This window comes from Intestinimonas butyriciproducens (genome assembly GCF_016901775.1).
Taxonomy (GTDB): Bacteria; Bacillota; Clostridia; order Oscillospirales; family Butyricicoccaceae; genus Pseudobutyricicoccus.
On record NZ_JACJKW010000004.1, the window covers coordinates 1 to 115,343 of the forward strand.

The following is a 115,343-nucleotide window of genomic DNA, read 5'->3' on the forward strand; positions in this document are numbered from 1 at the left end:
CATGTTTTCGCTTGTCCCCTTTGCGGGACGAGAAAACGGCCATGAAATCGGTATCATAACCGCTCTGTGGTTATGATACCACAAAGCGAAGCGAAGTGGTATATTGGCCGTGTTTTCGGTTGTCCCCTTTGTGGGACGAGAAAACGGCCATGAAATCAAGTACCACACAATTCCCCGACGGCACCCCTCTTTTCTTGTGTTTTTCCCTGGAAGAAGCTATACTGGTATTATCATCTTGAGAAAGGAAGATGCCTTTATGATCCGCCGGAAAGAACAGATGCGCACATCGGAAAAGCCCAACCTGCGGGGTGGGGAGGGCGTGATCCACGCCTACGACCTGCTGGAAAATCCGGAGATGCGGGAAAAGCTGAAGCTGTGCTCCATTCTGACCATTGAGCCGGGCTGCTCCATCGGCGAACATCCTCACGGCCCTGACGCCGAGTTCTATTACCTGCTGGAAGGGGAGCTGGAGATCACAGACAACGGGGAAAAGACCACCTTCCATCCCGGCGATGCCATGTTCACCGCCTGCGGCGAGACCCACAGCGCCAGAAACAACACCCAGAAGGACGCAAAGCTGCTGGCCATCGTCATCGCCTAGGTCCAGTGCCTGGACGGCCATAGTCCGGTGTCCGGACAGCCATAGTCCGTTGTCCGGACGGCCATACTACGGGGCTGGGTGCAGGAAAGGACTTGGGTGATTGTCCCGGGCCTGCCACAATTTAATAGAAAAAGCGGCCAAAAGGCCGCTTTTTCTATTATTTCTATTTCAGAGGAATATCCAGGATCTTCAAAAAGGCTTCCGCCATTTCCTGTGAGCCGACTCCCGCCTCCAGCTGGGCCAGGCGAACACATTCTTCCAGCGTGCGCTCCCCGTCCATGGCAAAGAGCAGCAGGGTCTCAAAGAGCATGGCATCGGGGCAGCCTTTCCGGTACTGCTCCTCATAGGCTTTGTAGGCCTTTTTCTTTTCTTCATCTTCCCGGGGCATATCCTCCAGATGGATAATGGGGCCTTTCAAGGTGCGATGGGGCACTTTCCCCGCCTTTTTCTCCGGCGCCGGGGGATTGCCCAGTGCTTCCAGAGTTTCTTCCATGGCCCGGCGCAGGCTTCCCTCTGCGTGCAGGCCTATTTCTTTGGCCGCCGGGCACAGCCGGATGGCGTCTTTGCAGCCCCGCACATAGAACTGGGTGATGGCTCTGGCCTTTTCGCCCAGAGTGGTTTTGTCCTCCCCCATCAGACAGGCATCGCCCAGCCGCTCCATTTCTTCCCCATGGCGTCCTTTCAGCCGCCACAAAGTGCGCCCCGCCTCTTCTTCCCCGAAATTGGCCAGGCAGTAGGCAAAGCCTGCGGCAATGCACAAGGAGTTGTGGAGCATCTGGGGGTCCACCTGCTCCGGTGTATCCCCGCTGGTGTGATAATAGAGATCCGGCCACTGACCCAGCATGGGACAGGGAATGCCCACCAAAGGATCGGAAAGGATCATGTGGTCGCTTCCCGGAACAAAGGGGCCGATAAAGCTGTTGAACAGCGGAGCCATGTTCCCCTCCTTCAGCACTTCGCACTGGCTCTTCACCTGGCGCAGCACCACATCGCTGAGGGCGGTGACCAGAGGGGAGGAACTCCAGGGCTGATCCGACAGGGTGAGGGGGCCATAGCCCCGGCTCTGCCGTCCGCCCACCATGTCCAGATTGATGGCTCCCACAATGCGGCAAAGCTCCCCTTCCCGCTGGCAGAGATAGGGATAGGTGCCGCTGAACTCGGGCAGAAGGCACACCCGGATCCCCCGCTGAAGAGGTGGCAGTTCCCCCCGCTCTATCAGCTCATGGAGGGTGCGCAGCAGCTCCATGGCCACGGCGCAGCCGCTGGCGTTGTCATTGGCCGAAGGCCGGGGATGGCACAGGTGGGCCAGCACCAGCACCTCTTCCCCGGTCTCGCCGGGGAGGAAAGCTTCCACCACTTCCAGCTCACCAGGATACAATCTGGTGTCCATTTTGCACAGGGCCTGGGGATATTTCTCCTCTTCTCTCATTTCCCGGCAAAGCTCCGCCAGGGCGTCTCCCTGGCGAGGCGTGAGGACGAAGCCGAAGATGTGCGGCTCTTTTTCCCAGTCCTTCCACCAGAAGGAGGTATAATTGCGGATGTCGTACAGATCCTCCCGGCTGCGCACTCCCGGCACTTCCCGCAGGTAATCGGTGACAAAGCCCACCGCCCCTTTTTCGGTGAAGGCCCAGTCCATATAGGCTGCAAAAGGCTCCCGGAGGAAAAGCAGCTTGCCCTCAAGGTCCACGCCCTCATAATCCTCTTTCCGGCTGCCCTTGTCCATAAGGACGATGTCCAGGGGCTGGCTGGAATAATCACAGGGGCCGCTCTTCTGCATCACCGAGGTGGCGCAGGTGTCAAAGTCCGCCAGCCGCTGCCGTCCCTTTTCCGTCAGCAGATCCAGCCAGCCTCCCTTGCAGTCCCACTCCAGGAAGGAACGCTGCCCCCAATACCATTGCTTTTCGTCAAAGGGATAGGAAATCACCCGGGCGCAGATCCCCTGGCTCTCCAGCACCTGCTGGCAATGGTGGGCCGCCTGACGCAGACCGGTGGAGCACTGGATGCGGTGGAAGGATGCGATCTCCCTCACCCGCTGATGGGCCCGCTCTCCACTGCCGAAGGAGCTGATCTTTTCCAGATATTCTTTCACTGTGGTCCCCTCCTTGCTCTTGATGAAAAAGGCCCGGTTTGCTCCGGGCCTTTCCCGTGTGGAAAAAGGGACAAAAGCCACTTTTTCGAGTTTTTGCAAGGGTCTGGCGGCGAGCCGCCGCTCCCATTTTTTCTTTGCTCCGGTAGGTTGTGTACGCCCGGGCAAAAAATGTTTGCCTGCGGGGTCACCCCGCCCTTGAGAAGTGTAAAAACCGCCGCACGGGTCACCGGTTTTTACAAATTGATGAAAGACCGGACAAATAACCCCTCTAACCAGATCAGTTTTGGGGTAATCAGGCTTTTTTGATTATTTCTGATAATATTTGATCAGGGCCTGGGTGCCGTCATTGTCCAGCCCCATCCGGCTCATTTCCTCATACATTTTCAAAACAGAATCCAGCATGGAAAGCTCCACGCCCCACTTACCCGCTTCTTCCTCGATGATCTTCATATCCTTGATGAAGTGCTTGACGAAAAAGCCGGGGGCCAGATCCCCCTTCAGCACCCGGGGAGCCATGTTGCTCAGCTGCCAGCTGCCTGCCGCACCGGCGCCGATGGCGGTCAGCATCTTTTCCGGCTCCAGACCGGCCTTCTGGGCATAGACCAGAGCTTCGGTATAAGCGGCGGTGGCGCCGGCCACGGCAATCTGATTGGCCGCCTTGGTGTGCTGGCCAAAACCGGCCGGGCCCATGTGGACGATATTCTTGCCCATGCATTCAAACAGGGGCAGGGCTTCCTCAAAGTCCTTCTCGTCGCCGCCCACCATAATGGACAGCGTGCCGTTGCGGGCGCCGGAATCGCCGCCGGACACCGGAGCATCCATCACCCGCAGGCCCTTTTTCTTCCCTTCCTCATAAAGGCGCTGGGCCAGAGAGGGAGAGGATGTGGTCATATCGATGAGCAACGCCCCTTCCTTGGCGTTTTCAAAGATGCCCCCTTCTCCCAGGAACACTTCTTCCACATCCTTGGGATAACCCACCATGACAAAGACCACATCGGCCCCTTCTACCGCCTGGGCGATGGTCTCACAGGGCACCAGGCCAAACTCTTCTTTCAGAGCCTCCAGCTTGTCCGCAGAGCGGTTGTAAGCCTTCACCGGATAGCCCTTTTTGGCCAGGTGGCCCGCCTGCTGGCCCCCCATGACGCCAGTGCCGATCCATGCGATCTGTTTCATTTTGTTTCCTCCTTTTAGGGTGTTTCGGTTTGTTTCAGTATAGCATAAACCTGCCCTCCTATGCCACAAAGAACCAAAGGTTTTTTCGTCTTTTCCCATTTCCACCATCCCCCTCTTGCCAAAACAGGAGGAAATGAATTACACTGTACTTGGCCCCTTTTCCCTAAAAAAAAGGGATAGAAACAGAGAGAGGAAGGATTTTATGAAACGACAACTGGCATCCCTGCTGGTTCTGGCCTTGTGCGCCGCTTCCCCCATCAAGGCGGCCTCCCCCACATTTTACGATGTGCCCTCCAGCCACTGGGCCTATAAGGACATCCAGCAGGCCGCCCAGAAGGGCATTCTGCAAGGCACCGGCACAGACCAAAACGGCAACCGGCTCTTTGAGCCCCAGTCCTCCCTGACCACCGCCCAGTTCATCACCATTGTGGTGCGGGGTTACTACGCCGGGCAGGCGGGAAGCGCCGGGGATGGCCCCTGGTATGCGCCCTATGATCAGGTGGCCCAAAGCCACGGTTTGTACCAAGGCATTCAGAAGGTGGATCTCACCGCCACCATTCCCCGCTATCACATGGCGGTGATCCTGCAGAACATCCTGGAAGATCTGGGAATCGCCCTGCCCCCGGAGGAAGAGCTGGAAAGCGCCGCAGCCAAAATCGGCGACTGGAAAAGCATTCCCGTGGAATACCAGAAGGCCGTGTCGGTGGTTTATGCCTCCGGGATCATCGGCGGCATGGATGAAACCGGCACCTTTGCCGGAGAAAGCTCCGTCAGCCGTGCCCAGGCCGCAGCCATCTACACCCGGCTGGAAACCTATGCAGAGCCCTACATCCAGGCCGCAGCCCTGGACTACAAGCGCCAGGAAATGCTGGACGAAATCAATCTGCTGCGAAAAAATGTCGGTCTCGCCCCCCTGAGCCTGGACGAAAGAGTGTGTGATTATGCCCAGATCCGTGCTCAGGAGATCACCGAAAGCTTTTCCCACACCCGCCTCAATGGAGAAAACTACTGGGACGAGCTGGGACGGATGGGCATCGATTACTATCCCGGCGGCGAGAACATCGCAGCAGGCAACAGCACGGTACAGGCTACCATGAACCAATGGATGAACTCCCCAGGCCACAAGGCCAATATCCTGAAAGAGGGCATTGGAAAGGTGGGCATCGGTTATGTGCAGGTGGAAGGCGGCTATCACCACTACTGGGTGCAGATCTTCGTGCCATAAATGCAGACATAGCAAAAAATCCCCCATTCTGGGGGATTTTTTTATTTTTTGTCTCTGTCCGAGATAAGTATTGGTGAATGAAAATATACACATACATAGGATAATTATCCCCTTTGACCTGAAAGGTATTTTAGACTAACAAATGTCGTAAATTTTCGTTCATGGAGTGAGACAAGTAGGGGCAAATATGCTATAATGCAGGTGTAATTGGAATATTTTGCTGTTTTTCCGTCTATATACAAAGACAAACTTGAATTTGGCGAGGTGAGTATACAACATGAAGATTCATAATGCACAGTATAAAATTGATGATAGCAGTATTTTGAACTACTATGAGGTTGGAACCGAAAAAAACAAACTATTACTGCTTCATGCCCAGGGAACAAACTCTTGTAGCTTCTATAGTGTTGTTACAAAACTCGCAAAGCACTATCATGTGTACCTGGTAGATTATTACGGACACGGAAAGAGTTCCCACAATCCAGAAAAATACAATCTGGTCAGTATCGGCAACGACATTATGGACTTTATTGAAAATGTGATTTTTGATTCTGTTGCCGTGTTGGGTCATTCATCGGGTGGGCTGATTGCAGCATACATTGCAGCACACTCTCCCAGATGCTCCAAACTAATATTGGAAGACCCTCCGTTCTTCTCAAGCTGGGGCGAAAGAAGATATCATACATACAATTACAAAGATTTATCCTCTGTCTGCCATAATTTCCTTTTACAGGATGTGGAAAAGGATTTCGTCTATTACTATTTCAAGAATCAGTATTGCTGGAATTTCTTTCCCGATAAATCCAGAGAAACTGTCAGAGAAAAACTGAGTGGTTTTGCATTGAAATACCGAACCAAACATCCCGACAAAAATCTGAAAGTTCTGTTTTGGCCTAAAAAGTTTTTAGAAGGCTTTAATGGCCTGCAATATTATGACCCTCATTTTGGAGAAGCCTTTTATAACGATTCGTTCAATGACACTGTTGATTACAATGACCTTCTTTCTAAAATCAAATGCAAAACTCTGTTTATGAAAGCAAAGACAACGATTGGTGAAAATGGTTTGTTGCAAGGCGCATTGTCTGATGAAGATTTGCAGAGAGTCAATGCCTTGATTGAAAATATGAAAATCCAGCAATTTGATTGTGGGCACGGTATTCATACAGAAAAGGCAAACCAGTTTGTGGAAGCAATAATTTCAATTTGACCAATTGGGATTTGTTGAACTGAATAGCATATATCCCATAGGAGCAAGGTTGAAATATACCTTGCTCCTTTTCGTTGGGCATTCATAAAAAATGAATAAAAAGGTCAGTTATACACACCAATACTTATCTAATACAGAGATTATTTTTTAAAACATATGCTCGATGAAGATCTTCAGACCGATGCCCACCAGGATGCAGCCGCCGAAGATCTCGGCAAAGCGGCCCAGGAGACTGCCGAACTTTTTCCCCAGCCAGGTACCGGCCAGGCTGCAGAAAAAGGTGATGAAGCCGATGGACAAGGCGGCGATGGCGATATCCACCTTCATAACGGCAAAGCTGATGCCCACGGCCAGAGCATCGATGCTGGTGGCCACTGCCTGCATCACCATGGTGCGCCTATCCAGGGTGCGGTGCACATCGCACTGCTCCTTTTCCCCCATCTCCCGAATGGATTCGATGACCATTTTGCCCCCGATGAACCCCAGCAGGATCAAAGCGATCCAGTGATCCAGGGAGGAGATGAAATCGCTGAAGCTGCGCCCGGCCACAAATCCGATCACAGGCATGCCCGCCTGGAACAGGCCGAACAGCCCGGCATAGGCGGCAGCCGCCTTTCCTTTGGCATTTTTGTAGCAGATGCCGTTGGAGACCGACACGGCTGTGGCGTCCATGGCCAGCCCCAGGGCCAGCAGAACGAGGGTAAGTGTTCCCATGTTTTTCCTCTCTTTCTTTGGCGGGGCAGTAAAAAAGACCCACGCCCGGCAAAGCCCCCCAAAAAGGGGGCGCCGGGCATGAGTCTTGTTCTTTAAGGCAAGCCAGGCCCTATGGGGCCATTGTGTTGACTTGACACGCGGAAACCGCGCAAACTACTCCCTCACGCCGAACTTGATTTTCTCGACGAGTTTCATTATGCCAAATTTCCGAAAAAGTGTCAAGAGGGAAACTTTTTATTCGTTGCCCACATACCGATAGAGCCAGCTCTTGATCTCCTTCAGGCGGCGCAGGCGGTGACGGGGCTTGCCCGAACGGGACAGCTCGTGGTTCTCCCCTTTGAAAATGCACATCCGGGAGGGAACGCCGTTGAGCTGCAAAGCGGTATACATGGAAATGCCTTCGGGCATCCAGCACCGGTAGTCCTCTGTGCTGTTGATGAAGAGGGTGGGGGTGCGGGCCTTGTCGGCAAATTTCATGGGGGACTGATCCCACATCTTGTACATATCGGTGAAGGGCGTGGCCTGGACTTCCCGCAGGTCAAAGCTGAGGCCGATGTCGCAGGTGCCGAACAGGGTGATCCAGCTGGCGATGGACCGCTGGGAAGCTGCTGCCTTGAACCGGTGGGTGTGGCCGATGATCCAGTTGCACATAAAGCCGCCGTAGGAGCCGCCCAGCACGCCCAGACGCTCCTTGTCGATGGCCGGGTACTTTTCCAGCACCACATCCACAAACTGCATCAGATCCTCATAATCGATGGTGCCATAGCGGCCGGCGATGTTGGCAAACTTGTCCCCCCTTCCACCGGAACCGGTGGGATTGCAGAACATGACAAAGCAGCCGTCAGAAGCCATGGTCTGCATCTGGTGGAAGAAGCAGGTGCCGAAGGTGGCCCGGGGGCCGCCGTGGATGTCCAGCATGGCGGGATAGGTCTTGCTTTCATCGTAGTCCTTGGGCAGAAGCACCCAGCCTTCGATGGTATTCCCCTCTTTGTTCACAAAGGTCAGGGGCTGGGGTGTGGCCACATATTTGCCCTTGAGAGCGTTTTTATTGAAGCCGGTGACTTTTTTCTGGCTTCCGTCCTTTTCCAGGCGGTAAACTTCCTGCAGATCGTTTCCGGCAAAGCCCACAGTGAAGATTTTGCCATCCCGGATGTCGAAAAAGTCCACCGAACAGTCTTCCCCGGTGAGCACCTCCGGCTCTTTCCCGGGCTGCCAACGGTAGAGCACGCTGTAATGGGCCCGGGCCGAGACATAATAGAGGGCATCCTCACAGGCTTTCATGTGGATACCGCTGCCATAGCGGCAGTCGCTGCCGGGATTTCCGCCGAAGTCCTCGGTTTCGGCCACCGGCACGGCCATAACAGGCTCTCCTCCTGCAAGGGGGATGGAATAGAGGTTTGTGCCCCCGAAGCGCATCCAATCCTCCCCGTGTTCCTCGGCGGAGAAGATCAGCTGATCGCCCACAAAGGCCAGCGAACCCAAACCGCTGAATCGGTCGGGCCCGAACAGCTCTTTTCTTTCCCCGGTTTCCAGATCGTAGAGGTACAGGCCGGAGTGCATATTCAGCTTTTTGTCGGTAAGGGCCCCGGCATAGGCCAGAGTCTTTCCGTCGGGGGACAGGGTGAAACCCCGGGTTTCAAACATGGGCTCGGTCACAGGCCGGAGTTTCTTCCGCTTCACATCATACAGCCACAGCCGGTTGCGCTTTTTGTTCACAAAGCCCCGGCCGTTGAACCAGAAGGGAGCCTCGTCACATACCTGGTAGTCCTTTTCCTCCTGGTAGTCCAGAAGGGCACAGCGGCGTTTTTCCCCCTTGAGGGATTCAAAATCCGGCCTGGCGTTGTCGTGGACAGCGGTGATGAGATAGAGCCCTTCCCGCACCAGATGGGCGCTGGCTCCCTGCAAAGGCAGGCGGAAGCACTCCCGGCTTTCGCCTCCGTCCAGGGGCAGCTGGTAAAAGACGGTGAGCAGTTCTCCATTTTCCACCCGCTTTTTGTCCTTCTTTTCCCGGATGGCAGGGAAAATGACGCTTTTGTCCCCAAAGAGGGCAAAGCTGCGCACATCCCCATGGGAGGTCAGGGGCCGGGCCGCGCCGGTTTTGCAATCCACCAGATACAGGTCGGAGCGGTAGCAGTTGTCCTCCAGATCGGCCTTGGCGGCGATCACCAGGGCCCGGTCATCGGGAAGCAGCTTGAGTCCGGACAAAAATTTATAATCCTGCAAGTCTGTGTCCAGTATTCGTTCCAAGAAAATCCCTCCTATCGCAGGGCAGCTTGCCCTCGAAAGGGGCAAGCTGCTGCGCTTTCTTTTGTTTTTAAAAATCCCCTTCCATCACCACATCGTCGGAAGGATCCTGCACAAAGCCCTGGGAAAGATAGAACTCCTCCATGGCCTTGTCCTCCCGGGGGAAATGGACGGTGATACGGGGCACGCCCCGGCTTCTGGCCTGGCCGACGGCATAGGAAAGACCCTTTTCCAGATCTCCATGAAGCCCTGCGATATACAGAGCACGCTTCGGCTGGAACCGGGCGCCCAGGGCCAGAACACAGCCTTCTCCTTCGTAGAGCCAGCCCTGGGAGACAAAGCCCCCATAGGTGCCCTCATTCATCTGGTAGAAGGTGTGATTACAGCACATGGTATCCCCGAACGCCTGTCGACAAGGCTCCAGCAGAAAAGCGGCCCGGTCTTTGTCCGCCACCAGAGCCAGGCCATCGGCCTTATTCCGGGGCGCTTTTTCCACTTCCAGGGTCATGCCTTTGAATTCTCTTCCCCGGTGCAGGCCGTTTTTTTCTGCCAAGGCGGCGCTGGCCACATTTTTGACCCCGGTATACATGGCCGCCCGGGGGCAGCCCATATCCTTTATCTGCTCCAGGTACCGGCGGTAGATGGCCATGCCCATGCCCCGGCGCTGGAACTGGGGATCCACCCGCAAAAGCTCCAGCCAGGCCGAACCGTCAAAGAGCACCGTCAGTTTGCCGAACCCGGCGGGCTCACCGTCGGCCAGGGCCACGGTGAGCTCCCCACGGGTGGTGGTGAAATAATCGGCCACATCGGCAAAATACCGGTTTTTCGGGGCGGTATGTTCTTCGATGAGAAGGCAGCGGGACAGATCGTCCTTTCGGAAAGGTCTGGTGGAAATTTCCACAATCTCCCCTCCTTCTTACTTCATGTAATGGTCAAACCAGTTTGTGATCTCCCGCAGACGGCGCACCCGGTGCTTGGGTTTGCCGGAACGGGACAGCTCATGGTTCTCCCCGTGGAACAGGCACAGACGGGTGTCCACACCGTGCATCCGCAGGGCGGTCATCATCTGAATGGCATCGGCCATCCAGCAGCGATAGTCCTCATCGGACTGGATGAACAAAGTGGGGGTCTTGGCCTTGTCGGCATACTTCAGGGGAGAGTTGTTCCACATCCGGTCCATGTTGGTCCAGGGATCGGCCATCATGGCGGACAGGTTGTGGTAGTAGCCGATGTCGGTGGTCAGGCACTTGCTCAGGTAGTTGGAGATGGAACGCTGGGAAGCCACCGCCGCAAACCGGTGGGTGTGGCCCACGATCCAGTTGGCCATAAAGCCGCCATAGGAGCCGCCGGCCATGCCCACACGCTTCTCATCGATCTGGGGATATTTTTCCAGCACCTTGTCGGTGAACTCCATCAGGTCGTTATAATCCCAGACGCCGTAGTGCTCGCCGCGGATATTGGCAAAGTCGTTGCCCTTGCCGTCGCCGCCACGGGGGTTGCAATAAAAGACGAAATAGCCCTCGTTGGCCCAGAACTGCATCTCATGGAAGAAGGTCTCGCCGTAAACCGCCTTGGGGCCGCCGTGGACATTGAGGATCGCAGGATACTTCTTGGAAGGATCGTAGTCCACCGGCTCCAGGATCCAGCCGTCGATGTCCACGCCGTCTTTATCGGTAAAGTGCATATATTTGGGCTCTACCACGCTGTGGGTCTGGAGGTATTCCTGGTTGAAGCTGGTCAGGCAGGTTTCCTCGCCGCCTTCCTTGCAGCAATAGATCTCCTGCAGGCCATTACAGCGCATACCCACATAATAGAAGGTATCGCCCACCTTCTGGAAGCAGTCCACGCTGCCGTGGACATCGGGGGAAATGGTCTTGACCTGGCCCTTTTCATCCAGCTTGCGGATGAAAGAATTGAAGCCCATGGTCTCCAGGAAGTAGAAACCGTCCTTTTCGCCCTTGTTGGAAACGCCTCCGCCATAGCGGCAGTCGCTGCCCACACTGGAGCCCAGGCTGGTGTCCAGATCGGCAAGCTCCTGCATCTTGCCGGTATTCACATCCACATTGAAGAAGATGGGATTTTCGCTGGAGCCATAGCGCTGGCCGGTGGTGGCGGCCATGAGGATGTGATCGCCTACGAAATCGGCGGCCTGGACCCGGTATTTGCCGCCCAGATCCATTTCACGGCTCTCGCCGCTCTTCAGATCATACACAAACAACCGGCTGACCTGCTCGTCCATCCACTGATAGTCGCTGCCATAGTACAGAGCCAGACCCAGCTCCTTGCTGTATTTCAGGCCGGTGACCTGCATATAGGGGCCGGTGATGGCCTTCTGCTCATCCTTGCAGATGTCGCAGAGATAGACACGGCCGCGCTTTTTGTTGACGATGCCCTTGCCGTTGAACCAGAAGGGAAGCTCATCGAAGATCTCGTAGTCCTTTTCTTCCCGGATCTTCTCCATCATCTCTTCCTTCTCGGCCCCATCCAGACCTTCGGTGGTCATGGCATAGTTGTCATACTGGCCGATGCACAGGAATTTGCCGTCGCCCAGCACGATCAGGTTACTGGCGGGGAAAGGCAGGGCAAAATATTCCTCGGCTTCGCCGCCCTGGGTGGAGATCTTGTTGAACACGGTGTAATGGAAGCCTTCGTCGGCCATGGCCTTATATTTTCCGGTGCGGTCGCCGGGGAAGAGGATATGCTCTTCATCCAGCCAGTACAGGCTCTTTTCTGCGCCGCCGCTTGTCAGCTTGCGCACTTTTCCATTTTCCAGCAGGTGGATATGGGACACATATTTGTTGGCCTTCACCTGGGCCTGTGTGACCACAAAGGCCAGCTTCTCGCCGCTGGGGGAAGCCTGCAGCTGGGACAGCATTTTCACCTGACTGAAATCGTCGATCTGAATCCGTTCCATGGATCATCGTCCTCCTTCACAAAAATCGGTGTGATTTTACCGCTGTTGTCTGTACACTATTATACCTTTCTCTTTCCCCAAAGACAAGGCGGGATTTTACTGCCTTGTCACAAACTGCCCGAAACCTATCCTGCAACAAGAGATGGTTTACTCTATTCTTCATCCATCCGCAAAAAGCCGCGACCTGTGCGTGGCTTTTTGCACCTATCAAGGGCGGGGTGACCCCGCAGGCAAACATTCTTTGCCCGGGCGTACACAACCTACCGGAGCAAAGAAAAAATGGGAGCGGCGGCTCGCCGCCAGACCCTTGCAAAGACTCGAAAAAGTGGCTTCCGCCACTTTTTCGAAACGCTGAGACAAGGCGGGATTTTACTGCCTTGTCAGGATGCGTCCGCCGGTGCGCACGCCCCAGACCCCTCGTCCTTCTTCCCGGAGAAGCAGGATATCGCTCTGGGAAAATTCCCCGGGCAGGATGATCAGATCGTGCCCGGCCATGATGAACTGCCGTTCCTTGCCGCCCATGGTCAGGTGGAGATCCCCGTTTTCCCAGGTGAAGGTGACCTCGTTGCCTTCGGCACTCGCAAACTTGCCCAGGCAGCTCTTCTTTTCCTCTTCGCTCCAGCCGGCGTCCTGCCAGGTTTTCATGGGCGCGGGCACAGCGGCTCCGGTGACCCAGCGAAGGGCTTCCTCGGCCACCCGGCTGACCGGCACGCCGCTGGTGTTGCACAGCACCACAACGCCGGCTTCCAGCTCAGGAGAGAAGGCAAAATGGCTGGAGATGCCGGTCATGCTGCCACCGTGGCCCACCATGCGCACCCCTTCCAGGTCACTCATGGCCATGCCGTAGCCATACCACTGGCCGTAGCGGTAATGCTGCCGGGGCTTCATCATCTCCCGGATGCCATAGGGGCTGAGCAGGCGGCCATGCTCCCCTTTGCCCTCGTTGAGATACATCTGCACATATTTCTTCATGCTGCCCAGGCTGGCCTTGACGGCGCCGCCGCCCATGAGCACAAAAGCGTTGTCATAGTAATCCCGGCACCAGTGACGCTTGCCGTCTTTGTGGAAATAGAGCTTTGTGCTGTTAGGGTCCTGGGCCGGGGCGATAAACAGGCCGGTGGCCCGGTCCATCCCCAGGGGGGCGAACACATTCTTTTCCAGATAGTCCTGGAAGGAATTTTCCCCGCCATAGCGGCGGATGATCTCAGACAGCAGGCCGTAGCTGTCGTTGCTGTAACTCATGTACTCCCCGGGCAGACCGGTGCGGGCTTCTTCTTCGTCCAAACCCTTGCACACCCGGCGGCAGCCCTCCATGGCCAGACCCGGATGGGGGCCGATCTCGGCTTTGCCCTCCTGCCAGATGCCCATTGACCGGGCCACCTCTTCCACCAGCATCCGCCGCTTGGGAAGAAATCCCCCGGCGTGGCTGAGCAGATGGGCCACCGTCACCGGCTGGGCGGCGTGGGCGTTGTGGAACTCCGGCAGATACCGGCTCACCGGCCCCCATAGGTCGATCACTCCCTTCTCCGCCAGCTGCATGATGCTCAGGGCCGTAAAGGACTTGGACACCGACGCCAGACCAAAAATGGTGTTTTCGTCAATGACCGTCTGATTTTCCCCATCCCGGAAGCCAAAAAATTTCTGATACAGGGTCACATTCTTGTCGACCACCGCCATTGCCAGACCGGCAGCCTCATAATGGGCCATCATCTTTTCGATCCACTGTTCCAGAGGGCGGATGCCCTCCATAGTGCCTTTGTTCACCTGAAAAACTCCTTTCCCAAGGCCGGGGCCTTTTCTGTCCACATTGTATCACGAAAGAGGCCCTCTGTGGGATTTTTTCTTCAAAACTTCTTGGACGCAAAGAAAAAGCAAATGCCCCCATTTGGTAGCAAATGCCCCCGTTTGGTAGCAAATGCCTCCATTTGGGGGCCAAAGAAAAGGAAAAGACAAAGGCAAAAACAAAAACGAAGACGAAGAAAAAAGAGAGGGGGAGGGTGAAGAAAAAGAAAAAAGGTCTCCCTTCCCTATCCCTAATCAATCTGCAAAAAGCCGGGACCTGTGCGTGGCTTTTTGCACCTCTCAAGGGGCAAGTGTGCGCCAAAGGCGTGCATGCAGGCCCTTGCAAAAACTCGAAAAAGTGGCTTTTGCCACTTTTTCGACACCCCTCCCAGGACGAAAACCACGCCTGGGAGGGAGTACACTGATGGCATAGGCCGGAGCCTTCCCAGCGGGAGCCATGGGAAAAGGCCCGGGAAAACTCAGAACAGCCGGCCTTTTTTCCCCAGATGCCGGTAATAGAGCAGGCACAGGGCGATCTGCACCAGGGAAGAGGCGGGAGTACCCAGCCCCACATGGAACAAAGTGGCGCCGGGGAGGGCGCTCATGAGATAAACCACCGGGATACGGACACAGAATGCGCCGATGACCCCCTGGAGCATGACAAACACCGTTTTGCCGCAGCCGTTGAAAAAGCCCACAAAGCAGAAGAGGATGGCGGTGAGCAGGCAGTCGATGGCGTAGGCTTTCAGGTAGGAATGGGCGGCCGATATGACCCCTGTCTCCCGGGAAAACAGGTTGGCCAGCCCGTCGCCGAAAAACAGGGCCAGGGCCCCCATCACAGCCCCGGAGAAAAGGGCCATGCGGATGCCGTAAGAAAGGGCCTTGCGGCTGCGGTCCTGCAATCCTGCCCCGTTGTTCTGGGCCACAAAGGCAGAAATGGACTGCATAAAGGCCGAGGCGGTGAGCATGAGAAAGACGCAGACCTTTTCGGCCACGCCCACTGCCGCCGATTCCACCACACCCATACCGTTGACCACGATCTGGATGAAGAGGAAGGAAAAGTGCACCAGCACATCCTGCAAAGCAATGGGAATTCCCACCTTCAGAATGGGAAGAAGGCAGTTTTTGAAAAAACGCACATGGGAAAGGGAGAATGCAAAGGGCAGACCCCGCTTCCAGATGACCACAAGGGAAATGAGCACGCTGAGGGCCTGGGCAGCCACCGTGGCAATGGCGGCGCCCTTGGCTCCCATTCCCAGTCCGGCCACCAGAAACAGGTCCCCCACAATGTTGAACAGGCAGGCCACCGCCACGGTGAACAAAGGCGTTCTGGAATCTCCCAATCCCCGGAAAATGGCCCCCAATACATTATAGAAAACGATGAACACCATGCCTGCGCCGCACACCTGGATATAATCCTGGGTAGGACCGAAAGCCTCCTGGGGTGCATGAACCAGGCGGGTGAGCACCTCACTGCCAGGCACCATGATCGCCGTTCCCACAACGGCCACCAGGGCAAAGAGCACAATGCTGGTGCCCACACCCCGGGCGGCATTTTCCTTTTCCCCGGCCCCCATGCACCGGGCCACAAACACCGTCACGCCCATGGTCAGCCCCGCCACCAGCATGGTGGCCGTGTTGAACAGCTGGCTCCCCGAAGCCACGCCGGACTGATCCCCGGTACCGGCAAACTGGCCCACGATGATCAGATCGGCGGCTCCATACATGGCCTGGAGAAACAGGGCCAGAAAAACCGGCACGGCAAAGGTGAGCAGGGAGCGGAAAATGCTCCCTTTTGTCAGGCTGTGTTCTTTCATTTTTTCCTCTCCTTTTCTGCAAGGGCTCCCGATATCAAAAAAGGCCGGATAAGAAAACGGGAAATCTCCCGCCATCTTATCCGGCCGTCCCTTTGCTTCAGGGCTTGCCCTCCGATGTATGGAATATGTTAGCATGCCCTTTTTCCTTTGTCCACCGCCCCTTTCCCCTGCTCCATGGAAGATTTCTCCCGGACTTGCAACAGACAAGACCCAAAGGAATATCCTGCTACTACGGAACTTGTTGGGAGGAATGTTTGCTATGCTCAGTGAAGCCGCCGCCTTTTTGTTTGTCAATTCCCTTTATCTGATGCTGCGGGTCTCTCCCGCCGCCGGCTCCTTCCCCCGTCCCCTCACTGCCGCCGAAGAGCGGGAAGCTCTGGAAAAATGGGCCCAGGGGGATCTGGGCGCCCGGAACACCCTGATCGAGCACAATCTGCGTCTTGTGGCTCATGTGATCAAAAAATACTACGCTGCCCGGGAAGAGCAGGATGATCTGATCTCCATCGGCACCTTTGGGCTCATCAAGGCCATTTCTTCCTTTGATCCCAGCAAAGGAGCCCGCCTGGCCACCTATGCTTCCCGCTGCATCGAAAACGAGATCCTGATGCATTTCCGCTCCCGGAAAAAGCAAAGCTGCGAGGTGTCCCTTTCCGAGCCCATCGACAGCGACAAGGACGGCAATGTGCTTTCTTTGGTGGATGTGATCCGCTGCGACGAGGATATGATGGAAAAACTGGAGCAGGACGAAAGGCAGCAGCTGCTGCTGGAAAAAGTAGAGACGGTGCTGGAAAGCCGGGAAAAGCAGATCATCGTCATGCGCTATGGCCTGTATGACACCCAGCCCCTGCCCCAACGGGAAGTGGCAGAAAAATGCGGCATTTCCCGCTCCTATGTGTCCCGGCTGGAAAAAAAGGCCCTTCTCAAGCTGCGCCAGGCACTGGAAGACTGATCCCATTGCCTTTGCGCCCTATTTCAGGTATGATAAGAAAAACGCCGGACAGGAAAGGAGAAAGGGCCATGGAAATACAGCAGATGTGGGCCAGCCCCCATTTGGGGAAAAAAGGCCACTATGCCCGCTTCCTTCTGGGAAGCATGGGCGGTATCCTGCTTGTGGGGCTGTTTCTGTCCGTAGGGGGCGCCATTTTGCTGATGCCTCTGGGAACAAAAAAAGCCCTTCCCTCCCTGTTTCTCTGCCTGGGCACCGCCCTTCTCATGGGTGTGCTGGCCCTGGCCGCAGGACGGAAAAGCGCCATGGAATGCACTTTCTTTTTTCAAACCACCCAGGGGGAGCTGTACGCTTTCGATGCCCGGTCCTTTCCCTCGGGCAAGGTGCTCCTCTTTTTTCAGGGCATCTGGGAGACCCAGCGCACCCTCTCTTCCCTGGCCATCAGCCCCCGCATCCCCCCAGGGGCCCGGAAGATCGTCCGGGTGGCAGCCATTGTACCCCATCGCACCTATTTTCTGCTGCGCTTGCAGGATCAGGGGCCCATCTATCTGATCTCCCGCCGTTTGGAAGGAGTGGACAGCCTTGTGTCCCTGCTCCGGCAGAAAACCGGCCCTTCCTGGGGAAAAAACACCCGGGAGAAAAAAGGACTTTGGGGCATTTTGGGCTGCGGCACGGCTCTGCTGCTTTTTTCCCTTCTTGCCTGTCTGTGCCATCCCAGCCTGGGAGCGTTTCCCTTTTTCCTCTACGCTCCCTGCGTGCTTCTGGCTTTCGGAAGTTTTTCTCTTTTGGTCTATTTCTTTGTGCTCCGCCACCGGGGGCTGTGACCGGCCCATTTTCTGAAAGAAAGGAGGGGGCCAGATGGCAAAGGTCCTCATTGTGGGCGGCGGCATTTCCGGCCTATGTGCCGGCGTGCTGGCTGCAAAAAACGGCTTTACCGTAGAAGTCTATGAAAAAAACGCTCAGCCCGGCGGGCTGTGTGCCGGGTGGACCCGGCGGGGTTTTCGCCTGGATACCGGCCCCCGCTGGCTTTCCGGCGCCGCTCCCGGGGGCGAAATGCGCCCCCTTTGGCAGGCCGTAGGCGCTTTGGGGGAGGAAATGGGTCCAGGAGAAGCCCGGCCTGCTTTGGCCTTTTCCCTGGGCCAGGGGCAGACCATGCTGCCTTTGCTTCGCTGTCCGGAGGACCTGGAAGAGGCCATGCTCCACCTTTCGCCCCGGGACGGCCCGGAAATCGGCGAGCTTTGCCGCCTGCTGCGCCGCACCAGTCAGCTGTCCTTTCCCAGAGAAAAACCTCTGGACATGATGATGGCCTGGGAAAAGGTGCGCCTGGGGGCCCATCTCACGGCCCGGGGCCGGCTTTTGCCCTATGCCCGGCAAAGCGCCGGGGAATATGCCCGCTCTTTCCACCATCCCCTGCTTCAGGCTCTTCTGGAAAAGGTGCCCCCGCCGGGCGCCTCTGCCTCCTTTGCCCTTTTGTGGCTGGGGCAGGCCCTGCATCCCCACGGGCTGTACCTGCCTCAGGGAGCCATACTGGCCCAGCGGATGGCCGCCGCCCTGGAGGCCCTGGGTGGCCGGCTCTTTACCGGCCAGGGCGTGGAGCGCATTTTGCTTTCCGGAAGCCGTGCCCGGGGGCTGCTGCTCCGCAGCGGGCGTACTGCTCTGGGAGATTATGTGATCTGCGCCTGTGATCCCTGGCTGGTGCGCAGCCGTTTGCTGGGGCCTTCCTATCTGGACCCCCTGCTGGGACAGTGGTACAGTGCGCCGGAAAAATACCCGGTCTCCAGCTTTCTCACCGTCTATCTGGCCATCCCCGGCCAAAGCCCCCTGCCCCTGGAGGCCCCGGCTTTGCTGCCCTGTCCTCCCTTTTCCCTGGCTGGGGAAACATACGATGCCCTGTGGCTGCGGCGTCACCCCGGCGGCGCGCCCAATGGCTTCACCCTGCTCTCCTGCCAGATCAGCCAAAGCGAGCACCAGTGCGATGCCTGGCTCCGTCTGGCCCAGAACAAGGAGGCCTATGGCGTGGAAAAACACCGGGTGGCTGTGATGATCAAGGAAAGACTGGAACAGGCCCTGCCCTCTTGGGGCCAGAGCCGCTTGCTCAGCGCCACCACCCCTGCCAGTTTTCATCGGGTCACCGGGGCCTACAAAGGCTCCCCCATGGGCTTTTATCTGGCCCCCGGCGGCAAACTGCAAAACAGCCCGGGCCTGGTGCCCGGGGCGGACAACTGCCTGCTCACCGGCCAATGGCTCCAGCCCCCCGGCGGCCTGTCCGCCGCTCTCACCATGGCCAAATTCACCCTCCAGCGCCTGTGCGCTTTGGAAGGTCAGGAGTTTCATTTATAATACAAAAAGTTATTTTTTAATAATATTCTCCAAAAGAGAGAAAAAAGCCGCCCTTTGCAGGCGGCTTTTTTGTTTGCTTATTTTGTTTTTTCGGCACGGCTTTGGGCCCAGCCCTGATGCCAGGCGGGCGTTCCCGCCCTCTCCACCCGATCGCAGCCGGGAACATAGGGCTTGATATCCAGTACCGGTGTGCCATCCCAGGCATCGCTTTGATCGATGCGCAAAAGGCCCTTGCCGTGGTTCACCCAATAGACCTTCACCACATCCAGGGCGATGGGATTGGGCCGGTGGGGGGTGCGGGTGGCAAAAACCCCCAGCCGCTGGGGCGCATGGGCATGGGGCGTTTTCACCAGCAGCCTTTCTCTGCTGTGAGGGTCCTGGCTCTGATCGAACCACCACAAAAGATAAAGGTACTCATACTCTTCAATGCCCTTGAGGGCCGGGCGGTAGGAAGGCAGAATCTCCACAAAGACCCGCTTCCCTTCCCGGCGGATATGTCCCACTGGATACAGACGCAGCTCTTCCATCCCATCCCCTCCTTTTTTCTTCCAGTATACCCCATTTCCCTTTTTCCTGCAAGGGGGCCTACTGCCCCTGGCAGTACAGCCGGCGCAATACGCCCAGCAGCTGAGGGAGCCTTTCATCCGACAGGGAATAGACCACATACTGGCCCTGCTTTTCCCCCTGCACCAGTCCCCCTTCCCGCAGGAGATGCAGATGCTGGGACAGAGCGGGCCGGGTCAAGGAGGGCACCTTTTCCCCGATCTGCCCCACAGTCTTGGGACCGTCCTCCAAGGCGCACAGAATGAGAAGCCGGTTGTGGTTTGAAAGCCGCCCCAGAAGCTCCGCCACCTGGCGGGCCTGTTCCTCCAGCCCCCGGCTCATGGCTGAGCCTTTCCGGCCTTCGCCCGGCAGATCAGCTGGGTCATGGTGCCCATGGGGCAAAAGACACACCAGGAGCGGGGCATCCACAGCACCATGGCAATAAAGCCGATGAGGGTGGAAGTGAGCATCAAAGAATAAAACCCAAAGGCAAACTGAGCCACCCAAGGGGCGAACAGGGTGCCATGGTAGGCCCAGTGCCAGGGCAGGCGGAAAGTCCAGAAGAGCTTCACCGTCTGCCCCAGTTCCTGCTGCCCTGCCCCTACCAGATAGGTGGTGAAGAGCATCTGGAAGAACATGGCGAAAAAGAAGATCAGAAATCCATAGCGGAACCAGCGGCTTCCCAACCACCGTGGGGTGGGACGGCGGCGGGACAGGCCCAGCTTGCCTCCCAGCAGGGCAAAGAACCGGCCCCGGTCACAGTAGCGGTTGCAATAGAGTTTTCCCCCGCCAGCCAATGCGATGATCAGGGGCAGACAAAAGAAAATCATCCCCAGCCAGGCAAAGAGGATGTTGAAAAATCCCAGTCCCAGATAAATGGGGGTCACGATCCACAGGTATTCATACCAGGGCCGCTTCCTGCCGGTTTTCTTCATTGCTGCACCTCCCGTTCGATCACATGAATGGCCGAGGCCGGGCACTCCTTAGCGCATTTTCCGCAGCCCACGCACTTTTCTCCCCTTACCTGGGCGATGACGCCCTTCCAGATGGAAATGGCCCCCAAAGGGCACACCTCCAGACAGCTGCCGCAGGCCACACAGTTTTTGCCCACCTGGGCCAGTCTTTTTGCAGCCATGTCTTCCCTCCTGGGTATAATTAAGTAATTAAGCAATTACTAATATATCATCTTTTCTATTCCGGTGCAAGGGCATATTTTTTCTTCTCTCCCCATAGAGTGGAGATGTAGGACTGGCCCTCCCAAAAGAAAGGTGTGAAAAAAACATGGAACGGACAACATCCCCCTCCCTGGCCGCCCGGGGGCTTTCTCCCCAGGCTGTGGAGCGATCCCGGCAAAAGCACGGCTCCAACGCTCTGACCAAACAGGGGCGGTCGGGTTTCGGAAAGCAGCTGCTGAGCAATTTTGGCGATCCCATCATCAAAATCTTGCTGGCCGCCCTTTTGCTCAATCTTCTTTTTGTATTCAAAGAACAAAACTGGTTTGAATCGGTGGGCATTGCCATCGCCATTTTCCTGGCCACCTTCGTGTCCACCCTGTCGGAATACGGCAGCGAATCGGCCTTCCTCCGTTTGCAGCAGGAAGCCCAGGCCTTGCGGTGCCGGGTGATGCGGGAGGGAAAGATCGCCCTCATCCCCCTGGAAGAAGTGGTGGTGGGGGACCTGGTGCTGCTGGAAAGCGGCGAGCGGGTTCCGGCCGACGGCCTTCTGGTGGAAGGCAAGCTGGCGGTGGACCAATCCTCCCTCAACGGAGAAAGCCGGGAAGCCCAGAAAACCCCGGGAGGCGCCCGGGAGGGCTGGAATCTTTCCCGGGAAAACCAGCTGTTCCGGGGCACGGTGGTGTGCGCCGGAAATGGGCTCATGCAGGTGCAGCGGGTGGGCGACAGCACCTTTTACGGCGGCATGGCCCGGCAGATGCAGCAGGACACCCGGCAAAGCCCCCTGAAGCTGCGTCTGGAAGGGCTGGCCGACACTCTCAGCCGCCTGGGCTTTGCCGCCGCCATCCTGGTGGCTCTGGCCGACCTGCTGGGGGAGGTATGGCAGCTCACCGGCTTTCAGACCCCGGCCCTTCTGTCCCTTTTTTCCCAGCCGCCCCAGTTTCTGGGGCTTTTGCTGGAAAGCCTGACTTTGGCCGTCACCGTTTTGGTGGTGGCCGTGCCCGAGGGTCTGCCCATGATGATCACCGTGGTGCTCTCTTCCAATATGCGCCGGATGCTCCGGGACCATGTGCTGGTGCGCAAGCTGGTGGGCATCGAAACCTCCGGCAGCCTGAACATCCTGTTTACCGACAAAACCGGCACCCTCACCCGGGGCAAACTGCAAGTGCGGGAGCTGGTCACCGGAGAGGGCGGGCACTTTGCCAGCCCCCAATCCCTGCGGGAGCACTCCCTTCCCCTCTACCGGCTGTGCTTCCTCTGCGGGGCCTACAACAACGAAAGCAGCCTGTCCGGCCAGGGCCAGCCGGTGGGAGGCAACGCCACCGACCGGGCCTTGCTTCAGTTTTTCCTCACCCAGGCCCGGCAGTATACCGCCCCGGCTCCCTCCTGGCGCTCCCCCTTTGACAGCCGCCGGAAGTTTTCGGCGGTGACCCTGCGGGACAGCGGCCAGACCCTCACTTTGGTGAAAGGGGCGCCGGAGCAGATCCTCCCGGGCTGCACCCAGTATCTCTCTTCCGACGGCTCTGCCCTGCCCTTTTCCCAGGAAAAAATCCGCCGCACATGGCAGGAACTGACAAAGAAAGCCTACCGGGTGCTGGCCCTGGCCTATGCCCCCGGAGAAACAGGGGGCAACACTCTGTCCGGGCTCACCTTCCTGGGGTTCATCGCCATCGGCGACACCCTGCGGCCCCAGGTGAAAAAGGCGGTGGAACAGGTGAAAAGGGCCGGAGTGCAGGTGGTGATGATCACCGGGGACAACAAGGATACCGCCCTGGCCATGGGAGAAAAGGCCGGGCTGTGCCGGGAAAATGACCGCTTGGCCCTGACCCATGACGAACTGGCCGCCCTGTCCGATGAAGAGGTCAAGGCCCTTCTGCCCCGGCTGCGGGTGGTGGCCCGGGCCATGCCCCAGGACAAAAGCCGGCTGGTCACCCTGGCCCAGGAGATGGGGCTGGTGGCCGGCATGACCGGCGACGGCATCAACGACGCTCCCGCCCTCAAGCTGTCCGATGTGGGCTTTGCCATGGGCAGCGGCACCGAGGTGGCCAAGGAGGCGGGGGACATCGTCATTCTGGACGACAACTTCCAGAGCATCGGCAAGGCCATCCTCTATGGCCGCACCATTTTCAAAAGCATCCGGAAGTTCATCGTCTTTCAGCTGACCATGAACCTGTGCGCCGTGGGTGTTTCGGTGCTGGGGCCCTTCCTGGGGGTGGAAAACCCCATCACGGTGGTGCAGATGCTGTGGGTGAACATCATCATGGACACCCTGGCCGCCCTGGCCTACGCCGGGGAAGCCCCCCTGGAAGAATACATGGAAGAGCCGCCCAAAAAGCGGGATGAGCCCATCTTTACCTCCGCCATGCTCCATCAGGTGCTGTGCATGGGCCTTTACACCATCCTGCTCTGCCTGGCCTTCCTGAAACTGCCCCTGCTTACCCAGGTCCTTTCGCCCCGGCAGGCCTCCTTCCATTTGCTCACCGGATTTTTTGCCCTGTTCATCTTCTGCGGAGTGTTCAACAGCTTCAATGCCCGCACCGAACGGCTGAATCTGCTGGCCCATCTGGGAAAAAACCCCCGCTTCCTCTTGATTATGATCATGGTGGGACTGGTTCAGTGCCTGCTGATCTACCGGGGCGGTTCCTTGTTCCGCACCTCCCCGCTGCCCCTTCCCGCTTTCCAACTGGTGCTGCTTCTGGCCTTCTCGGTGATCCCGGTGGACTTTGTCCGCAAGCTCATCCTGCGCCGGGGCCCCGGCAGCCGTCTCCGCCGCAGCCCCAGTCCTTTTTAACTCATTCCGCCCGGCTCAGTGCCTGGGCTCCCAACCTTTTCTTTGCCTGAATCGCTCACAATCGCCTGTTCAAAAATATTTTTCTTACGGCAGCTTTTCAACAAAGTCCGGTTCTCCTTGGGGCCGGGCTTTGTTTTGTCCCGTTGAAAATCTTCTGACCCCTCTTGACAGTCACATGACCATGTAGTATAATCAAATCAACCCGATAGCACAGACCCCTGACCCTTTCTTTTGGCGGGGGAGAAAGGAGAATCGCCATGCTGAAAACCTTGCCCGGCGCCACAGTGGAAGTGGACATCTCAAACCCCCAGGCCGCCGATGACATTCTCAGTTCCCTGTTTCTCACCGGGGGGCTGATGCTCTCTCAGGTGTCCCAATTCACCGGGCTGGAGCCCCACACCATCCAGAATTGGGTCAAGCGGGGCTTTTTGCCTCCGCCCCAGAACAAGCGCTACGATCGCAGCCAATTATGCCGCATTCTCATCATCCATATGCTAAAAGACACGCTGGCCCTGCCCACCATCTGCCGTTTGCTTTCCTATATCAACGGCCAGCTGGACAAAAACTCCGATGACAGCATTGACGACAGCCAGCTCTATCTCTATATCATCCAGGTGGTCTTTTCTCTGGAAAATGACAAGCTGGAAGGATTATCCCATCTGGAAGAGCGGTGCCGCCAGGCGCTGGAGGGGTACCGGGAGCCTTTTGCCGGGGCAAAAGACCGGGTGCTGCTGGTGCTGCGCATCATCGTCACCGCCCACCTGGCCTCCCATCTGACCCAGCAGGCCAACCTGCTGGTGGGGCGTATGGAAGACTGAGAGGCTTTTGATAGAAAAAAACACCACCGCCTTTGAAATGGAGGAAAAGGGATATGCTCAACTGGTGGAACTCACTGGACGCTTTGCAGCACTTTTTTGCCTATGTGGCCATTCCTGCCACCCTGATCCTGTGCATCCAGACCATCCTGCTGCTCTTCGGCCTGGGCGCCGGAGGGGACGGGGAGCTGGACAGCGACACATCCGGGCTGGACACCGGAGACGGCACCGCACCCGATCTGGATGCCCCGGACACCGATGTCCCGGACAGCTGGGATGGGGAAAGCGGTCATGATCTGGCCCACGACCCAGGGCTGCGCATTTTTACCATCCGAGGTCTTGTGGCCTTCTTCTCGGTGTTCGGCTGGGCCGGTCTGGCCCTCAGCCGCAGCGGCGTGCCGGGAGGGGTATCCACCCTCATCGCCTTTTTGCTGGGCCTTGGGGCCATGGTAGTGCTGGCCCTGATGCTCCGGGGGGCCCTGGGTCTGCAATCCGACGGCACCATGAACCTGAAAAATGCCCTGGGCCTTTGCGGTACCGTTTATCTCACCGTACCCCCCCGCCGCCAGGGCACAGGAAAAATCACATTGGTTCTGCAAGGGCAGCTGGGGGAATTTGAAGCCCTCACCGATGAGCCGGAACCGCTCAAAACCGGCCAGTCCGTCCAGGTCATCGGCCTGTCCGGCCCCATTATGGTAGTCTGCCGCAAATAAAGCGGCTTTTCACAAAAAGAAAAAGAAAAGAGGTATGAAGAATGGAAACTTTGATTCTGGTCTGCGTCATTGCACTGCTGCTTTTCTCCATGATCCTGCTGATTTTGTCCCGGTACAAAAAATGTCCCTCCGACAAGGTGATGGTCATTTATGGTAAAGTGGGCAACAACAAGGACGGCAGCGCCCGCAGCGCCAAGTGTATCCACGGCGGCGCCGCCTTTGTCTGGCCGGTGATCCAGGCCCGGGAATTTCTGGACCTGACCCCCCTGTCCATTTCGGTGGATCTGGAAAATGCCCTGTCCCGGCAGAACATCCGCATCAATGTGCCCTCCCGGTTCACCGTGGGCATCTCCACCGAGCCCGCCGTCATGCAGAACGCCGCCGAGCGGCTGCTGGGGCTCAAGCTGGAGGAAGTCCAGGAACTGGCCAAGGACATCATCTTCGGCCAGCTGCGTCTGGTCATTGCCACCATGGACATCGAGGAGATCAACACCGACCGGGATAAATTCCTGGAAGCGGTCTCCCGGAATGTGGAAGGCGAACTGAAGAAGATCGGCCTGCGGCTGATCAATGTGAATGTCACCGACATCAGCGACGAAAGCGGTTACATCGCCGCCCTGGGCAAGGAAGCCGCGGCCAAGGCCATCAACGATGCCAAAAAGAGCGTGGCTGAAAAAGACCGTGACGGCTCCATCGGCGAAGCCAATGCCCACCGTGACCAGCGTGTCCAGGTGGCCCAGGCCGATTCCGAGGCCATCAAGGGCGAAAACGCCGCCAAGATGGAAGTGGCCATGTCCAACGCCGCCCGGCGTGAAAAGGAAGCGGAAGCTTTGAAGATCGCCACCTCCGCCGAAAAAATCCAGGCCGCCCGTGCTCTGGAAGAGGCTTACGCCGCCGAGCAGCAGGCTGAAGTGGCCCGTGCCGCCCGGGAAAAAGCCACCCAGGAAGCCGATATCATCGTCAAGACCGAGATCGAAAAGCGGAAGCTGGAGCTGGAAGCCGAGGCCCAGGCCGAGCAGATCCGCCGGAAGGCCAAAGGTGAAGCCGATGCCATCCTGGCCAAGATGCAGGCCGAAGCCACCGGTATGCAGGCCATGCTCACCAAGCAGGCCGATGGTCTGCGAGAGATCGTGCTGGCTGCCGGCGGCGATCCCGATGCCGCTCTGCGTCTGCTGCTGGCCGACAAGATGGAAGATCTGCTGCGTGTCCAGGTGGAAGCGGTGAAGAACATCAAGATCGACAAGGTCACCGTTTGGGACAGCGGCGAAAATGGCCAGGGCAAAACGGCCACCGCCGGATTTGTCTCCGGGCTGATGAAATCTCTCCCCCCCATGAACGAACTGTTCGACATGGCCGGAATGAATCTGCCCTCTTTCCTGGGCAGCGACAAAAAGGAGGAAACCGAAAAACCAGCCCCCGCCCTGTCCCCCAAGGAAACACAGCCTGAAACGGCCGAAACAAAATAAGAATCCCCTATCCGTGCGCCCCGGAAAACCCGGGGCGCAATTTTTTCGAAAAAACAAAAATTTCTCTTGCTTTTTTCAAAGGAGCGTGGTATTATAATTAAGCGTTCCAAATGCGGAACATGCGCCCATAGCTCAGCTGGATAGAGTGTCTGACTACGAATCAGAAGGTCACAGGTTCGAATCCTGTTGGGCGTGCCAAAAAACAGCCTGCTCAATAGAGCGGGCTGTTTTTTTATCCTTTTGCAAATCAATGGCTGCCGAAACGGTACTCTTCCTGACCAGATCCCTTGTTTCGCTGCAGTAAAAAACCGGGAGCCCAAGGCTCCCGGTTTTTTACTGCTTTGATTTTGTTATGCCAGCTGCACCCGAGCCAGTGCCAGAATGCTGTCTGTCTGTGCTTTTACATTGAGCTCTCCCGGGCCTTGGCAAAGTAAGCCGTCCCATTCACTGAGAGACAGCTCATTTCCCTCTGCGCTGCCCTGGTACAAAAACAGCACGCCTTTTTCCCCGGGGAAAAAGGAAAAGGAATGACTTTCCCCAGCCTTCAGCCCGAGGCCCTGGATGCAGCCTTTTGCCCCCTCACGGAGCATCAGGTTGAAATCCTGGGCCCTCCCCAGGCTGACGGTGTGCCAGTCACCGGAAAAGGTATCCTGCTCCAGCACCGCCAGATCTTTTTCTCCATGGCCCTCATAGAGAAGGCGCAAAGAGCCCTGGAGCACCATGATGTGCCGCTCCACCCCGGGAAGGGGCGTAAAATCCGAACGGTCGCAATCCACTCCTGCACTGCTCACCCGAAAGAGGAAATCCCCTTTGCCATAGTCGGCGTCTTCCGGGAAAATATACACCTGGGTGGTGGAGCCGCCTGACCAATTGGAGACCTTGTAGCCCTCACGGGGCAATTTTCTCATTTCCATAGCTTCTAGCGGATGTAGTCCACAGCGCCTTCTACCCGCTCTTTGCCCTGGGGTGCTTCTCCCTTGGGATAGCCCAGGATCACGCCGGCCACGCCGATATAGCCCTCCGGAATGCCGGCATCTTTGGCAAATGCCTGGCCCTGGGGTGTGGTGAGGTAGCGGCCGATGCAGTTGATCCAGCAGGAACCAATGCCCAGAGAAGCCGCCGAAAGGAACATATTCTGGATGGCCAGAGAACAATCGGCCACAGGGGCGATGTTGTCCTGTTTCCCGGTGACGATCACCAGGGTGGGAGCGCCGTAGAACATATCCCGATCGGTCTCCATCATCTCCTGGCACCCCTTGCGGATGCGCTGGATGGTCTCCTTGTCCTGGACCACGGTAAAGTGCCAGGACTGCTGGTTCATGGCGCTGGGAGCCCACAGGCCGCAGCGGATGATCTGCTCCAGCTCTTCTTCCTTGATCTGCTTATCCTCATAGCTGCGCCAGCTGCGCCGGTTCAGGATATTCTGAATCACTTCGTTCATATGCAAAACCATCCTTTCATCTCTGCCCGCACACAGGGCATTTTCTATATTTTAGTGTAGCACACCCTTCCCTGCCCATGCAAGAGGGATATTGCCCCCGGAAGGTGCAGGTGGTAAAATAAAACGGCATGTGATTTTTTGAAAAAGCAGGTGACCAAGCAATGTCCAAAGTACTGGGATTTTTCCGGCGGGAGCCGGTGCTGTCCATTGCGGCCCTGGCCGCGGTGATCACGGCCTTTTTTGCCCCATTTTCCCTGAAGGCCATAGGGGAAGCCATCGACTGGCGGGTGCTGGCCCTTCTCTTCTGCCTGATGGCGGTGGTGCAGGGCCTGGAAGGGGCCGGGCTGTTTGAAAAATTGGCCCAGAATGCCATCCGGCGGGCCGGGAGCCTACGGGGACTATGCGCCGTTTTGGTGCTTTTGTGCTTCTTTTCCTCCATGCTGGTGACAAACGATGTAGCCCTTCTGACCTTTGTTCCTTTCGCCGTGCTGGTCCTCAAGGGAGCGGGCTTTGAAAAGCACCTTTTGTATGTGGTGGTGCTCCAGACGGCGGCAGCCAACCTGGGAAGTATGGCCACTCCGGTGGGCAATCCCCAGAACCTTTTCCTTTTCTCCCGCTACCAGATGAGCGCCCCCATGTTTTTTTCCCGTGTTCTGCCGGTGGCCGGGCTTTCCCTTCTTTTGCTGCTTCTTCTGCTGCTGCCCATTCCCCGGGGCCGCCTTTCGGTGCAGAGCGGCCAGAGTCCCCGGCCTCTTTCCTTCAAAAGCATCCTGCCCTATGGCATCCTCTTTGCCCTGTGCCTGTGCACCGTTTTGCATCTGGTGCCCTATCCCATCACCTTTTTGCTGGTGCTTTTCTATCTTGCCGCCAAAGACCGTCCCATCCTGCGCCGTGTGGACTACGGCCTGCTTCTGACCTTTGTGTTCTTTTTCCTCTTTGTGGGCAATCTGGGGGCCATTCCCCCGGTGAAGCAGGCGCTGTATCAGGCCATTCAGGGCCGGGAGATGATCGCCTGCACCCTGATGAGCCAGGTGATCAGCAATGTGCCCGCCGCTGTGCTGCTTTCCGGCTTCACCGAAAAGGGCGGCGCGCTGCTGCTGGGCTCCAACCTGGGAGGGCTGGGCACGCTGGTGGCCTCCCTGGCCAGCCTGATCTCCTTCCGCATTTACGGCAAAGCCCAGCCGGAGCAAAAGGGCCGGTATCTTCTGCTTTTCACCCTGGTGAATGTGCTGCTGCTCCTGTTGCTGCTTCCTCTGTGCCTGCTGCTGGACCGGTAAACACAAAAAGCGCCCTTTGGGCGCTTTTTGTTATTGCTCCACTGTAAAAATTTCTTCAATGGACACCCCAAACACCTTGGCAATGTTCCAGGCCAGCACCAAAGAAGGGTTATATCGTCCCTTCTCCAGATTTCCTATGGTCTCCCGCCGGACTCCCACCAGTTTTGCCAGTTCTTCCTGCTTCATGTTGTGACGGGCCCGATATTCTTTGATCCTATTTCTGATCACATTCCAGCCCCCATCTCTCTTTGAATCCATAATAGGCAGCAGACAAGGCGTACACCACCACAGACACGATCCATCCCCAAGCCAGGCCGGTGATCAGCGCCTTGTTCTCTTTCTGGGAAGCCAGGAAGAAGGCGCCCAACGAAACCAGAGCCATCGCAATCATACCGCAATAAAAGGCTCGGGAAGCCGACCGGTCCATATATTCTTCCAACATCTCATCTGACTGAACAAAGAAATATTCAAAATTCACCGCAAAGGCAAAAAAAGATAAAAAAGCTTTTGACTCGGTAAACAAACCAATCAATCCCAGAAGAGAAAGCAACCCCATCATGCCATACAGTATGCGTCTTGATTTCATAGAAATGCCTCCTTTGATATGTGGTATATTTCTATCTTTATGATATAAATATACCACATTTATTTCTTATGATCAAGACTATATTGGTCCTTATGAAAAAAAGCGCCCTTTGGGCGCTTTTTTATATTTCCTTTTTCAGACTGCCCCAGATGGCGCAGGCAAAGACCAGGCTGCCCCCCAGCACTTCCCGGAGAGATGGGATCTCTCTCAAAAACAAAGCCGCCAGCAAAATGCCGTATACCGGCTCCAGGCAGGAAACCACGCTGGCCGTCTGGGCCCGGATGGTGCGCAGGCTGCCGATAAAGAGGGTATGGGACAGAGCGGTGAACACCACTCCCAGCAGCAAAAGTCCGCCCCAATCGGAAAGAGAGAGGGCAGGACGCAGCCACAAAAAGCAAGGAGTTAAAATCACCGCTGCCCACATCTGTTCCCAGAAGGAGACCATGGCCGCGGGAAAGTTTCCCACCCATTTCTGATTGAACAGCCCCAGCAGAGCATAGCTGAAACCGGACAAAAGCCCCCACAAGGCCCCCAGCCACAGCGTTCCCTCCCCTTCCAGAGGCGTGGCCAGCAAAATGCCGCCGAAGGCCACAAAAGCCAGCACCACATCCCCTCCCCGGGGCTTTTTCCCGGTAAAGAGGGGCTCCAGAAAGGTGACGAATAGGGGGAAGGCCGAAAAAGAGATCAGACCCATGGCCACAGTGGACACCTGAATGGCCTGATAAAAAGTGCTCCAGTGAAAGGCCAGCAATGCGCCCAAGGCAGCCAGGGCCGCCTTGGTGCGCCCCGGCACAGCCCAGGGGTTTTCTCCCCGGATCTTCAGCCAAAGAAGGAGAGACAGGGCGGAAAAAACCACCCTGCCCCAGGTGATGATCAGGGAATGCTGGCGTATCACCTTGCCGAACAGCCCTGAAAGGCCAAAGAGCAGCACCGCCATATGGAGCTGCCAGAGCCCCGGCCGTTTTTTCATGGTTTAGCCCTTCTTCTTTTCCAAAAATGCATAGACCGGCAGACCGATCACCGTCAGACCAATGCCCACCAGCGACTGGATGGGATCGGAGATCACCGTGCTGACGAGGATATAGATGGCTCCCAGCGCACCCACAATGGGCACCACCGGATAGAGGGGCACCTGATAGGGGCCTTTTTTGTCCGGGTGTTTTTTCCGCAGGATAAAGACGCCCAGAACACCCATGGTAAAGAAGATCCACAGCACAAAGACCAGCAGGTCAGTGAGGGTGTTGAAGGAGCCGGACAGGATATAGATGGCCGCCAGAGCGCACTGGAAGATCAGAGCGCTGGCCGGTGTACCGTATTTGGGATGCAGAGCGCCCAGGACCCGGCTGAACGGCAGCTGGCCCCGCTGGCCCATGGCCAGAGGCACCCGGGCCGCCGTCATGGTATAGCCATTCATGGCGCCGAACACCGACACCATAATGCCGGCGGTGATAAATGCGGCGCCTTTTTCGCCGAACAGCACCACTGCTGCCGCAGCGCCGGGCGTTGCCGCACCGGCCACCTGGTCATAAGGCAGCACCATAAAGACCGCCAGATTGAAGACCACATACACCGCCACCACAAACAAAACGCCGAAAGAAATGACCCGAGGCAGATCCTTGCCCGGATTTTTCAGTTCTCCCGCCATATTGGTCACGCCGATCCAGCCGTCATAGGCCCACAAAGTACCCAGAATAGCAGCCCCCAGTCCGGCTGCACCGGCAGAGGTTCCCGCGGCCCAATTCAGCTCGCCGCCGGAAAGAAGGCCGAAGGCAATAATGGCCGCCACCGGGATCAGCTTGCCGAAGGTGGCCACCGTCTGGATGATGCCGCCATATTTTGTGGACAGAATATTCATCCACAGCACAAAAGCCATCACACAAATGGCCAGAGCCTTCTGCTGCCAGGGGCCCATGGGAAAAAATACCGCCGCATAGGTGGCAAAGGCAATGGCCTGGGCGGCAATGGAAGCCGGATAGGAAATCACCGACTGAACCCATCCCAGGAGGAATCCCCATTTTTTGCCATACAGTTCCTCCAGATATACATACAATCCTCCGGTCTTGGGGATGGCCGAAGCGATCTCCGCCACCGACAAAGCCGCAGCCAGCGTGATAATGCCGCCAGCCGCCCAGGCGATCAAAGCCATCGGCAGACTCCCGGCGCTTTCCAGCACCACGCCGGGCTTGAGGAAGATGCCGCTGCCGATGATCATGCCCACCACAATGGCCAGGGCTTCCAAAAAGGTTACTGATTTTTTCAGCTGTCCCTCCGAAGAGTGTCCATTTTCTTTTTTTCTCATATCCCTCTCCTCTTTACTTGCTTTTTTCATTTTTCTCTTTATCAGATCAAATAATTCATATTATTATATCAAATAATGCATATGTTTTCCAATCGTTTTTTCAATAAAATGAATAAAAGACAAAAATTCCCCCTTTTCCCTAAAAAATGCAAGGAAAAGGGGGGGCTATTATTTGTGATATTTGCTTCCTGCGGCGATGGAAAAAGCCCGGTAGATCTGTTCCAGCACCATCACCCGGGCCAGGTGGTGGGGAAAGGTCATGGGGGACATGGACAGACGCAGCCCGGCTCTTTTTTTCACCTTGTCCGAAAGGCCCTCGGAAGAGCCGATGACAAAGCACAGGCGGGAAATGCCGCTGTTTTGCCATTTTTCCATTTTCCGGCTCAGCTCCTGGCTGCTCATCTCTTCCCCTTCGATGCACATGGCCACCACATAGCTCTGGGGAGGAATGGCGGCCAGAATCTTTTCCCCCTCCCGCTCCAAACCGCCGGGTCGGGTATCCTCGGGAATCTCCAGCACCTCCAGACGGCAAAAAGAGCTCAGCCGCTTCTGGTATTCCTGGCAGGCTTTCAGGTAAAAATCTTCCTTCAGCTTGCCGGCACAAATCAGTTTGACCCCTGTCATCCGGCCGCCCTCCCTTTTCCGGAAAGGGACAGAAGGGCCTTGTGGGGCGCCACCTGCACCTGCACCTGCTCCCAAAGCCCTGCCTGCCGCAGCGCCCGCTCTGTCTCTTCCAGCGCCCATTCCGGCCGGTTGTTGTGCTCGCTCAGATGGGCCAGGATCACCTTTTGCAGCCCGTATTTTCCCCATTCTGCCACCGCCTGGGCCGCATCGTCATTGGACAAATGCCCCTGGGCAGACAGGATCCGCCGCTTGAGATAATAAGGGTATTCCCCGTTTTTCAGCTGATATACATCGTGGTTGGATTCCAGAAACACCGTCTCGGCTCCCCGCAGGGTTTCAAACACCCCGGCAGGCAAATGCCCCAGGTCGGTGCAATAGCCCAGTTTTCCCTCCTGGGTCTCCAGCAGAAAGCCGCAGCTGCCCGGGCAGTCATGGGGGGTGAGGAAGGGAGTGATGCGCACCTCCCCAAGCCAGAAGGGGGCGTCGGGCTCCACGATCTCCAGCCGGTCATGGGCGCACTTTTCTTTCAGCCCCTCCACGGTGGGGGCCGTGGCATGGATGGGCGCCCGGCAGTGCTTGGTCAGCACCGGCAGAGCGCTGATATGGTCGGAATGGGTGTGGGTGATGAGCACATCGGTAATATCACCCAAAGCGATGCCCAGCTGGGACAGGGCATTGCGGATGTACTTGGTGTTGGTGCCCCCATCGATGAGCAGGGTGCGCCCTCCCCCCCGGAACACCGAACAGTTCCCCGAAGAGGAACTGGCCAGGCTGTAAAACTGGGTCATACTGTCCTTCCTTGTCTTTCAAAAACAGCGGCGGCACGGAAAACCCGCGCCGCCGGAACCAATCATTTCTGCTTGTCCTTTGCCTTTCACCGGGCCATGGGCACCGCATCCTCCTCGGACACCGTTACCCGGCGGATGTCGGCTCCCAGCCCCTGGAGTTTTTCCACAATGTTGTCATAGCCCCGCTCGATATAAGCGATCTCTTCCACCTCGGTGACGCCCTTGGCGGCCAGACCGGCGATGACCATGGCGGCCCCGGCCCGCAGATCGCAGGAGCGCACCTTGGCACCGGTGAGCTCGCTCACCCCTTCGATGATGGCCACTTTGCCGTCCACCTGGATTTTGGCTCCCATCCGCCGCAGCTCTTCCACATAGCGGTAGCGGTTGTCCCACACCCCTTCGGTGATGACGCTGGTGCCTTCGGCCAGACACAAAGCGGCGGCCAGCTGGGGCTGCATATCGGTGGGGAAGCCCGGATAGGGCAGGGTTTTGATGTTGATGCGCCGCAGGGGCTCTGTACGGCTGACCCGCACGGCGTCGTCCATCTCTTCCACCTGGGCGCCCATCTCAATGAGTTTTGCGGTGATGCATTCCAGGTGCTTGGGGATCACATTGCGCACCAGCACGCTGCCGCCGGTGGCCATGACAGCGGCCATATAGGTGCCCGCTTCGATCTGATCGGGGATCACCGAATAGGTTCCGCCATGGAGCTCTTTCACCCCCCGGATCTTGATCACATCGGTACCGGCGCCCATGATCTCAGCGCCCATGGCGTTGAGGAAATTGGCCAGGTCCACGATATGGGGTTCTTTGGCGGCGTTTTCGATCACCGTCTGGCCTTCGGCCAAAGTGGCGGCCAGCATGATGTTCATGGTGGCACCCACCGATACCACATCCAGATAGATGCTGGTGCCCCGCAGGCCCTGGGGGGCCTGGGCATAGACAAAACCGTTTTTCACGCTGACCTGGGCGCCCAGGGCTTCAAAGCCCTTCACATGCTGATCGATGGGGCGCACCCCGCCGAAATTACAGCCGCCGGGCATGGCCACTTCGGCCTTGTGATAGCGGCCCAGCAGGGTGCCGATCAGATAATAGGAAGCCCGCATTTTCCGCATCAGGTCCTCCGGCGTGCGGATGTTGCGCATATGGCGGCAGTCGATCTCCACCGTGGTGGGATTCATGCTGCGCACCTGGGCCCCCATCTGCTGAAGGATCTCCAGCTGGATGATCACATCGCTGACCTGAGGTACATTTTCGATGCGGCAGACGCCGTTGACCAAAATGGTGGCCGGTATAATGGCCACAACGGCATTCTTGGCGCCGCTGACGGTCACTTCGCCCCGCAGCGGCTTATTCCCATTGATGACAAATTTATCCAAAATCCTCATTCTCCCGGCAGTGTATTCCAGTTGCTCCCTTGCAAGATGCCGCCTGGGGCGGCAAGAAGAACGACAGAGCTGCGTTCATCAAAAATTTACTGTTGTTTTATATATTTTACCACAGTCCGCTCAGAATGAAAAACAAAATCCCGCAGATTTTCACCTAAGTTTTCACCAATCCCCAGGGCCGATCCTTGTGCACAATGATCAAAGGCTCATTCCACTGGGTTTTCCCCCGTGTCCACCGTGAAACTTTTTCCTCCCGCTTCCACCTGCCAGACGGGAAAAAGCAGATAGTTGCCGTTGCCCTGATCCCGCAGGCGATAGCTTTCCCGGGCGCTTTCCGGGGGCTGGGAAAAGCCTTCCTCCCGCCACAGACGGCGCAGGTTCACCACCATCTGATAGCTTTTGGCCCCTTCGCCCACCTGGCGGAGCTGAGGATCCATCAGCCACCGGCCCTCGGCCACAAGGCTATTTCCCTTCTTCCGGCAGGTGAGGGTGCATTCCATCAGCTCTTCCCCCGAGGGCATTCCCTGGAAAAAGGTCACCCGATCCCCTTCTTCCTCCCGGCGGCAGTTGCCCATGGGAAAACCGGCTTTTTCCAAAAGCTCTTCCCATTCTTCCCCTGTGAGGGAGGACTCCGTAAACAGTTCCAGCCGCACTTCTCCCCCGGTGTAAAAAGCCAGGGTGCCCTCTTCCGAAGAAAACCGGGAGACGCCGCCGTCGGTATCGCTTTTTTCGGTGCCCAGAAGGGCCTGGGCCGCTTTCTTTTCCAAGGCGGTATCCCGGCTTGCGGCATACACCGGCCGCTGGGTGCCCAGGCTTCGGAAAATGTCTTCGTCAAACTCTCCCACATCCTCCTGCAGCAGGGAAAGGGCCTGATCCATGGCCTGACGCTGCTGGGCCCAGCCGTGGCTCACCTGCCACAGAAGATTCCCCGCCAAAAACAGATTGGTGCAGATGAGCACAATGAGCAAAATGGTTTTGGCCCGGCTCCATTCCATGGCTTATCCCTCCTTCACCGGCGCGTAGCTGAGATAGGGAGTGAGCTTGCCCTCCTGCAAAGCGTAGCGGCACTGAAGCCGCACCGGCCCGTTTCCCTCCATGGCCGCGGCCGCCAGAGAATAGGGCAAAATCCTCCGCTCTCCCGTCTGGGTCAGGGACAAAAGGCTCATCTCCATGGAGACGATGACCCCTTCCTGCACATGGATGGTCACCTGCTGGGAGGAAAGGGGCACCCCCGCGGCCCGGCAGGAAAACAGAATGGTATATTCTTCCTCTCCCGCTCCCTTCTCCACCCTTTTGAGGGACAGATCCAAAGGCGAGCCCGCGCTGTCCAGAGCGTCCTGGGCCACCTGCCAGCCCCGGCCGATCAGCCCCACCAGGGTGTTTTCTGCATTTTCTCCTTCCAGGCCCTCGCCGCCGTCCACGGTAAACTGCACCGTTCCGTCTCCGCTGAGGCGCAGGGAATAGTTGCCCTGGACAAACACCGCCATCTCTTCTCCGGCGGCATAGCGCTTGGCCAGATAGGGGTTCATGGAAAAGCACTCCAACAGCGCCCGGGGCATTTCTCCCCCGCTGACGGCGCCGGTGACCACCTCGGCCACTTTGCATTCATACACCGGCAGCTTGACGGCGCTGCCGGATACCGGCTGATCGGGGGCCAGCACCGACAGATTGGGATCTTCCATGGCAAAATAGGAACCGTCCGGACTGCATTCTTCCAAAGCTGTCCGGAGTTTTTCGCTGGCCGCGGCGGTGGCAAACCGGAACCATGCACCCTCCTCGGTCTCCAGAAGCAAGTCCACTCTGTCCTCTTCCGCCAAAAGCACCAGGCGGGAAAAGGCCAGCGCATCCTCCCCCGGGGAGGCTCCGCTCCAGGAGCGCATGGCTGTCAGGGGCACCAGGCCGTCATATTCCAGCAAAAACCCCTGTTCTTCCCAAAGGACACGGTGATAGTCTTGCCGATCCATGGCCTTTTTTTCACTCATGGAGCCCAAAGCTTCCTCCAGCGTGGGCCGCAGCAGAGTGTAGATGGCCGACACCGGCTGCTGGGTGTAGGCGTAGTACAGATCCCCTTTCTGAAAGGCCGACACCGCCAGAGGATAGGCGGCAGGATCGCTTTGTTCCTCCTGCACCTGGCTGACGGTATTTTCTCCCCGCAGCCACCGGGACAGGGTGTAAAGAGGGCCCAGAGAAGGGTCCATGCTCACCCCCAGGGACACCGAAAGGGTGAACAGCACCCCCATCAGAAGGCCATTTGCAATCAGTGCCGCCGTTTTGATCTTTTCTTTCATTGCTGTCCCTCACGCTCCGGCGGACACACCGGCAAAGTGATGGTGACGGTGCTGCCGGCATCCAGCTGACTCTCCACTCCAATGGTTCCCTGATGCTGCTCCACGATCTCCTTGGCGATGGCCAGCCCCAGGCCGGTGCCGCCTCTTTCCCGGGAACGGGCCTTGTCCACCCGGTAAAACCGCTCAAAGAGCCGGGGGATGTCCTCCTGGGGAATGCCGATGCCGGTATCCTGCACCTTTATGACCACCTTGTCCTCCCGGGAGAAGGCACAGAGGGTGACAGAACCGCCGGGGCGGTTATATTTGATGGCATTGGAAACAATGTTGGCAATGACCTGCTCCATCCGGTTCCGGTCAGCCAGGATCAGGGGCAGGGGTTCTTCCAGCCTGGTCTCCAGGGTCAGGCCCTGGCCCCGGGCCTCGATGAGCATGGCGCTGGCAATATTCTGCACGATCAGTTTCACCGGAACCGGGCTCATCTCCATATCCATCTTCCCATAGTCCAGCTGGGACAGCGTGAGCAGGTCCTTGACGATATGGGTCATCCGGTCGGACTCATTGTAGATCACCTGAAGGAAATTGCGGCGGGTTTCCCCGTCCAGCTCGTCCCCGGCATCCAGAAGGGTTTCGGTGTAACCCTTCACATTGGTCAGGGGAGTGCGCAGCTCATGGGACACATTGGCCACAAACTCCCGCCGGGAAGAATCCAGCTTCTTCTGCTCGGTGATGTCGTGGAGCACCGCCATGATGCCGCTGTTTTCATCCTCCGCCGTGCCGAACATGGCCAGCAGAATCTTGAGGATGCGCTTGTTTGCCGCATAGTCGATCTCGATGTACTGGCCCCCTTCTCCCAGGTCGCTTTCTTCCACATTCAGATTGGGAAACACCTGGGTATAGGTCAGCTCCTGCCCGAACTCCATGCCCAGCATCTGCTGGGCCGCCGGGTTCATATGAAGGATATGGCCGCTTTTGTCAAAGGCCACCACCCCGTCGGCCATATGGGTAAACAGGGTGCTCAGCTTGTTCCGCTCCCCGTTGACTTCGGCCAGGGTATTTTCCAGCACCTTGGCCATCTCCCCGAAGGTGCGGGTCAGGTTGCCGATCTCGTCCGCCGATTCCGCCTGGGGCTGCTGGGAAAAGTCTCCGGCGGCGATGCGCTGGGCGGTGCGGGTCAGCCGCTGCACCGGGTTTGTGATGGTGCGGGCCAGAATGAAGCTGAGCAGAATGGCCACCGCCAGGCCGAACATCAATGAGCGGATGAGAATGGTGAACATGGTCCAGGTCAGCTCATCCAGCTCCCCTTTGTCGTCCACCACGGCCAGCACATAATTGCCCCCGTCCACCGGCAGAGCCACATCGAAATAGGGGGACAGGGCGGTGATGGTCTGCCCCACTTCCCCCTCCATGGCGGTGATCATATTGGGGGTCAGCTCCCGGAAAGGAGTGGCGTCCCGGCTTTCCGAAGAGGTGAGGAACTCCCCGGTTTTGCCATCCAGAATATAGAAATTCCGGTGGTCATCCAGCCCCAGGCCGCCGTTATAGGCCTCCAGCACCTCTTCCATCTGATCCAGATCCCCATTGCAGGCGCCGAGCCCTTTTTCCAGCTCCTGCCCCCGCAGGGCGAAAAAATCCACCATCTGGCGCTGAAAATCGCTGCGGTTATAAGCGGTGACCGAGTTGACCAGAAACACGCCCACCACGGCCATCACCGCCACCACCAGCAGCATCAATATGAGCACCAGCTTCATTTGCAGGCTTTTCAGCATGGTTCCTTCCGCCTATTCTTTGTTGAAATAATACCCGGCCCCCCGGCGGGTGATGAGATAGCGGGGGTCGGCCGGATCGTCCTCCAGCTTTTCCCGCAGGCGGCGGATGGCCACATCCACCGTGCGCAGATCCCCATAATATTCAAAGCCCCACACCTTTTCCATCAGCTCTTCCCGGGTCACTACCCGGCCGGCGCATTCCAGAAAATAGCAGAGCATATCAAATTCCCTCTGGGAAAGCTCCAGGGCCTCTCCGTTCTTCCGGGCCAGACGCTTTTCGGTGTCCACCTGGAAGGGGCCGCCTTCTTTCTTTTCGCCCCCCATGCTGTCCTGCTGGTCGGCCAGACGGCGGCGGATGTTGGCCTTCACCCGGGCCAGCAGTTCCTTGATGGAAAAGGGCTTTGTGATATAGTCGTCAGCGCCGGTATCCAGCCCCAGCACCTTATCCCGCTCTTCTTCCCGGGCGGTGACCATAATGACGGGCACATTGCTCTTTTCCCGCAGGCGGCGCAGCAGCTCAAAACCATCCATCCCCGGAAGCATCACATCCAGAAGCACCAGGTCCACCTGGGGAGAAAGGGCCTTTTCCAGCCCCCCTTTTCCCTCATAGGCTTCCTCCACCTGATAGCCTTCCCGTTTCAGGTTGAAGGCTATGATATCCACAATGGCCTTTTCATCTTCCACGATCAGCACTTTTGCCATGGCTCTCTCCTTCTCTTTACAGGCTCAAAAGTCCCTTTTCCCGGGCCAGAAGAAGGGCGCTCAGGGTCTTGGCATCCCCGATCTCTCCACGCCCCAGGGCATCTTTCAGCCGGGAAAGCTCCCACAGCTCCCCCTCCAGAAATTCCCCTTCGTCGGGCCTGGCCTGGGAAAGGGTCAGGTCTTCCGCCCAATAAAGGTACATTTTTTCCTCCAGCACATCGGGAGAAGAACAGTAGACCCCCAGCTCTTCCAGCTTTCCGGCGGAAAGTCCGGTTTCCTCCAAAAGCTCCCGCCGGGCGCACTCTTTCGGGTCCTCCCCCGCTTCCAGCTTTCCCGCCGGAAGCTCCACACATTCCTTCCCCTGGGCATAACGGTACTGGCGCACCAGGGGAATCTTTCCCTGGTACTGGCACAAAACCGCCACCGCACCCCGATGGCGGCAGACTTCTCCCTCTTCCCCGGGGTATACATCCACCAGAACGCCCCGGAACAAAGGCTCGTTCTTCTTGTTTTCCATCTTCATTCCTCCCCCAGGGCCCAAAGGGCCAGGGCCGCGGCAGTGCACAGATCGTCCCCTTCCAGCCCCTGGGACAGGGGCATCCAGAAAAGCCCTTCCGGCGCTTGCCCGCTTCCTTTTCCGGCAAAAACCAGCACTTTTTCCTGTAGCACCGCAGGGGAGGGCATGATTTCTCCCAAAAACCGGGGCTCCTCTCCGCCCAAGGCGGCAAACAGCCGCACCGCGGCATCCTGCGGGCTTTCCTCCGGAGCCAGAGGAGTGCGGGGCAAGCGCCCCTTTGCATCGGCCAGCGCCTGACGCTGCTCATCATAAACCAGAGCCAGCACCCGGTGGGGACGACAGATCACCTCCCGGCGGCTCTCTCTTCCGTCCTCCAGCTCCACCCGGTCCTGGCGGATGGAAAAGCTGGGGCCTTGATACACCGTTTTCTTTTCCAGGCACTTTTCCTCATGCATGGTCTATGCCCTCCAGGTGGCGGCGCACCAGATCAAAGGCGGTGGAAGAGGCCAGACGGCGCAGGCTCTCCCGGCTCTGGCGGGGCCGCAGGATGCGCACCGCCCATGTCCTGTCCCCCGTGCTGATGCCCACATAGATCAGCCCTACCGGCTTTTCGGGAGTGCCTCCCCCAGGGCCGGCCACGCCGGTGGTGGAAATGCCGATGTCAGCCCCCAGGGCCTTCCGCACCCCTTGGGCCATCTGGCAGGCGGTGTCTTCGCTCACTGCCCCTTTTGTCATGAGGGTCTCATGGCGCACACCCAGCAGGTTTTCCTTCACTTCGTTGTGGTAGGACACAACGCCCCCCAGATAACAGGCGGAAGCGCCGGGCACATCGGTGATGCGCTTGCCCATCAGCCCGCCGGTGCAGCTTTCCGCCGTGGCCAGGGTCAGGCCCCGGGCGGTCATTTCCTGCACCACTACCTGCTCCAGAGAGTCCACATCCACCCCATAGACCACATCCCCCAGCACCTGCCGCACTTCCCGGACGGCAGGTTCGGTCATGGCAAAGGCTTCCTCTTTATTTTTCCCCATGGCAGTGATGCGCACCAGGCATTCTCCCTCCTTGGCATAGGGAGCGGCAGTGGGGTTTTCCCAGCTGTCCATCTGGCGGCTCAGGCGGGATGCCATTTCCGATTCTCCCATGCCGAACACCTTCACATACCGGGAACAAAGTGCCCCGCCCCGGCGCTTTTCCAAAAAGGGCATCACCTTTTCCCGGAAGAGGGGGGTGCACTCCCGGGGCGGGCCGGGAAGCATGATAACCAGGCACCCTTCCCCTTCAAAGGCACAGGCCGGGGCGGTGCCCCAGTCGTTTTGAAACACCGTGCTCCCTTCGGGCACATCGGCCTGTTTTTCGTTGTTTTGGGTCATGGTGCGGCCTTTGAAATGCTCCCGCAGCCTTGCCATGGACTCTTCGTCCCGCACAAGGCCCTTGCCGAAGGCGGCGGCAATGGTCTCTTTGGTGAGATCGTCCGCCGTAGGCCCCAGGCCGCCGGTGGTGATGATCAGATCGGCTCTCTGTTTGGCCACTTCCAGCACGCTTTTCAGCCGGTCCGGGTTGTCCCCGCACACCGTCTGAAAATAGACCCCGATGCCCAGTTCCGCCAGGCCCTGGGCGATCATGGGGGCGTCGGTGTTGACGATCTCCCCCAGCAAAAGCTCGGTGCCCACAGCGATAATCTCTGTTCTCACAGTAATGGCCTCCCTTTTTATTCCGATCTGTATACTTTTTCTTTTAGCCTTCCGCCTTGCAGATGACCTGCTCCACGCCTTCCAGGGCCTTCTGGATCAGGCCCTCCACATCCAGCTTTTGTTCTTCTTCCAGCACCTTGGGCAGCTTGGGCTTGGTCTGGGGATGGCGGGGGGTAAAGACGGTGCAGCAATCCTCATAGGGCAGAATGGAAGTCTCGAAGGTGCCGATCTGCCGGGCGATGAGGACGATCTCCTCCTTGTCCATGCCGATGGCCGGACGCAGCACCGGCAGCTCACACACGGCGTTGGTGACGCCGATGGCCTCCATGGTCTGGCTGGCCACCTGGCCCAGGCTCTCACCGGTAATGAGTGCGCCGCAGTCCTGGCGCCGGGCCACCCGCTGGGCAATGCGCATCATAAACCGGCGCATGAGCACGGTGAACAGATCCTCCTGGCAATTTTTCCGGATCTGATCCTGGATTTCGGTAAAGGGCACCACATGGACCTTGATGGGGCCGCAGTAGGACGCCAGGATCCGTGCCAGATGAAGGGTCTTTTCCTTGGCCTCTTCCGAGGTATAGGGGTAGCTGAAAAAGTGGACGCCCTCCAGGTAAAGTCCCCGCTTGGCCATCATATACCCGGCCACCGGGCTGTCGATGCCGCCGGACAAAAGCAGCATGGCCTTGCCGTTGGTGCCGGTGGGCATTCCTCCGGCGCCGTGGATCCGGTCGGCATAGACGAAGGCCGCCTTGTCCCGCACTTCGATGTGCACCTGGGTCTGGGCCCCGTCCATCTTCACCTTCAGCCGGGGATAGGCGGAGAGCAGCGCCCCGCCCACCTGCCGGGCAATCTCCGGAGAGGTGAGGGGAAAGCGCTTGTCCGAGCGCTTGGCCTGGCAGCGGAAAGTCCCCGTGTGTTCCATGGTGTCTTTCAGGTATTCCACCGCAGCCTGACAGATGCTGTCCATGTCCTTGGGGCAGCTGATGGCCCGGCAGATGGCTACCACGCCGAAGATCTTCCGGCACACTGTGAGCGCCTCTTCCACCGGCGCGCCGTTTTTGGGCTCCACATACAGGGTGGACTGGATGGCATAGACCTCATATTCTCCCAGATGGGAAAGACGGCGGCGAACGATGGACAAAAGCCGGTCCTCAAACCGGGCCCGGTTCAGCCCTTTGAGCACCAGCTCTCCGCATTTGAGCAGCAAAACTTCTTGATTCATGGTATTTCTCCCGAAGGCCTAGAGGAAAAATCCCAGGGCTTTCTGAAGCCCTGCCAAAAAGGCCTTCACATCCTCCTGTGTATTTTCCGGGCAGAAGCTCACCCGCAGCGCCCCGTCAATGACGGCGGCGGGCAGCTTCATGGCTTCCAGCACATGGCTGCGCCTGCCCCGGGCGCAGGCCGATCCCCCGGACACATAGACCCCCTCGTCGGAGAGCACCCGCAGCAGCACTTCGCTGCGGCCCTTTTCCGGGGAAATATTCAGAATATGGGCCGCCCCGTTCTGGGGGGAATTGATGCGCACCGGGCAGGGCATAGCAGAAAGCCCTTCCACAAGGCTTTGGCGCAGAGCCGCCATGTGCCGCTGGCTTTCCTCCCGCTTTTCTGCCCGCAGGGCGCTGGCCACCCCCATGGAGACGATCTGGGGCAGGCCCTCTGTGCCCGAGCGCCGGTTTCCCTCCTGGCCGCCGCCGTGAAGCAGGGGACGCAGGGAGCGGGGATCTTTGCAGTAAAGGGCGCCCACCCCTTTCATGGCCCCGATCTTGTGGCCGCTCACCGACAAAAAGTCCACCCCCCCAAGGGAGATGGGCAGCTTGCAATAGGCCTGCACCCCGTCGATGTGGCACAGGCAATGAGGGGCCTTTTCTTTGGCTTTTTCCATGGCCGCCGCGGTGGGCAGAATGGCGCCGGTCTCGCTGTTGACCTCCATCATGGTGAGCAGAATGGTGTCAGGGCGCACCGCTTCCAGCACCCGGTCGCAAGACACCGTGCCGTCCTTTTCCGGGGGCACCAGAGTCACCTGGAACCCCTCTTGCTCCAAGGCTTTCAGGGTATCCAGGGTGGCCTTGTGCTCGATCTGGGTGCTGACGATGTGCCGGCCGAAGGCTTTTCCCTTCCTGGCGGCGCTTTGGATGGCGGTGTTGATGCTCTCGGTGCCGCAGGAGGTGAAGATTACCTGTTCTGCCTTGCACCCCATCGCTCCGGCCACCTGCCCCCGGGCCTGCTCCATGGCCTCCCGGGCCTGCTTGCCCATGGCATGAAGAGCGGAGGGGTTGCCATAGTCCTGCCGCATCAGGCGGAGGGCGGCCTGGGCCGCTTCCTCCAACACCTGAGTGGTGGCACTGTTATCCAGATAGTGGATGTTTTCCATTATTTATTGCCCTTGCCGAAGCTGTCTTTCAGGGTCACGGCCCGGTTGAAGACCAGATGGCCCTCGCCGCTGTCCCGGCTGTCGGCGCAGAAATAGCCCAGCCGCAAAAACTGGAACCGCTCCGAGGGTTTGGCCGAAGCCAGGGAAGCTTCCAGCTTGCAGCCCTTCAGCACTTCCAGGGAATTGGGGTTCATGCATTCCAGATAATCCTTGTCGGCGGCATCGGGAGCGGGATCGGAGAACAGGTTATCATACAGACGCACCTCTCCGTCCACGGCCGTGGCGGCATCCACCCAATGGATGGTGGCGCCCTTCACCTTCCGGCCGTCGGCGGGGTTGCCGCCCCGGGATTCCGGGTCATAGGTGGCGGTGATGGCGGTGATGTTGCCCTTTTCGTCCTTTTCGCAGCCGGTGCAGGTGATGAGATAGGCCCCTTTCAGGCGGCACTCCGGTCCGCCGGGATAGAGCCGCTTGTACTTGGGCACCGGGGTTTCCAGGAAGTCATCGGCTTCCACATACAGCTCCCGGGAGAAGGTCACTTCGCGGGTGCCGGCTTCCGGGTCGTTGGGATTGTTTTCCACCGGGAAGGTCTCGCTCTGGCCTTCGGGGTAGTTTGTGATGATCAGCTTCACAGGACGCAGCACCGCCATGGCCCGCTGGGCTTTTTCGTTCAGATCTTCCCGCAGGCAATGCTCCAGAAAGCTGTATTCCACTGTGCTGTTCACCTTGGCCACGCCGATGCGGTCGCAGAAATTCCGGATGGATTCCGGGGTATAGCCCCGGCGGCGCAGGCCGCACAGGGTGGGCATCCGGGGATCGTCCCAGCCGGACACCTTGCCCCCTTCCACCAGAGCCCGCAGCTTCCGCTTGCTCATGACGGTGTGGTCGATGCCCAGGCGGGCAAACTCGATCTGACGGGGCTTGTGGGGCACCGATACATTGTCGATCACCCAGTTGTAAAGGGGCCGGTGGGCCTCAAATTCCAGGGAGCACAAAGAGTGGGTCACCCCTTCCAGGGCGTCCTGGATGGGATGGGCAAAGTCGTACATGGGATAGATGCACCAGTCGTCCCCGGTGCGGTGGTGATGGGCGAACTTGATCCGGTAGAGCGCCGGGTCACGCATATTGAAGTTGCCCGAAGCCAGGTCGATCTTGGCCCGCAGGGTCATGCTGCCCTCGGGGAACTCCCCTTTCCGCATCCGCTGGAACAGGTCCAGGCTCTCTTCTATGGGCCGGTCCCGATAGGGGCTGACGGCCGGGGTGTTCACATCGCCCCGGTTCTGCTTCACTTCCTCAGGGGAAAGCTGGCACACATAAGCCAGGCCCTTGCGGATCAGTTCCAGAGCGTATTCATAGGTCTGCTCGAAATAATCGGAACCATAGCAGAACTTGTCCCAATCAAAGCCCAGCCAGTGGATATCCTCCTTGATGGCGTCCACATACTCGGTGTCCTCTTTGGTGGGGTTGGTGTCGTCCATGCGCAGGTTGCACTTGCCCCCGAATTTCTCCGCTGTGCCGAAGTCGATGCACAGGGCCTTGCAGTGGCCGATGTGGAGATAGCCGTTGGGCTCGGGAGGGAACCGGGTCTGAATGGCGTCGCATTTGCCCGCTTCCAGGTCCTCCTTGACGAACTCCTCGATAAAATTGCTGGTGACGATGTCCTTTTCCATACTCTATTCCTTTCCGGAGGGTTCCAAAGCCCTCCTTTGAAATGGACTCCCCTGGGCTTCTTTTGATCGTCCCCCAGGGGGTTTCAAACTTGATTTGTTTTATTTTGCCAGAAATTCTTTCATCTTCCGGAGGCGGGAGAGGCTGCGCTCCTTGCCCAGAAGGGTCATGATGGACCAAAGGTCGGGGGAATTTTTCCGGCCGGTGATGGCCACCCGCACCACATTGCTCACATCGCCCACATGGCCTTTCCAGCCGGTGGGGTCCTGCTTGTACGCCTTGACCTCCGGGCAGAAGCCCAGGCCCTCGCAGATGGCCTTGACCCCGTCAAACCAGGTGTTCTTGTCGGGGGCTTCCTCATAGGCCTTGGCGTAGGTGTCCAGAATGGCGATCATATCTTCTTTCTGGAGATTCTCCGGCAGGTCGTATTCTCCCTGCCATGTTTCGTCATAAAAATAGCTCACATAATCCCGCACATCGCTCCACTTGCGGATGTCCTTCCGGGGCTTTTTGCCGCCCCGGTCGATGGCGAAGATGCCCTGGGCATAGTCTGTGTCCCGATTGAGAAGGGCATACAGCTGCTCATCGTGGCCCTTTGCCCATTCCAGCACATCCTTCGTCACCTTCTCTGCGTCAAAGGCGCCGATGACGCCGGCGGACACATCGGCCAGCTTCACCAGGTCGAACAAAGCGCCCGACTGGCTCATCTTGTTCAGCTGGAGCTTGTAATCCTGGTAAGGTGCGGTCTTGTTCTGCCGTCTCCAATCCTCAAAGGGGGAATTGGCCAGGTTGAGCAGATATTCCAGCACCGCTTCCTTGGGATAGCCCTCGTCCACAAAATAGGAAACGGCGGCTTCCGGGTCTTTCCGCTTGCTCAGCTTCCGCTTGGCTCCATTGTCCTCTTTCATCACAGGGGAGACATGGGCGTACTTGGGCGGCTTGAGTCCCAGCACATAGAAGAGCTGAAGGTGAGTGGGCACAGAAGAGACCCATTCATCGCTGCGCACCACATGGGTGGTACCCATCAGGGTGTCGTCCACGGCGTGGGCAAAGTGATAGGTGGGGATGCCGTCTGTTTTGAGAAGCACGATATCGGCGATGTTTTCGTCCATCTCGATCTCGCCCCGGATCACATCCTTGTATTTGATCCGGCCGCCGGGCTTGCCCGGCGAGCGCAGGCGCATCACATAGGGCTTACCCGCCTTGATGTTCTCCTCCACCTGCTCCATGGTCAGGTCACGGCAGCGGGCGTAGGTGGTATGGTAGCCGGGCAGGGCCTTTTCCGCCTCCTGCTGCTTGCGGATGGCGGCCAGGTCCTCTTCGGTGCAGAAGCAGGGATAGGCCAGGCCGCGCTTCACCAGTTCCTTGCAGAAGGCCTGATAAATGGGGCCACGGCGGCTTTGCTGGTAGGGGCCGTAATCGCCCTTTTCCTCGGTCTGGCTCATCATGCCTTCGTCAAATTCCACGCCAAAATCACGCAGGCCCGAGACGATACCAGTGATGCCGTCCTCCACTTCCCGCTTCTTGTCGGTGTCCTCGATGCGCAGGATGATCCTGCCGCCGCTTTGGTGGGCCAGCCGCTCGTTGACCAGGGCGGTGAACAAACCGCCGATGTGGAGAAAGCCGGTGGGGCTGGGGGCAAACCGGGTGACCATGGCCCCCTGGGGCAGGTTCCGGGGAGGATAGATCTCTGTGAGATATTCCTCCATGGTTTTGTCGATGTGGGGGAACAGCAGTTCCGCCAGTTTATTATGATCCATTACACTTCCACTCCAAATTTCCCGGGAAAATCTTCCCTGGGCACAGTTTGATATTTTATTATATCCTGTTTCTCCCCACATTGCAACCGGGCGGAGTGCCTCCGCTGCCATACTGCGCAGCGCCAAGTCTTGTGAAGGAAACTTCCTTGCTTCACGCTGCGCGGCGGCATTTGCTGCACATGGCTTCACCTCAACTAGAGCGGCGTACCACCGGGGGCATACTGGCCCTCCCCGAACTCCAGTGGCACAGGAGCCTGTCATTTGGTCGGGCAGAGTGCCTCCGCTGTCACACTGCGCAGCGCCAAGTCTTGTGGAGAAAACTTCTCTATATCACGCTGCGCAGCGGCATTTGCTGCACAAGGTTTTACCTTAGTGCAAGCTGCTGCACCTCCCAGCCAGGGGAGGGTCAGTTTGGCAGTGCGGCCGCCGCACTGCCGGGGTGTTGGATGGTCTGGGCAGCGGCCCAGGCAGCCTTCTCCAAAGCCTGTGGGATGCTCTGCCCCATCATGCGGCTGGCCACGAAAAAGCCGGTGAAAGCATCCCCGGCTCCGGTGGTGTCCACTACCGGTACGGAAAAGGCCTTCTGGAACACCCATTCCCCCTGATGCAGGCACCAGGCCCCCCGGCTGCCCAGGGTGAGCACCAGGGTATCCCCCTGGAACCACTCTTCCAGCCCGCGACGCAAAACCTCTTCCTCCCGTGCTTCTCCCCCCAGCAGCTGACGCCCTTCCACCTGGTTGAGCACCAGGCAATGTACCTTTTCCAGACATAGCCCCAGCAGCTCCGGTTCCATGGGCGAAGGGTTGAAAACCACCTGCATTCCCCGTTTTCTCCCTTCTCTGAGCAGCAGGGGCAAACAGCTGATCTCGTTTTGCAGCACCAGCCAGTCCCCCGGGGCAAAATGCTCCAAGGTCTCCTGCACCTGGTCGGCTGTAATGCACCGGTTGGCTCCGCCATGGAGCAGGATGCAGTTTTCCCCGGCCCCGTCCCGCTGAATGACGGCGGTGCCGGTGTTCCCCGGCAGCTGCCGCACAAAGGAAATGTCCACACCAGCCCCCTGAAGGGTTTCCAGGAGAAACTCCCCGTCCTCTCCCACGCTTCCCGCCATATAAGCCTGGGCCCCGGCCCGGCTCAGGGCCACCGCCTGATTCAGCCCTTTGCCTCCGGCCAGCCGCTGCCGGGACAGCGCGCTGAGTGTCTCCCCCGCTCCCACAAAATGGGGCACCTGATAGATATAATCAATGTTCAGCGATCCAAAGCACAGCGCCTTCGCCATTTTTCTCACCTCTCGGAAGAGTATAAAAAAAGACAGCCCATGGCTGTCTTTTTTGGAGCGGGTAAAGGGAATCGAACCCTCCTATTCAGCTTGGGAAGCTGACGTTCTACCAATGAACTATACCCGCATGGAGTAACTCTATTATAGCGTATCTTTGGAAAATTGCAACCGCTTTTTTTGAAAAATCCCGTCGAAACCATAAAAATCCCCCGGCGCTGCAAGATATAGCAAAGAGAAAACCGATCACAGAATAATACAGTATCAGGCGCCCTTTTGCCCTTTTTTCAATCTGCAAAAAGCGGCGACCTGTGCGTCGGTTTTTGCACCTCTCAAGAGACCGGTGTGCGCCAAGGGCGTGCGCCGTGCCTCTTGCAAAAACTGGAAAAAGCGGCTAAGCCGCTTTTTCGAAAGGCAAATCCCCCGGCGCTGCAATGTGCGCCGGGGGATTGAAAATGGCTCTTATTTGGAGCAGACTGCGTGCATATGCTTCATCAGATCCACGGTACGGGCGGCATAGCCAGCCTCGTTGTCATACCAGGACACCAGCTTGACGAAAGTGGGAGTCAGAGCAATGCTGGCCTTGGCGTCAAAGACAGAGGACACCAGCACACCGGCAAAGTCGGAAGAAACCAGGGGCTCGTCGGTATAGCCCAGGATGCCCTTCATGGAGCCCTGAGAGGCTTCCTTGATGGCCTGGCAGATCTCCTCCATGGTGGCGGGCTTTTTCAGGTTGCAGGTCAGATCCACCACCGACACATCCAGAGTGGGAACCCGGAAAGCCATGCCGGTGAGTTTGCCGTTGAGCTCGGGGATGACCTTGCCCACCGCCTTGGCCGCGCCGGTGGAGGCAGGGATGATGTTGCCCGAGGCGGCCCGGCCGCTTCTCCAGTCCTTGCCGGAGCGGGCATCTACCACTTTCTGGGATTTTGTCATGGAATGGACAGTGGTCATCAGGCCTTCTTCGATGCCGAAGGTGTCATTGATGACCTTGGCCAGAGGCGCCAGGCAGTTGGTGGTGCAGGAGGCGTTGGAGACAATGTCCTCGCCCTGGTACTTGTCGTGGTTGACGCCCATGACAAACATGGGGGTGTCATCCTTGGAAGGGGCGGACATGACCACCTTCTTGGCACCGGCCTGGATGTGGGCCATGGCCTTTTCCTTGGTGAGGAACTTGCCGGTGGACTCCAGGATATATTCGGCCCCCACGCTGCCCCAGGGAATATCTCCTGGCTTTTCGCAGTTGAAGACCATGGTCTTTTTTCCGTTGACGGTGATGGAATTTTCATCCCAGGTGATGTCTGCATCCCATCTGCCGTGCACCGTGTCATACTTCAGCATATAGGCTGCGTATTCCGGCGTCAGGCTGGGGTGGTTGATGGCAACAAACTCCACCTCAGGATCGTCGATGCCGGCCTTGAATGCCAGCTTGCCAATACGGCCGAACCCGTTGATACCGATTTTTACGCTCATTCCAGATACCTCCGCATTTTCCTGCATTTGCATAAGACGGGCATTTTGTTCCCGCGCATATTTCTTATTCTTGATTATACACTATGTTCCCATAGTTTCTCAAGCACAAAGGAAGAACTTTCCCGCCGGAGGAAGTTTTTCTTGCAAACAGGCCAATCCCATACTAGAATGGGGATGGATGTTATGCAAAATGTACCAGTCTTTGCCTGAAAAGCAGGCAAAGATGCTCTCTATATCTGCCGGAAAGGAGGACCTGCCTTGGAAAATACCGCTCTGGGGGACATGACCTGGTTCCCCGCCGCCGATGACTATCTGATGATCTGCAGCCCGTCGGGCCGCATCCTCTTTGTCACAAGCAGCCTGCGTTTTCAGCTGGAAGAGGACCTGGTAGGCCGCTCTCTCAACGACATTTTCCCCGATTCCCTGGCCGCTCAGATCGTCACCCTGGCCCATGAGGGCCAGAGCCATTCCTTTCACACAAAGCTCCAGGGCAAAGCCGTCCGGTGCAGTATGACCCCCAAAGAGGGGAATATGCTCATCACCGTCTTTTTCGCCCAGGAAAACCATCCCCCGGCCATGGCCCTCAGCGCCGCCGAGCTGCTCAGCCGGGAAATCAGCAGCAGCCTGGGCACCATGTTTGCCGCCTGGGATGCCCTGCCCCCCGCCCAGGACCAAAAAAGCCAATACGCCAAAAGCGTGCTGCGCCAAGGGATGTACCGGCTGATGCGCATGGGCCGCAATCTGCTGGACTGCGCCCGGGCCGAAAGCGGCCAGCTGGAGCTGAATGTGCGCCAGAGTGATCTGTGCCAGCTTGTGCGGCAGCTGTGCCAGCGGGTAGAGCCCATGGCCGAAGAAGTGGGCATTCCCTTTTCCTGGGACTGCCCGGAGGAACCCCTGTTCTGCCCCTTCGACCGGGAGCGGGTGGAGCGGGTGATCCTGGGTCTGATTTCCAATTCCATGAAATACACCCGGCAGAAAAACCAGATGCGGCTGGTGCTCACCAAACGGGAGGACAACGCCGTGATCATCCTGGCCGACCGGGGCCGGGGCATTCCCGCTTCGGTGCTGCCCCATCTTTTCAGCCGTCCCCCCGAATCCTCCCTGTCCCGGGGACTGATGGTGGGAGGGGCCGGCTACAGCCTGATGCTGGCCCGGGCGGTGATGCTGCTCCACGGCGGCACCTGCGTCATTTCCAGCGTTCCCGATGAGGGCACCACCGTCACCCTGTCCCTGCCCCTGCACCCTTCCACCCCCTATCTGTCCCTGGGCGCTCCGCCCCCGGACTATGCCAGCGGCTTCGACCATGTGCTGCTGGAACTCTCCACCGCCTTGCCCGCTTCTTTCTATAAAGAGGAGCCCAAAAAATCAAAGTCCTATCCTGCTTCCCCGGAGCAATAAAAAAAGAGCCTTTCGGCTCTTTTTTTAACATGTCGAAAAAGTGGCCTGGGCCACTTTTTCGAGTTTTGCAAGAAGCTGCATGCACGCCTGTGGCGCACACTGGCTTCTTGATCGGTGCAAAAAGCCACGCACAGGTCGCGGCTTTTTGCAGATTGATGAAAGATAAAACAAAAGAATTTCTCACATGATATGTTTTTTCATCGTCTACGCAATAAAAAAGAGCCTTTCGGCTCTTTTTTTATTGCGTTATGGGATATTGAAAAATCGCTTGCCGTTTTCCAGGGTGATCCGGGCCGCTTCCTCCGTGGAGATGCCCTTGATGTTGCCGATGCACTCGGCCACCTTCCACACCTTGGAGGAATCGTTCCGCTCCCGGCGGAAGGGCTCCGGGGTGAGGTAGGGGGAGTCGGTTTCGATCATCACCCGGTCCAGGGGCAGCCACTGGAGCACTTCCAGAGCCCGGCGGGCGTTTTTATAGGTGATGACTCCAGTGAAGGAGAGCATCCAGCCCATCTTCACCAAAGTTTTGGCATCCTCCAGACTGCCGGAATAGCAGTGGAACACACCTCGCACCCCCGGGTGCTCCCGCACCATCTCCATGCTGTCTCCATGGGCTTCCCGGTCGTGCACCACCACCGGAAGCCCCAGCTTTTCCGCCAGCTCCATCTGGAGGGCAAAGACTTTCTTCTGGTGCTCTTTGGGGGGATTGTCCTCCCAGTGATAGTCCAGGCCGATCTCTCCGATGGCCTTGACTTTTTCGTCCCGGGCCAGCTTTTCCAGCTCGTCCATCTGGCTCTCTTCAAAATCCCCGCAGTCCGAAGGGTGAATGCCCACGGCGGCATAGACAAAGGGGAAGGTATGGGCCAGTTCCACCGCCTTGCGGGAGGAGGGCAGGTCACAGCCCGGGTTGACGATCAGATCCACGCCCTGCTGGGGCAAACCGGCCAGCACCTCCAGCCGGTCTTTGTTGAAGGCTCCCGAGTCGTAGTGGGCGTGGGTATCAAAGACCCCCATCAGGACAAATGGGACCCGGGCACGGCGCCGTCGGCCAGCACCACCCGCACATCGTTTTCCCCGCAGGTGGCCGACAGGATCATGCCGCAGCTGTCCAGCCCCATCATCTTCCGGGGAGCCAGGTTGCTCACCACCACCACATTGTGGCCGATCAGGTCCTCCGGCTCATACCACTGGGCGATGCCCGAAAGCACCTGACGCTTTTCATAGCCCAGATCCAGCTCAAAGCGCAGCAGTTTCTTGCTCTTCTTCACCTTTTCACAGTGGAGCACCTTGGCCACCGTCAGTTCCACCTTGGCAAAATCGTCATAGACGATGGTGTCCTTGGGTTCGTGAGGGGGCAGGGGCTCCTTCTTTTCCTCCTGGGGGGCATGGGCGGCCTGGAAGGCAGCCACTTCCTCCAGCTTCTTTTCGGCATCCATCCGGGCGAAGAGGATCTCGGCCTGGCCCACCTGATGGCCTTCCGGCAGCGCGCCGAAGGAGCTGAGACTGTCAAAGTCGGTTTTATCGGTGTTCAGCTGAGCGTAGATCTTCTGAGCGGCGTCGGGAAGGAAGGCCTCCAGCAGCACGGCGCCGAAGCGGATGCTTTCCAGCAGGTTATAGAGCACGGTGTCCAGTCTTGCCTTTTTGCTCTCGTCCTTGCCCAGGACCCAGGGCATGGTCTCGTCGATATACTTGTTGGCCCGGCGGAAGATGGCAAAGACCTCGTCCATGGCGTCGCCCACCTTCAGCTGGTCCATGGCCCGCCGCACCTTTTCGGGGGCCTCCAGGCACACCTGCTTCAGTTCCTCGTCCACCGGCTCGCACACATCATGGCTGCCCATGACGCCGTTCTGGTACCGGTGGCACATGGTCACCGTCCGGTTGACCAGGTTGCCCAGGATGTTGGCCAGGTCGCTGTTGGTGCGCTCGATGAGCAGCTCATAGGTGATGGTGCCGTCGTTGGCAAAGGGCATCTCGTGGAGCAGGTAATAGCGCACAGCGTCCACACCGAACAGCTCTACCAGGTGATCGGCATAGATCACATTGCCCTTGGATTTGCTCATTTTGCCCTCGCCCACCAGCAGCCAGGGATGGCCGAAGACCTGGCGGGGCAGCTCCTCGCCCAGGGCCATAAGGAAGATGGGCCAATAAATGGTGTGGAAACGGAGAATGTCCTTGCCGATGAGATGCACATCGGCAGGCCAGAACTTTTTGTATTCCTCTGTGCTCTCCCCTTCCGGCTCATAGCCCAGGAAGGTGATATAGTTGGTCAGAGCATCCAGCCACACATAGACCACATGGCCCGGGTCAAACTCCACCGGGATGCCCCAGCTGAAGGAGGTGCGGGAAACGCACAGATCCTGAAGGCCGGGCTTGAGGAAATTGTTGACCATCTCATTTTTCCGGGATTCCGGCTGGATGAACTCCGGATGGTCTTCGATATATTGCATCAGCTTGTCGGCGTATTTGCTCATGCGGAAGAAATAGGCTTCCTCCTTGGCCTTCTGCACCGGGGCGCCGCAATCGGGGCATTTGCCGTCTTTCAGCTGGCTTTCGGTGAAGAAGGACTCGCAGGGGGTGCAATACCAGCCCTCGTAGCTTCCTTTATAGATATCGCCCTGGTCATACAGACGCTTGAAGATCTGCTGGACCTTCTTTTCGTGCATGGGATCGGTGGTGCGGATAAACCGGTCATAGGAGGTGTGGAGCACATCCCAGTTGCGGCGCACTTCGGCGGCCATCTCGTCCACGAAGGCCTGGGGGGTCATGCCGGCCTTTTCGGCCTTCTCCTGGATCTTCTGGCCGTGCTCGTCGGTGCCCGTCTGAAAGAGCACATCGTAGCCGTCCTTCCGCTTATAGCGGGCGATGGCGTCGGCCAGCACGATCTCATAGGTGTTGCCCACATGGGGTTTGCCCGAGGTGTAGGCGATGGCCGTGGTCAAATAGTACTTTCCTTTGCTGTTCATTTTCTTTCCTCCATGGCGCCTTTGCTTCTTCCGGCGAATGAGCCGGCGCGCCGGATATAGTGTGGGTCAAAGGCCTACGCAGCCTTTGCCTGCGCATTTTATCATACCATCCCCCATAAAAAAACACAAGCGGCGTGACGCCGCTGTCATACTTTCTTTGCCTTGGTGAACACAACCGTCCCTGGCTCTATTGCACAGCGGGGGAGCGCAGTACGGGTGCAGCGTCAGCGGGGCGCCCCCGCGGCCATACTTTCTTGGCCCTGGTGAACACAACTGTCCCTGGCTCTACCGCACAGCGGAAACGCCTTTTTGGCCGATGGCTTTTCCCAAGGCAAGCAGGCTTTCCAGAAGCTCCGGGTTACGGCTCTGATAAAAGTCCTCCCATTCCGTTTCCCACTGGCCCTCTGTGTTTTTCAGCTTCCACACCTTCACCTGTGGCCGCTCCGCCCCGATCAAGGACAGCGCCCAGGCGTCCTTTCCCTGGCGCATCACAAAGCGAGTAGGGAAATACATCTGTCCCACTTCGGTCATCCGATGGGGCCAGGTGCCCAAAGAAAGATACAGATCCAGCAGATCGTCATACCGAAGATCTTCTGCCAGCGCCCGGATGGTGCCCTGGGCCCCTTTCCCCGAAACCGGCACGGTGATTCCTCTGTCCACATAGACATACTGAGTTTCCTGGAAAGGGGAAAGCCCCAGCTTTTCCGTGGGGCCGCCTTCTGCCCAGGAAAACAGGCCTACCACTCCCAGAATTATCGCTGTCAGCAGTACAAGACGCACAAAAAACCGTTTTCCAATATAGCGGATCATTTGAAAACCCTCTTTTTCTCTGTTTCCGATCTTTGCTTCATCTTTTCAGGGAAGTTGGTCTTCTCCATAACACTGCCGGTATTCCTCCGCAAAGTGTTTCCAGGCCTCCCACTGGGGATTTCCCGGCTGCTTTTGTTCCTCCGGCACGCCCCGCAAAAGTAGCAGCAACAACTGAAGCCGGGAACTGTTGCTATAAGTATAGCCGGTTTCCTGCCCAATCAGGGCATACACCTGCTCATCAAAGGGACAGGCCCCTTCCGGAAGCCGGCTCATCTCCAGCGGCACCGCATCCCGCTCCTCTTCATAAAAAGGGGCGCTTTGCTCTCCCTGGGGAAGACGATAGGCCAAAAAGGCGCCCTCTTTCTTCCCACAGGCGAAAAAGCTGTTGTCTTCTTGGGTGCTGCGGAAAAATCCGTCCAGACTACCGTAATCCACCAGCTTCGCTCCCCAGGTTTCTTCCAACCAGCGGGCCAGTTCCTGCGGCGAATGTTCTCTGTTATTCACAGGCATCATCCCCTTCTTTGTTGCCTCTATTCTATCTGCTTTCTCTCTTTTTGCAAATATCAGGATATCCCCCAAGCAGAGATGGAAAACCATTCCTTTTCTTCCATCGACATCCATTTTTATCCGGTGCTATACTTATTATAATATAAAAAAGAGAGGTGTCCCTGATGAAAAAACGCATCCTTTCCCTCCTTCTGATCCTGTGCCTTTCTCTGGGACTTCTGCCCGCCGGCGCTCTGGCCGCAGGCACCCAGACCGTCAAAACGGCTGTGACGGTGGATTACGGCGCCGCCATAGAGGCGGTGGAATATCTCAACCACCACCGCCGACGGCAAGACTTCCGGCTCCTGCCGTGTCACCGTATCCAACCCCTCCCAGGGCTCCCACAGCTTCACCGATGTGTCCCAAAGCGATTATTTCTACGACGCCGTCATGTGGTGTGCCGATGAAGGGCTCCTGGATGAGGCCGGCAATACGGTGGGGGTCTACACCCCTTGCACCCGTGCAGAAATGGTGTACCACCTGTGAAAACTGGCCGGTTCTCCCGAGCCCATCACCTCCATCAACGCCTTCTCCCACCTGTCCTCCCTGTCCACTCAGGAGCGAAAAGCCATTCGCCGGGCCGTGGAGGAAAACATCGCCAACGGCACCAGCATCACCACCTTCTCTCCCAGCATGGTGCTCACCCGGGCCCAGGTATTCACCTTCCTCTACCGGTACTACAACTGATCTTTCCCATCCCCGAAGCTGCGGCTTCGGGGATTTTTTTGTCTGGAAAAGGTGAAAACGGCAGCAAATTCTTAGAAAAGTCTGAACTTTTGACCAAAGGATTGGCATCTTCCCTGTTTTCTGGTATAATAGCGGGGCTTACGAAAAAAACAGCGGCTTTCCGGCAACTTTTTGCCGGAGAAATCCGTCTAAAAAAAGACAGTCCGGAAGCAGGCTCCCATGAGCCGCTTGCCAAAGGAGGCTTTTTTCAGAAAAATGGCACAAGGAAAACGAGTAGTACGAAAAAAACGCCGTCGTCGCCATCGGGGCCGGGTCCTTTTCTGCTGGCTGCTGATTTTGCTGGGCCTGGGTGGTGTGGGTTTTTATTTTTGGAGAATGATGACTTCCTATGATTACAATCCCTTAGACGACAGCGATCTGGGCATTGTGCAGCCCCAGCAGCCGGTGAGCGACAAAATCACAAACATCGCCCTGTTCGGCGTGGACTCCCGAGCCGGGGAAAATTCCCGGTCCGACGCCATGATCATCCTGTCAGTAGATCCCAAGCGTGGGAAAGTCAAGATGTCCTCCCTGATGCGTGACGCCTATGTGGAGATCGACGATCACGGCATGACCAAGCTATGCCACGCCTATGCTTATGGCGGGCCGGAGCTGGCCATCAAGACCATCAACCAGAATTTCCAAATGGACATCAGCGAATATGCCACCGTCAACTTTAACCAGATGGCCGATATCATCGATGCCATCGGCGGTGTGGAACTGGAGGTCTCCCAGGCCGAAATGGACGAAGCCAACGACGCACTGTGGGAGTATTGTGTGTTCAACGACCTGATCTGGGATGATTACAAATTCACCGAACCGGGGCTTCAGACCCTGAACGGTCCTCAGGCCGTGGCTTACGGGCGCATCCGCAAAGGGGCCACCGGCGGCGATGCGGCCCGCACCAGCCGCCAGCAGGAGATTCTGGAAAAGATGATGGACAAGGTGATGGATATGAGCATTGTGAAATATCCCTCCCTGGCCGCAAAACTCCTGCCCATGGTGGAAACCAGCCTTTCCTCCAAAGAGATTCTTTCTCTGGCCACCCAGGTGCTTTCCGGCGGCAAGCCGGACATCGAACGGGCTACCTTCCCCTGCGAGGGTGAATGGTCGGAAAAACGCACCTCCAGCGGTCTTTCCGTGGTGGCCTACGAAGATGCATTGGCTGTAAAGCGCCTGCACGCATTCATCTATGACGATCTGTCCATCGAGGAACAGAAAGCCCAGGAGCAATCCTCCGGCAGCACTGACACCGATACCGATACGCCATAACATTCAACCATACTTTTTATCGCGATCTGTGAATACGGCCAGAACTTCCGTAACAAGCGGTCAGACTGTATGTGCTTCCACATCGGCCCTAATGGGAGATCTGAGCCGCTTCCAGTTGGCGATTGACCGCATCAAAAATAAGAGCATCGATTTGTGATCAATGGAGGAAAAAGTCAATGGACTATTTATGGCTGCTGGCTTTGCTGATTTTAGGGGGCTGTATGCTATGTTATCCAAAAACATTATGGAAGATAGAGAATCTATTAACGGTCAAGAATGGTGAGCCATCCGAATTATATTTATTTTTGATGCGGATCGGCGGCGTATTTTTTATTCTTTGTTCGCTCGGCATAACCGTGTATCTATTGATGAAATAAACCGCCCTTATCGGCATTCTGCTCTGGCCTTGTATCCTATCGTATCTAAAAAGCTCTAATAAAAAGCCGCTGTAAAGCATTGGATGGTTTTACAGCGGCTTTTTATATCCATCCCCATGCCACCATACATGGAAAAATCTGTGAACACACAGAAAAAGACAGTTTTTGAAAAATCTTTCTATCGTTACTTGGAAAAAAGCAGAGGAGATGCTATCAAAAGGGAACTATCTTACCACTGTTCCCTATAAAATCTCGGAACTGGAATATATCCGCAAAGTAGAGCTTGTTTATCGCAGCGAAACATACGATACATACTTCATGCTTTATTACTGCTTCTATGTAGAATTGCCTGAGCAAGAAGGGAAAAATGGACTGAAAACCTATGGCACATATTGTGTACCAGCGGTAAGATCTGATCATATTTCCAACATTCCAACATCGGCAGGAAACTTTAACCAGCCAAAACAAAACGCCGCAAGAAGTATCTTGCGGCGTTTTGTTTTGGCACCCCCAATAGGAATCGAACCTATAACTGCCCCTTAGGAGTGAGGTTGAGCCAATGAACCGCCGTGTTCCACAGTATCCTTACACATTTTATTGTGAAATACTAACACAAAACGGTCTTTGATGCAAGTGTCTCTTTGTGCATATTTTGCATCATGGCGTGTCGTCGGGATGAAAAACTGCTGATTAGCAAAGAATTAGCACACCCTTGATTAGCAGAAAATTAGCAGAAATCATCCCACTTGCAATGTGTTTCTTCATGTAACTATGCGCTTTTTCAAGCCATCTTGCTTGTGGGGGAACTACCTTGAAAGGAGCTTCCTCATGTTAGGCTATCAAGTTGAAATCAAGCAGCTCGTGGATTACCCCCGTTGCCGAGTACATCGGGAATTTATCCAAACGCTCATCGCAGACCGGAGCCTCCGAACCAACAACGGATGCTCCGGCCTTTTTTATTATGCCGTCCTCTGCTCCTATGCCAACTTCCGCACCTCCTACCGGCGGATCGATGGCATCACCTACACGATTTATCCTGGCGAATGGGTCTGCACATTTAAGGAACTGGCAGAATGGCTGCGCCTCCGAACAAAGCGGCGCATCTTTGACGTCCTGGACAGGCTTCAGGATGACCACCTGATCGACTACAAGATTTTGGGGCGGGACAAGCTGGTGCGCTATCAGATCAAGGACTGGCGGCGGCATAACACTGTCCTGGACTATAACTGCCCCTGCCAAAAGGACACAGGCTTCTACTTCCTCCCCGTGTCAACGGCCACCGACCTGATCAGCGTCGGCAGATGCTCAGAAATGGACATCCTGCTGGATCTCTGGATCTCAGCGGTCTACAATGATGAACGGGTACAGGGTTCCTTTACCGGGCCGGTAGCCTATTTCCGAAACGGGAGCGGGAAGCCGCTGGTGTCCTATGCGGATCTCGCCGCCCGCTGGGGGATCTCGAAGGCGACGGTTGGCCGGGTGCTGAAGAAGCTCTCCCGGCTGGGCCATATTACACTGGTGACCTTCCCAGGGCGCCACGGGACAGCCATCTACTTGAAAAACTATCTCTCCACCATGTTTCAAATCTCCGATGTCATGGTGGACAAGGCGGAGGTAGCCCTCTCGCTGAACATCAAGTTTCTTCCGCCCGACACGGAGCCAGAGGCGGCGGAGCGTTTCGCCTGCGGCCCAACGAGACTGCTTTTCGTTTCAAAAGCGTTCATGGACAATGTGGCGCAGAATGTCCTGCAACTCCTTGAGCGGCAAGGGGTTGCGTGCTCTCAATGCCCCCGTTGCTCCTATCAGTTATATCCATTATCCGACGATGGAAAGGGTGAGTGTATGGGAGAGCAGGAACAGCCGCATCGGTTCCGCATGGAGGTTTTCTGCGGCCCGGGTACTCCCCGCTATGTATTTGTCCTGTCCCTTGGCATCCTGCAGGAAGGGGTGACGGAGCATGGCTAAAAAGCCCGTTGAGAAAAAGGTGGAAGACGATCCCCGCTACCACGACACCTGGCGCCTGTTGAAAAAGTACCGGGATGTGGTGTGGAGCCTGGAACTGTCCGTCCAGCAGTTGAAAAAGCAGTTTGAAGTGGAGTATGGGAGCAGTATCGAGGATTTTCTGGAGTCTGTCTACCTGGCCGGCGCAGATCTGGGCGGCACGGAGATTGAAAACCACGCCCGCTGCATTGAGCGGAGCCACAAGATGCTTTCCCTGCTGAACCATTCTGTGGATCTTCTTCGCACCCGGCATAAAAACGGCGAGGAGTACTACTGGATCTTGTACTTCACCTATCTCTCCCCCCAGCAACTGAAAAATGCGGAAGAAATCATTGAGCAGCTCCGGCCTCATATGCAGGACATCAGTTTTCCCACCTACTACCGCAAGCGCAAAAAGGCGGTGGAGGCCCTCAGTTCCATTCTCTGGGGATATACCTCCCAGGAGTGCCTGCTGATCTTGGAGCAGTTTTACCCGCCGGAGGAAGGTGCGGCCCGAAAGTAGAATCTGTCCTGTTTCCCTCTGCTGATAGAGAATTGATACAGTTTTGAGAGTGAATTGAGAGGGTTTTGTTATTGTGCGGATAATCTTGATGTGGTACACTGGTCATGCTCAAAACTGTCCCTAAAACTGAAAACATCCGCAAAAGGCGCTTGCAGCGTCTTTTTTTCTGCCCTTTTGCGGGATCAAGACAGCACCTGGACCATCAGGTGCTGTCTTTGTTTTCAGCGGGAAAACTCGTCAAAGGAGGTCTTTTTCAGTTGAAACCGGAAAAAACGCCGCCCAATCAGCCGAGGCGAAGGGGCCCGAACTTCGCCCGTATCCTCTACATGGGTTATCTCTGTGTCTGTCTGAGCGTATGCTTTGCCTCTCCCGCATCAGCGGCCACCATTTGGGAGAAAGCGAGCGAGATCATGCAGGATGTCTACACGCAGATCCTCACCATCTCGACTATTGCGGCCATCGTCACCGCATCCGTGGCGCTCTTGATGATGAACTTCTCCCGCTCCGGCCGAACAGTCGAGGAGTCCCGGGCATGGCTCAAGCGGATCATCATCACCTGGGTCATCCTCAACGGCCTCGGATTCATTATGGCGTATGTTACGCCCTTCTTCCAGGGGGGCCAGTGGACGCCGTCCAGTCCCTAACCGCCTATGGGAATTTTAGATGGCATTGTGGCCTGGATCGCGGAGCAAGTCATGCACGGCCTGGACTTGATCAATACATCAGTTTTGGGCGCTCTTGGCTGTGATATGTCCGTCTTTCTCCGCTATTTCCCTGCCGCAGAAACCATGTATGAGGTCTTTGTGGCTCTTGCCATCGGCCTGATCCTGCTGATCTGGATTTGGAACCTGGTCAAGAACTTCGGGCTTGGCCTTGGCACTGAAGCGGAAGATCCCGTGAAACTGAGCATACGGTCGGTCCTGTTCATTCTGCTGGCCTATTATGCCAATGAAATTGTGGATCTCGTTCTCGGCATCGGCGGAACACCCTATGACTGGATCATGAATTCGGCTCTGCCAAGTCTGGATTTCGCGAGCTTTAACTCGGTCATGCTTACCATCATCGGGGTCTGTGCAAGCGGAGCGGTGACGATCATCGTGCTGATTTTGGTGCTGATCCTCGCCTGGAACTATCTGAAATTACTGTTTGAGGCGGCGGAGCGGTATGTTCTGCTGGGCATCCTGGTCTATACGGCGCCCGTAGCATTTGCGATGGGGTCCTCCCAGGCTACCTCCAATATTTTCAGGAGCTGGTGCCGGATGTTCGGCGGCCAGATTTTTCTGCTCCTGATGAACGCATGGTGCCTGCGGCTCTTTGTTAGCATGGTAGGCTCCTTCATTTCCAATCCGCTTTCCATTTGACAGGGGGAATGAAAACGAAAAAGAGCATTCAATTTACAAGCATCCTTGTGCTTGCGGTAATTTTTTCTGTGTCCCTCGCGTTGCCGGCCTCCGCGATCAGTGAGGCCGATGTGCAGGCACAGGTAGACGCTGTCGGCCGTGAAACCGTGACCGGGAACGTGCTGATCTGGTTTTTGTGCGCCATCGGCTTTCTCAAAGCGGCCCAAAAGATCGACAGCTTTATGGCCAGCCTGGGCGTCAATGTGGGACACACCGGCGGCTCCATGCTGGCAGAGGCGCTGATCGCGGCCAGGGGTGTGGGGACGATTGCCGGCGCGATGGGTCACTCTTTGGGCGCTGCCGGCGGACATCGGGGCAGTTCCGGCGGAAACTCCGCCGCTGCATCGGCAGGCGGCTTTTTCAAGGGCGGCCTGATCGGTATGGCCCGGCGCAAGGCTACCAGCGATGCAGTGAGGAGCGCGACATCCAGCACATCGGCCGTCCGCTCTGAACAGGTCAAGTCCACATCTGAGCAAACCGCCAGCCATTCCGCCCATACCAGCGAGCAGGCCGGTGTCAGGCAGACTGCCACCCATGAGGGACATCAGACTGTCCAGCAAACCGCGGCGAAGACGGCGGAGCATACCAGCCATACCGCCTCAGAAGTGACCCGTACACAACATCATACTGCCTCTTCCTTCCAGGGCGTCGGGTTGGGCGGCGCGATTTTTGCCAAGTCCTTACTGAAGGGCGGAGATTTCGCCAATGACGTGATCGGCACCGTTGCCCGGGGCGACATCCGCTCCGCAGGCTCCATCACCGGCGATCTTGCGGCGCAGTCCCTCCAGTCGTATCTGGGTTATACGGCGCTGGGGGCGGACGCCAAGGACACGCCGGCGTTCACAAATGTGGAGATCGGCGGTGGCCGGATCACTGGGACCGAGACGGCTCCCGGCAGTTCGGAGGGCGTCGCTTTCGGGATGTACCATGCGGATCAATATACCGAGCCGAAGGGGGACTTTACAAAAGTCCATGCCGCTGACGGCTCCCTTTGGTACAAGCAGTACGCCCAGGACGCTGTGGAGCGCAAGCCCTACAATGCGCCGGATGGCACAGTCGCTTACCAGGAGAGCATCGTCAAGAGGCTGCCTGATCCGCCCAAGCGTAAGGACCGACTGTAATTAGGAGGTCTATGAAACACGAAGAACGGGACATCTACACGATCCCACCCAATTTTATCGAGGGCGGCACCCTGCTGGGCGGTATGTTCAGGACCCGGAATGTGGTGGAGGCCGGCATCCTCGCCGTGGCTATGGGCGGTCCGGTCCTTTCTCTGCACTTTTCCCTTACCGTCCGCATCATCATTCTCTGTTTCACCGCCCTGCCTCTGGCGCTTGTGGCCCTCATCGGCATCAACGGCAGCAGCCTGTCCTCATTTTTCATCCAGTTGTTTAGTTTCCTCCGAAATCGGAGGGTGCTGTCGGCAGACGAACCGACGGACACACCGAAGAAAAAGCCGATCCTCCCAAGTTGGGCCAGACGCAAGCCGCCAAAGCCGGCGGCCGAGGACGAACAGGAGCGGCCCAAAAGCCGCAATCGCCTTCATGTAGACTGGAAAGAGCGCAAAGTCACCCAGGTCAAAACCTTTCTGGAGGAGGAGCCGCTCCAAAAGCCACTCAATCCGATTGCCGGCTATGTACCCATTGAGAAAATCGAGAACGGCATCATTTACACAAGGGATCACCGCTACATCAAGGTGGTCGAGGTGGTTCCGGTGAATTTCATGCTCCGCAGCGCCCAGGAACAGAGAGGGATCATCTATTCCTTCATTTCCTACCTAAAGATCGCGCCGGCTAAGGTGCAGTTCAAGGTGCTGACAAAACGGGCGGACATCAACCGGCATCTCCAGATGGTGAAGAAAGAGCTGGAACAGGAAACCGATCCCCACTGCCGTGTCCTGCAGGAAGACTATTTACAGCTTATCCGGCAGCTTGGTTCCCGAGAGGCGGTGACCCGACGCTTTTTCCTGATTTTTGAGTATGAGGAGATGCCCGGCACTCGGCGGGGCCACGAGGAAGAGGAAGCCATCTCGTCGCTCCAGACGGCGGCCCGGACAGCCGCCAACTACCTGCGGCAGTGCGGCAACACCGTCTTGATGCCGGATGACGAGGACGAGGCGACTTCCGAGATCCTTTACAGCATTCTTTGCCGCCGGCAGAGCAATACTCAGCCCTTTCAGGCGAGGGTCAAGCAGGTGCTGTCGGACTACATTGCATCCGGCCGTAGCCTGGATGCGATCCCTTCCAATGAATTCTACGCTCCCAGGCGGATAGATTTCTCTCACAGCCGCTATCTGGAGGTGGATGGACTCTATTACGCCTATCTGCTGGTCCCTTCCGCCGGGTATAAGCCCCAGGTCCCGGCCGGGTGGCTGAGCCTGCTGGTGAATGCCGGGGACGGGATCGACCTGGATATGTTTTTAGCCAAGCAGCCCAAAGACCGCATGGTGCGGAAACTCGGCCAGCAGTTGCGGATCAACCGGAGCCGGATCAAAGAGGCCAGTGACACCAACACCGACTTTGATGATCTGGATGGCGCCATCCGCTCCGGCTATTTTCTGAAGGATGGCCTGGCCAACAACGAGGATTTCTATTACCTCAATCTGCTGATTACTGTTACGGCGGACAGCGTGGACGAACTGGAGTGGAAGTGCGCGGAAATGAAAAAACTTCTGCTCTCCCAGGACATGGACGCGCAGGCCTGTTCCTTCTGTGAGGAGCAGGCTTTTTTATCGTCCCTCCCCCTGGTGTCGCTGGAGCACCGGCTCTTTGAGCGGTCCAAACGGAACGTCCTGACCTTGGGGGCGGCCAGCTGCTATCCGTGCATCAGCTATGAGATGTGCGATGACAACGGTATCCTGCTGGGGGTGAACAAGTACAACAACTCGCTGATCATCGTCGATATTTTTGACTCCCGCATTTACAAAAACGCGAATATTGCCATCTTGGGGACGAGCGGCGCCGGCAAGAGCTTCACCATGCAGTTGATGTCCACCCGGATGCGGCGCCGGGGCATCCAGGTCTTTATTATCGCCCCGCTCAAGGGCCATGAGTTCCACCGGGCCTGCGCCAATATGGGTGGGGAGTTCATCAGCATTTCGCCGGCTTCCCGCAACTGCATCAACGTCATGGAGATCCGCCGGGTGGATAACTCGGTGGACGATCTTCTGGACGGCCCCAGCATCGAAAAATCCCAACTGGCCGCCAAGATCCAACGGCTCCACATCTTCTTTTCTTTGCTGATTCCGGACATGTCCCATGAGGAGCGGCAACTGCTGGACGATGCCTTGATCCGCACCTATGCCAGAAAAGGGATCACCCATGAAAACAGCAGTTTGGATGACCCGGCCCACCCCGGCCATTACCGCCCGATGCCTGTCCTGGGGGACTTGTATGAGGTGCTGCGGGAGTCTCCCGACACCAAGCGCCTCGCCAACATCATCAACCGGCTGGTCAACGGCTCGGCCCGAACCTTCAACCAGGCTACCAATGTGTCGCTGGACAACAAGTACACGGTTTTGGACATCTCAGAACTGACCGGCGACCTGTTGACCGTGGGGATGTTCGTGGCCCTGGATTTCGTCTGGGACAAGGCCAAGGAAAACCGCACAGTGGAGAAGGCCATCTATATCGACGAATGCTGGCAGTTGATCGGCGCCAGTAGCAACCGCCTTGCCGCAGAGTTTGTTTTGGAAATTTTCAAGATTATCCGCGGCTACGGCGGCAGTGCTATCTGCGCCACCCAGGACATCAACGACTTTTTTGCCCTGGAGGACGGAAAATACGGTAAAGGCATCATCAACAATGCCAAAACCAAGATCGTCCTCAATCTGGAGGAAGAGGAGGCCCGCCGGGTCCAAACCCTGCTGCACCTCTCCGAGGCGGAAGTCATGGAAATCACCCACTTCGAGCGGGGCAACGGGCTGATCAGCACCAACAACAATAATGTGACCGTCGAGATCAAGTGCAGCCAACTGGAAAAGGAACTGATCACCACAGACCGCCGGGAACTGGTGGAACTGCTGGGGAAAAGAGAACACCAGACCCAGAATGTGCCGGAGGACGATGTGGGTGCGTAATGCGCCGGTAATACGGGCTTTATGCGTATTGCCGGGCAAAGGCGCTGTTAATGCGCCGATTATACGCATTCCCCACGCCCTTCTACGCTGTCAATACGCTGATAATACGCATTAAGGAGGCAGTGCAACGTGAAAACACGCGCTGACTTATACAGCCATGAGGCTGTCGGCCTGCTCCGGGACATTACCATGTATCGTGTTCTGGAGAAGGAGCAGTTGTTCAGGCTGCACCCTGGAAAACGGGATAAAATAGAAAATCTGCTGACCCATTTGACCAAGCAGGGACGTATCTGGCTTGTAGATGGCCGCTACTGCGCCTCGCCGGATTGTGCCGAACAGGTGGATCGGGGACTGCTTGCCGCCATTTGGGTACTGGCTGATTTCATTGACCAGGTGGAGTACCACTCCGTCAGCGACTTTCCCGCTAAAATCATTTTCTTTGCCGAGGGGGATGTCTACGAGATCATCCATGTGGAGCAAGGGAAAGAGACGATGATTTCCCATCTGCTCTCCGTGCCAAAGGAGGAACCGTCCAAGTACATCGTGCTGGTGGACGATCTATCCCAACTCCAACATCTGGACCTCCCGCCAGTCAACGGCTACTGCACCGTTTCCCCCAATGGGGAGGTTCAATATTACCAGAAAGAATAGGAGGACACATTTGGACAGAGCAATCCTGTCAAAGCGCATTACATCCATCTTATCCGATATTTCAAGGCTGAACAGCGCCCTGTATGCGCTCAACACCACCGACATCCAACGCTACCCGGAGAACTATGAGGTTCTGTCCACCGACGCCGCGCTCCGGGCCGAGCGGGTCGCCTGCCGGCTCCGGCACATTATCTACGCGGCCACTCCCATCAAAAAAGAGGAATATCTCACATCCGCCGCCGTTATGCAGGGCGTGGAGATCCAGGAAGAGGACGGCATCATCGAGATCAAGCTCCCCTGCCTGCTGCCCAAGCGGAAACAGCGGCAAAGCACCGAGTTCCTGCTCGACCCGTTCACAGCGGCGCTGGCCCAGTTTGCCAAGAGCCATGCCATGCCGCGCCTGCGTCACTGTGTTGTCTGCTTCTCCCATGTGTATTGCAAAGACTTGCCTCTCCAAAGGGTACGGGACTATGACAACCTGGAGCTGAAGCAATTTCTGGACGTGGCCGCCTCCTTCATCCTGACCGATGACAGCGGGCTTTTGTGCGACGCCTATAACACAACGGAACTTGGGCCGGAGGACTGCACCCGCATCTCCATCATGGACAGCGCCCGGTTTCCCGACTGGCTGGATGCCCGCCAAACGGCCCTGCGGTCAATCAAAGACCTGTAAATCACGGCAGGAAAGCATATCCCATTTTCCCCCTTTAGGAGCTTCTCATTCCGGGACGTGCCTTTTGGCACGAAAAGCCCTTGAAAATAAAAGGGATTGCTACCCACGCCGCCAAGCAAAAACGCCCAGGTTATAGCGACCCTGGGCGAAAAATTCTTCCTGGGAGGTGAACGGGATCATGGGCGCGCCGACATCTTCTCTGCCGGCCCCGGACACGCTTCCGGGCCTTTTGCTGACGCTGACCGCTTTGGCCGGCGAGTTCTCGACAAGTCTTGTCCACCGACTTCCCGGCTCTGATTCCTACAAAGAGGCGGCGGTCAAGCGCCTCAAGCGGGAAAAGCTCCTGCGAACCTATTACCATGACGGCCTGAGAGGTCTGCGACTGACTGCCACCGCCAAACGGCTCCTTTTATCTGCCCGGCCGGATTTGTTCTCTGGTATCTTTTCCGGCTCCACCGTAACCAACACCCCAAAGTATACTGTGCCGCACCGACTGCGCCTGCATCGGATGGCCGAGGTGCTGGTGACGATGATGCAGGCCCGTGTTCCATCCTTCCCCTGGGAAAAGTCCGCTGTCTTTCAGCCTGAGCCGCCCCCGGCTGGCTTCTGCGCCAGCCTGCCGGCCTATTACAGTTCCCGCGAGGTGAAGGAGATCGGCCCGCAATCTTCCAAAATTCGTGGCTCACGGGCGACCGGCGTTCTACTGACGGAAAGCGGCATCTTTGTTGTCTACAATACAGCCGCGTCCAAAACCAAATGGGAATACAAAGCCGAATTGCGGATGAAGGCCCTGCTGCAGATCGAGATCTGTCAGCGACGGCTTTCAGCGCAGTACGCCGACCTGCCGGTGAATGCCGTGGTGTTCGGCCAGGGCTTGGAACCGCTGGAGCATCTCATGGGGCCGGGGGATAGAGCATCCCGCAACTACTTTGTCCTGGACGGCAGCTTTGACCACTTCTATTACCTGACCAGTGACCACCACGGCGAAGTGATGCTGCGTCTGCTCTGGGACAATTCGCTCAAGTCTGACCTGGACACGATTTTGTCTGAGGATCTTCTGCCCTGGGACCGGCAATGCCCGGTAGAACATGATGCGCTGGATGCGGCGGGAACCCCGGTCCTGTTCGGTTATCTGGGGGATATGCCCCGCATCCGCCGTTTTGACACGGCGTTGGAACTCCATGAGCGCAGCGGCATCCTGATCTGCTTTGATTTTCAGGAGGCCGCCCTGCGCCGTTCCTGCGGCCGGCGTGTTCAGTTCCAGTGCATCGACTTCGATGCTTTTGAAGGGAGTGTATGCCATATCACATAAGAATCTCATTAAGGGTTTGATTGCCCTGCCCTTCGCCGTGTCCGCCCTGCTCTACGGCGGCGGGTATCTCTCCCAGTTCCTCTATAACTACGAGGTGTGGCAGACCGCCGGCGGGACGCTGTATAGCGGGACGTCGCCGCAGTTGCCGGACCCCGCATTTCTCTCCTGCGTGCAGGCTGCCTTTCGTTTTCCCTACGGTCTCTACGGGATCGGCATTTGTCTGGGGCTTCTGGGCCTGCTGATCCTGATGGTCATGCGGATGGGCTACAGCGACACCGGGGAATATGACAGTGCCCGCAATTTTACCTACTCCAACAAGGGCACCTACGGGACGGCGGGATTTTTGAACCGCAAGGAGCTGAAGGGCGTCCTGGATCTGGTGTCCGACATCCGCAAACACCACGGGACGATCCTGGGGGAACTGGACGGCCAGGTGGTCTGCGTCCCGGAAAACACCCGGTTCAACGGCAATATCGCCGTGTATGGAGCATCCGGCTCGAAAAAGACCAGGGCCTTCTGTGTCAATATGATCCTGCAGTGCGCCGCGAGGAAATCCAGCATGGTCATCACCGATCCCAAATCCGAGCTGTACGAAAAGACCAGCGAGTACCTGCGGGACAAGGGTTACACCGTCCGCGTGTTCAATCTGGTGACGCCCTCCGCCTCGGACTCCTGGAACTGTCTTGCGGAGATCGAGGGCAAGGAGCTGATGGCCCAGCTCTTCTGCGATGTGGTCATTAAAAACACGGGCAGCGAGCGGGGCGATCATTTCTGGGACAATGCCGAACTCAATTTGCTCAAGGCCCTGGTCCTCTACGTCAGTAGCAATTATCCGCCGGAGAAACAGAACATCGGCGAGGTTTACCAACTGCTGTCTATGAGCAACGAGAAAGAGCTGAACGCCCTGTTTGACGTTCTGCCGGTGAGCCACCCGGCCAAGGCCCCTTACAGCATCTTCAAGCAGTCCTCGGAAAATGTCCGAGGCGGCGTCATCATCGGGCTGGGGAGCCGGCTGCAGGTGTTCCAGAACCAGGACATCCGCAACATCACCAGCCGTGACGAGATCGATCTGGAATTGCCGGGCCAGCAGCCCTGCGCCTACTACTGCATCACCAGCGACCAGGATTCGACCTTCGATTTCCTTTCTTCTCTGTTCCTGTCCTTTATTTTTATCAAACTGGTGCGATTTGCGGACGAGCGATGCCCCAATGGGGAGTTGCCCGTCCCTGTTCATGTCTTAGGGGAGGAGCTGTGTGCCACAGGGGTGATCCCAGATCTGTCCCGGAAAATCTCCGTGATCAGGTCGCGCCGCGTCAGTCTATCGTGCGTGTTTCAAAATCTCGCGGGCCTTCAGAACCGATACCCCTATAATCAGTGGCAGGAAATCCTGGGCAACTGTGATGTCCAGTTGTTTTTGGGCTGTACGGATGCTCTCACCGCTCAGTTTATCTCGGACCGCACCGGCGAGGCCAGTATCAGTGTCACCAGCAAGGCCAAGCAGCTGGGGACCTGGCGGATCTCCAACTACACCCCTGAGTACCGGGAAACCAGCGGCGTGGGCCGCCGAAAGCTGATGACGATGGATGAAGTCCTGCGGATGGACACCGATAAGGCACTGGTCATCATCCGCGGAAAAAATGTACTGGAGGTAGATAAGTACGACTATTCCAAGCACCCCGAGGCGAAGAAACTGCGGCCCAGCAAGGCCGCCGCCCATATCCCTGAATGGAAAAAGGCCAAGACCGCACCTGCGCCCAGAGGGAAGAAGCCCCAGCCCTCTTCCTCTAAGAAAGCCAAAGGCAAGGCGGCTGGGGGAACTGAGCACCCTGCGGCAAAGCCGGCTTCGGCTACGCCGCCAGCCGGCGCGGCAGGCTCTCCAACACCAGGGGCTGCTGCGCGGGGGTCTAATATCGTCACCACAACGAAAAAATCAATTCTGGTAAAGCAAAAGGAGGAATGATGCTTACATGGCAAAGAGAAAAACGACCGTCCCGCCTGACGAGAAGGATCTGGAAAGCGTGGGCACGGAGGTTCTCCCGCCCGCCGAGGACGCTGCGCCTGCGGAGGAGGATATGGCCGCCGCCCCCGATCCGTCCCGCGAGATACCTGTATCTCCGGACGAGGACAGCGGGCTGGCCGGAGAAGGCTCTCCGGACGGGGACGCCGCACAGGAGGATGCTCTTTTAGAGGAATCCGACCTGAGCCGTGCGGACAGCCCGCCCTCCGGGGAGGAGTTCCAGACAGCCCCGGAGGAACAGCAGGCGGCGGAGGACGAAACCTATGGCGGTATTCTGCAAGAGCTTGGCGGCTCCGCACCTGATGGAGAGGAACCTCTGACGCTGGAACAATCCGATGCTCCCCAAAGTGAGACGGAAGGCTTCAGCGAGGACGATTTGATGCTTCTCTCCGAGGAAGGGGCTTCTTCCGCGGAAGATCCGGCTCCCCTTGCTGATCGGCCGGTCCGCCCCGCTCCTGCCGATCCCCGCCGCAACCGGATTTTGACTATCGATGCCCGGGATGAAATTCAGACCGAGGCGGAGCGGGAGGCCACCATCTGGCATGAGATCCAGAACTCCTACCGCACCCGCCGGATTCTCACCGGCTCGCTGGACGGCGTAGAAAAGACGGAGTCCGGCCTGACCCTTGCAGTGGTGAATTACAAGGGGTTCCGGGTGGCTATCCCGGTCAAGGAAATGATGCTCTACACCGGGAAGATGCCCTCTGGCCGGGAGTTCATGGAACTGATGGACCGGCTGCACCGCATCCTCAACTCCCGGCTGGGAGCGGAGATCGACTTTGTGGTAAAGGGCTATGACAACGACACCCGCAGCGTAGTCGCCAGCCGGCGGGATGCTATGCTCCGCAAACGGCAGACCTTCTATATGGACACCGACGAGCTGGGCGAGCACCTGATCTATGAGGGCCGCGTGGTACAGGCCCGTGTGGTTGCTGTGGCTGAAAAGGTGATCCGAGTTGAGGTGTTCGGTGTGGAGTGCTCCATTGTGGCGCGGGGCCTCTCCTGGGAGTGGATCGGGAATGCCAGAGAGCATTTCAGTGTGGGGGACCGCATCCTCGTCCGTGTTCTGCGGATTCAGCGCGAGGACTTAGAGCATATCACGATCCAGGTAGACGCCCGCAGTGTTTCCGCCACCACCAGCCACGATAACCTCAAAAAGTGTATGCCCCAGTGCCGCTATGCCGGCCGCGTCACCGATGTTCGTAATGGCGTTGTCTTCATCCGCCTGAACAATGGCGTCAACGCCATCGCTCACTCCTGCTATGACCTCCGCGCCCCTGGGAAATCGGATGATGTGAGTTTTGCCGTGACGCGGCTGGACGAGGAGCAGGGCGTGGCTGTTGGAATCATCACCCGCATCATCAAACAACACCTGTAAAGGAGTTCCTGTTTTATGAAACGTCTGAGACATCTGGCGCTGGGCCTCATTCTGATTTTGTCGCTGACGACCAGCGCCTTTGCCGCTGAAGTCCCGGAAAACCTGGTCGTGGAAAATCTCAACGGACAGCAGCGCATGGTAAAGACCTATGTTCTCTCCCCGGAGGCTGATCCGGACACTTTGAAGGAGCCATCATTTGATTACGATGGCTTTCACTATACCTGGGCCTATACCACCAAAGAGGAGCAGCCCTATCTGGAAACCAAAGCGGTGACGGAGACTGTCACCGTGGAAACTTCTTCTAAGGACCTTTCTGCGATCCTTGCGGAGCTGGCCCCCAGCATTGCCTACGACAAAGACGGGTACACCGGGGAGCTGGCGCTGGATCATACCACCCTGGTCACGGAGGCGGCGGGCTACACCACCAAGTACAGCACCGTGACCGATACCAAGGTCATCGGCAATTTGGACCGAAACGACATGAGCTATGTCCCCGCCACGACCACCAAGAACGGCAAGACCCTCTCCCTGGTGGATGTGGAGTGGCAGGTCACCGGAACCGACCTGGTGGGCGAGGCCTTGGTGCCTTCCCGCTACCAGGCGGTGGCCACCTATTCCGCCTCCAGCAGTTACAGCGCAGCCACCGGCTATGTGACGACCGCCGAATACAGCGGCGAGGTCACGGCGGAGGGGATCGAGAGCATTACCTATACCGTTGTCTATACAGGAGCCGAAATCGTTCCCGCAGATGGCGGTGGAAATGGCACGGGGATTTCCCTTCCGGGTGGAGTGGCGCTTCCCCTCATAGGGGGCATTCTGCTGGTTTTGCTGCTGGGCGGCCTTGCCTTCTGGCTCTTGAAGAATCGGAAAAACGTCTGCGTCTATATCCCCGGCGACCGGCCAAATGACTATAAGCTGACAGAGAAATTCCGCGTTGCGCCGGAAAACCCGGAAATTGATATTACCGGGGCAGATCTTGGCGGTAGCGGCCTTGTAGCGGTAGAAGTCAAGAAGTCCCTCGCCAAAAAGCTGCGGGGCCAGGTCTTTACGGTACATCATCCCTTTGGAACACACCAGTACAGCATCACGCAGGATCGGCGGGATGACTGGCATGAGTTCGCGCTGAAGGAGGAAGAACCATTATGCGAAGCAGAAAATACAGAGGCCTCTGCGGGCTGATCCTGGCGGCGGCGCTGTTTGCGCTCCCGTCCACGGCCCAGGCCGCAGACTACAATTTTGAGACGCAGGCCCCCTCGGATTACTATGGCTCCACATCCTATGAGGACATCTACGGCTCCCAGTATAACTACGGCGGTCCCAATGTGGTGGACTACCAGGTGCCGGAGCTGGAATACGGTGTCCTCTCCACCACCCAGACCGGAATTATGGAAAAAGCCCTGCTCCCCGGACTCCAGCAGACGGTGGCGACGGGAACCGGCGGCTATGGGATCAGCGGCGGTGGAGCTGCCGTGACCCTGCCCGGTATTTCCGACGGGGATTCCTTCCTGCCCGGCCTGCCGGCCTACACCCAGCTGACGGATGATTTTCTGCTGTCGAATGGGGCCATTGGCAAAATCTCCATCCCCGCTATCGGCGTCAAAAACTATTACCTCTGGGAATGGGCCACAAACTCCAGCATGAACAAGGGCCTGGGCCACTTCGCCACCACCAGTGTCTGGGATGGCAATGTGGGCCTGTGCGGACACAACCGCGGCGCGAAGTACATCATCGGCGCCATCAAGGACATGGACGTGGGGGACAAGGTGACCTACACCACCTCCGAAGGCACCCGCACCTATGAGGTGGAGACGATCCGGAAGATCCGAAGCGACGATTGGAGCGTCCTGGACGCCACAGCGGATAACCGAATCACCATGATTACCTGTGTCGCCGGTGACTACAGCCATCGCTGGTGCCTCCAGGCGGTGGAGGTGGATTGAGAAGCCTTTGTTGAAAAACCCTCCTGCCATTCGTAGAATACAGTATCTACACGAATGAGGAGGTCGATTCTATGAGGCGCAGTTTTCTATCTGTTTTGGCGGGTATGCTGATCGGTGCGACCATGCTGGGCGGCGGAGCACATGCGGCAGCGTCTGGCATTTTGGCCGAGCGCAGTCCCCATCCGGTGGCAGTCAACGGCCAGCCGGTGGAAATTGAGGCCTATCTGATCGAAGGGCACAACTACTACCAGCTTCAGGATCTGGGCGAACTGCTTGGCTTTGATGTCGTATGGGACGGGGCGACCGGTACGGTTCGGATCACCACCCCGGACGCGCCGGCTGCGGAAAGCTCAGCTGGGACGGTGCTCCTGCCTTCAGACGGGAGCCGGTATATCCCCCAGGCAGGGGATGTCATCCGCTGTGATGATGGGACAAATTATACCATCACCGATGTGAGCCGGTGGGATAAGAATATGTTTGCCGCCGGCCCTGTGGGGGATCTGCCGGAGCCAACCTGTGACTGGTCGCTGCTCCCCCAGCCGGAGCTACCCGCGCCGGAGGCCCGTCACTATTCCATCAATGGCCGGGAATACCTGTTTGTGCGGAATCTCTATGAAACCCGGCGGATGCTCTACACGTTGTATAATGCCATTGGGGATAACCCGGAAACCTGGCAGAATGGCGCTCCCGTTCTGCACCCCAGCGGGAATCCGAAGGTGAAGATCAACCTGAGCATCGCGGATGACTTGAATCCGCAAGTGTTCTGGCCCTGGCGGGAGAGTGAAATTGTGAATCTGTTTAACTCCTGTCCGCCGGGCACCTACAGCATGGAGGCGTGGGACGTCTACAAGGACGGCGTCTTTCAGCGAACCGAGTATAACATTCATGTGAGATAAGTCTATCTCCATGCGGACAAAAGCGGTATGCGGTGCATACCGCTTTTGTTATCCCAAAATTCATTCAAAAGGAGGGATGCCCTGAGCTAAAAGCGACCGTTAGAGTTCATGGCCCCCTCCTGCCCATTTTTGGAGGAATGTCATGAAAAAACGGCTTTTATCTATCCTCTTAGTCATGATGATGGCCCTCTCAATCCTGCCGACCACATCTCTGGCCGCAAGTTCTGTGGAGGAGGCCCTCGGCGAGATCGACATCTACAACGGTGGGACAGAACTCTCCTACCTGATGATCAACGGCCGGGTGCGGACGCTGATCTACACCTATTATAATTATGTCAATGCCAAAGGGGAAACCCGGGAGATCCCAGCCTACTGCGTCAACCCCAATATTACCGGCGTGCCGCAGACGGTAGGCGTCGGCGAGAGTATTGAATATCTGGCGGAGGAAAAGACGTCAGATCCCAAGGTGCTGGGCATCGTCGCCAACGGCTACCCCACCCGTTCCCTGGAGGAGCTGGGCCTGGAGAACAAGTACCAGGGCTACTATGCCACGAAGATGGCGCTCTGGTGTTACCTTCTGAGCAACTGGGACATCAACAACCTCAAGGTCAACTCTTCCCTTACCGGGGTAGAACTGCAGCGCGCCCAGAAGATGCTCGCCGCCGCCAAGGACATCTATGCCCGCGGTACGGCCTGGACAGAGGTGCTGGCCCCGGAAGTCACCTGCACCCCGGATCGGGACACGGCCTACCAGGTCACCATTGATGGAAAGCAGTATAAACAGCAGATTTTCACATTCTGGAGCAAAACCTGGGTATGTGACTATTCTGTGGAGGTGTTCTTTACAGATCCTGCTTCTGTTCCCGACGGCACCCGGATTGTGGACATGAACAACCGGGACATCACCACCATTACCACGGAGGGCACCGGCGACGGCTATGCCGGCCAGTTCAAGGTTTTGTACCCTCTGGAAAGCGTGGACGGCGAAACCGGCAGTGTCCAGCTCTCTTTCCGCACCGACGTCTATAAGTACGCCGTCTACTATGCGGTCTGTGCCGAGAAGGATCAGTACGGGAATATCCAGAATTATGTGGTGGATACCGACCCCACCACGACCATGAGCCTTTCCGCCTACAGCAACTACGCGGACGGCCCCACCATTGAATATGAAACCGGGCTGCGAATCCTCAAATATGAGACGGGGACGGAAATTCCCATCAGCGGGTGCCGTTTCGAGGTCATCGGCCCTGACGGCGACTCCGTTGGCGTCTTTGTGACGGATGGGGACGGCCGCATTGAGATCCCCCTCAGCAAAGTCGGCAATTATACCGTGATTGAACGGGATTCCGCGTCGCATTATGTCATCAGCGAGGAGCCTGCTCAGAACGTCACCGTGGTCTACGATGAAGTAGCCGAGGTGACGTTTTTTAATGATCCCTACGGTACGCTGAGAATTGAGAAGCGGTCCAACACCGGGCAGAAACTGCAGGGGGCCGTAATCACCATTGAGCATATCGAAAGCGGCCAGACCTTCACCGCGGAGACGACCAGCGCGGGCGTCGCCATTTTTGACGAGATCCCCTTGGGGGCGTACCGCATCCAGGAGAAGACTGCCCCGGTGGGCTGGAAACTGGATGATACCGTCTACACAGCAACGGTGGTGGCCGGCGAAACGACCACGATCCCCATTATCAATGAGGAGCTGCCGGGATTGCGGATCATCAAATATGATCGAAAAAATATGGTCGCGATGCCTGACGTCACCTTCGCTGTCTATCGGGACGGCGAATTTTTAGGCAATTTCAAGACGGACCAGTTCGGTGAGATCCTGCTCACCAATGTGGAGCCGGGCACTTACCGGGCCTTTGAGGTGGACACTGGCGACGAGGGCTACATCCTGGACACCACCCCCCAGGAGGTGGAGCTGCACACCGGGGACGGCATCAAAGAATTGATGTTCTTCAATGATATCAAGCCCGGTTTGCGGCTGGTGAAGGTGGATGCGGATGACCCCTCCAAGGTGATCCCCAACGCGGTCTTTGAGATTAAATCCGTGGAAGGCACCTACGGCCCCCAGGAGTTCCGGACTGACCAGAACGGAGAAATCGACCTGTCCATGCTCCCGGCCGGGTCTTATGTAGTAACTGAAAAGTCCTGTGATGGCTACATCATCGACGAGGCCCAGCGCATTATTGAGCTGAAGCCCAATGAGGACGCCCAATTCGTTTTTACCAACCACATCAAGCCCTCCCTCCAACTCATCAAGCTGAGCAGTGACGGTTCCCGGCTGGCTGGGGTGACCTTCCGAATCGCGAAGATCGAGGACGGCTCTCACTACCTGGACCGTACCACCAGTTCCACGGGCGAGATCTTGATCTCCGATTTGGAACCTGGCGTCTATTCCGTGCGTGAATTGTCCTCGACGCCGGATCACATCCCGGATGATACGGAGCATCATGTGGAGTTGTTCCCAGGCCAGACCAGCACGATCACCCTGACCAATGACAAGCGGCCCAATTTGTATATCCACAAAAATGACGCAGACACCGGCGCTCCGATCCCTCACACAGTCTACCTTGTGAAAGGGGCGGACGGCCACTCCATCGCCGAGGTGGAGACGGACGAAAATGGCGTCGCAGTCGTTGAGAATTTGTTGCCCGGGGTGGTAGAAGTCATTGAAAAGTCGGTCCCGGAGCCTTACCTGCTGGCGGAGGAGTCCCAACTGGTGACGCTGTATCCCAACAGGGATCGGGACGTCTACTTTGAAAATTATAAGCGGCCTACCATCGAGATCATCAAGGAAAACGAAATCACCCATGATCCTCTCGAAAATGTTCCCGTACAGGTCTGGTACGCCTCCAACGACACCACCACGGGCGAATACAACGACCTGGGCGTGTTTTACACCGATGAGGAAGGCCGCATCGTCCTGAGCGATCCCGACCTATCCCTCCGGGACGGCTGGTTCCGTATCGAGGAGCTGGAGGTCCCGAAGGGGTTCTCCATGACGGAGTCCAGCAAACAGGAAGCCTTCATCGCCGCCGGCGAGGGCCATACCTTCCGCATTTTCAACCGGCCGTTGAGTGCTATTTGCGTATGGAAATACGATTCGGAGACGGGGGCTGCCATCGAGGGGGCCGTGTTCCAGGTGCGCTACCTGAGCGGCAACACCTCTGGCACCGGCGGCACGGTGATTGGGACATACCGCACTTCGGTGAACGGGTCTTTCACGGTGACTGGCTGCGAGCCAGGCACCTATATCATCGAGGAACTCTCCTCGGACGGCTCCCACGTCATCGACACCCCGCCCCAGACGGTGTACCTCTCCGGCGAGGAGCAGGAGGTCGTACAGGTCTATTTTGGCAACAGCCCTATGGGATCTCTCCTTATCAAGAAGGTGTCCAGCGCCGATAATTCCCCGATTTCCGATGTTCAGTTCTTTGTGACGGAGAGCGACGGCAGCATAGTGGGTGACGGCAACGGCTACTATGTCACCGATTCCGCAGGCACCATCCTGATTGAGGGCATCGAGCCCGGCACGACGCTGATTGTCAAGGAAACCAGGGCCAAAGAGGGATTCTTATTGGACGATACGCCCCAAACGGTCCAAATCAAGGCCGGGCAGACTACTACCATCGAATTTCGCAATCAACCCAAGGGCAATTTGATTATCCACAAACTGTCCAGTACTGACCGAAAAACGCCGCTGGAAGGGGTTCAGTTCAAAATCACCTATGCCGACGGCTCCTACCTGGCGGATGAAAACGGTCACTTGTCCTCTAACGGTTTGTACTGGACCAATTCCGAGGGCCAGATCGTCCTCTCCAATGTAACCGGCACGCTGGTCGTGACTGAAGTGCAGAGCATCCCAGGCTATACCATTGACCCCAATACCCAGAGACAGACCGTGGTAGTCAATCCGGATGACACGCAGGAATTGTGGTTCTATAACGCCCCTGTGGGTGGTATCGAAATCATCAAGGTCAACGCCAGCAAGACCTCTGAGCGCATCCCGGACACTACCTTTGAGATCCGCCGGATGGATGACGGGCTGGTAGATACCATCACGACGGACCGCAACGGCCGTGCCTTCCTTTCTTTGGAGGACGGCTCTTACTATGCCGTTGAAGTCGAGGCCAATCCAGACTTCATTTTGGATGATACCCCACACTATTTCGAGGTCAAGGATGGCGAGGTGACCACCCTGCGCCTGACCAACGCGGCTAAGTCCGGCATCTTGATCCACAAGGTGGACACCAGCGGCGAGGGGATCTACGGCGTTAAGTTTCTGCTCTACGATGAAAACCGCAACCCCATTGGGGAATTTACCTCGGATGACGATGGCTGGGTCTATATTACCGCTGACGATCTTCCGGACGGCGCCAACACCAGCGGCCGGTTCTACCTGCGTGAGCTGGAGGCCGCGGAAGGTTACATTTTAGACGAAGAGTACAAGACCGTCTATGTGCGGCCGGGCCATACGGCGGAGATCGAGTGGGTCAACGAGGCCATCACCGGCCAGATCCAGATTTACAAGTATGCCGCCGAATACAATGAGGTCACTGGCACGCCGGCCGGGACGCCGCTGCAAGGCGCTGTTTATGAGATTATCCACGCACGTAGCGGTAAAGTGGTGGACTACATCACCACGGACGCACGGGGCGTCGCGGCCAGCAAGCCCCTCCCTTTGACGCGCTATAAGGTGGTTGAAGTCACAGCCCCGGCCTACTGGCAGGTAGATCCCACCGTCCATGACATCACGCTGGAATACGCCGGGCAGATCATCAAGGTCAGCGCCTACGATAAGCCCTCCAATCTGGGCGTGACCATCACCAAGCGGGGCAATGCCGAGGTGCTGGCCGGCCAGACCATGCGCTATGATTTGACGGTGGCAAACACCTCCAACGTGCCCTTGGAGAATTTCTACTGGCACGATAAAATCCCTTATGATGTGGCTCGGGCCACCACCTTGACCACCGGCACCTACAGCGCCCGGCTCAACTACCGCATTCTCTACAAAACCAACTACCAGACCACATATCAGGTGCTGGCGTCCAATCTGCTGACCACCAACAACTACTCGTTTGCCTTGAACGCCATTCCCATGCAGGCGGGAGAGGTTGTCACCGACATTTACTTTGATTTTGGGAAAGTTCCTGTCGGGTTTCAGTCCACAGCCGGTCCCACCCTGAGTGTCATTGTCAACGGCAATACGGTCAATGGCTATCAGCTGGTCAACCGAGCTGATGCAGGCGGGCAGTACCAGGGCACCTGGCAGACCGCCCAAGCCAGCTGGGTCACCATTGTTCGCAAATACACCACCACACCGGATCTCCCCAAGACTGGGTACTAACCTTTTGAGTGGATGGGGCGGTAAAACCGTCCCATCCACTTCTTTTTTATATCTGGAGATATACCAACTCTAAAAGGGGGTAAATCGTGAAAACCACTGTTATGATCAACGGCACCGCCATTGCGCTCACATCCATCATTCGGTGCGCCCAGCCGGAAGCTGGCCCGCTGGGGCGCTTTCATCCGTGGCAATGGGTGGAGCCTTCCGACTATCGGGCGGCACAGGCCGCAGTTGAAACCTACTGGCAGGAAAAAAGGCGGCAGAAAGACGGAACTCAGATGTTCCTCGGCGATTTGGTAGAGATCCGGTCAGGCAACTACCTCTGGCTCTATCATTTGGATGAGGACGGGAATATGCGGAGCGACATCTTCACCTGGGCTGGCGGACTCCCGAATACGCGGTGAGGGGGATTATGGAAGAACAAAAGAGAAGCGGCCTTGAGGATGCCGCCAGTATCGCCCATACTGTGAAGGGAGCCATCCAAACTGGCAAAGCCATCGCCGGGGCCACGAAAGGCGCTGCCGTCGGCGGCCCCTATGGCGCCGTGGCCGGGGCCGTCTGGGGCGCCAGGAAGCATATCGGCACGATTGTGGCTGTGATTGTCGTACTTTTGCTGTTGCCAGTGCTGTTCATTCTCATGCTCCCGTCCATTATCTTTGGCAGTCTGTTCGGCGGCGGTACTGCTGCTGATCCAAATGCTGAACCGATTATGAACGACAATGCGGCCATCATTGAAAATACCAACGAAATTGCCTTTGCCATCAATCAAATCCTTGGGGAAGGCATTGACGATGTAGAGCAGCGGATCGCGGATGACTTTTCTCAGACTGGCGGCGACAACTATGAGATCATCAACCCCTATACCGATGATATGGTGAGCAATACCAATGCCTTCATCGGCCAGTATTGCGCGGCTATGGATGAAGACTGGGCAAATATATCCCTTCCTGATCTGGAGCAGACATTGCGGGCGGAGGTCAGCGACCTCTATACCTTTACCCGCACCAGTGAGACACGGACAATCCCTGACGACCCGGATACCGAAGCGGATGAAAGCGGGACAGAAACCTGGTACATCTATACCATTGTCTATCAGGGAGAGGAGCATTTTGCTGACGAGATCTTCCATCTCACAGCCGAGCAAAAAAATCTTGCCAGTGACTACGCACAGAATCTCAGCCTGTTCCTCGGCGACGGGATGTTTCAATCTGCATCCGGGAACGTCATTCCATCCCTGGGGGATGTCCGCTTTACAGACGGCGCCGTGGAGGTCGTTTATTTCAACCAATACGATGAACGGTATGCCGACGAACCCTACGGCACCGACAACATCGGCGGCTATGGCTGCGGCCCTACCTCCATGTCCATCGTGGTGTCCTCCCTGACCGAAGACATCGTTGATCCTATTGAGATGGCTGAGTGGTCCTATGAAAATGGCTACTGGTGTAGCAAGAGCGGTTCCTACCACGCGTTGATCCCTGCCGCCGCCAAGGCGTGGGGCCTTCCGGTAGAGGGGTGCTCCGCATCCGAACCGCAGCGGATCGTGGACGCGCTCAGTGAGGGCAAGCTGGTGGTCGCCCTGATGACCAAGGGGCATTTTACCTCCAGCGGCCACTTCATTGTCCTGCGGGGCGTGGAGAATGAGCAGATCCTGGTGGCTGACCCTGCCAGCACCACCCGCAGTCAGAAAGCGTGGGATCTGTCCATCATTTTGAATGAGGCCAGCAAGAGCGCGGCGGCCGGCGGTCCCTTCTGGATCATTGGATAGTCATATGAACAGCAAGAGGCACCCCGGAGTGGGGTGCCTCTCTAAGTTCAAGCGTTTGCCTGCTGGAGATAGAACTCGCTTTCTGCCACCCGTGTGACAAAGTCGAATTCCATTCTCGTTGCCTTCGACAGCGAGATGTTGTAGCGTTTGCACACGCCGCGGAGATAGGCCAGGTAGTCTTTATCCTCGTGAGAGAGGGGGGCCACCCATCCTGTCCGGGAGGCGTGATCTTCAATGCTGCGAAGGTATTCTAATTCTCTTTGATCCATTGTTACACCTCCACACCTATTTCGACTATGATATAAATTTTAATGAAATGAGTATTCCGAAAACCGGACTATTGAAGGATATATGCGGCTTTAATAAATGCGGGAAGAAATGCGGGGGCCGCATTTCTTCCCGCATTTATCAGCATTCATCGATGGCTTTTACAGCGCGCCATCTGACGATTCGGGTTCTGCGTTTTCTTGCTTTAACGTGTATTTTGCACCTCTCCCCGCTCCTAAGAGAGTAATGGCCCCTTCTTGACGCATTCTTTTTAGTGTATCAGTTGCTTGATTTCTTGTAAAACCACACAACTCTTGTACTTTTTCATTTGTGATAACACCGCTTGAAGAAAGATGCTCCAAAATCATACTCTTAGCCCTGATATATTGGATGGACTTGTCTCTTGTGTAGGCAACATCCGATTTAACAGCATTGTAAACCTTCGCCGTCAGCATATATTCTTTTCCTACTACTTCGATCAAACCATCTTTAACCAAACCGGCGCAATTACTTCTTACATTGTCTATTGGCATCTGTGTCAATTCCTGTGCATCTGATAGCTTGATCCGCCTATTGTCCGTCAAATAGCGCAGAATCATCAGCTCTGCCAGAGAGAAGACACGTTGCCTATTTTCCTGCTCCTGCAAAACAAACTTAACAAAGCCAAGGTCATCAATCGCACTCTTGAGTGTAAGTGAAACTGCATCCCCAAATACATGGTACTCTGGGTATGGCTTTCCCATAGAAATCATTTCGCGGAAAATAATATCTACGCCTTGCCCCGTCCTTTGCACATATTTCAGGCGCTGCAGTGTTTCAGCAATCAATTTGTTCCTTGGCGTAGAGGGATGAGTTATGATATTTTTCTCTGTTATCCCGTCCAGAAAACCGCCGGGATTTTCAATTACCAGTTTATCGGGATATTGTTTGACGTAAACCGCACCCATACTTTGATAATCTCTGTGGGCCAGCGCATTCAGGATGGCTTCTTGAAACACTTTTTCCGAAAAATCGGGGATTTCAACGCGATACAATCCCACCTGCACATTGAGAATGTGGTTATCCGTTTGAATGCGCTCCGTCAGTCGATCCAAAACAGTTACAATCGGCTGCTTCATATCGAGCCGCGCATCATATTCTTCTAAATTTTGCTCACCATAGTGCAGGTAGATAACTTCTGCCTGTGGCAATAGTTTGTTGATCGATTGTTCTTTTCCTACGAACAGAAGTCCCGCAACGGTAAGGCGCTCAACATCTTGATCCTGTTTGATAAGGCCGAGATCTCGTAGAAAAGCCAGGTCTTCCATATCCGCCAGTGTAGATTTTGCATCGCGGATACGAATTTTCTCTTTGAGGTTATATACCTCCAAAAGATTTATGTCATCCAGCGTACTGGCGGCTACAATTTGGCCGGAAAAATCGGGGGATTGTGCCTGAGTATAGCGATTGCTCATTTCTTCAGGATAGTATGGCTTGGAATTCTTACCGAGCCGTTTCAAGCACCGCCCATCCGTAGTGGCATAGGTGTTTCCATCATGCACAACAGACAAAGCCAACACAATGTGCCCTTGATATAGGATTTCTTCGATGTTCGTAAACAGTGGAGGCCGAGTTTTGTCATAAATCGCCTCGATCAAGCTTTGGCAGTCATAGTCGCTGCATCCAGTAACTTGGCCACTATCCTCAATTCCGAAGTACACAGTCCCGCCTTTGGCGTTGGCAAATGCGATTAACTCATTGACAGCTAAGCGGACCCGTTCATTGTGCCCAGATGCTTTGACCCAAGATTTGAATTCTACAGTATCATTTTCACCAACTTTGATGACATCATCCATAAATTCATCGTTTCTATTCATGGCCCTGTTCAGATACACCTCCTGCAAAACAAGCAAAAAGATTTCCGTAGAAAAATACGGAGTTATCTACCAGATGTCTTTGGTGCCCCATATTTTGATTGGAATATATAAAGCGGCTTTGCCACGCTGGCTGACCTCTGAGTAGGTCGTTCACCAAGATTACTGAATTATTGTATCTTATTCCGCCCGATAATACAATGGGCACAAGGTAAAATGGTATGTATGAAGAATTATTTTGCGGTGTCTTGACCATCAGCAACTGTTCCGCCGAATGCCATAAAGCTGAAACCATATTTCCATTTCAATTTGAATCCGATAATAGCTGGAATTAAAATGCCATCCTTCAGCCCCCATGTCTTGTGGGGGCTGATTTATTGTTTACAAAAAGTTCATTCTTTTTCGGGCCCAAACCCGCGTTTTGCGGTGCGTATTGAAGGAGAAGAGTATATGAAGGAAATCACTTCTGCATCTGCCCGGAGGCTGTACCGTTTTCTATCTGCCTGCGGCGGGAACTGGCGCAATACCATCCATATTGTCGCCCAAGGCGGCCATACCGGCTGGCTCATGGCCGCGGATCAGTACGGGAAACCAGTTGTGATGGTCGTAGATGCTTTTCAAAAGTTGACACAGGAACAGATCGAACCTGCGGAATGCCGGGGATACCTGACAGAATCCGCCTTTGGGGATATTTTCGCCAGGTATCTCCTCTGGCAGATCCCGGATGCCGGCGTCCCTCCTGCAGACGCGCTGAACCTGCTGTCATCATCACTTTAAGAACATAGGAGGGATCTATCCATGAAACGAGTCAACATCAAATGCCCTTACTGCGGCGCCCGGGCTTTCCTGCGGCCGGCCTCCGTGGTATATGGGGAGCGGGCCGCCCCGGGGAGCAAGCTCTATGTGTGCGGCAACTATCCCGCCTGCGATTCCTATGTGGCCGCCCACCGCACCAGCCAGTTGCCGATGGGGACGCTGGCCGATAAGCAGCTGCGGCGGGAGCGGCAGGCCGCTCATGCCGTATTCAATCAGCTATGGAAAAGCGGCCTGATGTCCAAGCGGCAGGCCTATCTCTGGCTCCAGGCGAAACTGGATCTTCCGGAATGCGAGGCCCATATTGCCAAGTTTTCCGAGGGCCGCTGTCAACTGGTCATTGACCTGTGTGAAAAGTTCCTCGGCGCCCAGCGCCGGGCTGCTTAGGGAGGTGTGTCCAGTGAAATTCGATCACCCCCTCACCAGGGAACAGCAGCATCTGGTAGAGCAGAATATTTCACTGATCCATTGGACGATTTGGAAGTACATCGATGTCAAAGAGGAGATCTGCGGTTTAGCCTATGACGATCTGCACCAGGAGGGGGCCTTGGCCCTATGTTATGCCGCCGCCACTTACCGTCCCGGCGGCGCGCAGTTCAAAACCTATGCCATCACGGTCATCCGCAATCACCTACTGGACCATTGCCGCCGCATTGCGGCGCAGCTGAAAAATGTGCCGACCTGCTCTTTGGATACGCCGCCCTGTGAAGACCGGCCGCCTCCCGTCAGAGAGGCAGAGGTCGCGCAGGACGATTCAGAACAGTGGGTTTCAGCCATCTATGTCGCGCAACTGCTGGAACATGGGAAGCGACACTACAGCGGGGTCGCCAAATTGGGCGTTGAGGCGCTGGAGCTGAAGATCAAAGGCTACAGCGGCGCCGATATTGCCCGGCTGTACCATACGAAGCCGAATCATGTGGGCGCGTGGATCGCTCGTGCGGCGGAAAAGTTCCGGCAGGATGCGATCTCCGCAGATCTGCTCTCCCAAATGGGATTTGAAAAAGGGGCTTGAGATTCGTAGAAAATAGTAACCAGGAAAGGAGAACCTTATTATGGACAAACGGACATATTACACGGCGGTTGGCCGGTTCACCAAGCGGCATGATGCGGATGGGAATACATATCCCGTGGTCTATGTCAATCAGCAGGAATATCTTCTGGACCTCCAGGAAATGGCCGTGTGGACGGCGCTGACTTGGCGCCTGTCCGATTTCCGCCAGCTGGAGCGAAAGTATGATTTGCTGGCAAGGGAACTGCATCTGCTGGAGCCGCGCACCCTGGAAAACTGTCTGCGCCATCTGGAGGTGCGTGGGCTGGTGGCCTCCGGTAGCGGTGAGGATGACCTGGAGGCCCTGTATGATTTGCTCGGCGGATTGTATGTGGTGCCGATTTCAGAGAGCCTGCTTCTTCGCGTCGCCACCTTCGCAAAACTGACATTTCTGGGCGGCGTACCGTTCTCCACCACAAAGAACCTGTTTCAGCGGCGGAAGATGGATGAATGCGAGAATCGGATTTTGGCGCTGTCCAGACAGGCGCTACTATCCACTGCGGAGTTGGTCAAATGCGTAGAACTGGGGATCTTTGACCTCTCCTCCGGCGAGCGGGTCATAGACGCTCTGTACGATGACGTCGATACGACCAGCGATAATATCCGCTATCTGATGCTCAGCGCGGACAGCCGCACATCTGTCACCCTGGCGGTAGCGAACCTGTGTCTGGGCAAACAGATCATTTTTGAGAGGGTATAGGCGATGCGGCAGTTCAGAGACTGGCCCGCCGCCCTTCAGCGCAAATGGCTCTTGTCCTGGGCGGCGGGCGCGGCCTTCCTTACCGTAGGAATCACGGTCTTTCTCGCGCTGGAGGACCGGCCCCTGTTGATCATCAGCACCCTGCTGGCGGCTTGTGTCGCCCTGCGCTGCATGGCCTTTTACCGGACAGCGGCAGGCGGAAACTATGAAGTCATCACAGGCATCTGCGTCGGCCTGGGACACGCCGGCCTGAGACGGAGCCGGACGGTTCGGATGCTCTTGACCGACGGAACGGAATATGAGGTGGCGTTGGATAAGCGCATCGCTCTTCGGATCGGGAACCGCTACCAGCTTTACTTCCGCCTGGTCCCCGGCTTGTCCGGCGGCCAGGCGTTCCCCAGGCAGGCGCTTATGGACAGCCAGTTTTTAGCCCTTGAGGATCTGGGTGAGTACCACATAGACAAAGATGCTGAGGATGCCGTGCAGAAATCTGAACCGCACTGATGTGTTTTCCATACAGAAAGGCATTGAGGCGGAATTACGGCATACCGGCGGGAAAGGAGTATCCTTATGGACAAACCTCGGGCATATGAAAAAGTCAGCCAAATCACGCTTCCTGACCCCAGTGACCAGGACCCACACCCTCGGCTCCGGGTAAATGGACGCGGCATCCATGCCGGGGAGAGTTTTACAGCCCTCTTCCCAGACGGGTGGCACGACGTCACCCTGGAAGTATGCTGGGATGTCGCGGGCCCGGCCTGCTGGTATATCTCCAATGCCGGATTCTCCGGCATCTGCCCGGTCGGTCTTTTTGTTCGCCGGTAATTTCCTGCACCCATATCAGAGACACAAATTCTTGTAGAAAATTCAGCCGCGGCATACTATATATAGTATAATAACGCTTGACAAAATCAATATATAGTGGTACACTACCATTGTAATTGATTCTTTGTGCGCTCCTCATTTTGAGGGTAGGCTATGAAACAGCCTATGAGCGAGAGGTCTCGCATTGCACACGTTGTCAGGTTTGTACGTGAGTGCCAGCGGAACGACTGCGCCCTTTTGAGGGGTGTGTCTGCTCCCTGGTGCTTTTTATATATATTTAGTAAAGCCGTCAGGCGGAAAGGAGTGTTATGGCCCAAGCGATTGTTTTTGGCCGGGTCACCACTGGTCTTGAACTGAAAACCAGCTTGAAGAACAACCCCTATGTGATGTTTTCCCTGGCCGAACACTTTGGATTCGGGGAGGCCGCACGCACCCAATTCATTCAGGTGTGGGCGTGGGGGCATCTGGCACATCAACTGGTAAAATGCAGTGTGGCAAAGGGAAGCACGATTTGGGTATCCGGTTTTCTGGAGTTATCCGATTACACCAGAAAAGACGGCGTCACCAAGGACAAGCGCCTGAAGCTCACACTGAAAGACTGGGGGTTTCTTCCCGGCACAGGACGATCCAGGCAAGAACCTGCATCTCAAACCGGCGCAATGGAGGCGCCCGCAGCAGAACCGCCCACTGCCGACATCATCGACGGTGAGCGGGAGGAACTTCCGGAGTGAAGCTCCGGGTACGCAAGAGGCACGATACTTAAATGATTCAGAGACATTCTGAACATTGGGTATCGTGCCTCTTTTTTTGTTTTCCGAGAAAAATGAAAGGTGGTATGAACTGTGAAACGACAGACTTCCCTCTGGGGGAGCATTTCCGTCCTGATCGGTGTGATCGTCGGCATCGTGGCCCTTGTCCGCGGGCCGGCTTTCTATCCGATGATCCTGCTGGCCTTTGCCGTGTGGGGCGTTTGGGCCGTTCTGACACTTGGCCTGCCCCGGTGGCGCACTGGCTATGTCCGGCGCCAGATGGCAAATGAAACGCAGAGTGTCCGGTCAGAACTGGATGCCGCAAATGTCCCTGTCGATGTGGCCCAAACCCTGCTGCGCCATGTCAATTACCGAATCTCCGCATATCTGAAATCCTCCCATCCGAATGCCCGCTGGGAATGGGTTACCCGAAATCCCGCACTCCTGGCGGTCCAGGGTGGGATCGGGCGCATCCGGCTCTATGGCGTGGATGATTACGACTATGCGGATGTAGAACTGGATCAGCAGGGTAGCCTCTCCTGTTCCCTGGTTCGCCTCATGGCGGAACAGATGCCTGACGGAGAACCGCCGGCTTCCCCCGGAATGCCGTTGGACCCCCGGATCTGGTACGACCAGCAGGGCCGCGAAACCCTGGAGATGCTGATCGCCGACCTGAACTCCAGAGGCTATAAGCATCTCGCGCTCAAAGAGGACGGGAGCATCTGCACTTCTCTCGACGGGGCAAATGAGGAAACGATCCAGAGCACCTTCAGCAACTTCCCGGCCAAGGTCTACTGGCCGCAGCTGGCGAAGGTTCTGGAGCAGGAAGGCCTGGCTGCGACCGTAGAGGCCAACTGCGTTTCCGTGGCCTGGTGACCATGGAAAGGAGCGTGGAAATGCAATGAAAACCGGACGGACAATTCAAGAGATGGCCGTCGAGATCATGCGCCAGAGCAAGGCCAAAGAGGACTACCTGGTGAACACCGGGAGCCTTGTCATGGAGGTGTGGGACGGTCAGCCCATGCTCCACCTGCGGGATGCGGACGGCAGTGAGCTGGTCGATCCCTTGGACATCCAGAGTACAGCCCATCAGCAGATTGGCGATTATCTGGAGATCCCCAGGAAGTACTACCGGCGGATGCTCGGAGAGGATGCGGAACTGCTGGCCTATAATGTCAACCGCTGGTTCCAGCAAAAACCGGAGCAGCGCATGATCCGTACAATGGATGGCCGTGCCCGCGCCTTTTTGAGCAACCGCTACCGGCGCATCGACAACCTGGACATCGCCACCATCACCCTTCCCATCATCGGGGAAATGAAGGATGTCATCTATGCGTCCTGTGAATTGACCGAAGACTATATGTATATCAAGGCCGTCAATCCCCGCCTTACTGCAGAGGTCGTGCCTGGGGATGTTGTCCAGGGCGGCGTCATCATCACCAACAGCGAGACGGGACACGGCTCCGTGTGCGTGCAGCCATTGATCTACCGTCTGGTATGTTCCAACGGCATGGTGGTCAATGATGCCAAGGCCCGCCGTTACCATGTGGGACGGATCGCCAGCACCGATGATGATTTTCAGATCTACTCCCAGGAAACGCTGGACGCTGACGATCAGGCTTTTGTTCTCAAACTGCAGGACACGGTTCGGGCGGCGGTGGATGAAGCCAAGTTCGCCGCAGTCCTGGACAAGATGCGGGAGAGCAAGGACGCCAAGCTGAACACCGCAGACATCCCCAATGTGGTCAAGCTGGCCAGTTCCAATTTTAAGATCACCGAGGCGGAAAGCGCCGGCGTCCTTCAGCACCTGATCGAGGGCGGCGACCTGACCCTCTACGGCCTGGCCAACGCCGTGACCCGGTACAGCCAGGATGTGGAGAACTATGACCGGGCCAGCAAGCTGGAGGAGATCGGCTATCAGGTGATGACCATGTCCCCCAAGTTGTTCCAGGCGATCAATCAGATGCAGCCGGTCACACTGGCTGCGTAACACCAAAGTCATTTTGATTCAGATTTTTTAGGAGGTTTTTTTATGAATAATACGATGGTCAATGAGGCTCTCGCCGAGCGCACTTCTTTCATCATCCCCAAGGTGTCGGACAGCAAGTTTTCCAGCGCGGAACTGGCCGACGATATGGACGGCCTGCAGTTGTCCTTCCAGCGGGCGAAGATCCCCGGCGGCGGTGTGCTGCAGTTTGAACTGCCCGGTGAGGACCCGGAGAATCCGGACTATGTGCAGACGCTGGAGGGCGTGATCCTCTTTAACCACTCCGCCAACTCCTACTGGCCGGCGGGGAGCGAGTATGATGACAACACGCCGCCCCAGTGCCAGTCGGTAGATGGCAAGGTGGGCTATGGCGACCCCGGCGGGATCTGTGAAGCCTGCGACTACAACAAATTTGGAAGCGACCCCAACGGCGGCGGCAAAGCCTGCAAGAATATGCGGGTGCTGTACCTGCTTCGCAGCGGCGAAATGATGCCGATCCAGCTCTCCCTGCCGCCCACGAGCATCCGCCCGTTCACGACCTTCGTGAACTCGGCGTTCCTGCTCCGCGGCCGCCGCGTCTGCTCCGGCCTGGTGCAGATCGGGCTTCGGAAGGGCTCCAGCAATGGGTTCACCTACAGTGTGGCGACCTTCAAGAAGCTGCGTGACTTCGAGGGTGAGGAACTGGCCCAGGTCTGTGCCTATGCCGATTCCTTCCGCGACCAGATTAAGCAGACCCTCTCGGAGCGTGCCAGTCAGAATGAGGCTCAGGCCGGCGACGGCGTCGAAAGAGTCTCGGCTTCCAGGGTGATGCCCGACAATGGCGACCACTTTGCCATCGGCGGCGTGATCGACGGCGAGCGGGATCTCCTGCCCGCTTGACTTGCCCCGAATCGCACGGAATACCGGGCGGAAAGTTTCCCTGCCGGAGCAGCAGGCCCCCGCTCTCACTTCAGAGGTTTTGTCATCGGAAGAGCGCCGCTTTGCCGCGGAACAGCACAATCTGATTTATACATACCTCAGTGAAAAGGGGCTGTACCACGGAGACTATTACGACATAGCGGCTTTTGGCTACCTCCGGGCAGTCAAGCGGTACCTCACGGAACCGCATCTGCGAAAATACGCGTTCTCCACGATTGCCTGGCGTGCGATGCGCCAGAGCATCGCGGCCTTCCACCGCTCAGAGGAGCGGCGGAAGGCTACGGAACGCGCCTATGCCGAGAACTACCCCGTGGCCGCAGATGCCTGGGATGACCTGGAGGGCGACCTCATACTGCATGACTTGGCCGCCGTTTCCAGCCAAGAGCAGTATACTGTCGCCCGGCTCCGACTGCAGGGCTATTCCATCGCGGAGGCCGCTCTTGCACAGGGAGTCAGCCCCAAGCGCGTCCGAAAACTGCTCAAGGAACTTTACCGGGTCTATTTGGCTCTTACAACCAACGACACATGAAATCAAGAAGGGAGTTTTTGAAATGACGGAAAAGAAAAGTACCACCATGCATGGCGTGCTGGTGTATCCCCTCCAAATCGGCGCCTGCGCCTTGATTTTTCATCGGGGGCAGTTGATCCGCACTTCCACCGTCGTGGCGATCCACTATGATGCCCCGGAAGTGATGCAGTTTGAGACGCTGAATACCCACTACACGCTGCTCTTGGACCCTACCCCGCAGATGGCGGCAAACCCGACGATGCCGGTCTTGGCGGCCGCCTAAAAGGGGACGTGTCCGATTTTAACGGCTCATAGCCGCCATTAGGCAGGGGCGCATTGCAGAACACCATGTTTCTACAATGCGCCCCTTTTTCTTTTTGTGGAGGAAAAATTGATGGGAACATTGACAAAACCGCTTTCCCTTAAAGACCAGGTTTCCTTCCAATGCCGGCTCTGCGGCGACTGCTGCCGGGGCCTTGAGGGTCAGTTGATGCTGGAGCCGCCGGATGCCTACCGTCTGGGACGGCACCTACGGGCATCCGGGGCAGTAGCCGAAATCGAGGATGTCTACGCCAAGTACGCCCATGTCTCCATGCTGGCGGAGGGAATCCCCATTTTTCTGATGAACACGGTGGGGGCGGATCATGCCTGCGTGTTCCTGAAGGAGCGCCGCTGCACAATATATCGCGCCCGCCCCCGTGTATGCAGGCTCTACCCGTTTTCGGCATTCCCGGGTGGATCGGGAGAAAAGTTCCGGTATGCTCAGTGTGTAGATAGCAATGCCGCGCACTTCTCCGCCGGAACCGTCTGCGTCCAGGATTGGATGTGGCGGAATTTCTCCAACGAGGACCGGGCCTTTCTTGAAAAAGAAGCCGGTTACACCGCTGAGCTGGGCCGGCTCCTGCGCGGTGCCAGCTCGGAAAAGCGGCGGGAATGGCTGTTCCCGCTCCTGTTCTACCGCTACTACAACTACGACCTGGAGCGGCCCTTCCCGGAGCAGTATGAGCGAAACCACCGGGAACTGCTGGACCACCTCCGCCAAAACGGACGGAAGGAGCGGTGATTGGGATGTATGTACTGGAACACCGTGTCCCCTGTCCGACAGGCCGCCGGCGCCATCGCTGGCAGGCCGCCGCCATCTGCGGGAAAGTAGACCTGCTACGAAAGATCCGGGACGCCCAGCTGGATGCGGACCACTGGCGTATTGTAATGGCGCCCGGTTCCTGTGAAGACGCCCTGCGCCGGAATGCGGCGATGGCATACTGCAAGGCCGGCTGACCCCAACACAGTGATAAAAGAATGGAGTATGACAAATGAACCATAACATTCAGAATAGTTCCCCGGACGGGTGGTGCAGATGCGAAAAGAAGGAAGATACCTTCGCACAACGATCTGACCTCTATGTGGAAGCCTTCCTGCCTGATGGCTGGTGGCTTCAGTATGGCCGGCTCGATCAGCCGGAGTCAGACAGGTTCCTGTACCTGATGGGCTGGTGTATCCGGTGCCGGGGACGAATGCGCTCCGGCGTTTCCATTCCCGGTGAGCTGACCGGGGACGATCTGCTGGAATACATCTACAACCAGATGCGGCGCTACCGCCCCTTTTCCGCAGGAAACCAGGAGACCGGGAGGTATGCCACAGGTTACTTTTCGGGGCGAACCGCCTGGTATCAGCGGCAGGATGATCTGTCCCTGGCCGACTATAACAAGCAGTTCCTCTCCCTGTTCCATTGGGAAGATCAGAAGGCGGTCTGGGACTGGCTCGACGAACATCATCGGGAGGAACCCTATACCCGGCCCCGGCGTGACCGAAAAAGCACACTGCTGGAGGCAATTTTGGAGCGGGCGAGGGCGGATGGAAGCATCTCTGGGATCGAGCCGATCCTGGATTACTACCTACCGAACCCCAGTGAGCCTAATTTCTCTGATCGGGACACATACCTGACAGACTATCAGTTCGATATTGTCCCGGCCATCATGTTCGGCTCAAGCGAGGGCATCTATGTGGATGTGTACCTGGAGGGGAAGTTTGACGGCTCCGACTGCCGGAAAACCAGCCTCGCCACCTTCAAAACATTGGACACCAGCCTGGATGCCTGTCGTAAGATGGGCGAGCTGTGCGGCATCCTTATGTATCACGGCTCCCGCTATGTCAATCAAAACATCCACCGCTATACTCCGCAGAAGGAACTGGAGGCGGAGTATGCGAGGAAGATGGCTGCCGCTGATACCGGGAAGGAGGGTGAACAGACTTGAATTTCCATGAGACTGTGATGGGAAAGACCTTTTTCCAGGGCCAGCTCCCGAAGCTGATCCAGGTCCTGTCGCAGATCGCCCAGGCCCTGAACGCTCCCCGGCCGGCCTTTCTGGTTCAGCCGGAGGTTCCGCCCGGTTTTCTGACGGAGCTGTATCACGGCAATTTTGACCCCTCGGACGTGCCGGAAACCCAGGAGATTGCGGACAGCAACCGGGAGATCTCCCGGTTCCAGGAAACTCTCCGGGCGGCCCTGCCTGAGAGCGTGTGGGAGCAGATCGAGACTTACCGGGATCTGCTGGATGCCCGGTCTATCCGGCAGTCGGAACAGGCGTTTGCCGCCGGATTCCGCTGTGCGTCAACCATGCTGGCGGCTGGCCTCTCCGCCCCGCCGGCTGGGAGCGTCGCCGCTGAGAAAGGGCAAAAGGATGCCAAAGCAGATTGATTCTCTGTCGGGAATTGACCTCGACTCGCTCCGCCTGGAGGATATTCGCTGGCATTCATCTACCGGGATCGCTATTTCATCCGGGAGCGGGCGGGATCGGACCTACAGCTATCGGACCGGCGTGATTACGGACTTGGGTGACATCAAGACCAGTCTATGGCGCCAGATAGCGGAGGCCGTAGCACAGCGCCGCGGAGAACAGTGGCTGGTTGATGCGCTCACTGAATGGGAGCGGACGCACAATTATACTAAGGTTTCAGCAAGTCAGCTTCGCCTGGAGGCATTGCACAAATACAGCATGAGCCTCCAGGACTGGCCGGAGTGGGTGGACTATATCCCATTCAACCGCAAGTACCGCCCACGAGTGTTGGAGCAGGCCCATATCGTCACCGTGTTCAACGCCTGCTGCGGTAAGCCGGGCGAGGTCACCCAGGAGCAGATCGACCGGGCGTGGCGGGGCCAGATCGCCTGCCCGTGCTGCGGCCGGTGGAGCCTGTTTTCCATCTGCCTGCCGGATGGCACACTGCCCTGGGAAGAGTCTGCCGGCGGCCAATAACAAATTTGTCAGGAGGAATATGAATATGCGTCACCTTGTATTTCAGGTGAAGGAGAATGAAATCGAGCCTTGCCACTGTTTGAAGTGTCCGGCAGACGGACGCTATGAGAAGGCGGAACAGTCTGATGTGGAGATCCAGCGGTTCCTGCTGTGGGCGCACAAGGCCGGCCTTTTGAAGGTGTGGGGTTCCAGGCGCTTCGCTCTGGAGCCGGATGCCGCGCATAAGGTTCTGGCCCCAAAGTATCCTGCGTTCCTAAGCGCCGTGCAGGCGCTCTCTGCCGTGACGCCGGAAGTCTTTGAGCGGGATGACCGCCTGCTGGACAATCTCCAAATCGATTTGAAGCACGCGGTTGCTGGACCACAGGCGTATTACATTTCGCTGGAGAAGCAGGCGCCGATCCCCTTTGAGCGGTTTCTGCGTGTGGCAAAGCCGGAGCAGACCTATTACATCGGCGGCGTCGTGCTGACATTTCGGGACTGAAGGAGGGAACTTGGGAATGGAGTACCGTGAGATATACAAGGCTCTGGAGCGCCGGTGGCGCTCTACTCCGGGCGTCCGCTTCACAGATTTCAGCGGGTGGCGTCAGCCCAGGGGTGCTGATGGCCGGGCAAGGCTCCTGCTTCTGATCGAGGACCAGGCCACGATGCAGCGGGTGTGCATCACGCACGCCGGCGGCTCGGTGGTGATTTCCTGCGCCCCGATGTCTGGCCGTGGAACGACCAAGACCATTCACTGCGGAGATCAGACCCGTGCCGCGGAAGAACTGGAGCGTCTCTTTGGGCGTCTGGACCGGGCCGCGTGAGAAATGGAGTGCTGAATGGTTTATCAAGGGAAAGAAGTATTGACGCAGGACACATTTTCTTATGAGACGGCCAGGCCCGGCGACTTTGTGGAGCAGGCCGTTGTGGATGACGCGATGAACTGTATGCCCCCGGCCTGCATGACCGGGCGGTGTTCCCAGATGGGTACACCGCATTCCCACCGTCTGGACCCGCAGACCGGCCATTGGCGTGCGACCTATGCCACCTTCAAGCGGTGCCTGGACGCCTCCGGCGTCTGGGAATACTGCGGCTACTGTTTCCAGGGCGAAACGGTGGAACGAGGCAAAGAGCCCGTATACTGTTGACCTACAGCGGAGGAAATTTATGTCAATTTTGAAGATCGTCCCTGGAAAGGACTATCAGGTACTGATGGATTATCTAAGCGATCCTGGCGTAGTGCTGCTCCCGGAGTCTGTCCTCGCGGGGTTCTCACCAGAGATCCAGCGGAAATTCCGCCGGATGGACCAGGAGGCCCAGATCGACTATGACTTCGGCGGCGAGCCTGACGTCTATGTAGATGTGATCAGGAGCGACTGCTGCTACGCCTACAAGACGCTGACCGCCGCGGAGGATGACGGTAGCGAAGATTTGACCTGATGGCCCGCCGCGAACGCGGCAAGCATATACCAAGCCCGGAGGAATGCGCCTACAACGTGTTCCTCCGGGTTATTTCTATATTTGGAGGATCAAAGATGCTGAACCTGTTGGATAAGTTTGAAACAGTCACTATAAAGGCGGACGTCCGTATCACGCCGGAGGACAAAGCCTTTTGTGAGGCGCATCAGGCGGCCTATGACGCCGCGGTACAGTCTTTCCAGGAGCTGGCCTTTTTCTGGGCGGACATGGAAAATACGCAAAAGGAATTGCTGGGCGGCTCGGACACCTCCTATCTCTCTTCCCGAGACGGCCCTGAGATCTCCCAGCGGCAGATCAACAAGCACCTGGAGCATCTGCACTGGGCGGTCATCTATAACATCGTCCACTACTTCAATTCGACCTATCATGTATCCGTGTCTGCCGACCATCTGGCCGACAATCTGCTTCCCCAGAGGCCGGATCTCAAGATGTATGAGAACAAAGAGGCCCATGACGCATACCACAAAAAACTACAGGCAGCCAAGATCCGTTATGAGGACGTGGTGGATCAGATTATCCTCCTGCTGGATGGGCGTAGCTTTGCCGAACAGGCATTCCACGAACTGGCGGAGAAATGTCACAAAGCGTCATGGAACTTATATAAAAACAGGCCGGAGTATGAGCGGAAGAAAGCCCTCATTACCTTCAACGGCTACTTCTGCACGAATCACCACTACAGCTGGCAGGACGAATGGACGCTGGAGGATAAAACAAAAGACATTTTGCGGGGCGTCGCCCACTATGAGACCGGGGTATTCAATCTCTATCCTCTGGGCCTTTCCGAACTGCTTGGGTATAACCGAAGCCCCAGCAATGAACACGAGTTCTCTACCTGCAAAAAGGTAAAAGGACTGAAGATGTTCAAAAACGGCCGTGTGGACATCCGCTTTGCCACGGAGACCGACGCTGCGGAGTTTACGGCCAAATACCTCGGCCTTGTCCCGTGACAGGTCGTGCGAAAAAAAGAGGTGAGACATCGAATGAAATATGCACAGCAAGAGATGAACTTGACCCGTGAACAGCGCAAGACCCTCAACGAGAAAGTCCTCTATCTCATTGACAGCAACAGCGTGGAACAGGCCGGCATCACCAGCGAGGACATTTACAACGCATACACCGGAGAGGGCGGCCTGCACGGTCTGGAGCGGGCCGACTTCGACAGCTATTACGCCTACAGTGAGAAGAAAAAAGAGATCGAGAACGGGCAATTCTTCACGCCCCCGGCCATTTGCCAACTGGTGGCGGAGAGCCTGCGTCCTTCCATCAGCGATGTGGTGGCCGACCTCACCTGCGGGAAGGGCAGTTTCTTCAATTTCATGCCTGTGGAGACCAACTGCTATGGCTGTGAGTTGGACGCCAGGGCCTATAAGGTGGCCCACTACCTCTATCCCGGCGCACGTCTGGAACTGACCGACATCCGCGCCTATAGGCCGGACCTTCGCTTTGACTATGTGGTCGGCAACCCGCCCTTCAACCTCAAATGGTATGCGGAGGACGGGGAATGCCTCTCCCAGCTCTATTACTGTATCAAAGCCGCCCAGGTACTCAAGCCCCTGGGCATCCTGGCCCTGGTCACGCCCTGCTCCTTCCTGGCGGACGATTTTACGGACAAGGCCATGATTCGTGAGATGGAGGCGCGGTTCAGTTTCCTCGGCCAGATCGCCCTGCCGGAGGACGCCTTCTCGGCCTTGGGAGTCGCAAGTTTCCCCACAAAACTGCAGTTCTGGCAGAAGAGAAGCGACCTGAAGGACTGGACGGCCCGCCGCTACACCACCAGCACCCTATATGCTCTTGCCGACGGTTTCGACCCGGAATCTGAAGCGAAACGGTTGTATGAGCGGGTGCTGATGCTTCCAAAATCGGAGCTGGAGAAAAACCGTTCCCATGTGCTGCTGGAGCTTGCCCGGATGAAACAGACCTCCGTGGGGTTCACCTATGAGACACAGAAACTGCTCTATCAGATCAAGGCGCACCCGGCGGTGCGGGACCGATACACGAAATGCTGTGAATACCTGCACCGTTTCTACACTGAGCAAAAGCCGGACAACATGGATTATAAGGAGTGGGAACGCACGCGGCTGACCGAGGCAAAGGTGCTGGCCTATCTGCGTGGCGCCCTGACCCGGCAGAACAAAAGGCCGACGCGGGACGTCATCGCTCTGGTCAAACAGAACGACCAGTTCCAGTACAAGGCATACAGCCCGAAAGCGAGCCGGCAGATACGGCCGGAGCAGAAGGAGCCTGTCCCCATCTATCAGGCCGTGCTGGACAACGAGCCGGGACGTTTTCCCGGCTATGAGCGTTTCCTCCGACGCCGGCGGCGGGAGTATGACCGTCAGAGCCAGTCCTTCCGTGAGATGCCGGAAGATCCGAACATCGCCACATGGCTGCAGGAATTTACCCTCTGGGACATGGAGAATGAAGAGGTAATCCAGCTCAACGACCTCCAGCGGCAGGACATCAACCGTATTCTGCAGAAGCGATATGGCCTTCTCCAATGGGAGCAGGGCAGCGGGAAAACGCTGGCGGCCATCGCCACAGGGATGTACCGCATGGAACAGCAGGGGCTTCACAGCACCTGGGTCATTTCCTCAGCCATTTCCATCCGCAACAACTGGGATGTGGTGCTGAAAAACTACAGCCTGTCCTATGTGTTCGTGGAGCGGCTGAAGGATCTGGAGCGCATCCGTCCAGGGGATTTTGTCCTGATGACCCTCAATCAGATGTCCAAGTACCGCAGGCAGATCAAAAAATGGGTGAAGCTCCACGGCAATAAGATCCAGCTGGTGCTGGACGAGAGCGACGAGATCTCCAATCCCTACGCGGTGCGGACAAAGGCCGCCCTGGACTGCTTCCGGCGCTGCCGCGCCAAGTTGCTGACCACCGGCACCAGTACCCGGAACAACATCGTGGAGTTCGCACCCCAGCAGGAACTGCTCTACAACAACTCCATCAACATGATCTGCTGGTGCAAAAGGGTCTATCACTACGACAGCGAGGCCGGCCGGGTCTATGAGAAGGGGGACAACGCCTACTATGGAAAGCCGATCCCTGCCTATAAGAAAGGGTATGCGCTGTTCTCCTCCTGCCATCTGCCAGACAAGCCCACTGTGTTTGGGGTGAGCGAGCGGACGCAGGACATCTACAATGCGGCGGAGCTGGACGCGATCCTCGCCAAGACCGTGATCACGCGAACCTTCGAGGAGGTGACCGGCAAAGACATCCGGCGCATCCATCAGGTGCCGGTGAAGTTTTCCCTGGAGGAACGCGCCGTATATGAACAAGTCATCAAAGAATTCGACAGGCTGTGGCGCAATTACTTCGCGTCCACCGGCAACCACAGGAAGGACGCCATGCTCAAACTGATGCAGCAGATCACCCTGTTGCTCCGGGTGAGCGCCGCCCCCAACACCCTGGCGGAGTACCAGGGCGGCACGCCAGTGAAGATCCGCAAAGCCGTAGAAATGGCCCAGCGGTGGGAGAACGAGATCGTGGCAATCGGCGTTCGCCACAAAGTTGTGCTGGACGCCTACGCTGAGGCCATCCAGGAGGCCATGCCGGACCGGCCGCTGTTCCTGGTGACCGGCTCGACCACCTCCTTTGCCAAGCGGCGGGCGCTCCGCAAGACCCTGCGGGAGAGTGGGAACGGCATCCTGCTCTGCACCCAGCAGAGCCTGCCCTCCAGCGTCAATTTCGATTTCGTGAACAAAATCATCATCCCGGAGCTTCACTACAACAACTCCGGCATGAGCCAGTTCTATATGCGCTTTATCCGCTATACATCCACGGAGTATAAGGACATTTACTTCCTCACCTACGCGGGGAGCCTGGAGTCCAACCTCATGCAGATGGTGGTGGCAAAGGAGAAGATCAATCTGTTCATGCGCGGCCAGGACACCAACCTGGACGAGATCTATGAGCGGTTTGGGATTGACTACAACCTGCTGTCCCTGCTCATGCGCCGGGAGGTGGACGAAAAGGGCCATCTAAATATCCGCTGGGGCGAGCAGATGATCGCATGAACGAAAAATTGTATTTTGAAGGGAGATTTTCTGAATGAAAGAGATCCGAATTTATCCGAAACTGGAGTTGCTGAACACCTGGGCCATTGACCGCACACGGTTCAGCCCGGACGCCACAAAGCCGCCGCTCTGCCTGCGCTGCGGCCAGCCGCTTGCCCCTGTCCTCGCCCAGAATGCCCTCAGCCGGCACGCGGATGTCTACATCTGCGACGCCTGTGGAACAGACGAGGCCCTGTGCGATGCGATTGGCTTCCCAAAGCGGTTTATTCTCTGGGATGCGGTGGAAAATCAGCGTCTGAAGGCGCCGGCGGATGATGACGCTTGGCTGCTTAAACCGCTCTGCTCATTCGATCAGATTTATCTGGATGCCACGGAAGACCAGATGGGCCGCAAATCCCCCAGGACGGAGCTTGCCTACTCCCGCTCCGATTATGATGGCCGGAAATGGTGGACAACCTGGTTCACGGTGTACGAGGAATTAAAAACGCCGGAGCGGGTCGCAGAGATCGACCAGTTTATGGATGCCCTGTTTGCCCTGCCGGAGATGGCCTCTCTGAACACCATGCGCCGGATGTGCCGGATCTACGCGGAGCCGACCGCTGATCCCACCGAATGCAACCTCTATTGTGATACCGAGCGGTTCCATGTGTGGCTGCGGCTCATTACCAGAAAGCGGGACTACAACCTGTATGTTCACTTCTATGTGAAAGAAAGCGAGGAAAAGTGATAAGCAAATCATAGTGCGGCGTTGTGCCGCTCCGTACAGCAGCCGGGCCAAGGGGAAATCCCCTTGGCCCGGCTTTTTGCCTGCATTTGCTGAAGTGCCATGCGGAAGGGCCGAGACTTTCCCGGCCCCTCCGCTTGACATTCCAACACTAAACCTTGAACCGCTTGATGCAGGTCAGAAGCGTGATACACAATTCTTGGTACACGTCTTCATCGAAAACCCCATTGACGACCGCCTCCTTCATCAGAAGGGGCTGGTAGAGCGACAGAAGTTTCTCTTTCGCTTGCTGATCCTCCGCCTGTGCCCGGAGTAACAACTCCTTAAAATTCATACTCGTCACCTCGCAATGCGTCTCTGATTTTGTGGATCACCCGGTAGTAAGCGGCGGTCACGCCCTTGTAAGTCAGGCCAAGCTCAGCGGCCAACTCGGTGAACGTCCGCTCGTCCAGAACATGAGCGTAGAAGATGTAGCGGTCCCGTTTCTCGATCTGGCGGAGGATCTGCTCCAACCCGATGGTATCAAACTGGGCGGGAGAATTGAAGTAGACGTCCACCGTGATCAGGCCGGGGATGTCCTGCCAGGAGTCGTCAAAGCACTCGTGGTCGTAGACCTTGCTCCTCGCACGGAAGAGGTCCACTTTCTTTCGTTGGATGGAGGTCTTCAGATACCGGGTAAACTGATTTTGCAGGATATTAGATTCTCCTTTTCCGCTGTTCCAAAATTTCACGGCGGTTTCCTCCTCTGTATCAAAGTTTATGGGAAAACTTTGATACCAGGGAGGTCCCCGGCATCTGAATGGTTGCCGGGCCGCAGAATACAGACAGCCGGTTTGACATCGGGACATCCATGCCGACGGTTCTCTATACAGTGTGCCAAGAAATCCGCAAAATGGAGTGTTTCTGGCAGACAATAGCCCAAACTCTTGTGAAAGAGATCCATCATGCCAATTCCAGCAATAGAGATTTTTGACGCAAAAGACTATGTGTGGTGGCGCAAATTGATAGCGGATTTTCTTGGCACGCATGGCCACAGCCATTTTGTGCCATCCTCCTTATCCTCTCTATGCGTCAGTGTATATACAGCGGTTTTTGCCGCTTTTTGTCGAAAAAATCAGGCGGGCTTACTCCGAGAGCCGGAGTAGGACCGCCTGATGTAAATTCTATCTGCTTTCACACGCCTGTGATGGATTTTACTATACCTCATACAATCCCTCCTCCAATTTCGTTGTTATATTGTCAGAATGAGAAGGTAAATGCCGATAATTGTATTGTACGAGGTGAATATCACAAAGATTTAATAAATACTTTTATGATCTGAATAAATGGAAAACAAGTGGAATAAAAACAACGCAAGGACAAAGGAAAACCCGTTGTCCTGCGCTGTTTATGGCCGTTTGGGAGGCTTATCCACCTTGTATCCCACTCCAAATACAGTTTTGATGTAAACCGGATGTTTTGGATCTGCCTCTATTTTCTGTCGTAGCCGGAAAATGGTGTTTTCCACGGTATTTGTCCCATAGGGATATATCTCGTCCCAGGCCGCCGCATAAAGTTGTTCTCTGGTGTAGACGCAGCCAGGTGTCTTAGCCATACAGTAGAGCATGGCATATTCCCCGTGGTTGAGGCGGATTTCCTTTCCCGCCAGAAGGACTTGCCGGTAAGCGGGGCGGATTTCCAATTCGCCGAGGAACAGTACAGAGGGAGCAGGAGCAGCGATGTCGATGACCTCTGCCTTTTTCTCCTGAAGGGCATCCATGACGGCCTTGAACACGCTGCCGTCCGGGTCAGCGGCTCGGATAACGATAATTTCTTCCATCGGATGCTTATCCCCCTTTACGCAAAAAGAGAGAGGCCGCAAGCACGGCCCCTCTCTTTTGCTGTGCTCAAGATTTTTGCTCAGACGCCGCTTTGAGGCGCTGAAAACTCTCGTCGCTGATGACATGCTCGATTCGGCAGGCGTCCCGTTCCGCTGTTTCCGGGTCTACTCCGGCTTCGATCAGCCGGTCGGTAAAGAAGCGGTGCTTTTCATAGATCTGCTCCGCCACTTCTCGCCCCACATCGGTGAGATGCAGAAAATAGCCCTCGTCCATCGTAAGAAAGCCTCCGTCCCGCAGGGTCGCCACCGCATTGCAGACGCTGGGCTTTGTGACCTCCAGGTGCCGGGCGACATCCACGGAGCGCACCATGCCCTTTTGCCTTTGGAGAACAAGGATAGCCTCCAGGTAATCTTCTCCCGACGCTCGGAGTTTCAAGGTTTTCCCCCAATCTTAAAGAAGCATAAACTTATCCATTATCTGGATGCTTCTGTGCGCTGTTTCAAAATCGTAGTTGCAACGGATAATTTCTAAGAACCCAGCCAAATATGCTTTGGACAAGAAGAATGGCAGATGCGCTTGTCGAGATAGTTCCCCTCTACACTGTAATAATCGTTGATACAATGTTTCGGATAGCATTGTGCGAAATTCAGCATAGAAGGGGGCATCCTTACATCGAACAATCGTCCTGAACACATCCCAGTAGGTATAGGTAAAGGTCAAGCATGGTTCAGGAATAATAGCATTGACATTTTCCTGGGGACATATCAGTTTTTCTAATAGTTCATTGGATGCTGGTTCAACAACAGCACGAAACAGTGCATCCTTGCTTGGAAAGCGATGATATAAAGCGCCGGTTGTCACTCCAGCCTGTCCGCAAATGTTCGCAAGGGAAGTGCCCTGATAGCCGTTTTGCAAAAAACCGTTTTTCGCATACCTCAAAATTCTTATAGTGGTATCTTTATCTACCATTTTTTCAATGGTCCTTTCTCTTATCCAGTAACGAGGATTTTCACCCCGATTGCGATAAGAATAAGTCCACCTATAATCCCTGCCTGCTTTTCCATGCGGTCGCCAAATATACTTCCGATTTTTACTCCCACACCGGAAAAAAGAAATGCAGTGCAGCCAATCAGCAAAACAGCCATCGCTACATTTACTTTCAATGCCGCAAATGTGATACCTACCGCAAATGCGTCAATGCTTGTTGCTATGGCAGCGGGGATCATTACCTTTGCGGCAATCGATGCAGAGTTCGATGTGGACGTTTCTTTTATTGTTTCTCTCAGCATATTCAAACCTATCAGAGTCAATAGAATGAAAGACAGAATACGAGAGATAGGCGCGATGTACTGAATTACGGTTTCCCCACATAAAAAGCCGAGAAGGGGCATAATTGACTGAAAGCCGCCAAAATACAGGCCGGTTACAATACACGCTTTTTTACATTGTCCTTGAATAGTTAATCCTTTGCCTACAGAAACGGCAAAAGCATCCATCGCAAGACCAACTGCAATTAAAAGCATTTCTACTCCGTTCAACTATGCCCCTCCTTCAGCTCCGATTTACACAGCCCAGCCAAGGCTCTCCTGCTGAATATGGAACAGCTTATGATACAGACCGTTCTTCTTCATCAGCTCATCGTGGGTTCCATGTTCTACCAGTCGGCCATTGTCAAGAACGAGGATCTGGTCCGCATCCACAACTGTACGGAGGCGGTGGGCAATCATAATAACCGTCTTACCTTCCACCAGTTTGGCAATCGCCTTTTGAACCAGGACTTCATTCTCCGGGTCAAGGGATGCTGTTGCCTCGTCAAGCAGAATAATGGGAGCGTTTTTCAGCAAGGCGCGGGCGATGGAAATACGCTGGCGCTCACCACCGGAAAGCGTACTGCCATTTTCACCGAGGACCGTCTGATACCCGTCCGGCATCTCCCGGACAAATTCATCACAATAGGCGGCTTTAGCAGCAGCAATCACCTGATCGTCTGTTGCGTTTGGATTGCCAAGACGGATATTGTTCATAACCGTATCATTGAACAGGGTCACATCCTGGAACACGAAGGACATATAAGACATGAGGCTTTCCGGCTCCATACTCTTGATGTCTTTTCCGCCCACTGTGATCTTTCCCTGCTGGACATCCCAAAACCGGGCAATCAGTTTGGAAATCGTGCTTTTACCGGAACCGGACGGGCCAACGAGGGCAGTCACGCTTCCCTGGGGGATTTTGCAGGAAACATCTTTGATGACATCTTCCTGATTGTAGGCAAAGGTCACATGGGAAAGCTCAATATCGCAATTCGGGACCGTTTTCCCTTCACCGTCCATTGCAGGAGTGGTGAGCAGGGTACGCATACGGCTTGTGACCACATTCAAATTCAGCAACGAGGACAAATTTGCCAGGATTGACAGGATCGGGCCGTAAATCCGTGTTACCATCAACAGGAACATAAGCAGCGGAAGAAGTTCAATCTGCCCATTCGTCAAGAGGATAGCACCGACAAAGATTGTGATACCAACGCCTGCCTGCAAAATCATACTGGCACTGGACATGAACACACCGACAGCCATTTCTACCTTGATGGCGATTTTTTTCATGGCAAGCAGAGCCTTATCCAATGCACTGAAATGAGAGCCGGACAGCCCGCAGGACTTGATGATCTTCATGCCTTCCAGGTATTCCTGTACCTGGTCAGAGGCAGCCAGCTTTGCGTCAACCTGCTTTTCAAACAGTTTCTTTTGATGGTTCCGGCTGAGCCAGATAATGAGGAAGGCAATCGGAACCGTGATGAATACGCACAGAGCAAGCCGCCAGTCAAAGAAGGCCAGCAAGATGCAGGTCAGGGTCACCGTGATGCCGTTTGCAATCAGCGGAGGGATCGTGCTGCTGAGCAGGGACTCCATGCTGCTGCAATCTGCCATCATATTCGTGGTCAGTTCGGAAAGGTCCTTGGTGTTAAAGAAATTCATAGGGAGTTTCCGAAGATGCTCTGCAATCCGCAGCCGGGTCGTGTTTGACTCCTTATACGAGGCAATGTAGGTTTTGCGGTAATCATTTTTGGCGGCCAGAAATACCAGAATGGCCGAAACAATACCTGCGCCCCACAGCATCCAGATATGGTTCCACTGGATGGAGCCGCCACTGACAAATGGCGTCAGAATTTCACTGAAGATCATAACAGTTACACAGAACGGCAGAAGCATAGCGAGGTTCGTCAATGTGCAGGCGAAGATTGCTTTTTTCAGATCTGCGTAACCCTTGTCTGATAAAAAGAGAGCTTTTTGTAATCTGCTCATAGTTACACCGCCTTTCCGCTGATTTTCCAGCCAATCGCTTCTGTATAGTGGTTCCACATCTGTGCATAGCGTCCGCCTGCGGCCACCAACTCGTCATGTTTTCCTTCTTCGACCAAGTGGCCTTTCTCCATGACGATGATCTTATCCGCATTGCGGATCGTGGAGAGGCGGTGTGCAATGATGATAACTGTCTTACCCTGCATCAGCTTTTCAAAGGCTTTCTGGATCAGATATTCATTCTCCGGGTCGCTGAACGCCGTTGCCTCATCCAGCACAATGATAGGCGAGTCTTTAATAATGGCCCGCGCAATGGCAATTCGCTGGCGCTCGCCGCCAGAGAGATGGATGCCTTTGGAGCCGACCACCGTGTGATACCCGTTGGGCAGTTTGGAGATAAACTCGTGGCATTGAGCCGCTTTCGCCGCCGCGATCACTTGTTCCTCACTGGCCGAAGGGTTGCCCATACGGATATTATCCAAGATGCTCTGCTTGAACAGGAAAATGTCCTGGAACACAAAGCTGACATGGCGCATCAGGTCATCCTCCGCCATATCACGCACATCTACACCGCCGATGGTAATGCTGCCGGAAGATACATCCCAAAACCGGGAAATCAGATTGGCAATCGTACTCTTGCCACCACCGGACGGGCCAACAATAGCCGTGATTTGTCCCTGCTTCGAAACAAAGGAAACATCCTCCAGCGCCTTTTCGTGTGTATCTCCCGTGTAGGAAAAACTGACATTCTTGAAAGCAACATCATCATTGGCGGGCTTCTTGGGATGGTTCGTTTCCGGCATTTCGGGGATGTTCAGAATTTCATCCATCCGAGCCACATTCCCATCAATCTGCATGAACGACTCGGAGATATACATGATCTTGTTCAACACACCGGAAATTGCGGGTACAAAGAGCAGATAGAAAATGAAGGTCATGGCAAACCCAGCAAAATCATCCGACCTGGAGCCGATTAAAATTCCGACGGGTACAAGGATCAGATAAACATTATTGATGATTGTGGTGAAGGCGGGCATACAGTTCTGCCAGCCCAGGGAAAATTTCAGGACCCACTCTGTATATCCGGTAATCGCTTCTTTGAGCTTTTTGAAAGAGGATGCCGTCTGGTTAAATGCCTTCACAACCGACATTCCACGAACATACTCCACAGAAGCGTTGTTCATTTCCTCCAGTGCTTTTTGATACTTGCCCATGTTCTCTTTCATCTCGCCGCTGCCAAATCCAATGAACTCAGCAACAAACGCCAGAACGATACCGACCAGAGAGGCAAGACCGAACCGCCAGTCAACGGCCAGCAGGATGATGACCATGACGATGGGAGCCGTGACAGACGCCACAAAATCCGGGAACTGATGGGCAATAAACCCTTCCACACTCTCGATATTCTCATCCATGATTTTACGCAGGCGCCCGCTGCCGATGGTCAAATGATAGCCCAACGGAATTTTGGTGATATGGTCAGCGAACAAGACCTTCAGTTCGTACAGTGTGCCGAACGCCGCCATGTGAGAACTGAAAATAGCCAGAAAATATAACAGGATATTCGCCACGATCCCGGCGAGCGCCAGCCAGCCATAATTCATGACCATCCCCATATCCAACTGGTCAAGGTTCGGGAAAACACCGATAATTGAGCGGATCATAAAATAGACCGCTATGTACGGGATGAACGAAGCAATGGCCGCCAGTGACGAAAGAACCGCAGCTAAAAATACAAGGCCCTTTCTGTCAGAAGCCAATTCCATGCATCGTGCCAAACCCGTCTTTGGTTTTGCCTGTTTCGACTTTGCGTTTGACATAGCATGAACCCTCCTTAAAAAGTGAAAATGGCGAGGTTAGGATTTGCTAACCTCGCCACTCATTTTATCAACCTTTGAAATTGCTTGCTACTCCATACCTCTGTTTTAGCGCCAAAAATAGCCCAAAGATACCAAGGAGTTAGTCGTAACTATATCGTCATTAGACAATGCCTGCCTTCTGGAAGTGCTTTTTGAACACACCTTTTGCAATCAAAGCGCCGATAATGCCTGCAACGAAGGTCACAACAGCAATGATGACTACCATTGTTCCATTCATAAAGCTATGTAGCTCCGTCAGATACTCGGCACTCACGCCGTTAGAGGTGGACATATCATCCACATAGCCGGTCATGATGACCATAGGAAGATAGGTTCCCAGCGCAAAGAACATCATATATACGGAATAGCCAATGGTATTCAGCCAGAAGCTCTTGTAGTGGCCGATACGGGCCAGAAGCTCCGCAATTACGGCACCGGCAATAAAACCGACGGCAACCGCCCAGCCTGCGCCAATCAGGAACTCAATTAGGCCGATCACCACACCGCTCAACAGAACGCTCCCGGCCTTTGGCACTTTAGCGCGCATCAGCATATAGATAATGCCTCCAGGAATTGCAGCAATGGCGCTCCCAAACGCGAAGGTCACCACGGTAGCTGCGGAGGCAAAGATGCACACCATTACCACAGCAAAGAATAACACCGTAAAAATGCCCAGCGTGATAAAGTCCTTTGCTTTCATTTTGTCGGATGCCCCGACAGGTTTTGCTTGTTCACTCATACAGATAGCCCCTTTCTATATTTTGTATATAACTAAGATGAAGTCCTTTCATCCACGCGAATGACGCGGGAACAAATCTTCATCAGTAGTTCATTATCATGGGAAATCACCAGGATGGCTTTTCCCCTTTTGGACAACGCACTTAAAATTTCTGCAACACTCTCCATGTTTTTGTAGTCCAAGCCGCTTGTAGGCTCATCAAAAATAAGTACCTCTGCATCTCGGAGTGCCGCAACGCCAATCGCGGTGCGCTGCTTCTGACCGCCAGATAGGGACATTGGATGCCGCTCTTTATAAATTGTCAAATTCAACTCGTCCAGAATATCATCTATTCGTTTTTCATCTTTATCCTTTTGGTCAGACAATGCCAGCAGTAGTTCTTGGTAAACGCTATCAGTAAACAGTTGATAGTCCGGGTCCTGCATGACAAGATACGCTTTCTTGATCCGCCGTTTACTTGGAACCGTACTGTTTTTGTATAGAACCTCTCCATGCAGTTCCTTTTGCAAACCACATAGGGTTCTGGCCAAAGTTGATTTGCCACAACCATTTTTCCCTACCACGCCGACAATTTCTCCAGGGTAGACACAAAAGTTTAGGTGCTGCGCCACGGGTTCTCCCTTTTCATATCCAATCGCGAGATCTCTGACTTCGACAGCCGGGGTATCGTTTCGAGAGGGTGTTGTTTCGGGAAGCTCTAACCTTGTAGGCGTATAGCTTCTAAGCCCCAGCGCCTTGATTTGCTCGGTATTGAGTAAAGCAAAATCACTGGCGGACCAAGATTGTTTCAGCTTACCATGCTCCATAAGGACAATGCGGTCGGCAATCCCATTCAAGAAGTAAAGGCGGTGTTCGGATACAATAATCGTTTTTCCCTGCGCCTTAATCAGCAAAAGTAGCCGCCGTAGTTCTTGAATAGCCTCCGGGTCCAGGTTTGAGGAAGGCTCGTCCAGAACAAAAATATCAGGGTTTAATGCGTAAACACTGGCAAATGCTATGGTCTGCTTTTGTCCGCCGGACAAGTCAAACAGGTTGCGATCCTTTAACTTCTCAATATGCAATTCCCGGATAGTCTGTTGGTAACGGTCCAGCATCACTTGATAGGGCATCCCCTTATTTTCCATACCAAACACAATCTCGCTGTCCGTATCCAGACTAAAAAACTGACTGCGTGGATTTTGGAAGACAGAGCCTATCTTGTCCGACAAATCGTGCGGTTGGATCGTGCGGGTATCAACTCCGTCAATGAGAACCGTCCCAGACATTTCCCCTTCGTAAAAGTGGGGAATAAGTGTATTTATCAACCTGGTCACACAAGTCTTTCCACATCCAGATTCGCCAGTAAGGACAACACACTCCCCTTTTTCAATCTGCAAATTAAAATTTTGCAGATTCTCCCGTTCAGCACCGGAATATTGAAAAGATACATGGTCAATATCAATCATCATCATATCCTCCCATATATCTGATATTTGCAGAAAAACAGCACCACAAAGGCAACGAGAAAGAAGAACAGTACCATCCAATCTTTAGCATGAACTTTTAGCTGAATGAACGAAGTCCGTTGCGCCGGATTATCAATGCCTCTCGTCACCGCAGAAGCAGATAATTCTTCTGCAATCGAAGCAGAGCGCATCACGATGGGGATAGCGATTGCCTCCAGAATGAGCATGGGGCGCGTGAATACATTTTTCCACGAAAGGGCGATGCCTCTTAACTTCATCGCGTCATAAATATTGTGGATCTCCTCACTGAAAGTAGGAAAAAAGCGCAATACCATAGCGAATGTAATGGTAATGCTCCGAGGAATTTTTAGCGAGTACATGGCCGCAATCAATTCGCTGACTTTCGTTGTAGCGATAAAAGTTGAAGCAAAGAGTACCACGGGTATCATTACCCGGATAAACAATGTGAAGATCGACAAAATAGTTTCGATGGCCTGGGGAAGGAAGGCGCAAAGCTGCTGTATTGCCGCAATTACCACATAAAAGATGATGTATTTCAATACAATCTTTTTCTGCCCCATCAGGCACGAAAGAATGCAGATAAAGGAAAAACACACGCTGCCAAGGACAAAATCTTTCAAGCCAAATACCATGAAGTTGATAAGTAAAAATAAAAGCAACTTGATTCGAGTATCTATGGTCAGCAGGGATACCACCTCCTAAATAAAAGCCGATGCGTTAGCATAAACTAACCGCACCGGCTCATTATATCTTTTTGCGTAAATTTTTTCTGCTCCATTCCTCTGGAAAGACCTGAAAAACAGCCCGTTCTTCCTATCTATTTTTTCCGGTAGTCTTTTGGGAGCATCCCATACACAGATTGAAACGCTTTAGCAAATTTGCTGGCATTGCTGTATCCAAGTTCTAAAGCTATATCCCCGATTTTCATTTTATTTTCCGAAAGCCACTGGGCTGCTAAATTCATTTTGTATTTTTTTAGATAGGCATACGGTGTGTCCCCATAGATATGGGAAAACACCAGATGAAAAACGGAGAGGTTCAAGTGTGCCTCTTTTGCCAACTGTTCCAGTGAAACTTTCTCATCCAAGTGAGAAATAAGGTATTCCCGAATAGCTTTTGTAGTCTGTATCTGCTTCTTATCAAAATATTTTAGATCGCACCCGTTGACTTGTGTCAGCTGATCCATGTGATACAGAAGCTCGATGGCCTTAATTTTGAAATAGCCGATAGGCTCCATTTCTACCGCAGTATACAATTCTGAAAAAAGATGCTTTAATTGTGGCGGGGTCTCACTGACATACCATCTTGTTTCTATTCCCAGTGTAGTTCCGATCTTATCAAGGTCAATGGGAATTGTCTGCATCATCCGACGCGTTCCGACCGAAAGTGCCTGCCGGTCTATGACAAGACTGACGCCATAATATTTTCCCAGCGGAAAAGAAAAAGAAACCGGCAAATGCTCTGTTGCTGCAACACTAAAATAGCCCTCTGGTAAATACGACACAGTATGATTGGCAAATTCGCATTCATACCGACCGGCCTGGCAGTGCGTAATCTGAATAATATCTGGATTAAACTTTTGTGTTTTCATGGACTCATCCGATTCAAAATCGAGGAAGCAAAGCTGTATTCCCTCAAACAGATTATAGTTTTTTACAATTCCCCGGCCTTTGCAGCCATAATCTACGACTACACAATCATCACTTTGCGTCAGAACTTTGGCCTGCATACCGTACCAGTCTTGATTGAAACTGGCATTTCCCATTATACTCACTCCAATCAGTTAGTCATAACTTACTGATTTTATAATAACACACGCCTGGACGAAATTCAAGAAAATAGCCCGTTCATGTTTTAACGAGTCCAGATTCGGGATAAGACTGGCAAACCTGCAAATAGATGTCAAGAGTTAAACCGAGAAAAATCGTACTTTACACTTTGCGCTCAAAAGCAGGCATGACAAATGGACCTGCAAACGAAGCCATTTTGCAGATCTGTGTTTTTGTAATGCTGCGCATTGTATGAACTGACACCGCCGTCAGCAGTATATAAGAATGGCTGGCTATGCGACACAGCCGGTTTGTGAATCCAGCGTGTTTAGATAAGCAGATGGGGGCCGGTTGGCGGCCAAGCTTTTTTTGGCAGGTAAATTCCTGCCGAATTATGTCGAAGCTGTTCTCGCTTCACGGCGGCTCCCTCCTAAAGCCGCCGTTACCGTCGAAACAGGGTCGTCACTCTTTGGGCATAAGGAACGGCGGCCTTGATTTTGTCAAAGCCGCCGCTGGTCGTATGGGCGTGTCAAAGGGCTGCTGAACGACGGCTTTTTTTCTTTTGCCGTCGTCCGGCAGAGGTGCAATTACTTACTGGTCGATGAGTTTGATCTCATATACTACTGGATAGTAAAATGGAGTTTCTTCGGTAAAAGAGTCTTTTAGCGTTACGCTGATGGCATCCCCCGGATTAAAGTCAGTAATTGCGATTTTCTCTCCACTGGCATTTAACAATTTGGTGTCATCGCTGATGCCGAGAGAGTTCATGGGGTTACTATAAATTTCCGTTGTCCGTTCCACAATCAGCCGGATTTCTCCGTCTGCCTGCGTTACCGTTTCTTGCACAACCGCCTCAAATGACTTTTTAGACCATCCAGAGGGGTTGGCTATCATAACCGCAGCAACAACAATAATTGCAACCGCAGCAACAGCTATTGCGATATGTTTTTTACTTTTCATCTTTCGCCTCCTTACGAAACTTGATGTTTCCTAAATCCGATCCGGGCAAAGGGGAGCAGGATCAGCGCCAGAGCAACATACAAAACAGATCTCATTGTAAAGGCGTCCAGAACGACCGAACCGAGTTGATAAGATATATACGATCCAAAGTTCGGCTTCAGTGACTGGTAGGGGGTCAGGAAAACAAGCAGATTGTAAAGGCCGCTGGTTCCATTCGGGGTGAGGAACATGGGGATAAACAAAACCGGCATAATTACAATCAGTACCTGATAAGGGCTCCTCATTCTGGCCGACAGGAAAAGCGTCAGGGCAATCATTGCAATCAGTACCAGATAGATGACACCCAAATTGACGAGTGCCCCTTCCAAAAATGTCAGCGGATACGGAACAGTAGTCCCATTGATCTGCAAAGGAAGATTCCAGCCGTCAATCCCAAAGACAGTAAGAGGAATTGCAAATGCGACAAGGATATGAAGCGTAAACGCCAGCACTCCAAACAAAAGCGCAGCCAAAATTTTTGCGGTAGTTAATTTGGTCTTTCCGTATTTCCCGGATAGGATGACCGCATCTGTTCCAGACTGATATTCGCCGGAGAAAACAGGTGCGATTACAATGCAGATTGCCAAAACTGCAAACATCAGCAGTTCAAAGGCAGAAATAATGACTTCCCAGCCTCCAAAATAACCATACTGAAAAGGTTCTTCCACTTGGCTGTTCATATTCTGCCAATACGCTTTTTCTTCGGCAGATAAATCCTTGGATGTATCGTTCAGGATCGTTTCAATTTTATCCTGCCTTGCCTGATAGAAATCTGTCCCGTTAGAAATGTCCAAATCCGGGAGCGCATTATAGCCCACGCTTACATTTGGCTCTGCATAATTTTTGGCAATCAAGGCAAGCAAATCTTCTCGTGGGGCAATGCCGTTCCAGTAGGCACCTTCGATTAAAAATTCCTCATTCCCGTCATAGCCTATATTATCAGGATCAGCAAATAGCTCCTGTACTTCCCGAATTTGTTCAGTAATGTACTCATTTGTCAGGGGGACAGAGATTTCGGCGTACTGCTCTTTTTCGTATGCAATCCCGTCAAGCCCCCGCAGAACTCCGTCTTGATTGTAAATCTGAAACTGCAAGATTGGCAGAATGAAGAAAACGGCCGTTATGAGCAAGCTGACTGCCATCACGATCAAAGTGGATTTCTTTCGCAGGATTTTCAGAAATTCAAATTTAACCAAAGATTTCATCGCTTTCACTCCCTTCTCCTTGCATATCTTCGCTGAAATGGTACAGGAACAGATCTTCCAGACTCGGCTCGACAATATGTGCCCCCGGCGCAGGGGCCTCATCCTCTACAATACGCAGACGAACTTGACTGCCCTCGTGGTGAAGGTTGACGACCCGGAGATTTCTGCTATATTTTGCGGCATCCCGCTCAGTCACCATGACCTCCCACACTTTGCCTCGCATACTTTCCGTAACAGTTTCCATCGGCCCTTGGAGCAAAATTTTTCCCTGCTTCATCATCAGAATGGTATCTGCGATATACGAAACATCCGAAACAATGTGGGTAGACAGGATTACAATTTTGTCTTTGGCAAAGTCGGAGATAATATTGCGGAAGCGAACCCTTTCTTTAGGGTCAAGGCCCGCAGTCGGTTCATCCAAAATCAGGATGTCGGGGTCATTCAGTTCTGCCTGCGCGATTCCCAACCGCTGTTTCATGCCGCCGGAATACGAACGAATTTTCTTACCTGCTACATCATGTAAGTTTACCAGTTCTAATAA

Annotated in this window: 114 protein-coding genes, 2 tRNA genes and 1 pseudogene (1 of these 117 running past the window's edge); 61 read left to right on the forward strand and 56 right to left on the reverse strand. The window is 55.9% G+C overall.

Annotation, left to right across the window (positions count from 1 at the left end):
* Positions 1-256 precede the first annotated feature (256 nt).
* Entirely contained in the window at positions 257-601 is a 345-nt protein-coding gene (locus tag H6A25_RS02820) for a cupin domain-containing protein (protein WP_204750501.1), read from the forward strand.
* A 163-nt stretch (positions 602-764) separates the two neighbouring features.
* On the opposite strand, the gene H6A25_RS02825 is transcribed toward H6A25_RS02820, so the two are convergent.
* Both H6A25_RS02825 and H6A25_RS02830 read right to left on the reverse strand, forming a co-directional pair.
* The gene (locus H6A25_RS02825; protein ID WP_204750502.1) at positions 765-2,690 is read right to left on the reverse strand and encodes a DUF4910 domain-containing protein; all 1,926 of its coding nucleotides are present in this window, start codon (positions 2,688-2,690) and stop codon (positions 765-767) included.
* Positions 2,691-2,996: 306 nt separating this feature from the next.
* Complete coding sequence (locus tag H6A25_RS02830; RefSeq protein WP_204750503.1) at positions 2,997-3,863, reverse strand: NAD(P)-dependent oxidoreductase; 867 nt, start codon at positions 3,861-3,863, stop codon at positions 2,997-2,999.
* 202 nt (positions 3,864-4,065) lie between these two features.
* Here H6A25_RS02830 and H6A25_RS02835 point away from each other — a divergent pair, with 202 nt between their 5' ends.
* Together H6A25_RS02835 and H6A25_RS02840 are read left to right on the forward strand one after the other, a co-directional pair.
* Complete coding sequence (locus H6A25_RS02835; RefSeq protein WP_204750504.1) at positions 4,066-5,088, forward strand: CAP domain-containing protein; 1,023 nt, start codon at positions 4,066-4,068, stop codon at positions 5,086-5,088.
* A 277-nt stretch (positions 5,089-5,365) separates the two neighbouring features.
* Positions 5,366-6,295, forward strand: a complete 930-nt coding sequence (locus tag H6A25_RS02840; RefSeq protein WP_204750505.1) for an alpha/beta hydrolase — start codon at positions 5,366-5,368, stop codon at positions 6,293-6,295.
* 147 nt (positions 6,296-6,442) lie between these two features.
* On the opposite strand, the gene H6A25_RS02845 is transcribed toward H6A25_RS02840, so the two are convergent.
* The 6 genes from H6A25_RS02845 to H6A25_RS02870 form a co-directional block, all read right to left on the reverse strand.
* Positions 6,443-7,009 (reverse strand): manganese efflux pump MntP, encoded by a 567-nt coding sequence (locus H6A25_RS02845; RefSeq protein ID WP_204750506.1) that lies wholly within the window; start codon positions 7,007-7,009, stop codon positions 6,443-6,445.
* Between the two features lie 234 nt (positions 7,010-7,243).
* Positions 7,244-9,256 carry a S9 family peptidase gene (locus tag H6A25_RS02850; protein ID WP_204750507.1) on the reverse strand — a complete coding sequence of 671 codons (2,013 nt, stop codon included), beginning with the start codon at positions 9,254-9,256 and terminating at the stop codon, positions 7,244-7,246.
* A 67-nt stretch (positions 9,257-9,323) separates the two neighbouring features.
* Positions 9,324-10,154 carry a GNAT family N-acetyltransferase gene (locus tag H6A25_RS02855; RefSeq protein ID WP_204750508.1) on the reverse strand — a complete coding sequence of 277 codons (831 nt, stop codon included), beginning with the start codon at positions 10,152-10,154 and terminating at the stop codon, positions 9,324-9,326.
* Between the two features lie 15 nt (positions 10,155-10,169).
* On the reverse strand, positions 10,170-12,167 hold the full coding sequence (locus H6A25_RS12685; protein WP_243423202.1) for an alpha/beta hydrolase family protein: 1,998 nt from the start codon (positions 12,165-12,167) through the stop codon (positions 10,170-10,172).
* A 369-nt stretch (positions 12,168-12,536) separates the two neighbouring features.
* Positions 12,537-13,931 (reverse strand): serine hydrolase, encoded by a 1,395-nt coding sequence (locus H6A25_RS02865; protein ID WP_204750509.1) that lies wholly within the window; start codon positions 13,929-13,931, stop codon positions 12,537-12,539.
* A 497-nt stretch (positions 13,932-14,428) separates the two neighbouring features.
* Positions 14,429-15,766 carry an MATE family efflux transporter gene (locus tag H6A25_RS02870; RefSeq protein WP_204750510.1) on the reverse strand — a complete coding sequence of 446 codons (1,338 nt, stop codon included), beginning with the start codon at positions 15,764-15,766 and terminating at the stop codon, positions 14,429-14,431.
* Between the two features lie 259 nt (positions 15,767-16,025).
* Here H6A25_RS02870 and sigK point away from each other — a divergent pair, with 259 nt between their 5' ends.
* From sigK to H6A25_RS02885, 3 genes are all read left to right on the forward strand, one after another.
* Positions 16,026-16,715, forward strand: coding sequence for an RNA polymerase sporulation sigma factor SigK (gene sigK / locus H6A25_RS02875; RefSeq protein ID WP_204750511.1), 690 nt, complete (start codon positions 16,026-16,028; stop codon positions 16,713-16,715).
* 68 nt (positions 16,716-16,783) lie between these two features.
* Positions 16,784-17,536 (forward strand): hypothetical protein, encoded by a 753-nt coding sequence (locus H6A25_RS02880; RefSeq protein ID WP_204750512.1) that lies wholly within the window; start codon positions 16,784-16,786, stop codon positions 17,534-17,536.
* 34 nt (positions 17,537-17,570) lie between these two features.
* A complete protein-coding gene (locus H6A25_RS02885) occupies positions 17,571-19,052 on the forward strand; it encodes a phytoene desaturase family protein (protein WP_204750513.1) in 1,482 nt (493 codons plus the stop codon).
* Positions 19,053-19,129: 77 nt separating this feature from the next.
* On the opposite strand, the gene tsaA is transcribed toward H6A25_RS02885, so the two are convergent.
* Genes tsaA through H6A25_RS02905 form a run of 4 tightly spaced genes read right to left on the reverse strand, consistent with a single transcriptional unit; the run spans position 19,130 to position 20,730 of the window.
* Positions 19,130-19,579 (reverse strand): tRNA (N6-threonylcarbamoyladenosine(37)-N6)-methyltransferase TrmO, encoded by a 450-nt coding sequence (gene tsaA, locus H6A25_RS02890; RefSeq protein WP_204750514.1) that lies wholly within the window; start codon positions 19,577-19,579, stop codon positions 19,130-19,132.
* Positions 19,580-19,637: 58 nt separating this feature from the next.
* Positions 19,638-19,937, reverse strand: a complete 300-nt coding sequence (locus tag H6A25_RS02895) for an ArsR/SmtB family transcription factor (protein WP_243423203.1) — start codon at positions 19,935-19,937, stop codon at positions 19,638-19,640.
* Positions 19,934-20,530 carry a 4Fe-4S binding protein gene (locus tag H6A25_RS02900; RefSeq protein WP_204750515.1) on the reverse strand — a complete coding sequence of 199 codons (597 nt, stop codon included), beginning with the start codon at positions 20,528-20,530 and terminating at the stop codon, positions 19,934-19,936. Before H6A25_RS02900 ends, H6A25_RS02895 begins: the two co-directional genes overlap by 4 nt.
* Positions 20,527-20,730, reverse strand: coding sequence for an ATP-binding protein (locus H6A25_RS02905; RefSeq protein WP_204750516.1), 204 nt, complete (start codon positions 20,728-20,730; stop codon positions 20,527-20,529). The genes H6A25_RS02900 and H6A25_RS02905 overlap by 4 nt, the downstream gene beginning before the upstream one ends.
* Positions 20,731-20,876: 146 nt before the next feature.
* On the opposite strand from H6A25_RS02905, the gene H6A25_RS02910 reads away from it, so the two are divergent.
* The 5 genes from H6A25_RS02910 to H6A25_RS02930 all read left to right on the forward strand — a co-directional run bounded on the left by H6A25_RS02910 (position 20,877) and on the right by H6A25_RS02930 (position 26,750).
* Positions 20,877-23,558, forward strand: a complete 2,682-nt coding sequence (locus H6A25_RS02910) for a calcium-translocating P-type ATPase, PMCA-type (RefSeq protein ID WP_204750517.1) — start codon at positions 20,877-20,879, stop codon at positions 23,556-23,558.
* Between the two features lie 257 nt (positions 23,559-23,815).
* Positions 23,816-24,376, forward strand: coding sequence for a DUF1836 domain-containing protein (locus tag H6A25_RS02915; protein WP_204750518.1), 561 nt, complete (start codon positions 23,816-23,818; stop codon positions 24,374-24,376).
* Between the two features lie 53 nt (positions 24,377-24,429).
* Complete coding sequence (locus H6A25_RS02920; protein WP_204750519.1) at positions 24,430-25,086, forward strand: hypothetical protein; 657 nt, start codon at positions 24,430-24,432, stop codon at positions 25,084-25,086.
* A gap of 41 nt (positions 25,087-25,127) precedes the next feature.
* The gene (locus H6A25_RS02925; RefSeq protein ID WP_204750520.1) at positions 25,128-26,552 is read left to right on the forward strand and encodes a flotillin family protein; all 1,425 of its coding nucleotides are present in this window, start codon (positions 25,128-25,130) and stop codon (positions 26,550-26,552) included.
* 121 nt (positions 26,553-26,673) lie between these two features.
* A tRNA-Arg gene (locus H6A25_RS02930) sits at positions 26,674-26,750 on the forward strand.
* A gap of 152 nt (positions 26,751-26,902) precedes the next feature.
* Here H6A25_RS02930 and H6A25_RS02935 read toward each other — a convergent pair.
* Positions 26,903-27,460: a HutD/Ves family protein gene (locus tag H6A25_RS02935; RefSeq protein ID WP_204750521.1), complete on the reverse strand. Its 558-nt coding sequence runs from the start codon at positions 27,458-27,460 to the stop codon at positions 26,903-26,905.
* Between the two features lie 11 nt (positions 27,461-27,471).
* Positions 27,472-27,993: a nitroreductase family protein gene (locus H6A25_RS02940; RefSeq protein ID WP_204750522.1), complete on the reverse strand. Its 522-nt coding sequence runs from the start codon at positions 27,991-27,993 to the stop codon at positions 27,472-27,474.
* Between the two features lie 161 nt (positions 27,994-28,154).
* Between H6A25_RS02940 and H6A25_RS02945 the strand changes: the two genes are divergently transcribed.
* Positions 28,155-29,270 carry an SLC13 family permease gene (locus H6A25_RS02945; RefSeq protein WP_204750523.1) on the forward strand — a complete coding sequence of 372 codons (1,116 nt, stop codon included), beginning with the start codon at positions 28,155-28,157 and terminating at the stop codon, positions 29,268-29,270.
* Positions 29,271-29,300: 30 nt separating this feature from the next.
* Here the strand turns inward: H6A25_RS02945 and H6A25_RS02950 are convergent, their stop codons facing one another.
* The 21 genes from H6A25_RS02950 to gap all read right to left on the reverse strand — a co-directional run bounded on the left by H6A25_RS02950 (position 29,301) and on the right by gap (position 50,462).
* A complete protein-coding gene (locus tag H6A25_RS02950; RefSeq protein ID WP_207750805.1) occupies positions 29,301-29,528 on the reverse strand; it encodes a helix-turn-helix transcriptional regulator in 228 nt (75 codons plus the stop codon).
* Complete coding sequence (locus H6A25_RS02955) at positions 29,485-29,856, reverse strand: DUF3796 domain-containing protein (protein ID WP_204750525.1); 372 nt, start codon at positions 29,854-29,856, stop codon at positions 29,485-29,487. Before H6A25_RS02955 ends, H6A25_RS02950 begins: the two co-directional genes overlap by 44 nt.
* 121 nt (positions 29,857-29,977) lie before the next feature.
* Complete coding sequence (locus tag H6A25_RS02960) at positions 29,978-30,826, reverse strand: DMT family transporter (RefSeq protein WP_204750526.1); 849 nt, start codon at positions 30,824-30,826, stop codon at positions 29,978-29,980.
* A 3-nt stretch (positions 30,827-30,829) separates the two neighbouring features.
* Complete coding sequence (locus tag H6A25_RS02965; protein ID WP_204750527.1) at positions 30,830-32,155, reverse strand: APC family permease; 1,326 nt, start codon at positions 32,153-32,155, stop codon at positions 30,830-30,832.
* A 168-nt stretch (positions 32,156-32,323) separates the two neighbouring features.
* Positions 32,324-32,779 carry a 23S rRNA (pseudouridine(1915)-N(3))-methyltransferase RlmH gene (locus H6A25_RS02970; protein ID WP_204750528.1) on the reverse strand — a complete coding sequence of 152 codons (456 nt, stop codon included), beginning with the start codon at positions 32,777-32,779 and terminating at the stop codon, positions 32,324-32,326.
* Entirely contained in the window at positions 32,776-33,567 is a 792-nt protein-coding gene (locus H6A25_RS02975; RefSeq protein WP_204750529.1) for an MBL fold metallo-hydrolase, read from the reverse strand. Before H6A25_RS02975 ends, H6A25_RS02970 begins: the two co-directional genes overlap by 4 nt.
* An 86-nt stretch (positions 33,568-33,653) precedes the next feature.
* Positions 33,654-34,955: a UDP-N-acetylglucosamine 1-carboxyvinyltransferase gene (locus H6A25_RS02980; protein ID WP_430651154.1), complete on the reverse strand. Its 1,302-nt coding sequence runs from the start codon at positions 34,953-34,955 to the stop codon at positions 33,654-33,656.
* A 206-nt stretch (positions 34,956-35,161) separates the two neighbouring features.
* Entirely contained in the window at positions 35,162-35,950 is a 789-nt protein-coding gene (locus H6A25_RS02985; protein WP_204750531.1) for a hypothetical protein, read from the reverse strand.
* A gap of 3 nt (positions 35,951-35,953) precedes the next feature.
* A complete protein-coding gene (locus tag H6A25_RS02990) occupies positions 35,954-37,243 on the reverse strand; it encodes a hypothetical protein (RefSeq protein WP_204750532.1) in 1,290 nt (429 codons plus the stop codon).
* Positions 37,240-39,009 carry an ATP-binding protein gene (locus tag H6A25_RS02995; protein WP_204750533.1) on the reverse strand — a complete coding sequence of 590 codons (1,770 nt, stop codon included), beginning with the start codon at positions 39,007-39,009 and terminating at the stop codon, positions 37,240-37,242. The genes H6A25_RS02990 and H6A25_RS02995 overlap by 4 nt, the downstream gene beginning before the upstream one ends.
* A gap of 12 nt (positions 39,010-39,021) precedes the next feature.
* On the reverse strand, positions 39,022-39,711 hold the full coding sequence (locus H6A25_RS03000; RefSeq protein ID WP_204750534.1) for a response regulator transcription factor: 690 nt from the start codon (positions 39,709-39,711) through the stop codon (positions 39,022-39,024).
* Positions 39,712-39,727: 16 nt separating this feature from the next.
* Entirely contained in the window at positions 39,728-40,228 is a 501-nt protein-coding gene (locus H6A25_RS03005; RefSeq protein ID WP_204750535.1) for an NUDIX hydrolase, read from the reverse strand.
* A 2-nt stretch (positions 40,229-40,230) separates the two neighbouring features.
* A complete protein-coding gene (locus tag H6A25_RS03010) occupies positions 40,231-40,683 on the reverse strand; it encodes a hypothetical protein (protein WP_204750536.1) in 453 nt (150 codons plus the stop codon).
* Positions 40,676-41,917 (reverse strand): competence/damage-inducible protein A, encoded by a 1,242-nt coding sequence (locus H6A25_RS03015; RefSeq protein ID WP_204750537.1) that lies wholly within the window; start codon positions 41,915-41,917, stop codon positions 40,676-40,678. The genes H6A25_RS03010 and H6A25_RS03015 overlap by 8 nt, the downstream gene beginning before the upstream one ends.
* 43 nt (positions 41,918-41,960) lie before the next feature.
* Entirely contained in the window at positions 41,961-43,139 is a 1,179-nt protein-coding gene (gene thiI / locus H6A25_RS03020) for a tRNA uracil 4-sulfurtransferase ThiI (RefSeq protein WP_204750538.1), read from the reverse strand.
* Between the two features lie 18 nt (positions 43,140-43,157).
* Positions 43,158-44,288, reverse strand: coding sequence for a cysteine desulfurase family protein (locus tag H6A25_RS03025; RefSeq protein WP_204750539.1), 1,131 nt, complete (start codon positions 44,286-44,288; stop codon positions 43,158-43,160).
* Positions 44,288-45,958 (reverse strand): glutamine--tRNA ligase/YqeY domain fusion protein, encoded by a 1,671-nt coding sequence (locus H6A25_RS03030; RefSeq protein WP_204750540.1) that lies wholly within the window; start codon positions 45,956-45,958, stop codon positions 44,288-44,290. Before H6A25_RS03030 ends, H6A25_RS03025 begins: the two co-directional genes overlap by 1 nt.
* A 99-nt stretch (positions 45,959-46,057) precedes the next feature.
* A complete protein-coding gene (gene gltX, locus H6A25_RS03035) occupies positions 46,058-47,716 on the reverse strand; it encodes a glutamate--tRNA ligase (protein ID WP_204750541.1) in 1,659 nt (552 codons plus the stop codon).
* A gap of 406 nt (positions 47,717-48,122) precedes the next feature.
* A complete protein-coding gene (locus H6A25_RS03040) occupies positions 48,123-48,992 on the reverse strand; it encodes a ribokinase (protein ID WP_204750542.1) in 870 nt (289 codons plus the stop codon).
* Between the two features lie 53 nt (positions 48,993-49,045).
* Positions 49,046-49,119 (reverse strand) — tRNA-Gly (locus tag H6A25_RS03045).
* A gap of 332 nt (positions 49,120-49,451) precedes the next feature.
* The gene (gap, locus tag H6A25_RS03050) at positions 49,452-50,462 is read right to left on the reverse strand and encodes a type I glyceraldehyde-3-phosphate dehydrogenase (protein WP_118747965.1); all 1,011 of its coding nucleotides are present in this window, start codon (positions 50,460-50,462) and stop codon (positions 49,452-49,454) included.
* Positions 50,463-50,720: 258 nt separating this feature from the next.
* On the opposite strand from gap, the gene H6A25_RS03055 reads away from it, so the two are divergent.
* Positions 50,721-51,860: a sensor histidine kinase gene (locus tag H6A25_RS03055; RefSeq protein WP_204750543.1), complete on the forward strand. Its 1,140-nt coding sequence runs from the start codon at positions 50,721-50,723 to the stop codon at positions 51,858-51,860.
* 246 nt (positions 51,861-52,106) lie between these two features.
* Here the strand turns inward: H6A25_RS03055 and H6A25_RS03060 are convergent, their stop codons facing one another.
* From H6A25_RS03060 to H6A25_RS03075, 4 genes are all read right to left on the reverse strand, one after another.
* Entirely contained in the window at positions 52,107-52,874 is a 768-nt protein-coding gene (locus H6A25_RS03060; RefSeq protein ID WP_204750544.1) for a TatD family hydrolase, read from the reverse strand.
* Entirely contained in the window at positions 52,874-54,823 is a 1,950-nt protein-coding gene (metG, locus tag H6A25_RS03065; RefSeq protein ID WP_204750545.1) for a methionine--tRNA ligase, read from the reverse strand. Before metG ends, H6A25_RS03060 begins: the two co-directional genes overlap by 1 nt.
* Positions 54,824-55,108: 285 nt before the next feature.
* On the reverse strand, positions 55,109-55,633 hold the full coding sequence (locus H6A25_RS03070) for a hypothetical protein (protein ID WP_204750546.1): 525 nt from the start codon (positions 55,631-55,633) through the stop codon (positions 55,109-55,111).
* A gap of 45 nt (positions 55,634-55,678) precedes the next feature.
* Positions 55,679-56,137, reverse strand: coding sequence for a hypothetical protein (locus H6A25_RS03075; protein ID WP_204750547.1), 459 nt, complete (start codon positions 56,135-56,137; stop codon positions 55,679-55,681).
* A gap of 167 nt (positions 56,138-56,304) precedes the next feature.
* On the opposite strand from H6A25_RS03075, the gene H6A25_RS03080 reads away from it, so the two are divergent.
* The 24 genes from H6A25_RS03080 (at position 56,305) to H6A25_RS03190 (ending at position 82,523) form a co-directional block, all read left to right on the forward strand.
* The gene (locus H6A25_RS03080) at positions 56,305-56,586 is read left to right on the forward strand and encodes a hypothetical protein (protein ID WP_204750548.1); all 282 of its coding nucleotides are present in this window, start codon (positions 56,305-56,307) and stop codon (positions 56,584-56,586) included.
* Positions 56,570-56,665: a hypothetical protein gene (locus H6A25_RS13135; protein WP_430651155.1), complete on the forward strand. Its 96-nt coding sequence runs from the start codon at positions 56,570-56,572 to the stop codon at positions 56,663-56,665. Before H6A25_RS03080 ends, H6A25_RS13135 begins: the two co-directional genes overlap by 17 nt.
* A 51-nt stretch (positions 56,666-56,716) precedes the next feature.
* On the forward strand, positions 56,717-56,866 hold the full coding sequence (locus H6A25_RS03090; protein WP_275951871.1) for an S-layer homology domain-containing protein: 150 nt from the start codon (positions 56,717-56,719) through the stop codon (positions 56,864-56,866).
* A gap of 38 nt (positions 56,867-56,904) precedes the next feature.
* Complete coding sequence (locus H6A25_RS03095) at positions 56,905-57,258, forward strand: hypothetical protein (protein ID WP_204750550.1); 354 nt, start codon at positions 56,905-56,907, stop codon at positions 57,256-57,258.
* Positions 57,242-58,177 carry an LCP family protein gene (locus H6A25_RS03100; protein ID WP_204750551.1) on the forward strand — a complete coding sequence of 312 codons (936 nt, stop codon included), beginning with the start codon at positions 57,242-57,244 and terminating at the stop codon, positions 58,175-58,177. Before H6A25_RS03095 ends, H6A25_RS03100 begins: the two co-directional genes overlap by 17 nt.
* Before the next feature lie 176 nt (positions 58,178-58,353).
* Positions 58,354-58,554, forward strand: a complete 201-nt coding sequence (locus H6A25_RS13140; RefSeq protein ID WP_430651156.1) for a DUF6199 family natural product biosynthesis protein — start codon at positions 58,354-58,356, stop codon at positions 58,552-58,554.
* A gap of 165 nt (positions 58,555-58,719) precedes the next feature.
* Positions 58,720-59,097 carry a hypothetical protein gene (locus H6A25_RS03105; RefSeq protein ID WP_204750552.1) on the forward strand — a complete coding sequence of 126 codons (378 nt, stop codon included), beginning with the start codon at positions 58,720-58,722 and terminating at the stop codon, positions 59,095-59,097.
* A 285-nt stretch (positions 59,098-59,382) separates the two neighbouring features.
* Positions 59,383-60,519 (forward strand): MarR family transcriptional regulator, encoded by a 1,137-nt coding sequence (locus tag H6A25_RS03110; RefSeq protein ID WP_204750553.1) that lies wholly within the window; start codon positions 59,383-59,385, stop codon positions 60,517-60,519.
* Positions 60,512-61,057, forward strand: coding sequence for a hypothetical protein (locus tag H6A25_RS03115; RefSeq protein WP_204750554.1), 546 nt, complete (start codon positions 60,512-60,514; stop codon positions 61,055-61,057). The genes H6A25_RS03110 and H6A25_RS03115 overlap by 8 nt, the downstream gene beginning before the upstream one ends.
* 104 nt (positions 61,058-61,161) lie before the next feature.
* Positions 61,162-61,701: a hypothetical protein gene (locus tag H6A25_RS13145; RefSeq protein ID WP_430651157.1), complete on the forward strand. Its 540-nt coding sequence runs from the start codon at positions 61,162-61,164 to the stop codon at positions 61,699-61,701.
* 27 nt (positions 61,702-61,728) lie between these two features.
* Complete coding sequence (locus H6A25_RS03125; RefSeq protein ID WP_430651158.1) at positions 61,729-62,418, forward strand: hypothetical protein; 690 nt, start codon at positions 61,729-61,731, stop codon at positions 62,416-62,418.
* A 110-nt stretch (positions 62,419-62,528) separates the two neighbouring features.
* A complete protein-coding gene (locus tag H6A25_RS03130; protein ID WP_345941571.1) occupies positions 62,529-63,578 on the forward strand; it encodes a hypothetical protein in 1,050 nt (349 codons plus the stop codon).
* A gap of 11 nt (positions 63,579-63,589) precedes the next feature.
* On the forward strand, positions 63,590-66,535 hold the full coding sequence (locus tag H6A25_RS03135) for a VirB4 family type IV secretion system protein (protein WP_204750557.1): 2,946 nt from the start codon (positions 63,590-63,592) through the stop codon (positions 66,533-66,535).
* A 129-nt stretch (positions 66,536-66,664) separates the two neighbouring features.
* Positions 66,665-67,186: a DUF5697 family protein gene (locus H6A25_RS03140; RefSeq protein WP_204750558.1), complete on the forward strand. Its 522-nt coding sequence runs from the start codon at positions 66,665-66,667 to the stop codon at positions 67,184-67,186.
* A gap of 10 nt (positions 67,187-67,196) precedes the next feature.
* Positions 67,197-67,859, forward strand: a complete 663-nt coding sequence (locus H6A25_RS03145; protein ID WP_204750559.1) for a DUF6100 family protein — start codon at positions 67,197-67,199, stop codon at positions 67,857-67,859.
* Between the two features lie 178 nt (positions 67,860-68,037).
* Positions 68,038-69,171, forward strand: coding sequence for a hypothetical protein (locus tag H6A25_RS03150; protein ID WP_243423204.1), 1,134 nt, complete (start codon positions 68,038-68,040; stop codon positions 69,169-69,171).
* Positions 69,137-71,131, forward strand: coding sequence for a VirD4-like conjugal transfer protein, CD1115 family (locus H6A25_RS03155; protein WP_204750560.1), 1,995 nt, complete (start codon positions 69,137-69,139; stop codon positions 71,129-71,131). The genes H6A25_RS03150 and H6A25_RS03155 overlap by 35 nt, the downstream gene beginning before the upstream one ends.
* Positions 71,132-71,138: 7 nt before the next feature.
* On the forward strand, positions 71,139-72,566 hold the full coding sequence (locus tag H6A25_RS03160) for a S1 RNA-binding domain-containing protein (protein ID WP_204750561.1): 1,428 nt from the start codon (positions 71,139-71,141) through the stop codon (positions 72,564-72,566).
* A gap of 15 nt (positions 72,567-72,581) precedes the next feature.
* Entirely contained in the window at positions 72,582-73,745 is a 1,164-nt protein-coding gene (locus H6A25_RS03165) for a hypothetical protein (RefSeq protein ID WP_204750562.1), read from the forward strand.
* Positions 73,709-74,506 (forward strand): class D sortase, encoded by a 798-nt coding sequence (locus H6A25_RS03170; RefSeq protein WP_204750563.1) that lies wholly within the window; start codon positions 73,709-73,711, stop codon positions 74,504-74,506. Before H6A25_RS03165 ends, H6A25_RS03170 begins: the two co-directional genes overlap by 37 nt.
* A gap of 71 nt (positions 74,507-74,577) precedes the next feature.
* A complete protein-coding gene (locus H6A25_RS03175) occupies positions 74,578-75,402 on the forward strand; it encodes a hypothetical protein (protein ID WP_204750564.1) in 825 nt (274 codons plus the stop codon).
* 142 nt (positions 75,403-75,544) lie between these two features.
* Positions 75,545-80,755 (forward strand): SpaA isopeptide-forming pilin-related protein, encoded by a 5,211-nt coding sequence (locus tag H6A25_RS03180; RefSeq protein ID WP_204750565.1) that lies wholly within the window; start codon positions 75,545-75,547, stop codon positions 80,753-80,755.
* Positions 80,756-80,841: 86 nt separating this feature from the next.
* Positions 80,842-81,159: a hypothetical protein gene (locus H6A25_RS03185; protein ID WP_204750566.1), complete on the forward strand. Its 318-nt coding sequence runs from the start codon at positions 80,842-80,844 to the stop codon at positions 81,157-81,159.
* Positions 81,160-81,167: 8 nt separating this feature from the next.
* A complete protein-coding gene (locus H6A25_RS03190; protein ID WP_204750567.1) occupies positions 81,168-82,523 on the forward strand; it encodes a C39 family peptidase in 1,356 nt (451 codons plus the stop codon).
* A 47-nt stretch (positions 82,524-82,570) separates the two neighbouring features.
* Here the strand turns inward: H6A25_RS03190 and H6A25_RS03195 are convergent, their stop codons facing one another.
* Together H6A25_RS03195 and H6A25_RS03200 are read right to left on the reverse strand one after the other, a co-directional pair.
* Positions 82,571-82,792, reverse strand: coding sequence for a hypothetical protein (locus H6A25_RS03195; protein WP_087337059.1), 222 nt, complete (start codon positions 82,790-82,792; stop codon positions 82,571-82,573).
* A gap of 159 nt (positions 82,793-82,951) precedes the next feature.
* On the reverse strand, positions 82,952-84,625 hold the full coding sequence (locus H6A25_RS03200) for an RNA-binding domain-containing protein (RefSeq protein WP_243423205.1): 1,674 nt from the start codon (positions 84,623-84,625) through the stop codon (positions 82,952-82,954).
* A 468-nt stretch (positions 84,626-85,093) separates the two neighbouring features.
* Here H6A25_RS03200 and H6A25_RS03205 point away from each other — a divergent pair, with 468 nt between their 5' ends.
* The 24 genes and pseudogenes from H6A25_RS03205 to H6A25_RS12695 all read left to right on the forward strand — a co-directional run bounded on the left by H6A25_RS03205 (position 85,094) and on the right by H6A25_RS12695 (position 101,652).
* On the forward strand, positions 85,094-85,420 hold the full coding sequence (locus tag H6A25_RS03205) for a hypothetical protein (protein WP_204750569.1): 327 nt from the start codon (positions 85,094-85,096) through the stop codon (positions 85,418-85,420).
* Between the two features lie 21 nt (positions 85,421-85,441).
* Positions 85,442-85,843, forward strand: a complete 402-nt coding sequence (locus tag H6A25_RS03210) for a zinc-finger-containing protein (protein ID WP_204750570.1) — start codon at positions 85,442-85,444, stop codon at positions 85,841-85,843.
* 13 nt (positions 85,844-85,856) lie between these two features.
* Entirely contained in the window at positions 85,857-86,468 is a 612-nt protein-coding gene (locus H6A25_RS03215; protein ID WP_204750571.1) for a sigma-70 family RNA polymerase sigma factor, read from the forward strand.
* Positions 86,469-86,508: 40 nt separating this feature from the next.
* On the forward strand, positions 86,509-87,204 hold the full coding sequence (locus tag H6A25_RS03220) for a hypothetical protein (RefSeq protein ID WP_204750572.1): 696 nt from the start codon (positions 86,509-86,511) through the stop codon (positions 87,202-87,204).
* A 3-nt stretch (positions 87,205-87,207) separates the two neighbouring features.
* Complete coding sequence (locus H6A25_RS03225) at positions 87,208-87,708, forward strand: hypothetical protein (RefSeq protein ID WP_204750573.1); 501 nt, start codon at positions 87,208-87,210, stop codon at positions 87,706-87,708.
* 629 nt (positions 87,709-88,337) lie between these two features.
* Complete coding sequence (locus H6A25_RS03230; RefSeq protein ID WP_087337084.1) at positions 88,338-88,760, forward strand: single-stranded DNA-binding protein; 423 nt, start codon at positions 88,338-88,340, stop codon at positions 88,758-88,760.
* A 111-nt stretch (positions 88,761-88,871) separates the two neighbouring features.
* Positions 88,872-89,654 (forward strand): hypothetical protein, encoded by a 783-nt coding sequence (locus tag H6A25_RS03235; protein WP_204750574.1) that lies wholly within the window; start codon positions 88,872-88,874, stop codon positions 89,652-89,654.
* Positions 89,655-89,679: 25 nt separating this feature from the next.
* The gene (locus tag H6A25_RS03240) at positions 89,680-90,768 is read left to right on the forward strand and encodes a DUF932 domain-containing protein (RefSeq protein WP_204750575.1); all 1,089 of its coding nucleotides are present in this window, start codon (positions 89,680-89,682) and stop codon (positions 90,766-90,768) included.
* 42 nt (positions 90,769-90,810) lie between these two features.
* Positions 90,811-91,644, forward strand: a complete 834-nt coding sequence (locus H6A25_RS03245) for a hypothetical protein (RefSeq protein ID WP_243423207.1) — start codon at positions 90,811-90,813, stop codon at positions 91,642-91,644.
* A gap of 1 nt (position 91,645) precedes the next feature.
* Complete coding sequence (locus H6A25_RS03250) at positions 91,646-92,212, forward strand: sigma-70 family RNA polymerase sigma factor (protein WP_204750576.1); 567 nt, start codon at positions 91,646-91,648, stop codon at positions 92,210-92,212.
* Positions 92,213-92,234: 22 nt separating this feature from the next.
* Positions 92,235-92,474 (forward strand): hypothetical protein, encoded by a 240-nt coding sequence (locus H6A25_RS03255; RefSeq protein WP_204750577.1) that lies wholly within the window; start codon positions 92,235-92,237, stop codon positions 92,472-92,474.
* Positions 92,475-92,585: 111 nt separating this feature from the next.
* A complete protein-coding gene (locus H6A25_RS03260; protein WP_204750578.1) occupies positions 92,586-93,254 on the forward strand; it encodes a YkgJ family cysteine cluster protein in 669 nt (222 codons plus the stop codon).
* Positions 93,255-93,259: 5 nt separating this feature from the next.
* A complete protein-coding gene (locus H6A25_RS03265) occupies positions 93,260-93,469 on the forward strand; it encodes a hypothetical protein (protein WP_204750579.1) in 210 nt (69 codons plus the stop codon).
* Positions 93,470-93,504: 35 nt separating this feature from the next.
* On the forward strand, positions 93,505-94,446 hold the full coding sequence (locus tag H6A25_RS03270) for a hypothetical protein (RefSeq protein WP_204750580.1): 942 nt from the start codon (positions 93,505-93,507) through the stop codon (positions 94,444-94,446).
* Complete coding sequence (locus H6A25_RS03275) at positions 94,443-94,889, forward strand: DUF6809 family protein (RefSeq protein ID WP_204750581.1); 447 nt, start codon at positions 94,443-94,445, stop codon at positions 94,887-94,889. The genes H6A25_RS03270 and H6A25_RS03275 overlap by 4 nt, the downstream gene beginning before the upstream one ends.
* Positions 94,890-95,172: 283 nt before the next feature.
* Positions 95,173-95,445 (forward strand): hypothetical protein, encoded by a 273-nt coding sequence (locus H6A25_RS12690; RefSeq protein ID WP_243423208.1) that lies wholly within the window; start codon positions 95,173-95,175, stop codon positions 95,443-95,445.
* Positions 95,446-95,470: 25 nt separating this feature from the next.
* Entirely contained in the window at positions 95,471-95,926 is a 456-nt protein-coding gene (locus H6A25_RS03285) for a hypothetical protein (protein ID WP_204750583.1), read from the forward strand.
* A 10-nt stretch (positions 95,927-95,936) separates the two neighbouring features.
* A complete protein-coding gene (locus tag H6A25_RS03290) occupies positions 95,937-96,248 on the forward strand; it encodes a hypothetical protein (RefSeq protein WP_204750584.1) in 312 nt (103 codons plus the stop codon).
* 15 nt (positions 96,249-96,263) lie between these two features.
* Positions 96,264-96,572, forward strand: a complete 309-nt coding sequence (locus H6A25_RS03295) for a hypothetical protein (protein ID WP_204750585.1) — start codon at positions 96,264-96,266, stop codon at positions 96,570-96,572.
* Positions 96,573-96,591: 19 nt separating this feature from the next.
* On the forward strand, positions 96,592-96,864 hold the full coding sequence (locus H6A25_RS03300; RefSeq protein ID WP_204750586.1) for a hypothetical protein: 273 nt from the start codon (positions 96,592-96,594) through the stop codon (positions 96,862-96,864).
* A gap of 95 nt (positions 96,865-96,959) precedes the next feature.
* The gene (locus H6A25_RS03305) at positions 96,960-97,850 is read left to right on the forward strand and encodes a hypothetical protein (protein ID WP_204750587.1); all 891 of its coding nucleotides are present in this window, start codon (positions 96,960-96,962) and stop codon (positions 97,848-97,850) included.
* 54 nt (positions 97,851-97,904) lie between these two features.
* Positions 97,905-98,339: pseudogene (locus H6A25_RS13150) on the forward strand (N-6 DNA methylase); the annotation flags it as partial.
* A 471-nt stretch (positions 98,340-98,810) separates the two neighbouring features.
* A complete protein-coding gene (locus tag H6A25_RS03310; RefSeq protein WP_430651159.1) occupies positions 98,811-100,925 on the forward strand; it encodes an SNF2-related protein in 2,115 nt (704 codons plus the stop codon).
* Positions 100,926-100,959: 34 nt separating this feature from the next.
* Complete coding sequence (locus H6A25_RS12695; RefSeq protein ID WP_243423209.1) at positions 100,960-101,652, forward strand: hypothetical protein; 693 nt, start codon at positions 100,960-100,962, stop codon at positions 101,650-101,652.
* A 148-nt stretch (positions 101,653-101,800) separates the two neighbouring features.
* Here the strand turns inward: H6A25_RS12695 and H6A25_RS03320 are convergent, their stop codons facing one another.
* The 15 genes from H6A25_RS03320 to H6A25_RS03390 form a co-directional block, all read right to left on the reverse strand.
* The gene (locus H6A25_RS03320; RefSeq protein ID WP_204750589.1) at positions 101,801-101,983 is read right to left on the reverse strand and encodes a helix-turn-helix domain-containing protein; all 183 of its coding nucleotides are present in this window, start codon (positions 101,981-101,983) and stop codon (positions 101,801-101,803) included.
* Complete coding sequence (locus H6A25_RS03325) at positions 101,973-102,380, reverse strand: sigma-70 family RNA polymerase sigma factor (protein WP_204750590.1); 408 nt, start codon at positions 102,378-102,380, stop codon at positions 101,973-101,975. Before H6A25_RS03325 ends, H6A25_RS03320 begins: the two co-directional genes overlap by 11 nt.
* Positions 102,381-103,036: 656 nt before the next feature.
* Positions 103,037-103,468, reverse strand: coding sequence for a winged helix-turn-helix domain-containing protein (locus H6A25_RS03330; RefSeq protein WP_204750591.1), 432 nt, complete (start codon positions 103,466-103,468; stop codon positions 103,037-103,039).
* 67 nt (positions 103,469-103,535) lie between these two features.
* Positions 103,536-103,904 carry a metal-dependent transcriptional regulator gene (locus H6A25_RS03335; protein ID WP_204750592.1) on the reverse strand — a complete coding sequence of 123 codons (369 nt, stop codon included), beginning with the start codon at positions 103,902-103,904 and terminating at the stop codon, positions 103,536-103,538.
* Positions 103,905-103,919: 15 nt separating this feature from the next.
* Complete coding sequence (locus H6A25_RS03340; protein WP_204750593.1) at positions 103,920-104,438, reverse strand: TetR/AcrR family transcriptional regulator; 519 nt, start codon at positions 104,436-104,438, stop codon at positions 103,920-103,922.
* A 20-nt stretch (positions 104,439-104,458) separates the two neighbouring features.
* On the reverse strand, positions 104,459-104,992 hold the full coding sequence (locus H6A25_RS03345) for a manganese efflux pump MntP (RefSeq protein WP_204750626.1): 534 nt from the start codon (positions 104,990-104,992) through the stop codon (positions 104,459-104,461).
* Between the two features lie 39 nt (positions 104,993-105,031).
* Complete coding sequence (locus H6A25_RS03350; protein WP_204750594.1) at positions 105,032-106,768, reverse strand: ABC transporter ATP-binding protein; 1,737 nt, start codon at positions 106,766-106,768, stop codon at positions 105,032-105,034.
* Between the two features lie 2 nt (positions 106,769-106,770).
* On the reverse strand, positions 106,771-108,585 hold the full coding sequence (locus H6A25_RS03355; RefSeq protein ID WP_204750595.1) for an ABC transporter ATP-binding protein: 1,815 nt from the start codon (positions 108,583-108,585) through the stop codon (positions 106,771-106,773).
* Between the two features lie 160 nt (positions 108,586-108,745).
* Positions 108,746-109,363: an MptD family putative ECF transporter S component gene (locus tag H6A25_RS03360; RefSeq protein ID WP_204750596.1), complete on the reverse strand. Its 618-nt coding sequence runs from the start codon at positions 109,361-109,363 to the stop codon at positions 108,746-108,748.
* A gap of 32 nt (positions 109,364-109,395) precedes the next feature.
* The gene (locus H6A25_RS03365; RefSeq protein WP_243423210.1) at positions 109,396-110,811 is read right to left on the reverse strand and encodes an ABC transporter ATP-binding protein; all 1,416 of its coding nucleotides are present in this window, start codon (positions 110,809-110,811) and stop codon (positions 109,396-109,398) included.
* Positions 110,811-111,524, reverse strand: a complete 714-nt coding sequence (locus tag H6A25_RS03370; RefSeq protein WP_087325443.1) for an energy-coupling factor transporter transmembrane component T — start codon at positions 111,522-111,524, stop codon at positions 110,811-110,813. Before H6A25_RS03370 ends, H6A25_RS03365 begins: the two co-directional genes overlap by 1 nt.
* Positions 111,525-111,646: 122 nt before the next feature.
* Positions 111,647-112,594 carry a helix-turn-helix domain-containing protein gene (locus tag H6A25_RS03375; RefSeq protein ID WP_204750597.1) on the reverse strand — a complete coding sequence of 316 codons (948 nt, stop codon included), beginning with the start codon at positions 112,592-112,594 and terminating at the stop codon, positions 111,647-111,649.
* A 595-nt stretch (positions 112,595-113,189) separates the two neighbouring features.
* Positions 113,190-113,558: a hypothetical protein gene (locus H6A25_RS03380; RefSeq protein ID WP_178611223.1), complete on the reverse strand. Its 369-nt coding sequence runs from the start codon at positions 113,556-113,558 to the stop codon at positions 113,190-113,192.
* 11 nt (positions 113,559-113,569) lie between these two features.
* Positions 113,570-114,802, reverse strand: coding sequence for an ABC transporter permease subunit (locus H6A25_RS03385; RefSeq protein WP_204750628.1), 1,233 nt, complete (start codon positions 114,800-114,802; stop codon positions 113,570-113,572).
* Positions 114,786-115,343, reverse strand: the 3' portion of a protein-coding gene (locus H6A25_RS03390; protein ID WP_204750598.1) for an ABC transporter ATP-binding protein. Its footprint extends 345 nt past the window's final position; the window shows 558 of its 903 coding nt (coding positions 346-903); its start codon lies off the right edge, out of view — the gene reads right to left on this strand; its stop codon occupies positions 114,786-114,788. The genes H6A25_RS03385 and H6A25_RS03390 overlap by 17 nt, the downstream gene beginning before the upstream one ends.

What these genes read in the sequence shown, in the direction of transcription:
- H6A25_RS03200 (WP_243423205.1), bottom strand. Translation starts at nt 84,625, where the DNA reads ATGGATGATGTCATCAAAGTTGGTGAAAATGATACTGTAGAATTCAAA.
- H6A25_RS02830 (WP_204750503.1), bottom strand. Translation starts at nt 3,863, where the DNA reads ATGAAACAGATCGCATGGATCGGCACTGGCGTCATGGGGGGCCAGCAG.
- H6A25_RS03305 (WP_204750587.1), top strand. Translation starts at nt 96,960, where the DNA reads ATGCTGAACCTGTTGGATAAGTTTGAAACAGTCACTATAAAGGCGGAC.
- H6A25_RS03110 (WP_204750553.1), top strand. Translation starts at nt 59,383, where the DNA reads ATGTTAGGCTATCAAGTTGAAATCAAGCAGCTCGTGGATTACCCCCGT.
- H6A25_RS03195 (WP_087337059.1), bottom strand. Translation starts at nt 82,792, where the DNA reads ATGGATCAAAGAGAATTAGAATACCTTCGCAGCATTGAAGATCACGCC.
- H6A25_RS03350 (WP_204750594.1), bottom strand. Translation starts at nt 106,768, where the DNA reads ATGAGCAGATTACAAAAAGCTCTCTTTTTATCAGACAAGGGTTACGCA.
- H6A25_RS03170 (WP_204750563.1), top strand. Translation starts at nt 73,709, where the DNA reads ATGCGAAGCAGAAAATACAGAGGCCTCTGCGGGCTGATCCTGGCGGCG.
- H6A25_RS02950 (WP_207750805.1), bottom strand. Translation starts at nt 29,528, where the DNA reads ATGGATTCAAAGAGAGATGGGGGCTGGAATGTGATCAGAAATAGGATC.
- H6A25_RS02880 (WP_204750512.1), top strand. Translation starts at nt 16,784, where the DNA reads ATGGAAATACAGCAGATGTGGGCCAGCCCCCATTTGGGGAAAAAAGGC.
- H6A25_RS03320 (WP_204750589.1), bottom strand. Translation starts at nt 101,983, where the DNA reads ATGAATTTTAAGGAGTTGTTACTCCGGGCACAGGCGGAGGATCAGCAA.
- H6A25_RS03190 (WP_204750567.1), top strand. Translation starts at nt 81,168, where the DNA reads ATGGAAGAACAAAAGAGAAGCGGCCTTGAGGATGCCGCCAGTATCGCC.
- H6A25_RS03160 (WP_204750561.1), top strand. Translation starts at nt 71,139, where the DNA reads ATGGCAAAGAGAAAAACGACCGTCCCGCCTGACGAGAAGGATCTGGAA.
- H6A25_RS03255 (WP_204750577.1), top strand. Translation starts at nt 92,235, where the DNA reads ATGACGGAAAAGAAAAGTACCACCATGCATGGCGTGCTGGTGTATCCC.
- H6A25_RS03070 (WP_204750546.1), bottom strand. Translation starts at nt 55,633, where the DNA reads ATGATCCGCTATATTGGAAAACGGTTTTTTGTGCGTCTTGTACTGCTG.
- H6A25_RS02995 (WP_204750533.1), bottom strand. Translation starts at nt 39,009, where the DNA reads ATGCTGAAAAGCCTGCAAATGAAGCTGGTGCTCATATTGATGCTGCTG.
- H6A25_RS02885 (WP_204750513.1), top strand. Translation starts at nt 17,571, where the DNA reads ATGGCAAAGGTCCTCATTGTGGGCGGCGGCATTTCCGGCCTATGTGCC.
- H6A25_RS03080 (WP_204750548.1), top strand. Translation starts at nt 56,305, where the DNA reads ATGAAAAAACGCATCCTTTCCCTCCTTCTGATCCTGTGCCTTTCTCTG.
- H6A25_RS02945 (WP_204750523.1), top strand. Translation starts at nt 28,155, where the DNA reads ATGTCCAAAGTACTGGGATTTTTCCGGCGGGAGCCGGTGCTGTCCATT.
- H6A25_RS02940 (WP_204750522.1), bottom strand. Translation starts at nt 27,993, where the DNA reads ATGAACGAAGTGATTCAGAATATCCTGAACCGGCGCAGCTGGCGCAGC.
- tsaA (WP_204750514.1), bottom strand. Translation starts at nt 19,579, where the DNA reads ATGGAAGAGCTGCGTCTGTATCCAGTGGGACATATCCGCCGGGAAGGG.
- H6A25_RS03355 (WP_204750595.1), bottom strand. Translation starts at nt 108,585, where the DNA reads ATGTCAAACGCAAAGTCGAAACAGGCAAAACCAAAGACGGGTTTGGCA.
- H6A25_RS03270 (WP_204750580.1), top strand. Translation starts at nt 93,505, where the DNA reads ATGAACCATAACATTCAGAATAGTTCCCCGGACGGGTGGTGCAGATGC.
- H6A25_RS02900 (WP_204750515.1), bottom strand. Translation starts at nt 20,530, where the DNA reads ATGAAGAAAACCGGCAGGAAGCGGCCCTGGTATGAATACCTGTGGATC.
- H6A25_RS03210 (WP_204750570.1), top strand. Translation starts at nt 85,442, where the DNA reads ATGAAACGAGTCAACATCAAATGCCCTTACTGCGGCGCCCGGGCTTTC.
- H6A25_RS03135 (WP_204750557.1), top strand. Translation starts at nt 63,590, where the DNA reads ATGAAACACGAAGAACGGGACATCTACACGATCCCACCCAATTTTATC.
- gltX (WP_204750541.1), bottom strand. Translation starts at nt 47,716, where the DNA reads ATGGATCATAATAAACTGGCGGAACTGCTGTTCCCCCACATCGACAAA.
- H6A25_RS02915 (WP_204750518.1), top strand. Translation starts at nt 23,816, where the DNA reads ATGCTGAAAACCTTGCCCGGCGCCACAGTGGAAGTGGACATCTCAAAC.
- H6A25_RS03260 (WP_204750578.1), top strand. Translation starts at nt 92,586, where the DNA reads ATGGGAACATTGACAAAACCGCTTTCCCTTAAAGACCAGGTTTCCTTC.
- H6A25_RS03040 (WP_204750542.1), bottom strand. Translation starts at nt 48,992, where the DNA reads ATGGCGAAGGCGCTGTGCTTTGGATCGCTGAACATTGATTATATCTAT.
- H6A25_RS02955 (WP_204750525.1), bottom strand. Translation starts at nt 29,856, where the DNA reads ATGAAATCAAGACGCATACTGTATGGCATGATGGGGTTGCTTTCTCTT.
- H6A25_RS03240 (WP_204750575.1), top strand. Translation starts at nt 89,680, where the DNA reads ATGAAAACCGGACGGACAATTCAAGAGATGGCCGTCGAGATCATGCGC.
- H6A25_RS03000 (WP_204750534.1), bottom strand. Translation starts at nt 39,711, where the DNA reads ATGGCAAAAGTGCTGATCGTGGAAGATGAAAAGGCCATTGTGGATATC.
- thiI (WP_204750538.1), bottom strand. Translation starts at nt 43,139, where the DNA reads ATGAATCAAGAAGTTTTGCTGCTCAAATGCGGAGAGCTGGTGCTCAAA.
- H6A25_RS02985 (WP_204750531.1), bottom strand. Translation starts at nt 35,950, where the DNA reads ATGGAATGGAGCCGGGCCAAAACCATTTTGCTCATTGTGCTCATCTGC.
- H6A25_RS03375 (WP_204750597.1), bottom strand. Translation starts at nt 112,594, where the DNA reads ATGGGAAATGCCAGTTTCAATCAAGACTGGTACGGTATGCAGGCCAAA.
- H6A25_RS03265 (WP_204750579.1), top strand. Translation starts at nt 93,260, where the DNA reads ATGTATGTACTGGAACACCGTGTCCCCTGTCCGACAGGCCGCCGGCGC.
- H6A25_RS02975 (WP_204750529.1), bottom strand. Translation starts at nt 33,567, where the DNA reads ATGACCCAGTTTTACAGCCTGGCCAGTTCCTCTTCGGGGAACTGTTCG.
- H6A25_RS02835 (WP_204750504.1), top strand. Translation starts at nt 4,066, where the DNA reads ATGAAACGACAACTGGCATCCCTGCTGGTTCTGGCCTTGTGCGCCGCT.
- H6A25_RS03025 (WP_204750539.1), bottom strand. Translation starts at nt 44,288, where the DNA reads ATGGAAAACATCCACTATCTGGATAACAGTGCCACCACTCAGGTGTTG.
- H6A25_RS02965 (WP_204750527.1), bottom strand. Translation starts at nt 32,155, where the DNA reads ATGAGAAAAAAAGAAAATGGACACTCTTCGGAGGGACAGCTGAAAAAA.
- H6A25_RS03030 (WP_204750540.1), bottom strand. Translation starts at nt 45,958, where the DNA reads ATGGAAAAGGACATCGTCACCAGCAATTTTATCGAGGAGTTCGTCAAG.
- H6A25_RS03345 (WP_204750626.1), bottom strand. Translation starts at nt 104,992, where the DNA reads ATGCTTTTAATTGCAGTTGGTCTTGCGATGGATGCTTTTGCCGTTTCT.
- H6A25_RS03360 (WP_204750596.1), bottom strand. Translation starts at nt 109,363, where the DNA reads ATGAGTGAACAAGCAAAACCTGTCGGGGCATCCGACAAAATGAAAGCA.
- H6A25_RS03230 (WP_087337084.1), top strand. Translation starts at nt 88,338, where the DNA reads ATGGCCCAAGCGATTGTTTTTGGCCGGGTCACCACTGGTCTTGAACTG.
- H6A25_RS03245 (WP_243423207.1), top strand. Translation starts at nt 90,811, where the DNA reads ATGAATAATACGATGGTCAATGAGGCTCTCGCCGAGCGCACTTCTTTC.
- sigK (WP_204750511.1), top strand. Translation starts at nt 16,026, where the DNA reads ATGCTCAGTGAAGCCGCCGCCTTTTTGTTTGTCAATTCCCTTTATCTG.
- H6A25_RS03010 (WP_204750536.1), bottom strand. Translation starts at nt 40,683, where the DNA reads ATGCATGAGGAAAAGTGCCTGGAAAAGAAAACGGTGTATCAAGGCCCC.
- H6A25_RS03385 (WP_204750628.1), bottom strand. Translation starts at nt 114,802, where the DNA reads ATGAAATCTTTGGTTAAATTTGAATTTCTGAAAATCCTGCGAAAGAAA.
- H6A25_RS03380 (WP_178611223.1), bottom strand. Translation starts at nt 113,558, where the DNA reads ATGAAAAGTAAAAAACATATCGCAATAGCTGTTGCTGCGGTTGCAATT.
- H6A25_RS13135 (WP_430651155.1), top strand. Translation starts at nt 56,570, where the DNA reads ATGTGGTGTGCCGATGAAGGGCTCCTGGATGAGGCCGGCAATACGGTG.
- gap (WP_118747965.1), bottom strand. Translation starts at nt 50,462, where the DNA reads ATGAGCGTAAAAATCGGTATCAACGGGTTCGGCCGTATTGGCAAGCTG.
- H6A25_RS03165 (WP_204750562.1), top strand. Translation starts at nt 72,582, where the DNA reads ATGAAACGTCTGAGACATCTGGCGCTGGGCCTCATTCTGATTTTGTCG.
- H6A25_RS03115 (WP_204750554.1), top strand. Translation starts at nt 60,512, where the DNA reads ATGGCTAAAAAGCCCGTTGAGAAAAAGGTGGAAGACGATCCCCGCTAC.
- H6A25_RS02910 (WP_204750517.1), top strand. Translation starts at nt 20,877, where the DNA reads ATGGAACGGACAACATCCCCCTCCCTGGCCGCCCGGGGGCTTTCTCCC.
- H6A25_RS12695 (WP_243423209.1), top strand. Translation starts at nt 100,960, where the DNA reads ATGAAAGAGATCCGAATTTATCCGAAACTGGAGTTGCTGAACACCTGG.
- H6A25_RS03300 (WP_204750586.1), top strand. Translation starts at nt 96,592, where the DNA reads ATGTCAATTTTGAAGATCGTCCCTGGAAAGGACTATCAGGTACTGATG.
- H6A25_RS03155 (WP_204750560.1), top strand. Translation starts at nt 69,137, where the DNA reads ATGCTTTTGAAGGGAGTGTATGCCATATCACATAAGAATCTCATTAAG.
- H6A25_RS02820 (WP_204750501.1), top strand. Translation starts at nt 257, where the DNA reads ATGATCCGCCGGAAAGAACAGATGCGCACATCGGAAAAGCCCAACCTG.
- H6A25_RS02935 (WP_204750521.1), bottom strand. Translation starts at nt 27,460, where the DNA reads ATGAGAAAATTGCCCCGTGAGGGCTACAAGGTCTCCAATTGGTCAGGC.
- H6A25_RS03295 (WP_204750585.1), top strand. Translation starts at nt 96,264, where the DNA reads ATGGTTTATCAAGGGAAAGAAGTATTGACGCAGGACACATTTTCTTAT.
- H6A25_RS03340 (WP_204750593.1), bottom strand. Translation starts at nt 104,438, where the DNA reads ATGGTAGATAAAGATACCACTATAAGAATTTTGAGGTATGCGAAAAAC.
- H6A25_RS03205 (WP_204750569.1), top strand. Translation starts at nt 85,094, where the DNA reads ATGAAGGAAATCACTTCTGCATCTGCCCGGAGGCTGTACCGTTTTCTA.
- H6A25_RS02840 (WP_204750505.1), top strand. Translation starts at nt 5,366, where the DNA reads ATGAAGATTCATAATGCACAGTATAAAATTGATGATAGCAGTATTTTG.
- metG (WP_204750545.1), bottom strand. Translation starts at nt 54,823, where the DNA reads ATGAACAGCAAAGGAAAGTACTATTTGACCACGGCCATCGCCTACACC.
- H6A25_RS03330 (WP_204750591.1), bottom strand. Translation starts at nt 103,468, where the DNA reads ATGGAAGAAATTATCGTTATCCGAGCCGCTGACCCGGACGGCAGCGTG.
- H6A25_RS03220 (WP_204750572.1), top strand. Translation starts at nt 86,509, where the DNA reads ATGGACAAACGGACATATTACACGGCGGTTGGCCGGTTCACCAAGCGG.
- H6A25_RS03100 (WP_204750551.1), top strand. Translation starts at nt 57,242, where the DNA reads ATGATGACTTCCTATGATTACAATCCCTTAGACGACAGCGATCTGGGC.
- H6A25_RS02970 (WP_204750528.1), bottom strand. Translation starts at nt 32,779, where the DNA reads ATGACAGGGGTCAAACTGATTTGTGCCGGCAAGCTGAAGGAAGATTTT.
- H6A25_RS02960 (WP_204750526.1), bottom strand. Translation starts at nt 30,826, where the DNA reads ATGAAAAAACGGCCGGGGCTCTGGCAGCTCCATATGGCGGTGCTGCTC.
- H6A25_RS03285 (WP_204750583.1), top strand. Translation starts at nt 95,471, where the DNA reads ATGCGTCACCTTGTATTTCAGGTGAAGGAGAATGAAATCGAGCCTTGC.
- H6A25_RS03150 (WP_243423204.1), top strand. Translation starts at nt 68,038, where the DNA reads ATGGGCGCGCCGACATCTTCTCTGCCGGCCCCGGACACGCTTCCGGGC.
- H6A25_RS03365 (WP_243423210.1), bottom strand. Translation starts at nt 110,811, where the DNA reads ATGATGATTGATATTGACCATGTATCTTTTCAATATTCCGGTGCTGAA.
- H6A25_RS02980 (WP_430651154.1), bottom strand. Translation starts at nt 34,955, where the DNA reads ATGAGGATTTTGGATAAATTTGTCATCAATGGGAATAAGCCGCTGCGG.
- H6A25_RS03180 (WP_204750565.1), top strand. Translation starts at nt 75,545, where the DNA reads ATGAAAAAACGGCTTTTATCTATCCTCTTAGTCATGATGATGGCCCTC.
- H6A25_RS03225 (WP_204750573.1), top strand. Translation starts at nt 87,208, where the DNA reads ATGCGGCAGTTCAGAGACTGGCCCGCCGCCCTTCAGCGCAAATGGCTC.
- H6A25_RS02925 (WP_204750520.1), top strand. Translation starts at nt 25,128, where the DNA reads ATGGAAACTTTGATTCTGGTCTGCGTCATTGCACTGCTGCTTTTCTCC.
- H6A25_RS03005 (WP_204750535.1), bottom strand. Translation starts at nt 40,228, where the DNA reads ATGGAAAACAAGAAGAACGAGCCTTTGTTCCGGGGCGTTCTGGTGGAT.
- H6A25_RS02895 (WP_243423203.1), bottom strand. Translation starts at nt 19,937, where the DNA reads ATGAGCCGGGGGCTGGAGGAACAGGCCCGCCAGGTGGCGGAGCTTCTG.
- H6A25_RS02920 (WP_204750519.1), top strand. Translation starts at nt 24,430, where the DNA reads ATGCTCAACTGGTGGAACTCACTGGACGCTTTGCAGCACTTTTTTGCC.
- H6A25_RS02870 (WP_204750510.1), bottom strand. Translation starts at nt 15,766, where the DNA reads ATGAAAGAACACAGCCTGACAAAAGGGAGCATTTTCCGCTCCCTGCTC.
- H6A25_RS02990 (WP_204750532.1), bottom strand. Translation starts at nt 37,243, where the DNA reads ATGAAAGAAAAGATCAAAACGGCGGCACTGATTGCAAATGGCCTTCTG.
- H6A25_RS03310 (WP_430651159.1), top strand. Translation starts at nt 98,811, where the DNA reads ATGAAACAGACCTCCGTGGGGTTCACCTATGAGACACAGAAACTGCTC.
- H6A25_RS02905 (WP_204750516.1), bottom strand. Translation starts at nt 20,730, where the DNA reads ATGGCTGCAAAAAGACTGGCCCAGGTGGGCAAAAACTGTGTGGCCTGC.
- H6A25_RS13145 (WP_430651157.1), top strand. Translation starts at nt 61,162, where the DNA reads ATGCTCAAAACTGTCCCTAAAACTGAAAACATCCGCAAAAGGCGCTTG.
- H6A25_RS03175 (WP_204750564.1), top strand. Translation starts at nt 74,578, where the DNA reads ATGAGGCGCAGTTTTCTATCTGTTTTGGCGGGTATGCTGATCGGTGCG.
- H6A25_RS12685 (WP_243423202.1), bottom strand. Translation starts at nt 12,167, where the DNA reads ATGGAACGGATTCAGATCGACGATTTCAGTCAGGTGAAAATGCTGTCC.
- H6A25_RS02845 (WP_204750506.1), bottom strand. Translation starts at nt 7,009, where the DNA reads ATGGGAACACTTACCCTCGTTCTGCTGGCCCTGGGGCTGGCCATGGAC.
- H6A25_RS13140 (WP_430651156.1), top strand. Translation starts at nt 58,354, where the DNA reads ATGGACTATTTATGGCTGCTGGCTTTGCTGATTTTAGGGGGCTGTATG.
- H6A25_RS03060 (WP_204750544.1), bottom strand. Translation starts at nt 52,874, where the DNA reads ATGGGGGTCTTTGATACCCACGCCCACTACGACTCGGGAGCCTTCAAC.